At 61.4% G+C, this 115,343-nt stretch carries 99 protein-coding genes and 2 tRNA genes (2 of these 101 cut by a window edge); 61 read left to right on the top strand and 40 right to left on the bottom strand.

What is annotated here, in order from left to right; all coding sequences use genetic code 11:
• A protein-coding gene (gene dusA, locus HH303_RS03190; protein ID WP_169623742.1) for a tRNA dihydrouridine(20/20a) synthase DusA crosses the window boundary here: on the top strand, positions 1-141 show its 3' end. Its footprint begins 876 nt before the window's first position; the window shows 141 of its 1,017 coding nt (coding positions 877-1,017); its start codon lies off the left edge, out of view; it ends in the stop codon at positions 139-141.
• Here the strand turns inward: dusA and HH303_RS03185 are convergent.
• Positions 108-362: a hypothetical protein gene (locus tag HH303_RS03185; RefSeq protein WP_169623741.1), complete on the bottom strand. Its 255-nt coding sequence runs from the start codon at positions 360-362 to the stop codon at positions 108-110. The genes dusA and HH303_RS03185 overlap by 34 nt on opposite strands.
• 139 nt (positions 363-501) lie before the next feature.
• On the opposite strand from HH303_RS03185, the gene HH303_RS03180 reads away from it, so the two are divergent.
• The 6 genes from HH303_RS03180 (at position 502) to HH303_RS03155 (ending at position 9,129) form a co-directional block, all read left to right on the top strand.
• Positions 502-1,674 (top strand): aminotransferase, encoded by a 1,173-nt coding sequence (locus HH303_RS03180; RefSeq protein WP_169623740.1) that lies wholly within the window; start codon positions 502-504, stop codon positions 1,672-1,674.
• 21 nt (positions 1,675-1,695) lie between these two features.
• Positions 1,696-2,700 (top strand): GlxA family transcriptional regulator, encoded by a 1,005-nt coding sequence (locus HH303_RS03175; RefSeq protein WP_319637294.1) that lies wholly within the window; start codon positions 1,696-1,698, stop codon positions 2,698-2,700.
• Positions 2,701-3,028: 328 nt separating this feature from the next.
• Positions 3,029-4,687 (top strand): ABC transporter substrate-binding protein, encoded by a 1,659-nt coding sequence (locus HH303_RS03170; protein ID WP_169623739.1) that lies wholly within the window; start codon positions 3,029-3,031, stop codon positions 4,685-4,687.
• A gap of 147 nt (positions 4,688-4,834) precedes the next feature.
• A complete protein-coding gene (locus tag HH303_RS03165; protein ID WP_227421487.1) occupies positions 4,835-5,872 on the top strand; it encodes an ABC transporter permease in 1,038 nt (345 codons plus the stop codon).
• 4 nt (positions 5,873-5,876) lie between these two features.
• A complete protein-coding gene (locus HH303_RS03160; protein WP_169623738.1) occupies positions 5,877-7,028 on the top strand; it encodes an ABC transporter permease in 1,152 nt (383 codons plus the stop codon).
• 28 nt (positions 7,029-7,056) lie between these two features.
• Positions 7,057-9,129, top strand: coding sequence for a dipeptide ABC transporter ATP-binding protein (locus tag HH303_RS03155; protein WP_227421486.1), 2,073 nt, complete (start codon positions 7,057-7,059; stop codon positions 9,127-9,129).
• A 62-nt stretch (positions 9,130-9,191) separates the two neighbouring features.
• Here the strand turns inward: HH303_RS03155 and HH303_RS03150 are convergent, their stop codons facing one another.
• The 3 genes from HH303_RS03150 to HH303_RS03140 form a co-directional block, all read right to left on the bottom strand.
• The gene (locus HH303_RS03150; protein WP_169623736.1) at positions 9,192-10,967 is read right to left on the bottom strand and encodes a methyl-accepting chemotaxis protein; all 1,776 of its coding nucleotides are present in this window, start codon (positions 10,965-10,967) and stop codon (positions 9,192-9,194) included.
• 120 nt (positions 10,968-11,087) lie between these two features.
• Positions 11,088-11,702 (bottom strand): LysE family translocator, encoded by a 615-nt coding sequence (locus HH303_RS03145; protein ID WP_169623735.1) that lies wholly within the window; start codon positions 11,700-11,702, stop codon positions 11,088-11,090.
• Between the two features lie 73 nt (positions 11,703-11,775).
• A complete protein-coding gene (locus HH303_RS03140) occupies positions 11,776-12,960 on the bottom strand; it encodes a hybrid sensor histidine kinase/response regulator (protein WP_169623734.1) in 1,185 nt (394 codons plus the stop codon).
• A gap of 429 nt (positions 12,961-13,389) precedes the next feature.
• Here HH303_RS03140 and HH303_RS03135 point away from each other — a divergent pair, with 429 nt between their 5' ends.
• Positions 13,390-13,890, top strand: a complete 501-nt coding sequence (locus HH303_RS03135) for a DUF4405 domain-containing protein (protein WP_169623733.1) — start codon at positions 13,390-13,392, stop codon at positions 13,888-13,890.
• On the opposite strand, the gene HH303_RS03130 is transcribed toward HH303_RS03135, so the two are convergent.
• Both HH303_RS03130 and HH303_RS03125 read right to left on the bottom strand, forming a co-directional pair.
• The gene (locus HH303_RS03130) at positions 13,887-15,056 is read right to left on the bottom strand and encodes a CaiB/BaiF CoA transferase family protein (protein ID WP_169623732.1); all 1,170 of its coding nucleotides are present in this window, start codon (positions 15,054-15,056) and stop codon (positions 13,887-13,889) included. The genes HH303_RS03135 and HH303_RS03130 overlap by 4 nt on opposite strands.
• Positions 15,057-15,078: 22 nt before the next feature.
• Complete coding sequence (locus HH303_RS03125; RefSeq protein ID WP_169623731.1) at positions 15,079-16,293, bottom strand: acyl-CoA dehydrogenase; 1,215 nt, start codon at positions 16,291-16,293, stop codon at positions 15,079-15,081.
• A gap of 136 nt (positions 16,294-16,429) precedes the next feature.
• On the opposite strand from HH303_RS03125, the gene HH303_RS03120 reads away from it, so the two are divergent.
• Entirely contained in the window at positions 16,430-17,341 is a 912-nt protein-coding gene (locus HH303_RS03120) for a LysR family transcriptional regulator (protein WP_169623730.1), read from the top strand.
• Here the strand turns inward: HH303_RS03120 and scpA are convergent.
• Genes scpA through HH303_RS03100 form a run of 4 tightly spaced genes read right to left on the bottom strand, consistent with a single transcriptional unit; the run spans position 17,338 to position 23,641 of the window.
• Positions 17,338-19,476: a methylmalonyl-CoA mutase gene (scpA, locus tag HH303_RS03115; RefSeq protein WP_169623729.1), complete on the bottom strand. Its 2,139-nt coding sequence runs from the start codon at positions 19,474-19,476 to the stop codon at positions 17,338-17,340. The two genes, HH303_RS03120 and scpA, sit on opposite strands and share 4 nt — an antisense overlap.
• An 18-nt stretch (positions 19,477-19,494) precedes the next feature.
• Positions 19,495-21,516 carry an acetyl-CoA carboxylase biotin carboxylase subunit gene (locus HH303_RS03110; protein WP_169623728.1) on the bottom strand — a complete coding sequence of 674 codons (2,022 nt, stop codon included), beginning with the start codon at positions 21,514-21,516 and terminating at the stop codon, positions 19,495-19,497.
• A gap of 11 nt (positions 21,517-21,527) precedes the next feature.
• Complete coding sequence (locus tag HH303_RS03105) at positions 21,528-23,060, bottom strand: acyl-CoA carboxylase subunit beta (RefSeq protein ID WP_169623727.1); 1,533 nt, start codon at positions 23,058-23,060, stop codon at positions 21,528-21,530.
• On the bottom strand, positions 23,060-23,641 hold the full coding sequence (locus HH303_RS03100) for a biotin transporter BioY (RefSeq protein ID WP_169623726.1): 582 nt from the start codon (positions 23,639-23,641) through the stop codon (positions 23,060-23,062). The genes HH303_RS03105 and HH303_RS03100 overlap by 1 nt, the downstream gene beginning before the upstream one ends.
• A 120-nt stretch (positions 23,642-23,761) precedes the next feature.
• Here HH303_RS03100 and HH303_RS03095 point away from each other — a divergent pair, with 120 nt between their 5' ends.
• Positions 23,762-25,171 (top strand): helix-turn-helix domain-containing protein, encoded by a 1,410-nt coding sequence (locus HH303_RS03095; protein ID WP_169623725.1) that lies wholly within the window; start codon positions 23,762-23,764, stop codon positions 25,169-25,171.
• Between the two features lie 2 nt (positions 25,172-25,173).
• Here the strand turns inward: HH303_RS03095 and HH303_RS03090 are convergent, their stop codons facing one another.
• The 13 genes from HH303_RS03090 to HH303_RS03030 form a co-directional block, all read right to left on the bottom strand.
• A complete protein-coding gene (locus HH303_RS03090) occupies positions 25,174-26,112 on the bottom strand; it encodes a 3-hydroxyacyl-CoA dehydrogenase NAD-binding domain-containing protein (RefSeq protein WP_169623724.1) in 939 nt (312 codons plus the stop codon).
• Complete coding sequence (locus HH303_RS03085) at positions 26,112-26,855, bottom strand: SDR family NAD(P)-dependent oxidoreductase (protein WP_227421484.1); 744 nt, start codon at positions 26,853-26,855, stop codon at positions 26,112-26,114. Before HH303_RS03085 ends, HH303_RS03090 begins: the two co-directional genes overlap by 1 nt.
• Positions 26,856-26,893: 38 nt before the next feature.
• Positions 26,894-27,694, bottom strand: coding sequence for an SDR family NAD(P)-dependent oxidoreductase (locus tag HH303_RS03080; protein WP_169623722.1), 801 nt, complete (start codon positions 27,692-27,694; stop codon positions 26,894-26,896).
• 22 nt (positions 27,695-27,716) lie between these two features.
• On the bottom strand, positions 27,717-28,859 hold the full coding sequence (locus HH303_RS03075) for an aromatic ring-hydroxylating oxygenase subunit alpha (protein ID WP_169623721.1): 1,143 nt from the start codon (positions 28,857-28,859) through the stop codon (positions 27,717-27,719).
• Between the two features lie 139 nt (positions 28,860-28,998).
• On the bottom strand, positions 28,999-30,000 hold the full coding sequence (locus tag HH303_RS03070; protein ID WP_169623720.1) for a GlxA family transcriptional regulator: 1,002 nt from the start codon (positions 29,998-30,000) through the stop codon (positions 28,999-29,001).
• A gap of 125 nt (positions 30,001-30,125) precedes the next feature.
• Positions 30,126-32,162, bottom strand: coding sequence for an oxidoreductase (locus HH303_RS03065; RefSeq protein WP_169623719.1), 2,037 nt, complete (start codon positions 32,160-32,162; stop codon positions 30,126-30,128).
• A gap of 39 nt (positions 32,163-32,201) precedes the next feature.
• Positions 32,202-32,972, bottom strand: coding sequence for an amino acid ABC transporter ATP-binding protein (locus HH303_RS03060; RefSeq protein ID WP_169623718.1), 771 nt, complete (start codon positions 32,970-32,972; stop codon positions 32,202-32,204).
• 16 nt (positions 32,973-32,988) lie between these two features.
• Positions 32,989-33,792: an amino acid ABC transporter permease gene (locus HH303_RS03055; protein ID WP_169623717.1), complete on the bottom strand. Its 804-nt coding sequence runs from the start codon at positions 33,790-33,792 to the stop codon at positions 32,989-32,991.
• Positions 33,789-34,526 (bottom strand): amino acid ABC transporter permease, encoded by a 738-nt coding sequence (locus HH303_RS03050; RefSeq protein WP_227421565.1) that lies wholly within the window; start codon positions 34,524-34,526, stop codon positions 33,789-33,791. Before HH303_RS03050 ends, HH303_RS03055 begins: the two co-directional genes overlap by 4 nt.
• A 95-nt stretch (positions 34,527-34,621) precedes the next feature.
• On the bottom strand, positions 34,622-35,464 hold the full coding sequence (locus HH303_RS03045; protein ID WP_169623715.1) for a transporter substrate-binding domain-containing protein: 843 nt from the start codon (positions 35,462-35,464) through the stop codon (positions 34,622-34,624).
• A 23-nt stretch (positions 35,465-35,487) separates the two neighbouring features.
• Positions 35,488-36,831, bottom strand: a complete 1,344-nt coding sequence (locus HH303_RS03040) for an FAD-dependent oxidoreductase (RefSeq protein ID WP_319637293.1) — start codon at positions 36,829-36,831, stop codon at positions 35,488-35,490.
• A 122-nt stretch (positions 36,832-36,953) separates the two neighbouring features.
• Positions 36,954-37,859 carry a LysR family transcriptional regulator gene (locus HH303_RS03035; RefSeq protein ID WP_169623713.1) on the bottom strand — a complete coding sequence of 302 codons (906 nt, stop codon included), beginning with the start codon at positions 37,857-37,859 and terminating at the stop codon, positions 36,954-36,956.
• Complete coding sequence (locus tag HH303_RS03030) at positions 37,856-38,788, bottom strand: LysR family transcriptional regulator (RefSeq protein ID WP_227421483.1); 933 nt, start codon at positions 38,786-38,788, stop codon at positions 37,856-37,858. The genes HH303_RS03035 and HH303_RS03030 overlap by 4 nt, the downstream gene beginning before the upstream one ends.
• 120 nt (positions 38,789-38,908) lie before the next feature.
• Between HH303_RS03030 and HH303_RS03025 the strand changes: the two genes are divergently transcribed.
• Positions 38,909-39,613: an HAD-IA family hydrolase gene (locus tag HH303_RS03025; RefSeq protein ID WP_169623711.1), complete on the top strand. Its 705-nt coding sequence runs from the start codon at positions 38,909-38,911 to the stop codon at positions 39,611-39,613.
• 5 nt (positions 39,614-39,618) lie between these two features.
• Positions 39,619-40,923: an NAD(P)/FAD-dependent oxidoreductase gene (locus HH303_RS03020; protein ID WP_169623710.1), complete on the top strand. Its 1,305-nt coding sequence runs from the start codon at positions 39,619-39,621 to the stop codon at positions 40,921-40,923.
• Between the two features lie 57 nt (positions 40,924-40,980).
• On the opposite strand, the gene HH303_RS03015 is transcribed toward HH303_RS03020, so the two are convergent.
• Positions 40,981-41,057 (bottom strand) — tRNA-Gln (locus HH303_RS03015).
• A 238-nt stretch (positions 41,058-41,295) separates the two neighbouring features.
• Here HH303_RS03015 and dnaG point away from each other — a divergent pair.
• The 3 genes from dnaG to HH303_RS03000 all read left to right on the top strand — a co-directional run bounded on the left by dnaG (position 41,296) and on the right by HH303_RS03000 (position 46,882).
• On the top strand, positions 41,296-43,200 hold the full coding sequence (gene dnaG, locus HH303_RS03010; protein ID WP_169623709.1) for a DNA primase: 1,905 nt from the start codon (positions 41,296-41,298) through the stop codon (positions 43,198-43,200).
• Positions 43,201-43,320: 120 nt separating this feature from the next.
• The gene (gene rpoD / locus HH303_RS03005; RefSeq protein ID WP_169623708.1) at positions 43,321-45,411 is read left to right on the top strand and encodes an RNA polymerase sigma factor RpoD; all 2,091 of its coding nucleotides are present in this window, start codon (positions 43,321-43,323) and stop codon (positions 45,409-45,411) included.
• Positions 45,412-45,499: 88 nt separating this feature from the next.
• Positions 45,500-46,882 carry an alpha/beta hydrolase family protein gene (locus tag HH303_RS03000; protein ID WP_169623707.1) on the top strand — a complete coding sequence of 461 codons (1,383 nt, stop codon included), beginning with the start codon at positions 45,500-45,502 and terminating at the stop codon, positions 46,880-46,882.
• 69 nt (positions 46,883-46,951) lie between these two features.
• Here the strand turns inward: HH303_RS03000 and HH303_RS02995 are convergent, their stop codons facing one another.
• Positions 46,952-47,782, bottom strand: a complete 831-nt coding sequence (locus HH303_RS02995) for a MipA/OmpV family protein (RefSeq protein ID WP_169623706.1) — start codon at positions 47,780-47,782, stop codon at positions 46,952-46,954.
• A 117-nt stretch (positions 47,783-47,899) separates the two neighbouring features.
• Here HH303_RS02995 and HH303_RS02990 point away from each other — a divergent pair, with 117 nt between their 5' ends.
• The 22 genes from HH303_RS02990 to HH303_RS02885 all read left to right on the top strand — a co-directional run bounded on the left by HH303_RS02990 (position 47,900) and on the right by HH303_RS02885 (position 73,744).
• A complete protein-coding gene (locus HH303_RS02990) occupies positions 47,900-48,475 on the top strand; it encodes a TetR/AcrR family transcriptional regulator (RefSeq protein WP_169623705.1) in 576 nt (191 codons plus the stop codon).
• Between the two features lie 162 nt (positions 48,476-48,637).
• Positions 48,638-49,747 carry a GNAT family N-acetyltransferase/peptidase C39 family protein gene (locus tag HH303_RS02985; RefSeq protein WP_227421482.1) on the top strand — a complete coding sequence of 370 codons (1,110 nt, stop codon included), beginning with the start codon at positions 48,638-48,640 and terminating at the stop codon, positions 49,745-49,747.
• A 28-nt stretch (positions 49,748-49,775) separates the two neighbouring features.
• Positions 49,776-51,263, top strand: coding sequence for a RimK family protein (locus HH303_RS02980; protein ID WP_169623703.1), 1,488 nt, complete (start codon positions 49,776-49,778; stop codon positions 51,261-51,263).
• Between the two features lie 79 nt (positions 51,264-51,342).
• Positions 51,343-51,419: transfer RNA gene (locus tag HH303_RS02975), tRNA-Ile, on the top strand.
• A gap of 195 nt (positions 51,420-51,614) precedes the next feature.
• Entirely contained in the window at positions 51,615-53,234 is a 1,620-nt protein-coding gene (locus tag HH303_RS02970; protein ID WP_227421564.1) for an amidohydrolase, read from the top strand.
• A gap of 471 nt (positions 53,235-53,705) precedes the next feature.
• Positions 53,706-54,725, top strand: coding sequence for a substrate-binding domain-containing protein (locus HH303_RS02965; RefSeq protein ID WP_169623701.1), 1,020 nt, complete (start codon positions 53,706-53,708; stop codon positions 54,723-54,725).
• A 91-nt stretch (positions 54,726-54,816) separates the two neighbouring features.
• A complete protein-coding gene (locus HH303_RS02960; protein ID WP_169623700.1) occupies positions 54,817-56,337 on the top strand; it encodes a sugar ABC transporter ATP-binding protein in 1,521 nt (506 codons plus the stop codon).
• A gap of 14 nt (positions 56,338-56,351) precedes the next feature.
• The gene (locus tag HH303_RS02955; protein WP_169623699.1) at positions 56,352-57,362 is read left to right on the top strand and encodes an ABC transporter permease; all 1,011 of its coding nucleotides are present in this window, start codon (positions 56,352-56,354) and stop codon (positions 57,360-57,362) included.
• Positions 57,363-57,384: 22 nt separating this feature from the next.
• Complete coding sequence (locus HH303_RS02950; RefSeq protein ID WP_169623698.1) at positions 57,385-58,365, top strand: sugar-binding transcriptional regulator; 981 nt, start codon at positions 57,385-57,387, stop codon at positions 58,363-58,365.
• Positions 58,355-59,350: an aldo/keto reductase gene (locus tag HH303_RS02945; protein ID WP_169623697.1), complete on the top strand. Its 996-nt coding sequence runs from the start codon at positions 58,355-58,357 to the stop codon at positions 59,348-59,350. Before HH303_RS02950 ends, HH303_RS02945 begins: the two co-directional genes overlap by 11 nt.
• Positions 59,351-59,414: 64 nt before the next feature.
• Positions 59,415-61,145, top strand: a complete 1,731-nt coding sequence (locus HH303_RS02940) for a glycerol-3-phosphate dehydrogenase/oxidase (RefSeq protein WP_169623696.1) — start codon at positions 59,415-59,417, stop codon at positions 61,143-61,145.
• Positions 61,142-61,990, top strand: coding sequence for a class I fructose-bisphosphate aldolase (locus HH303_RS02935; protein ID WP_227421481.1), 849 nt, complete (start codon positions 61,142-61,144; stop codon positions 61,988-61,990). The genes HH303_RS02940 and HH303_RS02935 overlap by 4 nt, the downstream gene beginning before the upstream one ends.
• A gap of 4 nt (positions 61,991-61,994) precedes the next feature.
• Entirely contained in the window at positions 61,995-63,500 is a 1,506-nt protein-coding gene (locus HH303_RS02930) for an FGGY-family carbohydrate kinase (RefSeq protein ID WP_319637290.1), read from the top strand.
• Positions 63,497-65,116: a GMC family oxidoreductase gene (locus tag HH303_RS02925; protein WP_169623695.1), complete on the top strand. Its 1,620-nt coding sequence runs from the start codon at positions 63,497-63,499 to the stop codon at positions 65,114-65,116. Before HH303_RS02930 ends, HH303_RS02925 begins: the two co-directional genes overlap by 4 nt.
• A gap of 146 nt (positions 65,117-65,262) precedes the next feature.
• Positions 65,263-65,940 carry a TetR/AcrR family transcriptional regulator gene (locus HH303_RS02920; protein ID WP_169623694.1) on the top strand — a complete coding sequence of 226 codons (678 nt, stop codon included), beginning with the start codon at positions 65,263-65,265 and terminating at the stop codon, positions 65,938-65,940.
• 93 nt (positions 65,941-66,033) lie between these two features.
• A complete protein-coding gene (locus tag HH303_RS02915) occupies positions 66,034-66,783 on the top strand; it encodes a maleate cis-trans isomerase family protein (RefSeq protein ID WP_455011038.1) in 750 nt (249 codons plus the stop codon).
• Positions 66,784-66,797: 14 nt separating this feature from the next.
• Positions 66,798-67,583: an alpha/beta fold hydrolase gene (locus tag HH303_RS02910; protein ID WP_169623693.1), complete on the top strand. Its 786-nt coding sequence runs from the start codon at positions 66,798-66,800 to the stop codon at positions 67,581-67,583.
• 38 nt (positions 67,584-67,621) lie between these two features.
• Positions 67,622-68,647: a M29 family metallopeptidase gene (locus HH303_RS02905; protein WP_169623692.1), complete on the top strand. Its 1,026-nt coding sequence runs from the start codon at positions 67,622-67,624 to the stop codon at positions 68,645-68,647.
• A gap of 29 nt (positions 68,648-68,676) precedes the next feature.
• A complete protein-coding gene (locus HH303_RS02900) occupies positions 68,677-69,300 on the top strand; it encodes an isochorismatase family protein (RefSeq protein WP_169623691.1) in 624 nt (207 codons plus the stop codon).
• 110 nt (positions 69,301-69,410) lie between these two features.
• A complete protein-coding gene (locus HH303_RS02895) occupies positions 69,411-70,385 on the top strand; it encodes an amidohydrolase family protein (protein ID WP_169623690.1) in 975 nt (324 codons plus the stop codon).
• Between the two features lie 6 nt (positions 70,386-70,391).
• A complete protein-coding gene (locus HH303_RS02890; protein WP_169623689.1) occupies positions 70,392-73,211 on the top strand; it encodes an FAD-dependent oxidoreductase in 2,820 nt (939 codons plus the stop codon).
• Positions 73,211-73,744: an aromatic-ring-hydroxylating dioxygenase subunit beta gene (locus HH303_RS02885; protein ID WP_227421480.1), complete on the top strand. Its 534-nt coding sequence runs from the start codon at positions 73,211-73,213 to the stop codon at positions 73,742-73,744. Before HH303_RS02890 ends, HH303_RS02885 begins: the two co-directional genes overlap by 1 nt.
• A 93-nt stretch (positions 73,745-73,837) precedes the next feature.
• On the opposite strand, the gene HH303_RS02880 is transcribed toward HH303_RS02885, so the two are convergent.
• Genes HH303_RS02880 through HH303_RS02870 form a run of 3 tightly spaced genes read right to left on the bottom strand, consistent with a single transcriptional unit; the run spans position 73,838 to position 78,152 of the window.
• Entirely contained in the window at positions 73,838-74,983 is a 1,146-nt protein-coding gene (locus tag HH303_RS02880; RefSeq protein WP_169623688.1) for a xanthine dehydrogenase family Fe-S subunit, read from the bottom strand.
• On the bottom strand, positions 74,980-75,804 hold the full coding sequence (locus HH303_RS02875; protein ID WP_169623687.1) for an FAD binding domain-containing protein: 825 nt from the start codon (positions 75,802-75,804) through the stop codon (positions 74,980-74,982). Before HH303_RS02875 ends, HH303_RS02880 begins: the two co-directional genes overlap by 4 nt.
• Positions 75,801-78,152 (bottom strand): xanthine dehydrogenase family protein molybdopterin-binding subunit, encoded by a 2,352-nt coding sequence (locus HH303_RS02870; RefSeq protein ID WP_169623686.1) that lies wholly within the window; start codon positions 78,150-78,152, stop codon positions 75,801-75,803. The genes HH303_RS02875 and HH303_RS02870 overlap by 4 nt, the downstream gene beginning before the upstream one ends.
• Before the next feature lie 298 nt (positions 78,153-78,450).
• Between HH303_RS02870 and HH303_RS02865 the strand changes: the two genes are divergently transcribed.
• From HH303_RS02865 to HH303_RS02775, 19 genes are all read left to right on the top strand, one after another.
• Entirely contained in the window at positions 78,451-78,960 is a 510-nt protein-coding gene (locus HH303_RS02865) for a MarR family winged helix-turn-helix transcriptional regulator (protein ID WP_169623685.1), read from the top strand.
• 311 nt (positions 78,961-79,271) lie between these two features.
• Positions 79,272-80,135, top strand: a complete 864-nt coding sequence (locus HH303_RS02860) for a branched-chain amino acid ABC transporter permease (RefSeq protein ID WP_169623684.1) — start codon at positions 79,272-79,274, stop codon at positions 80,133-80,135.
• Entirely contained in the window at positions 80,135-81,055 is a 921-nt protein-coding gene (locus tag HH303_RS02855; protein ID WP_227421562.1) for a branched-chain amino acid ABC transporter permease, read from the top strand. The genes HH303_RS02860 and HH303_RS02855 overlap by 1 nt, the downstream gene beginning before the upstream one ends.
• The gene (locus tag HH303_RS02850; protein ID WP_169623682.1) at positions 81,052-81,825 is read left to right on the top strand and encodes an ABC transporter ATP-binding protein; all 774 of its coding nucleotides are present in this window, start codon (positions 81,052-81,054) and stop codon (positions 81,823-81,825) included. Before HH303_RS02855 ends, HH303_RS02850 begins: the two co-directional genes overlap by 4 nt.
• A complete protein-coding gene (locus HH303_RS02845; protein WP_169623681.1) occupies positions 81,815-82,519 on the top strand; it encodes an ABC transporter ATP-binding protein in 705 nt (234 codons plus the stop codon). The genes HH303_RS02850 and HH303_RS02845 overlap by 11 nt, the downstream gene beginning before the upstream one ends.
• 47 nt (positions 82,520-82,566) lie before the next feature.
• Positions 82,567-83,781: an ABC transporter substrate-binding protein gene (locus HH303_RS02840; RefSeq protein ID WP_169623680.1), complete on the top strand. Its 1,215-nt coding sequence runs from the start codon at positions 82,567-82,569 to the stop codon at positions 83,779-83,781.
• 454 nt (positions 83,782-84,235) lie between these two features.
• Entirely contained in the window at positions 84,236-84,874 is a 639-nt protein-coding gene (locus tag HH303_RS02835; protein WP_169623679.1) for a bifunctional 4-hydroxy-2-oxoglutarate aldolase/2-dehydro-3-deoxy-phosphogluconate aldolase, read from the top strand.
• A gap of 76 nt (positions 84,875-84,950) precedes the next feature.
• Entirely contained in the window at positions 84,951-85,871 is a 921-nt protein-coding gene (locus HH303_RS02830; RefSeq protein ID WP_169623678.1) for a sugar kinase, read from the top strand.
• Positions 85,868-86,572: an SDR family NAD(P)-dependent oxidoreductase gene (locus tag HH303_RS02825; RefSeq protein WP_227421479.1), complete on the top strand. Its 705-nt coding sequence runs from the start codon at positions 85,868-85,870 to the stop codon at positions 86,570-86,572. The genes HH303_RS02830 and HH303_RS02825 overlap by 4 nt, the downstream gene beginning before the upstream one ends.
• A 180-nt stretch (positions 86,573-86,752) precedes the next feature.
• Positions 86,753-88,345, top strand: coding sequence for a GMC family oxidoreductase (locus HH303_RS20225; protein ID WP_169623677.1), 1,593 nt, complete (start codon positions 86,753-86,755; stop codon positions 88,343-88,345).
• Positions 88,346-88,468: 123 nt separating this feature from the next.
• Complete coding sequence (locus HH303_RS02815) at positions 88,469-89,740, top strand: flavin-containing monooxygenase (protein WP_169623676.1); 1,272 nt, start codon at positions 88,469-88,471, stop codon at positions 89,738-89,740.
• Between the two features lie 38 nt (positions 89,741-89,778).
• Entirely contained in the window at positions 89,779-90,192 is a 414-nt protein-coding gene (locus HH303_RS02810; RefSeq protein WP_169623675.1) for a RidA family protein, read from the top strand.
• Between the two features lie 21 nt (positions 90,193-90,213).
• The gene (locus HH303_RS02805; protein ID WP_169623674.1) at positions 90,214-90,888 is read left to right on the top strand and encodes a DUF1028 domain-containing protein; all 675 of its coding nucleotides are present in this window, start codon (positions 90,214-90,216) and stop codon (positions 90,886-90,888) included.
• A gap of 8 nt (positions 90,889-90,896) precedes the next feature.
• The gene (locus tag HH303_RS02800; protein ID WP_169623673.1) at positions 90,897-92,378 is read left to right on the top strand and encodes an aldehyde dehydrogenase; all 1,482 of its coding nucleotides are present in this window, start codon (positions 90,897-90,899) and stop codon (positions 92,376-92,378) included.
• A gap of 61 nt (positions 92,379-92,439) precedes the next feature.
• Positions 92,440-93,393 (top strand): LysR family transcriptional regulator, encoded by a 954-nt coding sequence (locus HH303_RS02795; protein WP_169623672.1) that lies wholly within the window; start codon positions 92,440-92,442, stop codon positions 93,391-93,393.
• Between the two features lie 268 nt (positions 93,394-93,661).
• Positions 93,662-94,735, top strand: a complete 1,074-nt coding sequence (locus HH303_RS02790; protein ID WP_169623671.1) for an ABC transporter ATP-binding protein — start codon at positions 93,662-93,664, stop codon at positions 94,733-94,735.
• A complete protein-coding gene (locus tag HH303_RS02785; RefSeq protein ID WP_169623670.1) occupies positions 94,732-95,610 on the top strand; it encodes an ABC transporter permease in 879 nt (292 codons plus the stop codon). The genes HH303_RS02790 and HH303_RS02785 overlap by 4 nt, the downstream gene beginning before the upstream one ends.
• The gene (locus HH303_RS02780) at positions 95,607-96,407 is read left to right on the top strand and encodes an ABC transporter permease (protein WP_169623669.1); all 801 of its coding nucleotides are present in this window, start codon (positions 95,607-95,609) and stop codon (positions 96,405-96,407) included. Before HH303_RS02785 ends, HH303_RS02780 begins: the two co-directional genes overlap by 4 nt.
• 61 nt (positions 96,408-96,468) lie before the next feature.
• A complete protein-coding gene (locus HH303_RS02775) occupies positions 96,469-97,488 on the top strand; it encodes an extracellular solute-binding protein (protein WP_169623668.1) in 1,020 nt (339 codons plus the stop codon).
• 102 nt (positions 97,489-97,590) lie between these two features.
• On the opposite strand, the gene HH303_RS02770 is transcribed toward HH303_RS02775, so the two are convergent.
• Positions 97,591-98,850, bottom strand: a complete 1,260-nt coding sequence (locus HH303_RS02770; RefSeq protein WP_169623667.1) for a flavin-containing monooxygenase — start codon at positions 98,848-98,850, stop codon at positions 97,591-97,593.
• Positions 98,851-99,186: 336 nt separating this feature from the next.
• Between HH303_RS02770 and HH303_RS02765 the strand changes: the two genes are divergently transcribed.
• Positions 99,187-101,256 carry an oxidoreductase gene (locus HH303_RS02765; RefSeq protein WP_169623666.1) on the top strand — a complete coding sequence of 690 codons (2,070 nt, stop codon included), beginning with the start codon at positions 99,187-99,189 and terminating at the stop codon, positions 101,254-101,256.
• 4 nt (positions 101,257-101,260) lie between these two features.
• Positions 101,261-102,454: an acetylornithine deacetylase gene (gene argE / locus HH303_RS02760; RefSeq protein ID WP_227421478.1), complete on the top strand. Its 1,194-nt coding sequence runs from the start codon at positions 101,261-101,263 to the stop codon at positions 102,452-102,454.
• A 4-nt stretch (positions 102,455-102,458) separates the two neighbouring features.
• Here the strand turns inward: argE and HH303_RS02755 are convergent, their stop codons facing one another.
• The 10 genes from HH303_RS02755 to HH303_RS02710 form a co-directional block, all read right to left on the bottom strand.
• Positions 102,459-103,220 (bottom strand): HpcH/HpaI aldolase family protein, encoded by a 762-nt coding sequence (locus tag HH303_RS02755; RefSeq protein ID WP_169623665.1) that lies wholly within the window; start codon positions 103,218-103,220, stop codon positions 102,459-102,461.
• A gap of 7 nt (positions 103,221-103,227) precedes the next feature.
• Complete coding sequence (locus tag HH303_RS02750) at positions 103,228-104,010, bottom strand: FAA hydrolase family protein (RefSeq protein ID WP_169623664.1); 783 nt, start codon at positions 104,008-104,010, stop codon at positions 103,228-103,230.
• Positions 104,011-104,033: 23 nt separating this feature from the next.
• Entirely contained in the window at positions 104,034-105,488 is a 1,455-nt protein-coding gene (locus HH303_RS02745) for a 2-hydroxymuconic semialdehyde dehydrogenase (RefSeq protein ID WP_169623663.1), read from the bottom strand.
• A gap of 46 nt (positions 105,489-105,534) precedes the next feature.
• Positions 105,535-106,236 (bottom strand): class II aldolase/adducin family protein, encoded by a 702-nt coding sequence (locus HH303_RS02740; RefSeq protein ID WP_169623662.1) that lies wholly within the window; start codon positions 106,234-106,236, stop codon positions 105,535-105,537.
• 5 nt (positions 106,237-106,241) lie between these two features.
• Positions 106,242-107,099 (bottom strand): VOC family protein, encoded by an 858-nt coding sequence (locus HH303_RS02735; protein WP_169623661.1) that lies wholly within the window; start codon positions 107,097-107,099, stop codon positions 106,242-106,244.
• 13 nt (positions 107,100-107,112) lie between these two features.
• Entirely contained in the window at positions 107,113-107,979 is an 867-nt protein-coding gene (locus HH303_RS02730; protein WP_169623660.1) for a VOC family protein, read from the bottom strand.
• Between the two features lie 68 nt (positions 107,980-108,047).
• A complete protein-coding gene (locus HH303_RS02725) occupies positions 108,048-109,028 on the bottom strand; it encodes a TRAP transporter substrate-binding protein (protein WP_169623659.1) in 981 nt (326 codons plus the stop codon).
• Complete coding sequence (locus HH303_RS02720; RefSeq protein WP_169623658.1) at positions 108,943-109,995, bottom strand: 3-hydroxyacyl-CoA dehydrogenase NAD-binding domain-containing protein; 1,053 nt, start codon at positions 109,993-109,995, stop codon at positions 108,943-108,945. Before HH303_RS02720 ends, HH303_RS02725 begins: the two co-directional genes overlap by 86 nt.
• Positions 109,992-111,266 carry a TRAP transporter large permease gene (locus tag HH303_RS02715; RefSeq protein ID WP_169623657.1) on the bottom strand — a complete coding sequence of 425 codons (1,275 nt, stop codon included), beginning with the start codon at positions 111,264-111,266 and terminating at the stop codon, positions 109,992-109,994. The genes HH303_RS02720 and HH303_RS02715 overlap by 4 nt, the downstream gene beginning before the upstream one ends.
• Entirely contained in the window at positions 111,266-111,868 is a 603-nt protein-coding gene (locus HH303_RS02710; protein WP_319637289.1) for a TRAP transporter small permease, read from the bottom strand. The genes HH303_RS02715 and HH303_RS02710 overlap by 1 nt, the downstream gene beginning before the upstream one ends.
• A gap of 150 nt (positions 111,869-112,018) precedes the next feature.
• Here HH303_RS02710 and HH303_RS02705 point away from each other — a divergent pair, with 150 nt between their 5' ends.
• Positions 112,019-112,723, top strand: a complete 705-nt coding sequence (locus HH303_RS02705) for a GntR family transcriptional regulator (RefSeq protein WP_169623656.1) — start codon at positions 112,019-112,021, stop codon at positions 112,721-112,723.
• A 19-nt stretch (positions 112,724-112,742) separates the two neighbouring features.
• Here the strand turns inward: HH303_RS02705 and HH303_RS02700 are convergent, their stop codons facing one another.
• A complete protein-coding gene (locus HH303_RS02700) occupies positions 112,743-113,546 on the bottom strand; it encodes a response regulator transcription factor (protein WP_169623655.1) in 804 nt (267 codons plus the stop codon).
• A 116-nt stretch (positions 113,547-113,662) separates the two neighbouring features.
• Between HH303_RS02700 and HH303_RS02695 the strand changes: the two genes are divergently transcribed.
• Entirely contained in the window at positions 113,663-115,006 is a 1,344-nt protein-coding gene (locus HH303_RS02695; protein WP_169623654.1) for a glutamine synthetase family protein, read from the top strand.
• Between the two features lie 38 nt (positions 115,007-115,044).
• Positions 115,045-115,343, top strand: the 5' end (the start) of a protein-coding gene (locus HH303_RS02690) for an ABC transporter substrate-binding protein (RefSeq protein ID WP_169623653.1). The gene runs 844 nt beyond the window's last position; only the first 299 of its 1,143 coding nucleotides appear in the window; it begins with the start codon at positions 115,045-115,047; its stop codon lies beyond the right edge, outside the window.

The raw sequence follows: 115,343 nt of genomic DNA, 5'->3' as shown, positions 1-115,343 counted from the left end.
GGCGCGCGGCAATGGCGGCGCTATCTCAGTGAAAATGCCTATGGCGCGGCGGCGGGACCGGGCGTGGTGCGGCAAGCCCTGGCGTTGGTGCCCGACCCGGATGAAGACTATAGCCGCGCCGCACGGACCATGGATGTGTAAAGCGCCTTGATCAGTTCCGTCGGACGATAGCGTCCGGCTTCGATCTGTTCCATCCCGGCCTTGACCGCAGCCTCGTCCGGCTGCGTCGGAACGATTGCCCAACCGGCGCCGTTCACCGCCTTCACGACCGCCTTGGCCTGTTTCGTATAATCCTCGCCGAAGATGGATCGGTCGGCGCTCTTGATCGCTTTCGCGATGATTTTTTCGATGTCGTCGGCCATGGTCGCTTCTCTCCAGGAAGATCAAATTCGCGGCGATTCGACGGAAAGGGCAATCGTCGGGGTGGGGCAAGTGTATCCGCGCTTGCGGGAGGCGGGGTGACGGGTCACTCTCCCGGCAATTCGATCGTTGAGGTTTCCCATGGCCATCAGAATCAATCCCTTCATCGACGCAACCGCCGAACCGCCGATCCCCGAAGCCATGTCCTGGCTGCCGGAAGCGGGCGTGACGCCGGACCGGCCCTTGCTGAATCTGGCGCAAGCCGTACCCAGCTATCCACCGGCGGAAAGTCTGCGGGAGGCGATGAGCAAGGCAATCTTGGATCCGGTAACGGCATTCTACACGCCGATCCTGGGCTTGGAGACGCTTCGCAAGCGTTTTGCCAGCCGCCTGTCCGAAACCTACGACGCGCCGGTTTGGGAATCGGAAGTGGCCATCACGGCGGGCGGCAACCACGCCTTCTGCATGGCCGTTTTGGCGCTGGCCGGACCGGGTGACGAAATCCTGGTGGCGGAACCCTACTACTTCAATCACACCATGTGGTGCACGATGCAGGGCATTACGCCGGTCGCGCTGCCGTGCGAGGCTGGGGACGGCGGGCTGCTGCCCGACCCGGCGCGGGCGGAAAGGCTGATCACCGACCGCACCCGGGCGATCCTGCTGGTCACGCCGAACAATCCGACGGGCACGACCTATCCGACCGAGGTGCTGGAGGCGTTCCTGGACCTGACGAAGCGCCGGAACATTGCGCTGCTGGTGGACGAAACCTATCAGGACTTTCTGCCTGAAGGCACCGTCCCGCATCGTCTGTTCCAGGATCCGGCATGGCGCGATCATTTCGTCCATCTGTACAGTTTCTCGAAGGCCTACAGTCTGACCGGCTATCGCGTCGGGGCGCTGGCCGCCGGGCCGGTGCTGATGGAGGCGATCGGCAAGATCGCGGATACGATCACGATCTGCCCCAGCCATATCGGACAATTGGCGGCGCTGTACGGGATCGACCACCTCGATGCCTGGAAAGGCGCGCGGCGGGATGACATGATGCGTCGGGTCGTGGCGCTGGATGCCGCCTTCGCCGGGACGCCGGGCGGGTTCCGGTTGGTGTCGCGCGGCGCGTTCTTCGCCTATATCGAACATCCGTATCCAGATCGCGGGGCAAAGGACGTGGCGCGGGCGCTGGTCCGCGAACAGGCGGTCTTCATGCTGCCCGGTCCGATCTTCGGCGACGGTCAGGAACGCTATCTGCGGGCCGCTTTCGCGAATGTGGACGAGGACGGTATCGCCGATCTGGGACGGCGATTGGCTGAATTTTAGCGCGGAGGGGAGGCCCGGCCCGTGGCGACGGTGGAAATGCCGGATCTGAATGTCGACAATCCCAGAGAGGTGCACTGGGGTATTCTCGTTCTGCCGAATTTCCCGATACTGGCCTATAGCGGATTGATCGATGCGCTGCGCGTCGCCAATACCGTAACCGGGTTGAAGCTTTACAAATGGACGACCGTTTCCGCATCCGAACTTCGGCCCCGGGCGTCCTGCGGGTTGGAGGTGAAGGCGGATTGCGTCGCCGGGGCCGCGCCGTCCGTCGATCGTATCGTCGTTGTATCGGGTGTTGAGGCGCATGAATTCGGCTCCGCAACATCGCTTTCGTGGATGCGGCGGGAACAGCGGCGCGGCGCGGCGATCGGCGCCGTGTCGGACGGGGCGTTCTTTCTGGCCCGTGCCGGATTGATGGAAGGGTATCGCTGCACATTGCATTGGCGGGTCCAATCGTCCTTTCGGGAAGCGTTTCCCCATATCGACTGTTCCCGCGATCTGTTCGTCATCGATCGCGACCGGTTTACATCCGCGGGCGGCGTCGGGTCGCTGGACATGATGCTGGCGATGATGGAAATCGATCACGGCACCGAACTGGCCATGGCCGTCGCGGAATGGTTCATGCACAGCCGGTATCGATCGGTGCGCGGGGGGGATCGGTATACGACGGGGATCCGAACCGGCGCCCGTGACGCGCGGGTGCTGCGCGCGGTCGATCTGATGGAACAGAATGTCGAGGAGCCGCTCTCCGCCAATCAAATTGCCGGGCAGCTCGGCCTCTCGGTCGATACGCTGGAGCGCGTTTTCCGGCGGGAAACGGGCAAGACCACGATTCAGTTCTATCTGACCTTAAGATACCGCCGTGCGCAGGACCTGTTGATCGGAACCAGCCTCAGCATCAGCGAAATCGCGGTCGCCAGCGGATTCTCCAACAGCTCCAGTTTCGCCAGGGGGTTCAAATCGCTTTATGGCATGACCCCGCGCGTTTATCGCAATGTCGGTGCGAAATTTTGGAAAATCGGTTAGTTTGCGGTTCTGTGCACATTTATTGCGGCTTTTTCGGCATACGCGCGGGGCATTCTCCACCAATCTTCTCAAGAGTGCTTCCAACAGAAACGGGGGCAGTCGAAGACAAAGGCCCGTTCAGTCCCGGGTCCGGCGCGTCTAAGCCGTTCGGTACTTTACCGGTCGGACACGACAAGGCGGCAACCGGACAGACCTCTCGGTCAAGAGGGGCGGCGGGTCAGTCGACAGGGAGTGGGGTGTTCACCGACGAAACCTTTGCACAGGCGGGATGTCCGCCTGTTGCGCTATCTATCACGGAAAGTCCGTTGGACGGTCAGGGAGACAAGGAATGAAATTTACGGATCGCAAAGGCAATCCACTGCACAAAGCTATCGGCAGCTGGGCCAAGGAAGCCCGGGAAGGCGCGATGGACCGCCGGGAGTTCCTGGCGCTAGCGACGGCCTTCGGCGCGTCGACCGCCACGGCATACACGATGCTGGGGCTGACCGCGCCCAAGGAAGCGAAGGCCGCCGATACGCCGAAGAAGGGTGGGACCCTGAGCGTCGAAATGAACGTCCGCCGCGTCGATGACCCGCGGACCTTCGACTGGTCCGAAATGGGCAACGTCGCCCGTCAAATCGTTGAACCGCTGGTGCTGTATACCCGCGACTTCACGTTCGAGCCGTACCTGCTGGAAAGCTGGGACGTGAACGAAGACGCGACCGAATATGTCCTGCATGTCCGCAAGGGTGTGACCTGGAACAACGGCGACACGTTCAACGCCGATGATGTCGTCTTCAACATCACGCGCTGGTGCGACAAGAGTGTCGAAGGCAACTCCATGGCCGGTCGTATGGCGTCCCTGGTCGATGCCGATGCCGGCAAGGCGCTCGACGGCGCGATTACCAAGGTCGACGATTACACGGTCAAACTGTCCCTGCCGAATCCGGATATCACGATCATTCCGGGCATGGTCGACTATCCGGCCCTGATCGTTCATCGCGATTTCGACAAGATGGGCGGCAAGCTGTCCGAAGCGCCGGTCGGCACCGGCCCGTTCGAACTGGTCGGCCTGGAAGTCGGGTCCCGCGCGGAAGTCAAACGCCGGGAAAACGGCGCATGGTGGGGCGGCGATGTCATGCTGGACGGCGTTGTCTGGACCGACTACGGCACCGATCCGGCCGCGAAGATCGCGGCGTTCGAAGCGGGCGAAGTTCATGTGAACTACGAAACCACTGCGGATTTCGTGGAAGTCATGGACACGATCGACGGCTATGTGAAATCCGAAGTATCGACGGCGAGCACCGTGGTCTGCCGGACGAATATCGACAATGCACCCTATGACGACGTTCGCGTTCGTCAGGCGCTCCAGCTCGCGGTCGACAACAATGTTATCCTGCAACTGGGCATTAACGGTGCCGGGACCGTGGCGGAAAACCACCATGTCGCGCCGATTCATCCGGAATATTTCGAACTGCCCCCGCTGAAGCGCGATATCGCCAAGGCGAAGGCCCTGATGGAAGAAGCCGGTCAGGCGGATTTCGAGCATGAACTGATCACCATCGACGACGATTATCGCCGAAATACCGGGGATGCGATCGCCGCACAGCTGCGTGAAGCCGGTATCAAGGTGAAGCGCACGATCCTGCCCGGGTCGACCTTCTGGAACGATTGGACGAAATATCCGTATTCGATCACGAACTGGAACATGCGTCCGCTGGGCGTCCAGGTCATTGCGCTGGCCTATCGTTCCGGTGAGGCGTGGAACGAATGCGCCTATTCCGATCCCGAATTCGATGCGGCCCTTGAAAAGGCGCTGACCATCGCCGATGCGGACAAGCGGCGTGAGGTGATGGAGCAGGTTGAAACGATTCTGCAGAGCAGCGGTATCATCATCCAGCCGTATTGGCGGTCCCTGTTCTGCCACTACGCGACATCGGTCAAGAATTACGGCATGCATCAGTCCTATGAGATGCATTTCGCCAAGGTTTGGCTGGACGAAGCCTGATCTTAGCCAAGGGGAGGGGTCCGCAAGGGTCCCTCCCTTTTTGCTTTAGGCTGCATTTGCGGTCGCCGGGTTTCGCACCGTTCCGTTCCTGGAACACTACAGTTCTTCCCGATCCGGCCTCGCATTTTTTGGGTTTCGGAGGCTCGCATGCTACGATTCTTGTCGGTTCGCCTCGGCACCATGCTTTTGACGATGCTCTGTTTGACCTTCGTCGTATTTTATCTCGTCAATTTGGAACCGAACCTGCGCAAGCTGTCGATCAGTCAGACGAATATGCGCGCCAGTGACGAAATGATCGAACGCTGGCTGGTGTACAACGGATACCGGGAACCGTTCCTGGAACGTTACGGCCAATGGCTGGGCGTTTGGGAAAAACCACCGTCGCGGGATGTCGAAACCGGAGAGCCGAAACCGCGCTTCAGCTTCTGCGACGAAGCGTCGGAACCGGTGTTTTCGGGCGTGATTCAGGGCGATCTGGGCTGTTCCACGGCCTTCCGGACGACGGTGGCGGATCGATTGTTGCCGGCCCTTGGGCATACGGGCGTGCTGATGTTCTGGGTGATGCTGACCATGGTCCCGTCGGCCCTGCTCATCGGTGTGCTGGCGGGTATGCGCGAAGGGTCGAAACTGGATCGGTCGTTATCGGTTCTGTCCATCACGTCGACCGCGACGCCCGAATATGTGTCGGGGATCGTCTTCGCGGTCATTTTCGCATCCTGGTTGGGGATCTTGAACGGGTCGGCGGCGACGGCGACGCGGGACGGGGTCACCTTCTACAATTTCGCGCTGCCGGTGATGACCATGTCGATCTACGGCATGGGCTATATCGCGCGCATGACCCGCGCCTCCATGGCGGAAGTCATGGTGTCCCAATACATTCGGACCGCGCGCTTGAAGGGGCTGAATTTCCGTACCGTGGTTCTGAAACATGCCTTGCGCAACGCCCTGATCGCACCATTCACGGTGATCATGCTGCAATTCCCGTGGCTGCTGACCGGGGTCGTGATCGTGGAAGTCATGTTCCGCTACCAGGGATTCGGGTGGCTGCTGGTTGAAGCGGCCGGGAACAACGATATCGACCTGCTGCTCAGCTGTTCGATCGTTTCCGTTCTGGTGGTCTTGCTGACGCAGTTGATTTCAGATGTCGGCTACGCCTATCTCAACCCCCGAATCCGCGTGAGGTAATCCCATGGAATATGTCGGTTTCACGGATATCATCCTGGGAATCCTTACGTGCCTTTGGCCCGTCTGGCTTTCCATTGCCATCATCATGGGCTTGAGTTGGAAGTTCCAGAAGAAGCTCTCTCTCTATGGCCGGATTTACGAAAACCCGATGGGGATCGTCGGCCTGTTCATCGTGTTCTTCTGGCTGTTCGCGGCGCTCTACGCCGATATCGTTGCTCCCTTCCACCCGTTGGAACAATTCGCGGCCCTGAAGAACCAGTTGCCCGGTGTGATCGAACCGGAAAGCGGTCTGGTTCAGTTCTTCGGCGGCGACAAGTTCGGGCGCGACGTATTCAGCCGCGTCATCCACGGAAGTCAGATCGTGCTGGTCATTGCGCCGGCTGCGACGATGTTCGCCTTCGTCGTCGGTATCTCGCTGGGCCTGCCCGCCGGGTACTATAAAGGGAAGGTGGACACGGTCCTGTCCTTCCTGGCCAATCTCGTGCTCGCCTTCCCGGTGATCCTGCTGTTCTACCTGTTGGTGACGCCGGGTATCCGCGAAACGGCGTTGCCGCAGGTCATGGCCGGCGTTTTCTTCCTGTTCCCGGTGATCTTCTTCCTGACGCTGTTCTACAGCCGATACAGGGAACGACCGCAATTGCTGGCCGTCCAATCGGTAATCGTTCTGGTGTTCGGTGGCTGGGTTTATATCAGCCTTGTCTTCGACGCGGATCCGTTCGGAATCCTGTCGCTGGAACCGAACGAGCTGAACATCTTCGTTGCGGTTGTCTTCGCGTCCAGTCCCGGCGTGTTCCGCATCGTGCGCGGCCTGACCATGGATATCGCGACGCGCGATTATGTGGCCGCCGCCCAGACGCGGGGCGAAATCGCCTGGTATGTGGCGCTATGGGAAATCCTGCCCAATGCCCGCGGCCCGTTGATCGTCGATGCGTGTCTACGGATCGGCTACACGACGATCCTGCTGGGGACTCTCGGGTATTTCGGATTGGGGCTGGTGCCTGAAAGTCCGGATTGGGGGACGACCATCAAGGAGGGCAGCCGTCTGCTGCGGCTCTATGTCCATCCGGCTTTGCCGCCGGCCCTGGCGCTGATGTCGTTCGTGCTGGGACTGAACCTGCTGGCTGATGCGCTGCGCGAGCAGTCTCTAAAAGATTAAGATGGATGGGATTGAGGAGGATATCTTTATGACGGACCCGATCCTTGAAATCGAAAACCTGAACATCTCCTTCTTCACGCGGGCGGGGGAAATCCCGTCGGTGATGGACTTTTCCTGTAAGGTCTATCCGGGGGAGACGATGGGCCTTGTCGGCGAATCCGGCTGTGGGAAGTCGACGGTCCTGCTGGGGATCATGGGCGACCTCGGCAATAACGGCCGCGTCATGAGCGGCACCATCAAGTTCAAGGGCAAGGACCTGACGCAGATTTCCGACGAGGAATATCGCCATCTGCGCGGCAATGAAATCGCCATGATCTATCAGGAACCGATGGCATCGCTGAACCCGGCGATGCGGATCGGCAAGCAGTTGATGGAAGTGCCGATGCTGCATGAAGGCAAGTCGGAAGCCGAAGCCGAGGAAATGGCGCTGGAAATCCTGGGAGCCGTGAAGCTGCCGGATCCGAAACGCGTCTTCCGGTCCTTCCCGCACCAGCTTTCGGGCGGTCAGCAACAGCGCGTGGTCATCGCCATGGGGCTGTTGTCGAAACCGTCGCTGCTGCTGCTGGACGAACCGACGACGGCGCTGGACGTGACGGTGGAGGCCGGGATTGTCGAACTGGTTCGGGAATTGGGCGAAACCTACGGCACGTCGATGCTGTTCGTGTCGCACAATCTGGGCCTGATCCTGGAAACCTGCAGCCGCATTACCGTGATGTATTCAGGGGAAGCGGTGGAAACCGGGTCGATCGACGAAGTCTTCGATCAGATGCGCCATCCCTATACCCAGGGACTGTTCCGGTCGATTCCATTGCCCGGCGCGGATAAATACGCAAGGCCGCTGATCCCGATCCGGGGGCAGCTTCCCTTGCCGCATCAACGGCCGAACGGCTGTAATTTCGGGCCGCGCTGCGATCACTTCAAAGCGGGGCTATGCGATGCCGCGGATATCTCGATGAAGCCGATCGCCGGCACGGAACGGCATTTCAGCCGATGTTTGCGGTTCGACGAGATCGATTGGGCGGCCATGCCCGAACGTGGCGTCGAAAGCGGCAGCGTCGAACCGGGCGAGGTCGTGCTGACGGTCAAGGACCTGAAGAAATACTACGAGGTATCGACCGGCGGACCGTTTGGTGGCGGTCGTCACCTGACCATCAAGGCGAACGAGGCTATCACCATGGACGCCCGTGAGGCGGAAACGGTGGCCATCGTTGGCGAGTCCGGCTGCGGGAAATCGACCCTGGCGAAAATTCTGCTGGGACTGGAAACGCTGACCGCCGGAACGGTGATGCTTGGCGACAAGGAAATCGGCCATATCGATGTCGGCGATCGCGACAGCAAAACCCTGGCGTCGGTCCAAATGGTTTTCCAGAATCCGTTCGACACCCTGAACCCCAGTCAGTCGGTTGGCGGTCAGATCGTCAGGACACTGGAAAAGTTCAAGATCGGCAAGACGGTCGCGGACCGGACCGAGCGGATGCTCGAGCTTCTCGATCTCGTGAAACTGCCGCGTGAATTCGCCAAACGCATGCCGCGTCAGCTATCGGGCGGACAGAAACAGCGGATCGGGATCGCGCGGGCCTTTGCCGGCGAACCGAAAGTCGTTGTCGCGGATGAACCGGTTTCGGCCTTGGACGTGTCGGTGCAGGCGGCGGTGACCGAACTGCTGATGGATATTCAGAAATATTCCCGGACGACCATGCTGTTCATCAGTCACGACCTGTCCGTCGTGCGTTATCTGGCGGACCGGGTGGTGGTCATGTATCTGGGCCATATCGTCGAAAGCGGATCGACGGAACAGATATTCTCCCCGCCCTATCATCCGTATACGGAAGCGCTTCTGTCCGCCGTGCCGATCGCGGATACGTCGATTGAAAAGCGGCATATCGTGTTGGAAGGCGATATCCCGTCGGCCTTGAACCCGCCGAAGGGCTGTCCTTTCGTGACCCGCTGTCAGCGGCGGTCGCAGGTCCCGGACGACCTGTGCAGCAAGCAAGTCCCGCCGGTGCGGACCCTCGCCGAAGGGCACCAGTTCAAATGCCATCTAGCGGAAGATATCCTGGCGAAGATGGACCCGGTGATCGCCCTCAAATCGGCGTCCTGACCGGCCCTGCCGATCAAGAAAAAGCCCCCGGTTCCGGTTGGAAGCGGGGGCTTTTCATTTCTTTACGCCCGACGGCGTCTGTCGTTTGAAACCGGGGTTTGCTTGACCCGGCGGTTCACGTCCGGCGTCGCCGTCCGTACCGTTTCGACCAGGGATGTTTGCAATTCTGCGATTGCGCCGTTCAGGGTATCCGTGAACTGACGCAGGGACAGCGCCTTTTCAGACACGATCTTCATCTCGCGGTGAACATCGGTGACGCGTTCGGACACTTCGCTGGTCGCCTGGGTCGCCTCGTCGACGTTCCGGGCGATTTCCTGCGTCGCGACGGATTGTTCCTCGATCGCCGCCGCAACGCTGGCCGTCGCATGGTTCACCTGTTCGATAATGTCCAGGATGTCGGAAATCGAACTGACCGACTGGTCCGTGACATCGGTCATGTTGCCGATATGGTCGGCGATATCGTCCGTCGCTTTCTGGGTCTGCGCGGCCAGGGCCTTCACCTCGTTGGCAACGACGGCGAAGCCCTTTCCGGCTTCCCCAGCGCGCGCGGCCTCGATCGTGGCGTTCAGGGCCAGCAGATTGGTTTGGGCCGAAATTTCCGAAATCAGATTCAGGACATCTGACACACGGGTCACGGACTCTCGCATCTGATCGATGGTCTGGCGGCTCTGATCCGCCTTTTCGGATGCCTGTTTGGTGACGTTGGTCGCGTGCGAAATCTGTTCGGAGATTTCACGGATGGAGCTGCTCAACTCCTGCGCCGCGCCGGAAACGGAGGCATTGTTGGCGCGGGACTGTTCGGACGCGGCGGCCACGGCCTCCGCCTGGGAGACCACCTGATCGGAGGTGCTGACCAAGGCTTCGGCGTCCTTTTCCAGATTGCCGGTTTCCGCGCTGATTCGGGTGATGATGGACGACATTTCACGTTCGACCGTATCGGCCATCTCCGCCAGCGACTGACGACGGGCTTCCGCCATCTGCTGTTCCTTTTCGGCCTGTTCAGCTTCCAGTTCCCGGCCGCGCCGCAGCGACCCGATCATCGAGGTCAGCGCGGTCGCCACGGTCCCGACTTCGTCCGGGCGATCCTTACCGGCAACTTCGGAATCCAGATCGCCCCCCGCGACACCTTCGATTCGCGTACCCATGTTGACGAACGGGGCGATGACCCGGCGCATGATAAACCACGCAAGGATGATATTCCCGAGGATGGCCAACAGCGAGGCAATGCCGCCTTGCCAAGCAGAGAACTGAGCGGTACTGGCCAGTTCCTCAAGGTCGCCTTCAATCTTTACGCGGGTGCGGTTCTGGAGGTCTTCAAGAACATCGTACAACTGCACCAAAGCTTCCGACATACGCTCCGCTTCCGCGTCGAAATTACCCATCAGCTTGTTTCCAGCTTCCGGTCCACCGGAAACGTAGGCTTCCGCCAATTTGGTGCCTGCCTCGAAGTAAGCCGGAAACTTGCCTTCAAGCGCCACCAGAATTTTATCGATTTCCGGTTCGTTCAGGTCTTTCAGCAAGGCATGAAGCTTGTCACTGTTCGCCTTGAACTCGTCGGCGAATTCCTTTGCCTTCAAGGCACCGTCGTCCAGCCCGTTAAGACCGCGCGTGGCTGAAAGATCGGTAAACCATTGTTGAACCTGAACCACGTCATAGCGCAATTCGCCGATCAACTCGGTCACTTCGATCAGCACGGTCATGCTGAAGACGGAGTCCTTTTCGATATGATGACGTGCCGTTTCCTGCGTGTTTCGCGCGATGAATCCAAGTGTTGCGCTGACAAATGCGATCGCGATGAGCACCCCGAAGGCGATCAGGGCTTTGAGACGAAGTGACATACTACCTCCATTTTCCGTATTCGCAGCCGCCTGAGGTCCCCACCCCAAACGCCAAGGAGGCTGTATTCCGTCGTACTAGGCGATCACGCCGCCGAGAATTTTCCGATTGCTCGCGGTGTTTTACGTTTTTGCGGCGATCAAGGCCGCGGCGCCCGTCAGGCTGCCTGCCGCAATGCGGTTCAACATTTTAATCTTGCCGGGGCTGCGCAGCACCGTGCGGGCCCGTCCGGCCAGGATGACGTAGGGAATCAGCACCGCGCACAGCACCATTGCGGTCAAGCCGATCAGGATCGCGAGGTCGGGCGCGCTGACGGCTTTCAGGTTCAGGATCGTCGGCAGCAGTGCCAGATAGAAGACGATCACCTTCGGATTTCCCAAGGTCACGGCCAGACCGGATAGGAAGGCGGCAACCGCGCCGCCGGACTGACGGCTTTCAATGGCCTGAATGTTGGACCCGGCGCGCAGAAACTTCCATGCGATATACAAAAGATAGACCGCCCCGGCATATCGGATGACCACGAAGACTTGTCCGAAGGTCGATGCGATAAACGCCAGCCCTAGAACGGCGGCGGACAGATAGAGCACATCGCCCAGGACGAGGCCGAGCATCATGGGAATCGCGGGTTTCAGACCGGCCCCCAAGGCTCGGGCGACCAGCGCAATGACCCCGGGGCCGGGGATCGCCGCCGCGATGCCGAGCGCGATCGCATATGTCAGGAATCCCGAAATATCCATGATCGTCTGCAATGCTTTAGGGTGCCGAATGGTTCAGCAGGGGAATAGCTGTTCCGAGCGGTTGCGGCAAGGATTACGCGATCAGGCTGCCGACGTTTTCGTCAGGCTTTCCTCTATCGTCGTTTTCCTCGGTATTCGCAAGGACGGGAAGGCGGACCGTGACGGTGGTGCCCATGCCGATCTCGCTGGTGATCTCGAACGTTCCTTCCAACACGGATACTGCGTTTTCGGCGACGGTCAGACCGATTCCGGCGCCTTCGAAACGCCGGGCGAAACTCGCGTCATGTTGATAGAAGGGATGGGACGCCATCTCCACCGTTTGTTTGTTCATGCCGATCCCTTCGTCCCGAATGGTGACGGACAGCACGCCGGTCGTTTCCGGCGCGATGATTACCTCTACGCTTTTCCCGCTGTCGGTAAACTTGACTGCATTGTCCAGGATCGGACGAAATGCCAGACGCAGCGTATCGACATCGGTATGCATGACGAAGTCCTGGTCCGGCAGGTTCAGATTGAAGGCCACATTCCGGGCCCTCGCTTGCGTTTCGTGCCGACGGCAGAGAGTGCGGAAGAAATCCGTTCCCGCGATCGGTCGACTTGTTTGGAACCTGTCGCCTTGAACCCGTCTTAAGGTCAGCAATTCGACGATCAAATCCATCAGGCGTTGCCCCGACACGATGATGTTGGCGGCATATTCCTTGACCTTGTCGGGATCGGTCGCGATCAAGTCCAGTTGCAGCATCTCCGCAAAACCCAGAACGCCATTCAGCGGCGTTCGCAATTCGTGGCTCATATTCGATAGGAACAGCGATTTCGCAGCGGCGGATTCCTGAACTTGGCGGAGCGCGTTTCGCAACTCCTCCCGCCGTGTGGCGGTGTTCCAGGCGGAATGAATGACCCTGGACAGGCCTTTGGGGGTGATGTTCGTTCGGTCCAGAAACTCGAAAGCACCATAGGCAAGGGCCTCGGTCTCGGCCTCTTCCGATCCGGCGCCGTCATCGGAGAGAATGACGGCCGACAGTCGAATGCGTTCCAGCGCGCATCGTCGGATCAACTCGACGCCGGTCTCTGCGCCGACGCGGTAATTCACGAAAGTCAGGGAATACGGTTTCTCTCGCAGCGCGGCCATTGCGCCATCGAGAGAGACTGCCCGATCCAGCACAATTCTTGACCGTGGCAGCGCCTGTTCCAAAACGGGTTCGAATACCGGATGGAAATCGACGTCGTCATCGACGAGCAGGAAGGAGATACCGGTCATGATGGGCGCCAGCCAATCAATCGGCGGGAACAGGGCACATGGAATCCTCCGATGCTCGGCACGGCCGGCAAAAATGGAGGGGATTGTTCTGGGTATCCGCAAAACATCGCCTTACGCCTTGCAGGCTTCTGGTTCGTATGAACCGAGTCAGCGATGGGCGTGGCTGTTATCGAGAGTCAGTCTGTGCATCATACGCTCCTTGATAGGTTTTTACGTCCCCGATCAGCGCAAGAATGCTCATTCACCACCCCTTATCCTAGTTTATTCCGAAAAACGTGCAAGGGACCATGGTGCATTCGGGGAAAATCCCTTTAAAGGTGTTTTTTGCTGCTTTGTATTAGGGCGCGCGGTCAGCGACGGATTTCCGTGCCGCCGCCGTCTTTACTTATGCCTCCCTCTTGTTACTCATTCAGATGGAATGTCACGACCATGAACCCGCATCTTCGAACTCATGCGACGACCCTGACAATCAGCCTGTTCGCCGCGTCCGCCATTTCCGGCGTGGCCTTGTTTTTCCACCTCGCGCCCGCGGCCTTTCATGCAATGCACGAATGGTTATCCATGGTCTGGCTGGTGCCGGTGGTGCTGCATGTCTGGCGGAATTGGCCGGCGTTCAAGTCGTATTTCTGGCGTAAGACGGTGGCGGTTCCGGCGATCCTGTCTCTCGCGGCGGCGCTGGTTTTCGCCTATCCGGCGATAACGTCCCAATCCTCCGGCGGGAACCCGACGCGGGCCGCGATCACGGCGATTCAAAATGGGACGGTCGCGGAAGTCGCGCCGCTCTTTGACCTCAGCGCCGATGCGTTGAGCGCGCGGCTGGTCGCGAAGGGTTATACGGTGACGCGTGCCGATCAGACCTTGGATGAAATCGCCACGGCTTCCGGGAAGGGCGGCGGGCCGGGCCTTGTTGCCGATGTCGCGTTTCCCTAACGGGGGCTGAAGGACCAGTCCCCACCCCCCAGAACCGGGGCCGATTTTTCCACCGTCAGATCGCTGCGGGAAAAGGCGATGGGCGTGCGCAGGCCGCCCATCCCTTCCGGGTCGACGCGCAGACCGCGATCCACGATCTGCGGTTCGGTCAGGGCTTCGGCCACGGTATTGATCGGCCCGCCCGGCACCCCGGCGTTTTCCAAGGCGGCAATCAGGTCGGCCCTGGTCTGACGGGCGGTTGCTTCCGCCAGCTTCGGCACCAGAACATCGCGGTTGGCCACACGCGCCGGATTGGTTGCGTAATCCGCGTTGCCGATCAGATCGTCCAAACCCAGGACGCGGCAGAAGTTCTCGAACTGCCGATCATTCCCGCAGGCAACGATCAGATGGCCATCCGCCGCCGGGAAAACCTGATAGGGGACGATGTTCGGATGGGCATTGCCCAGGCGATGCGGCACGACCCCGCCCAACAGGTAATTCATCGCCTGGTTCGCCAGGACGGACACGCCGCAATCCAGCAGGGACAGATCGACATGTTGGCCCAGGCCGGTGCGCGCCCGTTCGGCAAGCGCCGCTTGCACGCCGATGACGCCGTATAGCCCCGTAATGATGTCGATCCAGGCAACGCCGACCTTTTGCGGTTCGCCGTTCGGTTCCCCGGTCAGGTCCATGATTCCACACATGCCCTGGATCAGGAAATCGTATCCGGGCTGCGTCGCGCGCGGCCCGGTCTGGCCGAAGCCGGTCACGGAGGCATAGACGAGGCGCGGATTGATCTTGGACAGGCTGTCATAGTCCAGCCCGTATTTCTTCAGCCCGCCGACCTTGAAGTTTTCCAGCACGACATCCGCGTCGGCGATCAGGCCGCGCAGGCGGTCCAGGTCGTCCTGGCTGCGGAAATCGCAGGTGATGGAGGTCTTGCCCCGGTTGGCGGAATAGAAATAGGCGGCGACCGGCGTGGTGCCGCCCTTGCCGTCGGGCTGATCGACAAAGGGTGGGCCCCAGCGGCGGGTGTCGTCGCCTTCCGGGCTTTCGACTTTGATCACCTCGGCCCCCAGATCGGCCAAGGTTTGACCGATCCATGGCCCGGCCAGGATGCGCGCCAATTCAACGACGCGCAGCCCGACCAGGGGCTTGGTTCCCGATATTTCCGCCGTCCCCTCCATCCCGGTCTATTCCATGACCTGCTTAGACGAAGGCCTGCAGGCCGGTCTGAGCCTTACCCAGGATCAGCGCATGGACGTCGTGGGTCCCTTCATAGGTATTCACGGTTTCCAGGTTCTGGGCGTGGCGCATGACGTGGTATTCGATCTGAATGCCGTTGCCGCCGTGCATGTCGCGGGCCATGCGCGCGATATCCAGGGCCTTGCCGCAGTTGTTGCGCTTGATCATGGAAATCATTTCCGGTGCGGCCTGACCGGCATCGAACAGACGCCCGACGCGCAGCGCCGCCTGTAGGCCCAGGGTGATTTCCGTCTGCATGTCGGCCAGCTTCTTCTGGAACAGTTGGGTGCCGGCCAGCGGCTTGCCGAACTGCTTGCGGTCCAGGCCATATTGGCGGGCCTGCATCCAGCAGAATTCAGCCGCCCCCATGGAGCCCCAGGCGATACCGTAACGGGCGCGGTTCAGGCAGCCGAACGGGCCTTTCAGGCCTTCGACATTCGGCAGCAGCGCGTCTTCGCCGACCTCGACATTGTCCAGGACGATTTCGCCGGTAATGGAGGCGCGCAGGGACAGTTTGCCGCCGATTTTCGGCGCGGACAGGCCCTTCATGCCCTTTTCCAGGACGAAGCCGCGGATCTTGCCGCCATGGGCTTCGGATTTCGCCCAAACGACGAAGACATTCGCGATGGGGGCGTTGGAAATCCACATTTTGGAGCCGTTCAGGACATAGCCGCCGTCGCTTTTCTTCGCGACGGTCTTCATGCCCGCCGGATCGGACCCGGCATCCGGTTCGGTCAGACCGAAGCAGCCGATCCATTCGCCCGACGCCAGTTTCGGCAGATATTTCATCCGCTGTTCTTCGGAGCCGTAGGCATAGATCGGATACATGACGAGGCTGGACTGCACCGACATCATGGAACGGTAGCCGGAATCGATGCGTTCGACTTCGCGCGCCACAAGGCCGTAGGAAACGTAAGAGGCACCGATCCCGCCGTATGCTTCCGGCACCGTGACGCCCAGCAGCCCCAATTCGCCCATTTCGGCGAAGATCGACGGATCCGTTTCTTCATTGGCATAGGCGTCGATGACGCGCGGCATCAGCTTGTCCTGCGCGAAGGCTTGCGCGGAATCGCGGATCATCCGCTCTTCTTCCTCAAGCTGACTGTCGAGGAGGAACGGGTCTTCCCAGGAAAAGGCGGACAGCTCCGGGCGTTCTTTGGCTTTCAGCGGTTCGGTCATGGGAATTTCCTCATATGGGATGTTTTGAAATCGGATGGGAGTGTAGACCTTGGAAGGGGTGTTTGGAAAACGACTTATTTTTCTTCTTCTATGAGAAAATGTTATAAGATGGCGGGGTGGTTTGAGGGGAGTCCGCGTGTCGAAAAGCTATGTTCCCAGCGTGACGGAGTTGGAAGCCTTCGTAGCCTGCGCGCAATACGGATCGACCGTGTTGGCGGCGGAAAGGTTAAATAGGACGCAAAGCGCCGTGTCGCGGTCCCTGGCATCGCTGGAAGACCGGTTGGGCGTCATGCTGTTCGACCGGGTGCGGCGGCGATTGGTTCTGTCCGATGCGGGGGCGCCGTTTCTGGACAAGGCGGAACGGCTGTTGGCCGATCTCACCGATGCCTCCGCCGCCGTGATTGCCTTCGGCGGCAGCAGCGCCGTTTTACGCATGGCGGTCCTGCCGTCCTTCGGGCGCAGTTGGCTGATCCCCCGCCTGCCGGGATTGGTGCGGGAAATGCCGGGCGTGGGGGTCGATATATCGGCCCGCCTGCATCCCGTGGACTTTCGCGAGGAACCCTACGATCTGGCAATTATGCGATCCCAGCATGAAGTCCCCGGCGCCGTCGCGGAACCGATCTTCACCGAAACGCTGGTGACCATCGTATCGCCCCGGTTGCTGGGCGCGCGCAGCACCCTATCGACGGAAGACCTGTTGACCCTGCCGCTCTTGCAGCAATCGACGCGGCCGACCCTATGGCTCGACTGGTTCCGGGAAAGCGATATCGATCCCCGGCATATCCTGCGGGGCGCGCGGTTCGATCATTTCGACATGATGATCGATGCCGCGATTGCCGGGCTGGGTGTCGGCATCGTGCCGGAACTCTTGGTGACGGAGGCTTTGAAGGCAGGGACTTTGTGTCTGGCGTCCGACCGGCGTTTCGCCACCGGCGATCACTATTCCCTGATCCTGCCGGAACGCGCCCTGACCCATGGCCCGATTATCGCCTTTCGCGACTGGCTGCTGCGCGAAATTTCGACCGATATCGGCGCGGGATCGGGTTAGACGTTCCGTTTCTTGCCTTCCAGCAGGTCGAGGACGGCCCGCGCTGAGTCCAGGACATTCGTTCCCGGCCCGAACACGGCGGAGACCCCGGCATCCAGCAGGAACTGATAGTCCTGACGCGGGATGACGCCGCCGACCACGACGATGATGTCCCTGTCGCTGCGGCTTTTCAGGGCCTGCACCAGTTGTGGGGCCAGCGTCTTGTGCCCGGCGGCGAGGGAGGACATGCCGACGACATCGACCTTGCTGTCGACCGCGAGCGCCGCCGCTTCCTCCGGCGTTTGGAACAGCGGTCCGGCGAGCACGTCGAAGCCGATATCGCCGAAGGCGGAGGCGATGACCTTCGCGCCACGGTCATGGCCGTCCTGACCCAGTTTCGCGATCATGATCTTGGGCTGCGTCCCGGCGGTCTTGGTCATCTCGCCCAACCGGTCGACCAGCGTCTGGTATTCCGGATCGCCGTCATAGGACGCGCCATAGACGTCATGAACGACGCGCGGCACCGCATGATGATCCCCGAAGGCGTCGCGCAGGGCGTCGGAAATTTCGCCCACCGTGGCCCGCGCGCGGGCCGCGTCCACCGCGAATTCGAGAATATTGCCGGTGCCGGAGGCAGCGGCCTCCCGCAGGGCGGACAGCGCCGCATCGACCGCTGCGGCATTGCGCTGGCGTTTCACCTGTTCCAAGCGACGGATTTGAGACTCCCGAACCGCCCGGTTGTCGATGTCCAGGATGTCGATCTCTTCTTCGGTTTCCAATTGGTACTTGTTGACGCCGACGATCACGTCTTCGCCGCGATCGACGGCGGCTTGCCGGCGGGTTGCCGCTTCCTCGATCAGGCGTTTCGGCAGACCGGATTCCACCGCCTTCGTCATGCCGCCCAGACCTTGGATCTCTTCGATCAGCGCCCAGGCTTTTTCGGCCAGATCGTTGGTCAGGCTTTCGACATAGTAGGACCCGGCCAGCGGATCGACGACGCGGGTGATGCCGGTTTCGTGCTGCAGGATCAACTGCGTGTTGCGGGCGATCCGCGCCGAAAATTCCGTCGGCAGGGCGATTGCCTCATCGAAGGAATTGGTGTGCAGGGATTGCGTGCCCCCCAGAACCGCGCTCATCGCCTCGAAGGCCGTGCGGACGATATTGTTGTAGGGGTCCTGTTCCTGCAACGACACGCCGGAGGTTTGGCAATGGGTGCGCAGCATCAGGGAGGATGGTTTCTTCGGTGCGAATTCCTGCATGATGCGCGTCCACAGCAGGCGCGCCGCGCGCAGTTTCGCCGCTTCCATGAAGAAGTTCATGCCGATGGCGAAGAAGAAGGAAAGGCGTCCGGCGAAGACGTCGACATCCAACCCCTTCTTCAGCGCGGCGCGGACATATTCCCGCCCGTCCGCCAGGGTGAAGGCCAGTTCCTGGACCAGCGTCGCCCCGGCTTCCTGCATGTGATACCCGGAAATGGAGATGGAATTGAACTTCGGCATCTCCTGCGCCGTGTATTCGATGATATCCGCGATGATCCGCATCGATGGTTCGGGCGGATAGATGTAGGTATTGCGGACCATGAATTCTTTCAGGATGTCGTTCTGGATCGTGCCCGACAGCTTGTCGCGCGACACGCCCTGTTCTTCCCCCGCGACGATGAAATTCGCCAGGATCGGGATGACGGCCCCGTTCATGGTCATGGAAACGGACACGGATTCCAGCGGGATCTGGTCGAACAGGATTTTCATATCCTCGACGGAATCGATGGCGACGCCTGCCTTGCCGACATCGCCTTCCACGCGCGGATGATCGCTGTCATAGCCGCGATGGGTCGCCAGATCGAAGGCGACGGAAACACCCTGCTGACCGGCGGCCAGCGCCTTGCGGTAAAAGGCGTTGGACGCCTCCGCCGTTGAAAAACCCGCATACTGCCGGATGGTCCAGGGGCGACCGGTATACATTGTCGCCCGTGGCCCGCGCAGGAAGGGCGCCTGGCCGGGCATGCTGTCCAACCCGTCGATCCCGTCCAGGTCCTCGGCGGTATAGACCGGTTTGACGGCGATCCCTTCCGGGGTGTCCCAGGTCAGGTCATCGACGGATTTACCCTTGGTTTCCTTCTCCGCAAGGGCACGCCAATCTGCCATCTTATCGGTCATTGTCGGTTCCTCCCGGACTTATTCGAATTCCATGATCAACGCGTCCACGGCAAGGCTTGCGCCCGGTTCCGCCGCGATCTTCTTGACCACGCCCTTCCGTTCCGCCCGCAGGACGTTTTCCATCTTCATGGCCTCGACGATGGCAAGGGTCTGACCGGCCTCCACCGTTTCGCCTTCGGTCACGGCAATGGCCGTGATCACGCCCGGCATGGGGCACAGCAGCATCTTCGACGTATCGGGCGGCAGTTTTTTCGGCATCAACCGGGCCAGTTCGGCATGGCGCGCGCTGCGTACGCGGATGACCGCGTCGATCCCGCGCCATCGTAGGCGCAGGCCGGTTCCGACGGTCGATACCTTCACCTGAAGCGTTTCCGTCCCGATGGTGAAATGGGCAAGCGTGCTGCCCGGCCGCCAATCGCTGTGCACGGCCAGCGCCGCGTCGCCATCGACGGATACCGTTTCCGTATCGCCCACGGTTTTGATGCTGACCGGAATATCGGTGTCGCCGATCCGAACGGACCAGACTTCCGGAACGGTGCGCGGATGATTGGTCAGGGATCCGGAAATCTGCGACGCGCGTTGTTGGATGCGCAGGTTCACGATCGCGGCCACGGCGGCCAGATGTTTCGCGCCCGCCGCTTCGGGGGCGACCCCGGTAAAGCCGTCGGGGAATTCCTCCGCGATATAGGCGGTGGTCAGGCGGCCTTCCCGGAAGCGATCCTGCCGCATAACGGCGGACAGGAACGGCAGGTTATGGCCGATCCCATCGACCTCAAACGCGTCCAGGGCGTCGGACATGGCGTCAATGGCCGCCAGCCGCGCGGGCCGGTCGTCGCCATCCGGTGCCCAGGTGCACAATTTCGCGATCATCGGGTCGTAGTACATGGAGATTTCGCCGCCCTCGTACACGCCCGTATCGTTCCGAACGACGGTGCCGTCTGTTCGGGTTCCTTCTTCCGGCGGGCGGTAGCGCACCAGACGCCCGATGGACGGCAGGAAATTGCGGTAGGGGTCTTCGGCATAAAGGCGACTTTCGATAGCCCAGCCGTTCAGGGTCACGTCATCCTGACCGATGCGCAGCTTTTCGCCCGCCGCGACGCGGATCATTTCCTCGACAAGGTCGATGCCGGTGATCAATTCCGTCACCGGATGTTCGACCTGAAGCCGCGTGTTCATTTCCAGGAAATAGAAATTGCGGTCGCCGTCGACGATGAATTCCACGGTCCCGGCGGAAAAATAGCCGACCTCCCGGCCCAGGGCGACGGCTTGTTCGCCCATCGCCTTGCGGGTCGTCGCATCCAGGAAGGGGGAGGGCGCTTCCTCGATAACCTTCTGGTTTCGGCGCTGGATCGAACATTCGCGTTCGCCGAGATAGACCATGTTGCCGTGCTGGTCGCCCAGGACCTGGATTTCGATATGGCGCGGTTCGGTAACGAATTTTTCGATGAAGATACGGTCGTCGCCGAAGGAGGATTTCGCCTCGTTCCGGGACGACACGAAGCCTTCACGCGCGTCGGCGTCGTTCCAGGCGATGCGCATGCCCTTGCCGCCGCCGCCCGCCGACGCCTTGATCATGACGGGATAGCCGATGTCGCCGGCAATCCGCACGGCCTCGTCCGCATCCTCGATCAGGCCCATATGGCCGGGCACGGTGCTGACGCCCGCTTCCGCCGCGATCTTCTTGGATGTGATCTTGTCGCCCATCGCTTCGATGGCCTTGACCGGCGGGCCGATGAAGGCGACGCCTTCCTTGGACAGGGCTTCCGCGAATTTGGAATTTTCGGATAGGAAGCCATAGCCCGGATGTACGGCGTCGGCCCCGGTCTGACGGATCGCGTCCAGGATTTTGTCGATCACGATATAGGATTGGTTCGACGGCGGCGGTCCGATATGCACGGCCTCGTCCGCCATCTTCACATGCATCGCCTCGCGGTCGGCGTCGGAATAGACGGCGACGGTGGCGATGCCCAGCTTGCGGGCGGTCTTGATGACGCGGCAGGCGATTTCGCCCCGGTTGGCGATCAGGATTTTCTTGAACATGTCGGTCGGCCTCACTGCGGCATCGTGTCGTGTTTTTTCCAAGGCTGCGCCTGCTGCTTGTTGCGCAGGGCGGCAAAGGCGCGCGCGATGCGACGCCGCGAGGAATGGGGCATGATCACCTCGTCGATGAATCCGCGTTCGGCGGCGACGAAGGGGTTGGCGAAGCGGGATTCATAATCCGCCGTTCGCTGGGCGATCTTGTCCGGGTCGCCCAGTTCGGAGCGGTAGATGATCTCCGTCGCGCCTTTCGCCCCCATGACCGCGATTTCGGCGGTCGGCCAGGCATAGTTGATGTCCGCGCCGATATGCTTCGACGCCATGACGTCATAGGCGCCGCCATAGGCCTTGCGGGTGATCAGCGTCACCATCGGCACCGTCGCCTGACTATAGGCGAACAACAGTTTCGCGCCGTGTTTGATGACGCCGCCATATTCCTGGCTGGTGCCGGGCAGGAAGCCGGGCACGTCGACCAGGGTCAGGATCGGGATATTGAACGCGTCGCAGAACCGCACGAAACGCGCGGCCTTGCGGGAGGAATCGATATCCAGGCACCCGGCCAGCACCATCGGCTGGTTGGCGACGACGCCCACGGTCTGGCCTTCGATACGGATGAAGCCGGTGATGATATTGCGGGCGAAGGCTTCCTGGATTTCGCAGAAGTCGCCCTCGTCGGCGATGGCCAGCACCAGTTCCTTCATGTCGTAAGGCTTGTTGGAACTGTCCGGGATCAGCGTATCCAGGCGCATTTCGATCCGCGACGGATCGTCGTGGAAGGGGCGCGTCGGCGGCTTTTCCCGGTTGTTCAGCGGCAGGAAGTCGAACAGGCGTCGGATTTCCTCCAAGGCTTCGACATCATTGTCGAAAGCGCCGTCGGCGACGGAGGATTTCTGTGTATGCGTGCGTGCGCCGCCCAGTTCTTCCGCCGTCACGACCTCGTTCGTGACCGTCTTCACCACATCCGGGCCGGTCACGAACATGTAGGAACTGTCCCGCACCATGAAGATAAAATCGGTCATGGCCGGGGAATAGACCGCGCCGCCCGCGCAGGGCCCCATGATCACCGAAATCTGCGGAATGACGCCGGATGCATCGACATTGCGTTTGAAGACGTTGGCGTATCCGGCAAGGGAGGCGACGCCTTCCTGAATGCGCGCGCCGCCGGAATCGTTCAGGCCGATCACGGGGGCGCCGTTCTTCACGGCCATATCCATGACCTTGCAGATCTTTTCGGCATGGGTTTCCGACAGCGACCCGCCGAGGACCGTGAAGTCCTGGGAGAAGACATAGACCATGCGCCCGTTGATCGTGCCCCAGCCCGTAACGACGCCGTCGCCTGCGACCTTCTGATCGGCCATGCCGAAATCGGTCGCGCGGTGGGTGACATACATGTCGTATTCTTCGAACGACCCTTCATCCAACAGGATTTCCAGGCGTTCGCGGGCGGTCAGCTTGCCCTTGCCGTGTTGCGCGTCGATCCGCTTTTGGCCGCCGCCCATCCAGGCTTCTTCGCGGCGGGCCTCCAGTTGTTCCAGTATCTCGCGCATCAGGCGTCTCCCTTCACAGTCAGCAATCGCCAGACGGCAGGTACGGCGAGGGCGGCCAGCGCGGCCTTCACCACATCGCCGAGGATGAAGGGATACAGGCCGTATTCCAGCACGGGCTTGTCGAAGCCGATCAGCACGCCGAGCCACAAGAGACCGGGGATATAAAGAACCGCCCCGGCCAGCAGCGCCGTCGCAAGGGTCGCCAGGATATTCCGGTCCCAACCGCGCAGGGCCGCCCAGCCGCTGATCAGAATGGCGGGGACATATCCGACCAGATAGCCGCCCGTCGGTCCGGCCATATAGGCGAGGCCGATGCCTTTTTCCGGGGTGCCGGAAAAGACGGGATACCCAGCCGCGCCCAGGCCCAGATAGACGACCAGGGCAGCCACTCCGCGAACGGGGCCGAGGGCGAGGCCAATCCCGATCACTGCTAGGGTCTGCAATGTCATCGGTACAGGATAAAACGGTACGGAGGTCTTGGCGGTCAGGATCAGCAAGGTGACGGCGGTCACGATCGCAACCGTGTCGATCGCGTATTTCGGCATGTCGCGCCGGTCGGCGATGGCCTGGAACAATGTCATATCGGGTCTCCCGCAAAAGTATCCGGTTCCGCGTAGCCTGTGCCGGGAAAAACATAAATGGTTGAACGGGTGTGAATGCATGATGTATAAATTTGCAAATTAATTTTTGCGAATTTGCGAATGTCTCTGCCAAAGCTCTATCTCGGTCGGAAAATCCGCGACCTGCGTCAGTCCGTCGATATGACGCAGCAGAAATTCGCGGAACGTCTGGGTATTTCCGCCAGCTACCTCAATCAGATCGAAAACAACCAACGTCCTGTTTCCGCGTCTGTCCTGCTGGCGCTGGCGGACCGTTTCCAGATCGATCTGGCGGAATTCTCGCAAGGTGACGGCGACCGGCTGATGTCGGCCTTGTCGGAGGCCCTGGCCGACCCACTGTTTGACGGCTACAGCGCGAACCTTCAGGAAATGAAACTGATCGTCCAGAACGCACCGGATCTGGCGCGAGCGCTGATCACCTGTCATCAGGCCTATCGGCGCAGCAGCGAACAACTGGCCAGCCTGGACGATACGGTTGGGCATCGCATGTCCGCCGCCGAACCGACGGTTTATGAGGAGGTGCGCGACTTCTTTCACTTCGTTGATAACTATATCCATGAATTGGACACGGCGGCGGAAGCCTTGGCCGCGAAGATCGGCCTGACGGAAGGCGAGAGTGCCGCTGCCCTGGCGCGTCATTTGGAAACTGCCCACGGGATCAGGCTTGCCCGCGCGTCGGACCCGATGCTGATCCGGCGTTACGATCCGTCGGCGGAGCTTTTATACCTGAATGCCTATCTTCCCGCCGCGACCCGGTCCTTCCAGACCGCTTTCCAGATCGCGGAATTGGAAACCGCCGCGATCGTCGATCGGATCGCCGCCGGGGCGGGGTTCCGGTCCCCTGGTGCGACGGAAATCTGTCGGGTCGGTCTTTTCAATTACTTCGCGGGCGCCCTGATGCTGCCGTATCAGACCTTTCTGGGGGCGGCGAAGGAGCTACGCCACGATCTGGAGCTTCTCTCCGCCCGCTTCGGCGCCAGTATCGAACAGGTTGCCCACAGGCTCAGCACGCTGCAACGGCCGGGGGCAAAGGGCATTCCCGTCTTTTTCGCGCGGATCGACCGGGCGGGGAACATCACCAAACGACACAGTGCCGCGAAATTGCAATTCGCCCGTTTCGGCGGGGCCTGTCCCCTATGGAATGTGCATCAGGCATTCGAATCGACCGGGCAGTTCATCCGGCAATTGGCGGAAACGCCGGACGGTGTCCGATACCTGTCGGTCGCGACGGAATTGACGAAGGCGGGCGGCGGCTTCAACGCCCCGCATCGACGCTATGCCATCGCGGTCGGGTGCGAGGTCACCTATGCGGGCGATTTCGTCTATGCCGACGGGTTGGATCTCACCAGCCGGTCCGCCTATGACCCGATCGGGATTTCCTGTCGGATTTGCGAACGCCCGGCCTGTCCGCAACGGTCGGTGCCTCCGTTGAAGGCGGGGCTGACGGTCGACGTCAACAGCCGGACCATCCTGCCTTATTCGTTTTCCTAATCCTAATCGCGGTTCCGAAGTCCGGCTGTCGCTTGTTGGATCGCGGAAATCAGCTTATCGCGCTGCGCCGACAGTTCCGCCGTGGTCGATCCTTGCGTTTCCGCCGCGACCCCCTTGGTCATCAGATCGGCGGCGTCCTGGTCCATATGCAAAACGCCCAGATCGTCCCACCAGCGATTGAAGCTGGGCGTGTAGCGGCGGCAGAATTCTTCCAGCCCGCCTTCGCCCGCGCCCAGATGGAACAGCAGTGTCGGTCCCATCGCGGCCCAGCGCAGGCCGGGTCCCGCCCAGACCGCGGTATCGACATCTTCGACACTCGCCACGCCTTCCTTCACCAAATGGATCGCTTCCCGCCAGATTGCGGCTTGCAGGCGGTTGGCGACATGGCCGGGGACTTCCTTATGCACCCGGATCGTCACCTTGCCGACGGATTTGTAGAACCGTTCAGCGGCTTCCACGACGCCGTCGCCGGTTCGTGCATTGCCCATCACCTCCACAAGCGGGATCAGATGCGGCGGGTTGAAGGGGTGGCCCAGGACGAAACGCGACGGATCGCGCCATCCGGCCTGCATTTCCGACAGGGTCAGACCGGAAGCGGAGGAGGCAACCACGGCGTCGGCGTCCAAGGCGTCTTCAATTGCCGCGAACAGGTTGTGCTTGATGGCGATCTGTTCCGGGACGCTTTCCTGAATGAACTTGGCCCCGGCAATGGCTTCGGCGGGCGTCTTGTGGAAACTCACGGCATCCGGGTCGCCGCCTTGGACCAGTCCCAAGTCGTCCAGGGTCGGCCATGCCGCGTCGATATAGGCACGAACCGTTGCTTCCGCGCGATCCGAAGGGTCATAGACCGCGACACTGCGACCGGAGGCCAGGAACAGGGCGGTCCAACTGGCCCCGATAACGCCCGCGCCGAGGCAGGCCGTATGTGCGAAATCCGTCATCAGAACAATCCCGGTTGCAGGGGGGATACTGCCGTCAGTCCCCCGTCGATGGTGAAGCATTGGCCTGAAACGTAGGCCGACTCGGCCCCGGCAAGCCAGCTTACGGTATTGGCGATGTCGTCCGGCGTGCCGAAACGACCGACGGGGATGCGCGCCAGGGCATCCTGTTTCGCGGCCGCCGGGTCCCGGGCCAGCGCGAAGGCGTCGTCCACCATCGCGGTCATGATCCATCCGGGCAGGATTGCATTGCATCGGACCGTCGGGCCGTGATCCGCGGCGATGGATCGGGTCAAGCCATGGACGAAGGCCTTTGACGCGTTATACAGCGCCATGGATGGGTCGGAGACAGTACCGGAAATCGACCCGATATTGACGATCGACCCGCCCATATCGGTCATGCCCGGCAGAACCGCCCGGCACATATTGAAAACGCCCCGGCAATTGACGCCGATGACGAGGTCCCAATCGTCGTCCGTGCTGTCGGTCACGGTCTTTTCGACCTGTACGCCCGCATTGTTGACCAGCAGCGTGACCGGGCCTTTCTCCGCCGCCGCGCTTGCCACCATTGCGGCCTGTGCCGGAATCGATACATCCGCGGCAACCCAATCGACCGCAACCGGCAGATCGTCCGGGCGGTCGCCCCGGCCGCAGGTCAAAACCGAATAGCCGTCCCGGACAAGGCGGTCGACGATGGCGCGCCCGATGCCGCGCCCGCCGCCGGTCACAATCGCGATTTTCGTCATTTTCGTTTCATCCCTTCGTATCCACTCTTGCATCGGGGTTAGAACCGCATCTGCTGAACCTGGGCGGATAGTCCGCCGTCCAGCACCCATAATTGACCGGAGGCATACCGGGCCTCATCCGATGCCAACCAGAGGACGAGATTGGCGATATCCTCCGGCTTTCCGCAAGTCCGGGTCGGATGGACATCCTTTACCGGCGCCAACACATTTTCCAGCGACGCGCCGCCTGCACCGGAACCCGCCCCGCCGAAGAAACTGCGCAGCATCGGGGTATCGACATAGCCGGGACAGATCGCGTTGACGCGGATGCCTTCCGGTCCATGATCGCAGGCCATCGCCCGGGTCAGGGCGTGCACGGCACCCTTTGTCGCGCAATAGGCGGCAAGGCCCGGATCGGCGATGAAGCCGTCATAGGAACCGAAATTGACGATGGACGGACCCAAGGGACGGTCCGTTGCCGATTTGCGTAACAGGGGCAGGGCGTATTTTGCGGTCAGGAAGGTGCCGGTCACATTGATCGCGAAAATCCGGTTCCAGTCCTCCAGGCTCGTCTCCTCAATCGTATGTTCGATTTCGATCCCGGCGGCGTTCACCAGGATATCCAGTTTCCCCTGTTCCTGTTCGACGCGGGTCATGGCAGAGATCGCTTGGGATTCCTGGGTCACATCCAGCGGGACGAAATGCGTGCCGTCGTCGTCTTCGCTTTCCAGCGAGCCGCCGGGGGAGATGTCGGCGGCGTAGACCGTCGCCCCCTCCGCAATGAAACGGGCACAGATTGCCCGCCCGATACCACCGCGCCCGCCGGTGACGAACGCGATCTTGCCGCTCAGTCTGGTCATGGAATCTCTCCCGATTTGTTCTTTATCGCCCGACCGCCGCCTCGTAGGCATCCAGAACCAAGCCATGAAAATGGTGCAAGGCATGTTCGGACTGGCCCGACCCGGCGGGGTCGTCGACGATACGGCCCTGGTCGAAGGCGGGGGTGTTCATGCCGCGCTGGACGCTTTCGACCAGATTGATGTCCTCCACCTGCAGGACCTCGTCCAGATATCGGATCGCCTCTTTTTCCATATCGTCCGCGTCTGGGGTTTCCAGAAAGAAATCGTAGGTTTCGAGCGTCCGATCCGGTCCCGCCGGAATGATGTTGAGGACGATCATCGACGACCGGCCCGGATAGCGCATCAGGCAGGTATTCGGCCACAGCCACCAGACCGCATGGGTCCGCACCGTCGCCTTCGACACGTCATAGGCGCTGTTCGTCCCCTGTCCGGCGTCGGCCATATGGCTGGAATAGATGCCGTGGGTCGTCACCTTGTAACTGTCCATGTCGACCAGGGTACAGAAATCCTTATGCGACACGGGGCAGTGATAACATTCCAGGAAATTGTCGACGACGTTCTTCCAATTCGACTTGATGTCGTAGGACAGCCGGTGGCCGAAGGTCAGGTTTCCGATATCCGGCGCCCAGTGCAGAATTTCGGATTCCAGGTCGCCGCTCTGCGCCTTCAATGACGGGGCGGTCGGGTCGAGATTGATGAAAACAAAACCACAGAATTCCTCGACCTGGATTTCGTCCAGGCAGATTTCGTCCGGCGCGAAATCGATCAGATGTTCCGTATGCCGGGCACGGGCCAGGCTGCCGTCCAGCTTGTAGACCCAGGCATGGTAAGGACAGACGATGGTGGATGTGCGTCCTTCCCCGGACAGCAGTTCATGCGCCCGGTGCTTACAGACATTGTAGAAGGCGCGCAGGACACCATCCCTACCGCGAACGACGGCGATGGGCTGTCCGGCGATATAGGCGGTCACATACATGCCGGCATCGCGGAGCTTTTCGATATGGCAGACCCATTGCCATGTCTTCGCGATGATGTGCCGTTGGTCCGCGTCGAACCATTTCGGGTCGATATAAGCTTCTTTCCGCAGCGACAGCGATTGGGACGGATTGGCGTGATAGCCGCGACGGATTGCGTCGATATCCTGCTGGTCCAACATGGCGCTCATCATTGTCTCCCGGATGCCGCATTGTTTGAAGCGAGGGTTCCTCGCCGCGGAAATAATGCCTGGGCGCCCTGACGAAACTATCGCCTATCGGTCGGTAATTGTAACATATCGGTCGCTCTGTAGATGAGGGCTTTGGGGGCTAGGGTGTATCGTGTCGCCCGACCTTGCGATGCATGGGCCATGCCCGGTACTCGAAGGGAATCCGGCCCTGTACCCGGTCGTCGCGCGGCGCCAGCCCGAAGCGGCTTTTATAGGATTTCGAAAAATGCGCCTGACTGTTGAAACCGGCTGCCACGGCGACGGTCGCCAGCGGCATGTCCGTCTGGGTGACGAGACCACGGGCGCGGTCCAACCGGATATCCCGGTAGTAGGTGGCCGGTCCCTTGCCGATTGATTTTTCGAAATGCCGGTCTAGCCGCCGGGGCGAAACGCCCAATTGATCGCTGATATCCGAAATGGTCAGGGGGTCTTCCAAATGCTGTTCCATCAGCTTGATCGCATCCCGCACCAGCGCCGGGGCCGCGCGTCCCAGCGGTTCGATCATGCCGGGATTCTGCTGCGCCCCTTCGGGTCGCAGGTTTTGTTGAAAGACGTACCGCGCGGCCATATTTGCCAGCCTGTCGTCGCAGGCCTGCCGCAGGATATGCAGCGCGAAATCGACGGCCGCGCCGCCGCCGCAACAGGATATCCGCTTGCCGTCGAATACGAACAGGTCTTCCGTCACCTCCGTATCGGGGAACAGCTCGATCATGGCGTCGATATGTTCGTAATGGACCGTCGCCTTCGCGTCTTTCAGCAGCCCCGCCTTCGCCAGCAGGAACGCGCCGGTATCGAGGCCGCCCATGACGCTGCCGCGATGGGCGTGACGGCGCAGGGCGGAAAACATCGCGGCATTGAATTGGCGTTCGGGTGTCCAACTGGACGATACCAGGACCAGATCGAATTTGCGGTCATGATCGGCCAACGGGTCGGTCAGCATCGAGGCGCCGTTCGACGCTGGCACCGGCCCCCCATCCAGAGAGGCGAAATGCCAGTGGAAAATCGCATCGCCGTCCAGATAGTTCGCCGCGCGAAAGGGATCGATAAACCCCATCGTCGCCGCGATGTTAAAATTCGGCGTCAGAATGATCAGAATATCCATCGGCCTGCCCGCATCTAGCCGTTCCTGCTATCAGTGCGGGGAACGATAAATCCATCCGCCCGCCTCACACAATGGTAAGGGGCGAGGGGGATCGATAGGCGCGCGATAACCGACGGTAGGCGTGGCTACGCCACCGAACAAAGGCGCAAGGCGTCGTAGATTGCGGCATGCACATTGCGGGAGGCGAGCGCATCGCCGATCCGATGCAGTTCGTAACCCGGCGCCGACCGCTTTTGCGGTTTCAGATCGCGCAAGGCGTGCAGATCGGTGATCCCATTATTGCCCGAGGCGCCCCGCAGGGACTGGAACAAGTCATTGTCGGGAATGGACCCCATTTCCACCACGACCTGATCGGTGTCGACCGTTTCGGTTTCATGGGTCAATTCGTTCATCAAAACCGCTGCCAACCGGTTTCCGTTTCGGCGGACCTCCACAAGGCGCAGATGGCCGTCGGCCCGCAGCCGGGCTTTTGCCAATTCCTTCTTCCAGCGGGTGGAGTCGGCATAGGTAAGATCTTCGGCGATGCCGCCGTCGATGGTCGTGAAGCGAACCGCCGCGCCGTCCTCCATCGCCATTTGCGCGGCCATCAAGGCGGGGTGCCGGCCAGTGTCATCCCATACCAGAACATCGCCCTTCGCCTGGGCCTGCCGACCGATGATATCCCAGGTGCTCAAAACCAGATCCGCGCCGGGTCCGAATTCCGTCTGCGGGACGCCGCCGGTGGCGAGGATCACCAGATCCGGCGACAGGGCCTCGACATCCGATCCCTCTATGTATCGGTTGCATTCTATCGTCACGTCCAGGCGGTCCAGTTCCGCCAGACGCCAATCGACAATGCCGATAATGTCGCGCCGCCACGATCCGGCGGCGGCAAGCAGTAGCTGTCCGCCGGGGGCCGCGCCCGCCTCGAACACTTGAACGGCGTGACCGCGTTCCGCCAGCACGCGGGCGGCCTCCAACCCTGCCGGTCCGGCGCCGACGACGACAGCCCGGCGTTTGGTTTCCGCTTTCGCTATCCGATGGCCCACGGTCAATTCCCGGCCGGTCGCTGCGTTATGCAGACATTTCGGACGGAAGGGCGACTGACAATGTCCGGCCCCGACGCAGGGGCGGATTCGGTCTTCTTCTCCGCGCATCAGTTTGTCGACCATATGCGGGTCGGCGATATGCGGCCGGGTCAGCCCCGCCATGTCGAGATGCCCTTCGGACACCGCGAACCGGGCGGAGGCGAGGTCGAGGATTCGCGCCGCATGGAAGACCGGCAGGCCGACCGCGCGTTTGAACCGGCCCACGGCGGTGACCCAAGGGGCAATGGGCGATCCCATCACGGGCATGTTTTCTTCCGTCAACGCGCGGGCGGTATCCATGGAGCCGAAGATCGCGTTGAAGAAATCGACCGCGCCTTCGCGTTTCAGGATCAGGGCGGCCTCAATACATTCTTCCGGCGTCAGGACACCGTCGACCCCTTCATCGACGATGAAGCGCATGCCGACCAGGAAATCGTCACGCACGCGGCTGCGGATGGCCTCGTGCACCATCAGCGCGAACCGAAGGCGGTTCTCCAAAGAACCGCCGAAACGGTCGGTGCGCAGGTTGGTCTTCGGGGACAGGAATTGACCGATTATATGACCACCGGACAGGGTTTCGATCCCGTCCAATCCGCCGTCGTCGCAGCGGCGCGCCGCTTCGCCATAGGCTTTCACCACGCGGTCTATGTCGTAATCGTCCATTTCGCGCGGAATGGCACGGTGCAGCGTTTCGCGGATCGGGGACGGGCCGATCGCGGGCAGCCAATCCTGGGCATAGGGATCGCCGCGCCGACCCAGATGGGTGATTTGGCACATCAGGGCCGCGCCCTGCGCGTGCATGCGGTCCGAAAACCGCTGCAAATGCGGAATGATGTCGTCCGTGCCGACATTGAGCTGCTGGAAGATATTCGGGCTGTCTATATCCACATTGGACGATCCGCCGAACATGGACAGCGCCAATCCGCCGCGTGCCTTTTCCTCGTGATAGGCTTGGTAAGCTTCCTGCGGAAAGCCGCCTTCCTGCAGGCCGCAGGCATGAGCGGTGCTCAAAATCCGATTGCGGAGAACGGTCTTCTTGATCGTCAGTGGCTGCAGAAGCGGGTCTTTTGCGCGTTTCGACTGCGTGTCGGTCACCCGAAAACTCTCCCTGAAACTATTTTTTGTACGCGGGGTTTAGAGAACCTTCGACAGGAATTCCTTGGTTCGGGCATCCTGCGGGTCGCCGAATACCTGTTTCGGCGGACCGCTTTCCACGATCAGACCCGCGTCCGTGAAATAGACCCGGTCGCAGACTTCCCGCGCGAAACCCATTTCATGCGTGACCAACACGCAGGTCATGCCCTCGGCGGCCAATTCCTTGATCGTGACCAGCACTTCCTTGACCATTTCCGGGTCCAGGGCGGCCGTGACTTCGTCGAACAGCATGACATCCGGGCGCATGCACAGGCTGCGCGCGATCGCGACGCGTTGCTGCTGTCCGCCCGAAAGCTGCGCCGGATAGGCGTCTTCCTTGCCGCTCAATTGCACTTTGGCCAGCAGGGAGCGGGCGCGTTCTTCGACCTCTCGCTTGTTTTCGTGCAGGACCAGGACCGGCGCCATCATCACGTTCTGCAAAACGGTCCGGTGGGGGAACAGGTTATATTGCTGAAAGACGATGCCGATCTTCCGGCGCAGGGCCAGCTTGTCGAGCTTGTCGTCATGCACTTCCTGGCCTTCGACCTTGACCGAACCGGCGGTGACCGGGGTCAGGCCGTTGATCGTGCGGATCAATGTCGACTTACCGGAACCGGACGGCCCGATAATACAAATCACCTCGCCCTTCATGACATGAAGATCGATGCCCTTTAGGACTTCTAAATGACCGAACGATTTTCGCACATCTTTCAGGGCGATGATCGGCTGGTCCGGTGTCCAGTCGGTTTGGGGAGCCGCGGATCGACTCATGATGCAGTCACTCCTTTTACGACCCAGCGGCGAAACGACGTTCTAGCCGGCGGGTATAGATCGAAATCGGATAGATGAAGACGAAGAAGATCGTCATCAGGAATAGATAGAACGGGATCAGGAATTCGGGCTTGGCCCCAGCGGCTTCCATTGCCGCCTGGGTGTGCCCCAGAGCATCGCCCACGCCCAGAATGGCCGCCATCGGTGTCATCAGCGTCAACAGCGCGTACCAGTTCATCCACGGGGGAAGCATGCGGCGGATGCATTGCGGCAGGATGATGTAGCGCAGCGTCTGATACCGGCTGAAGGCCAGGCTTTCCGCGCTTTCCCACTGGCCGGACGGAATTGACATAACAGCGCCGCGCAGGATTTCCGCCACATTCGCCATGACCGGCAGGGAAAATCCGATCGTCGCCTTGATCCAGTCGGGGATCAACACCTTGTCCCCGCCGGGCAGCGTGATCTGGAACGGGACCAGCAACATGATCGCGAACAGGATCACCAGCCAGGGGGAATTCCGGAACAGATGGGTGAACAGTTTCGCCGGAAGGCGGATCGCCGCGATCGGGCTGATCTGCATGAAACCCAGGACCACCCCGGCGACGGTCGCAATTGCCATGGCCAGGATGCTCATCAACAGATTCAGCCCAAATCCCTCCAGGATGAAGGGTATCCAGACGATCAGGGTGTCCAATGCGCTTACCCGTTCCGTCCCGTCCTGGGCGATCGCCGTCACGGCGGACAGCAGGCACAACACGGCCAGCGCCAGCGGTGCGCGCCACGTAATCTTCGTGATGGTCAGCGGGAACAACGTCTTCATTGGCCGTATCCCGGCAGGGCCAGCCGCTTTTCAAGCAGATGCATCCCCTTGGCGATCATCGCGACCAGAATGATGTAATAGGCGAACAGCAGGATCATCATTTCCGGGACGTTCACATTGTCCGACCAGATGCTGCTCAAGGTATAGGTGATTTCCGGGACCGCGATGACATAGGCCAGCGACGCGGTCTTCGCGAGGCTGATGATGTTGTTGGTCAATGCCGGCAGGCAGAATCGGAAGGCCAGCGGCAAGGTGATGTAGACGAAAATCTTGAAATTGGAGAAACCGAGGGACTCCGCGGCCTCCGTCGTGGTGGACGGCACGGCTTCGATCCCGGATCGGAAGATCTCGACATTATAACTGCCGCCGAAGATGCCGATGGCGATGACGGCCCAGCCGAAGGATCCGATGATCGGTTCGTACCAGCCGCCCATATCGACCTGCGGCGTGATCGCGCCCAGCCCGAAGTAGAAGAACAGCAACTGCACGATGGGCGGCGTGTTGCGGAAGATTTCGATATAGGCCGCGATCAGGAAGCGGATGACGCGGGACTTGGACGTTTGCGCCCCGGCCCCGACGACCCCGATCACCAGAGAGACGGCGATGATACAGGCGATCAGTTCGACCGATATCCACATACCCTCCAGCAGGCGACCCCAGTCATAGGCATCGTAAAAGGGCGAGAAATTCAATCCCGCCGTTTTGTTCAGCCGCTCGAAGAACGGTGCGATCATCTCCAACAAGATAGGCCGGTCCTTCTATACCTCGGTGTCGACGGTCGTGACGCGGGTCACGGTTGGGGTGCCCGCGTCACGATCCAGTCAACGGATCAGTTATTCAAATAGGAATTGTCGTAGGTCAGCTTTTCATGCATTCCGGCCAACCACGGCGACGCTTTCACGCCCCACTTCTTTTCCAGTTCGATAAGGGTGCCGTCCTTGTGCCAGCCATAGGCCATCCCGGCCATGAAGGCACCCCAGATGCCGTCCTTTTCTTCCAGCGGGACAGCGGCGCCCCAAGGGTTGGAGAAGACGGTTTCGACCGGCATTTCGTAACCGTCCCAGTCGCCGCTGGAAATATCGGCGGCGATGGAGGTGTCGTCATATACCCAAGCGACACACTTGCCGGACCGCAACGCTTCCTTGGCTTCGGTATTGCCGTCGAAGGCGATGACCTTGGCGCCGAATTCGACTTCCGCGATCTTGTTGTAGAATACGCCCTGCTTGCCGCAGACCGGTTTCCCCTTGATGTCGTCCCAGGAGGAAATGACCCCTTCCTTCGCCATCAGGGTCGGGCCGGAGGTCCAATAGGCCGGTTCGATGATGCCGACGATTTCCCGGCGGTCGGGGCGGTCGGACATCGCGCCGATCAAAAGGTCGATCTTACCCTGCTGCAGGAATTCCATTCGGTTGGCGGATTTGATGACGACCGGTTCCAGGGTCACGCCCAAACGGTCCGCAACGGTCTGGGCGAGGTCGACCTCGATCCCTTGCAAAGAGCCGTCCGGCGCGCGGAAGGCCCAGGGTTTGAACGCGCCTTGAACGCCGACCCGCAGGACACCGCGATCCAGAACTTCCTTGAAACGATCGTTTTCCGCCGATTGGGCGAACACCGCCCCGGACGTCGCAACCAACAGCGCCGCGGCGCCGATAAGAGTTTTTAACTGTCTCATTCTATTGTCTCCCTGTTGTTAGATTACCACTGCTTAGACATCACGTCGGTACTGGCCGTTCCAGGTGGAACGGCGAACTCTTGCGCTTGCCGCACAAGAAGCTTTTCGGTGGTCGGATCCGCGCCGTGCATCGTATTGGCCGTATCGGCATGTCCGGCGGTTCGGCTGGGTTTCCCCAAACGGGCGCGGACTTCCGCCAGCATGCGACGGCCGCTGTCGCGGTGGCTCATGATCGGTCCTGCCGTCATCGCCAGCACGTTCGGAAAACCTTGCGGGGCGAGGTCGTGCACGGTTCTTTCGCGCGCGCCCATCGGTCGGGCTGGGTCGTGTGTCAGGGGGCGGACGCCTGCCCAACAGTGTTCAATATCGCGGCGCGTGAGTTTGAGTCCCGGCAGGAAGTGATTTGCCTCCGCTAAGAGGAAGGTCAAATCGTCTTCATCGACCCGGACGTCCTTCGCATCGCCTTCGAACAGGGTTTCCGTCGGGCCGAAATAGAAAAGGTCATCGCCCATCGGCAGACCGTAGAAGGGATGGCCCGCCCGGTGCACCGTCGCGATGCCGCGATCGGCGAACCCTTCGGGCAGGTGGATGACGATATGTGCGCCTTTGGTGCCGCAGATCAACCGCTTACCGAAGTCGGCGACGTCGTCGGCCCAGGTGCCGGCCATGTTCAGCACCACGGATGCCCGGATCGTCCGATCACCGCTGCCGTTATTCAGGCATATGGACCATAGGCCGTCTTGCCCCCGGCCGCGGATTTCCGCGCGGGTGCCCAGATGGATTACCGCGCCATAGGCCTCGGCATCGCGTGCATTGTCTGTACAGATGCGGTCCGGTGCCTCGAACAGATATTCACGGAACACGGCCATGCCGCGCAAAGCGTCCGCGTCGCGCAAATGTCGGCCGATCGGGTGGTGCCGCGTTTCGTCCGCCGACAGGATATCTTGGTCCAGCGGCGGGTCGGTCGGGCCGATGGCGGCAAGCAGCCGCAGCCCGGCATCAATCTGCCAGCGCGGATAAGGACCGTCCCGCCAGATCGGGAAACCCAGTTCGATCGCGCGGGTCGCGACCGTGTCGTCCAAGGCCAATTCGGCACGTGCCTGCATCCCGTCGCGGGCCATGCCGATGGCGCGTAGGAAACGAACGGGGTGGCGGACGGCCTGCCATAACGGATTGGGCATTTCCAGATAACGCAGGCCGCAATGCAGCATGCGCGACGACCGACCGCTGGCCCCGGCGGCGAGGGTATCGGCCTCCACCAGAACGGCCCGATATCCGGCCCGCGCCAATTCCCGCAACGCCGCAGTGCCATTGATGCCCCCGCCGATGACGACGACGTCATAGGGATCGCGTGTCGTGTCGGTCACGAAAGAAGGGGATGGGGGCGGCGCTGCGTATTGCATCGGCGCAGTAGAGGCGACGGTGCAATAAAATCAAAATGCAAAATAATCCTTCCAATATGCAATTTATGCATAATGAAGATGGTGAACTAAAAGATGTGGGACAGGACCTCGTCCCGCAATTCCTCCGCATGGCCGATCAGTTCCCCCGCAAGGTCGGTCGGCATGCGGGTATTGGGGGACAGGATGGCGAAGCGGCAGGGGATTTTCGGATGAAAGGGCCGGAAGACAATGCTGGGGTCCCGATGGGTCCAGGCGGTGAAGGGGTCCACGATCCCGATCCCCATGCCGCGCTTGACCATGGCGCAGATCGGGGCGGACATCGATGTTTCCACGGTCTGATGCGGGGCAATCCCGGCGCCCTGCATGATGTCGTCGAAAATACGGCGCGCGGACACATAGCCGGTCCAGCCGACGATGCGTTCGTCGCGTAAGTGTTCCGGGCGCAGGGTGTCGGTATCCGCCGCCGGATGCGATGCCGGGATGGCCGCGACATAGGTCGTGTCGGCAAACAGGCGGGTCGCGAAACCGGAAAGGCTGAACGGCGTTTCCGCAAGGCCGAAATCCACCTGTTGCGTCGCCACCCATTTTTCAACGCTGACCGACATGCGGACGTTCAAGATGACCTTGGCATGCGGGCGGTCCGCTGAAAAACGGGAGATCGCCTCCGGCATGAACTCAAGGCCCAAGGCGGGCAGCGCGGCAACGGTGACGCCGCTTTCCCGACCTTCCTTCATACGTTTCCCGAAATCGTCGAGGGAATCCAGGGTTACGAAAAAGCGGGCGACCTCGTCGATTAGAAGATGCGCGGCATGGGTCGGCACGACCCGACCCTTGCGGCGTTCGAACAGCTTCACCCCGACATGTTCCTCCAGCTTGTCGATCATCCGACTGACGGCGGGCTGGCTGCGCCCCAGGATTCCGGCGGCACTGGAAATCGTTCCGGTTTGCATGACGACCTGAAACGCTTCGTAGATGGAAGGATGAAGGCTCATGCTGCGGGGGACTCCAACGTCAAGAGGGATCCGATCTGCAAGTCGGGGTAGCGGGCATCGACCGCCGTCAGGTCGTCGCGTAGCTCGGATAACAGCCAGTCCGCCACTTCGGCCACCACGGTCGGACGATCCGGGTCGGACTGCATTTGCAAGTAACAGGACCGGCCCGGACAAAATACCTGATCGGCCGCCGGGATCAGGTGCCCTTCGCGCAGCCAATGGGCCACGACATTCAGCCAGCCCGGCGCGATGCCCTGACCGACCAGGGCGGCTTGAACCACGACGGAATAGTCGGAAAATCGTAGCTGCGTGTCCTTGGGCTGCCCCGTCCATCCTTCCCCCGCGCCGCCGCGTCCGGAGCGATCGCCTTCCAGTTGGATTGTCGCGCCACCACTGCGTTTCGATGTTTCGGGATAGCTGGGCGCGCAGACCGGGACATAAGCCTCATGCATGACGAACTGACTGGATGTTGTATTGGTGGGGTCGTAACGCATGGCGATATCGACATTTCCGATCGGGCCGGTCACCGGACCGGGGATCAGTTGAAAGCGCAGATCGACTTGCGGAAAGACCGATTGAAAGCGCGAGATGCGCGGCATCAACCAATGCGTGGTAAAGGCCGTAGACACGGACAAGGTCACCTGCGCCTTGCCCGTTCGCCGTGCCTCGATTTCATCAAGGGCGACTTCGACCTCTTCAAAGGCTCGATCTACCGCGCGTTTCAGCAGTAATCCATTTTCCGTCAGTCGGGCCCCCGGCTTTCCGCGCAGGAACAGACTCGTTCCTAAAAACGTCTCCAATGCAGCCAAGGCCCGACTGACGGCCGGCTGCGTGACGTTCAATTCTTCCGCCGCACGCGTGAAGTTTTCATGCCGGGCCGCCGCCTCGAAAACGAACAGGGCGCTGGGGGATGGGATTTTGCGACGCAATCCATTCATAATTACAGGTTATGTTTATGCTGAGTATTTGGCAATTGCTCAGAACGCGTGAAGGGCACCATGATCGCCGCGACTTGAATGCACCCCTATTTCACGTGACCGGAGGCCGCCATGGATTTCTCACGATTTAAAGTACTCACCTTCGATATTGTCGGAACCTGCATCGATTTCGAAAAGGGTATCCTGGATGCCGTTCGTCGGATCGGCGGCGAGAAGGCTCAGGCGCTATCCGATGACGAAATCTTCCGCCCCTATTTGGAAAGCCGTGACCTGAATCCAGGCCGGTCGAGCGAGGTCTTCCGCGATGTCTACCTGCATGTCGCCAAGGAACTGGGATTGACGACGGCGGAGGAAGCCGCGCGGGATTTCCAACTGTCCGTTCTGGAATGGCCGGCCTTCGTCGATTCCGCCGCGGCGCTCGCTCGCCTGCGCACGCGGTTCCGGCTGGTCGCCATGACCAATGCGGACCGTACGGCCTACACCGCCTATAGTCATCGGCTGGGCCGCCCGTTCCATGACGCGGTGACCTTCGACGACGCGCAAACGGCGAAGCCAAACCCGCGGTTCTTCGACTTCAACCGGGGTCGCCAATCGGCGCATGGCTACCATCAGTCGGAAATCCTGCATGTCGCGCAAAGCCAGCATCACGATATCGGTGTCGCCCGCGACCTCGGCTATGCCGTGTGCTGGATCGAACGGCGCCACGACCAGGAAGGATACGGCGGTACGCCGGTTCCGAAAGCCGTGACGAAACCCGACCTGCATTTCACGAGTCTCGGCGAACTGGCCGACGCGGTCTTCGGCGTGGATAGCTGAACGTCATGACCCAACTACCCTCCCCCGCGGCGTCTTTGTGGCGCGATACGGTCGATACGTCGGCGGCGGCGGAGTTTTTAGCCTTGGACCGCGATGTCGACTGCGACGTCGCGGTCGTTGGCGCCGGATATGCCGGCTTGCATGCGGCGATGACTTTCGCCGATGCGGGGCTGGATACGGTCGTATTGGAGGCCGGGCCGATCGGGATCGGCGGCAGCGGTCGGAACGGTGGGGTCGTCTCCGCCAAATTCCGCCGCTCCTTCGTGGATTTGGCTTCGTCGCACGGCGTGGAAACCGCGCGCAGGATGTATGCGATTTCCCGTGATAGTGTCGATCATCTGACCGCGACGTTGGACCGGTTCGACTTGACCGATGTTGGGTTCCAGAAGGTCGGCGCCCTGAAATGCGCCCATAACCGCCGGGCCTTCGATCATGCGGTGGAAGAAGCGACCTGGTTGCAAGACACGCTTGGCGAAACCGGCCTGCATGTTTTGAGCCGGGATGCTGTGGAAGCGGAAACCGGGAGCCGCGATTTCGTCGGCGGCATGCTTCAGGATCAGGCCGGGACGATTCAGCCGCTATCCTATTTGTCCGGGCTGGCGACGGCGCTGTCGAACCGGGGCATTTCCATTCGAACGCAGTCCCCTGTCCTGTCGGTGACGGAAGCCGGCGGGCATGTGCTGTTACAAACGCCCGGCGGATGCGTGCGCGCTCGACAGGTGTTGATGGCGACCAACGCCTATTCGTCTCTGACGTCCGCAGGCAAGGCTTTGTCCCGCTGTGTCGTTCCCTTCCGCAGCGCCATGATCGCCACGGACATTCTGCCGCCGTCCTTGAATGCGAAATTGCTGCCCAAGGCCCGCAGCTATACGGAAACCCGCCGTATGATGCGGTGGTTCCGAAAGGTCGACGGCCGTATCCTATTCGGTGGTCGCGGCGCCTTGGGCGCGGTCGATTCGCCCGCCGCCTTCCACCGTCTTGAACGGGCGATGACCGCCATCTTCCCCGATCTCCGGGATGTACCGATTGCCCGCCGCTGGTCCGGCCATGTCGCCCTGACCTTCGACGGTCTGCCGCAGGCCGGTTCGATTTCCGATCGGATCGGCTATGCCATCGGTTTCAACGGGGCCGGTGTGGCCATGTCCGGTTATGTCGGCGCACAGCAGGCGCGGCGCATGACTGGCCATCCCGTCGATCTGTCGCTGATCGCGCGCGGGAACCTGGCACCCGTGCCGTTCTTCGCCTTCCGGGCGATCGGTGTGCGGGCCGTGACCTTCGGCTACGAAACGCTGGACGCGTTGGGCCTCTAATCGACCGGATGACCGGTCTCGAAAAAGCCACTATCTATTGGTTTGTCGCGGAAAAGGTGGCTGGGGTGCTAGGATTCGAACCTAGGAATGCCGGTACCAAAAACCGGTGCGTTAGACCGCTTCGCCACACCCCAATCCTGCCCGGGCAGGACTGCCGGACCGGGTCGCCGGAGCGGATGAAACCCGCCCTCGCGAACGGGGCGCACTTTATTCAAAGCCGCCCTGCTGGGCAAGATGGCAAACCGGGCCTTTGAGAAGATTTTTTATAAGCGGGATGACGGTGCGGCATTGCCCATGATAGGCTCTCCGAATCGCCCGATACTCGACCTCTTGGGCTGGTCCTTTCATCGATAAACCTCGGCGCCGAACCCCATGGCTTTTCAGCAATCCTTTCTCGACGAGATCCGGGCGCGCGTGCCGCTGACCCAGATTGTCGGGCGGCGCGTGGCCCTGAAACAGCGGGCGCGGGACGATTGGTGGGGCCTGTCGCCCTTCACCAACGAAAAATCGCCGTCTTTTCATGTGAAGGATGACAAGGGGTTCTACCATTGCTTCTCCACCGGGGAACATGGGGACCATTTCTCCTGGCTGATGCAGGTGGAGGGGTTGAGCTTCCCGGAGGCCGTGGAGACCGTGGCCGGTTTGGCCGGGATGGAAGTTCCCAAATCCACGCCGGAAGAACGCCAGCGCGAGGAACGCCGCAAGGACCTGACCGACGTCGTCGCCTTCGCCGTCGATTGGTATTCGCGCCAGCTTCATTCCCCGACGGGTAAGGATGCACGCGACTATCTGGCCGGACGCGGGCTGGAGGCGATGACGATCGAGGCGTTCCAGATCGGATACGCCCCCGACAACCGAGACGCCCTGGCCGAAGCCGCGAAGGAACAGGGCATCGATATGCCGATGCTGATCGAGGCGGGCCTGTATCGGAAGCCGGATGACGGTCGCTCGCCTTATCCGCTGTTCCGCGACCGCATCATGTTCCCGATCAACGACCGGCGCGGCCGTCCCATCGCCTTCGGCGGGCGGTTCATGGGCGATGCGAAGGCCGTCGGCGTCGGGAAATACATCAATTCCCCCGACACGCCGCTCTTCGACAAATCGCGCAATCTCTACAACCTGGACCGCGCCCGCGAGCCTGCGCGTCAGGGTGAGACGATGCTGGTCGTCGAAGGCTATATGGACGTGATCGCGCTGTGGCAGGCAGGCTTTCCGGCGGCGGTCGCGCCGCTGGGAACGGCGGTGACGGAACAGCAGATCTCGGAACTGTGGCGGCATGTGGACGAACCGGTCCTGTGCCTGGACGGCGACGTGGCCGGGCAGAAAGCGGCGATCCGCGCGGGCGAACGGGCCCTGCCGGGGTTGTTGCCGGGGAAAAGCCTGTCCTTCGCCTTTATGCCGGAGGGGGAGGACCCCGACAGCCTTGTCCAGGGACCGGGCGGGGCGAAGGCCATGAGCGACCTGGTCGGACGGGCGCAGCCCCTGGCCGATTTCCTGTTTGAAACGGAAAGCCACGGTGTCCGGCTGGACACCCCCGAACGGCGTGCGCGGTTGGAGGCCGATCTGTTTCACCTGATCGCGGGGATCAAGGACGAATTGGTCCGGCGCGAATATCAGCGATCCTTCCGCGATATGCTGTTCCAGCTGCACAGAAAACACAGTCAGGCGCGAATCAAAAAGGCGCGCGGCGAGGCAATCCGCGATTATCGGAACAATCGCAAGCCCGGTCGCGGCGGCGGGTCGATGGGGCCGACCGCGGAACAGCCCTTCGGGCGCGAGCGCCTGATGGAAGGGGCCAGCAAGCGCTTGGTTCGGCGGCGTCAGGAGATCGTGCTGGCGGTGCTGGTCAATCATCCGAGCTTGATTGCGGAGTATGATGAGGCCCTAGACGCCTTCGCTTTCGATCCCGACCTTGACAAGCTGCGTTCGGAACTTCAAAAACACGCGCTGTCGGGCAAGGAGCTTGACCCCGAGGCGCTGACGCACCACTTGATCGCGGGTGGGGCGGAAGCGCCTTTGTCTGCTGTTCTGGGACGGGACGTGTTGATGCTTGCCCCGCAAGCGAAGCCGACGGCCCCTTTGGCGGAGGCGCGGCAGCTGTTGGATCACCTGCTTCTGATCCGGCAACAGCATGCCCTGATCGGGGAATACAGGCTTGCGGGTCGGACCGGCACGTCGGCGGGGGATGCTGGCGACGATCGGCTGAAGGCCTTGCGCCGCAGCATGGATGACGGCGAAGGCCAACTTGGCGCGGACCTGTCGGATTATGGGGATTGACCCGATATCGGACGATTTGGTCCGGGGCAGGGTGAGTAGCGTGGTTTTGGGGCTGGTCGATACTCGAATTTGGATCGCGGCGGAACGGATCGTCGCGGCTGGATAAGGAATACGGACAATATGGCGAGCAAGGCGGAATCGAACGAAGCGACCGAGAACACCGAAGAACAAGGTGACGGCCCGGTCCTTGAGGACGCCCATTCCGCGGTCAAGAAACTGATCCAAAAAGGCAAGGAACGCGGTTTCATCTCGATCGACGAGCTGAACGAAGCGCTGCCTCAGGAACAGGTTTCCTCCGAACAGATCGAAGACGTGATGACCATGTTGAACGACATGGGCATCAATGTCGTGGACGGCGAAGAGCAGGAAGGCGAGGGCGACGCCCGTGGGCCGGCCGAAGAACGCGCCGAATCCGGTGAGGTCGCGGGCAACATTTCCGACGATGAGGTCGGCCGGACGGACGATCCGGTGCGCATGTATCTGCGCGAAATGGGCTCCGTCGAGCTGCTGTCGCGCGAAGGCGAAATCGCCATCGCGAAGCGGATCGAGGCGGGGCGCGAGAAGATGATCGGCGCGCTGTGTGAAAGCCCGCTGACAATGCGCGCCATCACCGACTGGCACGACCAGTTGGTCGAAGGCCAGATTCTGCTGCGCGACGTGATCGATTTGGATGCCACCATGTCTTCCGGCCCGGATGCCGAGGATATGGCGGAAATCGAAAACGACGACGAAGAAGACGAAACCGAGGCCGAAGCGGAAGCCGGGGCTGAGGAAGAAGAGAAAGCGCCTGCTAAGGCGACAGAGAAAGCCGCGGAGAAGCCCGCCGAACCCGCTAAAACGGAAGCTGCACCGGCTGCTGCACCGGCTGCCGAGGGCGACGAAGCAGCCCAGGCGGCTGACGGTGACGGTAACGGCGACGACGAGGATGCCGACGGCGAAGACAACAACATGTCGCTCGCCGCCATGGAACAGGCCCTGAAGCCGACCGTCCTGCAAACCTTCGAGGCGATTTCCGAAACCTATTCCAAACTGCAGCGCGCGCAGGATAAGCGCGTGTCGACCATGCAGCGCGGCGAGGCCGTGTCCCGGTCCACGGAACGGACCTACGACAAGCATCGCAAGGAACTGATCCAACTGATGGATGAGGTCCGCCTGAACAACATCCGCATCGAACAGCTGGTCGAAGAACTGTATTCGATCAACAAGAACCTGATGCAGTTGGAAGGCAAGCTGCTGCGTCTGGCGCTGGACTGCAAGATCGACCGCGAGGCCTTCCTGGAAAGCTATTACGGGCGCGAGCTCGACCCGAATTGGCTTGAGGAAATGGCCGACGTCAACAATGCCTGGGCCAAGTTCGCCGCCAAATATGTCGGCAAGATCGAAGAACTGCGCATGGGCATCGGCGAAGTTGCGAATGAAGCGGGCATGCCGATTCCGGAATTCCGCCGGATCACCTCCACCGTCCAGCAGGGCGAGCGGGAGGCGAGCCGCGCGAAGAAGGAAATGGTCGAGGCGAACCTGCGTCTCGTCATCTCCATCGCCAAGAAATACACGAACCGCGGCCTTCAGTTCCTGGACCTTATCCAGGAAGGGAATATCGGCCTGATGAAGGCGGTGGATAAGTTCGAATACCGGCGCGGTTACAAATTCTCGACCTATGCGACATGGTGGATTCGTCAGGCGATTACCCGGTCCATCGCGGATCAGGCGCGCACGATCCGTATCCCGGTGCATATGATCGAAACGATCAACAAGCTGGTTCGGACGTCCCGCCAGATGCTGCACGAAATCGGCCGGGAGCCGACGCCGGAGGAACTGGCCGAAAAACTGGCCATGCCGCTGGAAAAGGTGCGCAAGGTCCTGAAGATCGCGAAGGAGCCGATCTCCCTCGAAACCCCGATCGGGGACGAGGAAGACAGCCATCTGGGCGACTTCATCGAAGACAAGAACGCGCTGCTGCCGTCCGACGCGGCGATCCATTCGAATCTGCGCGAAACGACGACGCGGGTTCTGGCATCGCTTACCCCGCGTGAGGAACGCGTGCTGCGCATGCGTTTCGGGATCGGCATGAACACCGACCACACGCTGGAAGAAGTCGGCCAGCAGTTCAGCGTTACCCGCGAACGTATTCGCCAGATCGAAGCGAAGGCGCTGCGCAAACTGAAACACCCGAGCCGCAGCCGCAAATTGCGCAGTTTCCTGGACTATTAAGGCCGGATCGTTCGGTGGAACGAGGGCCGGTACCGCACGCCATGGGCCATGCGGTGCCGGCCTTTCTCTTTTTCGGGAGAATTTCGTGATGGAAGGCTGGGGTGGCGGCCGTTTCCGGACGGTTCTGGATCAATCCGTCGCCCCCTATTTGTGGCGGCCTTGGTATGACCGTGTTGCGACGCCCGCCATCGCCCGGTTGTTCTTTCCACTGTCCCGTGCTTGGGCGGCTGCCGTTGCGGCGCAGGGTGATCCCGATGTTTTTCACGCAACCGTCGATACCGGTCCGCCGCGTCGACTGGTCGGCGTCAAGCTTTTGGGGGCCGTGGATCGAGCCTGGCGGGAATACACTGAGGCATTGGACGATTGGGAAGCCGCCTTCTTCGGTGGAGAGGGACCGTCGGAGGCGCTGAACGGCTTGGACCGACGCCGACTTACCCTGGCGCGAAAAGCGATGGCGTTGCGGGCGGGATTCCTGCCGGCCCATCTGGAACGGTCCTTTCCGGCCATTCGCTTCGAAATAGAGAATGCCGTCACGGTGGAGGCCCGACACGGTGTACGCCTTGCGGCCCCGGACGGACTGATGTCTCCACCCGATGCGCCGGATATCCGGCAGAGCCGGCCGTTCCTGCGGGACGGTGTGGTTTGGCGCTGGGGGCGCTTCGCGACGCCGGATGGCGCGGCTTCGCCTCCGGCGGAAGCGCGCATTCGCGAACCGGCGGGACGGGTGCCACGCGGCACGATGATCTTCGCCCACGGTATCGGCATGGAAACGGAAATGTGGGGCGAGGAGGGGACGATTCCCGACTGGTTCCTGGCGCAGGGCTTCCGCGTTATCGAGCCGCAGGGACCGTGGCATGCCCGCCGCCGCTTGGACGGCTGGTATGGCGGGGAGCCGATTTTCGCGCATGGGCCCGGCGGATTGCTGGATTATTCCTGGCTGCATGTCCGGGAGATCGGAACCTGGATCGCCCATGCCCGGGAATTGGACGCGGAACGGGATGTCGTGTCGCCGGGGCCGGTTCTGCTATCCGGAATCAGCCTGGGCGCGTTGACGGTGATGCAGCTTCTGTCCTGGGCGCGGCGTTGGCGGGCGGAGGCGCGGCCCGATTTTGCGTTGTTGATCGCGCCCGCGGCTTCCCTGACGGAAGTCGCCTATCGCGGCTCTCTGACCGGATCGATGGGGGTGCCGCAAGCCTTGGCGCAGGCCGGTTGGACGGAAGAAACCGTTGGCCGCTGGTCGCCGCTGTTGGATGCGGCCGATAGCCCGGCGATCAACCCTGACCGGATCGGCATCGTTTTGGGCGACGTGGACGAGATCACCCCCTATGCCTCCGGCGAGGACCTTGTTCGGCAATGGGCGGTCCCGGCGGAGAATGTCTGGACCCGCAATCAGGGGCATTTCACAGTGTCTTTGGGCCTGACCTCGGCGCCGGAGCCGCTGCATAGAATGCTGGAACTGGTCGCTACGTGACGGACTTTCCGGGCCGGCTGTATCGCCGACCCGGACACCAAGGCGGACCGGCCGCTTTCGGAACCGGTCTTAGAAGGAATAGGAAAGTCCGATGAGGGCCGAGGGGCTCGTATCTTCCTTGACCAGCGGACTGTCGGCCGCATCGCCGAGGATATGGGAAATGCCGATCGAACCGACGGCGTTGATGCTGTCCGTAATGCGATACCCTGCGGCGACGCGAAAGGTAACGTTCTTGAATCCTCCGGATGGCTCGTATTGGGCGTATCCGGATGCCGCCGCTTCCGACGCATCGATGCCGAAATAGCTGTTCATGTATTTCTCGTTCGCCCAGGTTGTTCCGAGGCTGGGCGTAATCGTAAGGCGGTCCGTCGGTCGCACCGGGTAGGCGACGGTGGCATTGACCGTCATGCCCCTGTCGGTCTCGGTGACGGCCTGGGTCGTTGCGAGTGTTGTTACGAACCCCCGGACTCTTCCGGACACGAAAAGACGCGCGCCGAAGGCGTCGTCCACGCCGTCGATACCGGTCGCAACGTCGTCTTCGTCGTATCCTTTCATCCAATTGACGCCCACGCCCGCCGTAATCGTATCGGTTTCAACGACGTTCAGACCGATGCCGCTTCCGGTTTTTGCGAAGAAACGACCATATTTCACGTCGACGAGCGGAACCGGGTCGACCGCGTATTCGTCGGATCCTTCATATGTCGGTGCGATTGCGGCACCTATTCCGAGTACCCAGTGATCCGAGCCCTGCTTTTCGGTGCTGCTTCCGTCATCTTCTGCCGTCGCGGTCCGAACCGTCGAATCCGCCTTGGTCGGCGAAGGAATCCCGATCATCAGAACAGCCGTCGCGAACAGTATGCCGATGGTGAACGGTCGCGTCGGCCCGGAATCTCTTGTCATTTTTTCGCTCCTCGAATAAGAATCCATGGCGCATCTTATAGCGGTCTCTTTTGTCATCCGTCAAGATGCATAAATGTATCTTATTGAGTGTGACCGACGTTTTGAGGAAACTGAACGATGAAGGGACGACGGCGCGGCGCAGCGTTGGAAAATGCACTTCTGGATGCCGCTTGGGAGGAATTGGCCGAACGCGGCTATGCCGGTTTTACGATGGAAGATGTTGCTGTCAGGGCGGGGACGAGCCGGCCCGTTCTGGCGCGGCGATGGAACGGTAAGGCGGAACTGGCGATCGCGGCGATCCGCAAGCGGATGGCGATAGCGCCACTGGACGTTCCCGACCGCGGCGATGTCCGGACGGAATTGCTGGAATACTTGGAGCGCGCGTCGGCGCGCGCCCGCGAGATCGCCGCCGCTTTTACCTTATTCACAAGCGGTTATTTCCAGGAGACCGCGTCTTCCCCGTCCGATTTGCAAGCAGCTTTGTCGGCAGGCGAGACGCGCACGCTGGCAACGATTCTGGATCGAGCGGTGGAAAGAGGCGAGATCGATCAGGCGAAGCTGACGGGGGCGATCGCATCCTTGTTGAGCGATTTGTTCCGCTATCACGTCATTATGACATTCTCTGCGCCGCCTGACGATTTGCGAACCGAATGGGTGGATGGGATTTTCCTCCCGTTGGTGAGGCGGGCGTGACCGCTGAGTGCCCATTACCAGATATGCCAGCCACAATTGCCAAGCTATGTAAGATCCCCCCGACGGGCATGCGGAAAGCGCAGAAGGAATTTGCTATTCCTCCAAAAAGGATAGGACTATAGCGCTGCGTCATTCGGATTGCGGTCCGGTTGGATGGAAGCGATGGATACGGTTTTGGAACAGGCGGCGATACGGCCCGCGACTTTGGACGATGTCGACACCTTGGTCGGTATCGAAAACGCGTGTTTCGAAACCGACCGGATCAGCCGCCGAAGCTTCCGGCATCTGCTGGCCAAGGGACACCAGGCGACCCGCGTCCTGACCGACCCGCAGGGCCGTATCGTCGGCTATGCCATGGTGCTGTTCCATCGCGGGACGTCGCTTGCCCGGCTTTATTCCCTGGCGGTCGATCCGGATCGGCGGGGGCAGGGATATGCGCGAGCCTTGTTGCAGGCGGCGGAAGACGCGGCCCGCGCGGAAGCGGCTTTCCTGCGTCTTGAGGTCCGGTCCGACAATGACGGCGCCATCGACCTGTATAAGCGCGCGGGCTACCAGCCCTTTGGCAAGATTCCGGGCTATTACGAAGACGGCGGCGACGCGCTGCGCATGGAAAAGGTCCTGGTCGGGACGACCCCGGCGGGGCTGGAAAAAATTCCCTATTATGCGCAAAGCCTGGATTTCACCTGCGGGCCTGCCTGTTTGTTGATGGCCTTCGCGGCGTTGCGGCCCGGATACGACCTGTCCCGGACGGAAGAACTGCGTCTGTGGCGGGAGGCGACGACGATCTTCATGACGCGCGGCCCGGCGGGTTGTTCCCCCTATGGCATGGCGCTGGCGGCGGCGGATCGCGGCTTTACCGTCAGCCTGAACGTCCGCGACCCCGACATGATGTTCGTGGACACCGTGCGCAACCCGGTGAAGAAGGACGTAATCCGGCTGGTCCAGGAAGACTATCTGGCCCAGTTGGAGGAACGCGGCATTCCCGTGGTGGAAAGCCCGTTGACCACGGCGGAACTGGAGGCGGTCCTGGCGGAAGGCGGAGTCCCGATCATCCTGATCTCCACCTATGCGCTGGATAGGGAAAAGGTGCCGCATTGGGTCGTTGTGGTGGCCATGGACGACCGGTTCGTGTTCGTGCACGATCCCTTCGTCGACCCGGATGTTATTCAGAGCCAGACCGATCGAATGGCTCTGCCGATCCCGCGGGAGGATTTCGAACGCATGTCCCGCTATGGCCGCGCGCGTCAACGCGCCGCCCTCGTCCTTCGCTAACCTTGAACTAGACTGTGGAGTATCCGGCATGGGCCGCACCGTCTTCATCCTCGACGATCCCAAGGATTTTCCGTTCCCCGGGCCGGGGCGGGAAACGATTTCCGCCCGCGACTACCTAGCGCGGGACAAGCCCTATTCGACTCGCACGCGCTTGATCAACCTGTGCGGCGATTACAGCTATCTCAGCAAGGGCTACTATTGCGCCCTGACGGCGGAAGCGCGCGGCGACAAGATCCTGCCCTCGGCGGAAGCCATGCTCTGGGTCGGCTGGAAGCGTATCTATCGCCGGGCGTTGGGCGACCTGGAACGCGCGCTGACCAAGGCCCTGACGCGCGGCAAGTCCGATACACCGGAAGCCGCGACCGGTTCGATTACGGTCTGCTTCGGCACGACGGAAGAAACGCGCTTCAAGGCGTTGGCCCGGTCGGCCTTCGACGCCTTCCGTTGTCCGATCCTGCGCATCCAATATGAACGCGCGGAAACGGAACGCGGGGAAAGCCTGTACCGTATCCGGGATGTGAAGGTGCCGAACTGGCGGACGCTGCCCGCCGCCGACCGGACTCTGTTTGAACGCGGCCTGGACGGCTACATGAAACGCAGCCGCCCGAATGCGGGGCAGGCCCGCCCGCCGCGATATACCCTGGCGGTTCTGGTCGACCCGAAGGAGGCGATGCCGCCAACCAACAAGCAGGGTATCGAACGGCTGATCCGGGCCGGGGTGTCGCTGGGCGTGAAGGTGGAACCGATCGTCGCCCGCGACCTGCCGCGTCTGGCGGAATTCGATGCGCTGTTCATCCGCGAGACGACGGCACTGGACCACCATACCTACCGTTTCGCGAAACGGGCGGAGCAGGAAGGCATTCCGTGCATCGACGATGCCGGGTCCATCCTGCGCTGCACGAATAAGGTCTATCTGGCTGAACTGTTCCGCACCTATAACATCCCGGCGCCGAAGACTGTGGTGATCGATAAGGGGAATCTGGAAAAGGTCGCGGCGGAAAGCGACTATCCGCTGGTCCTGAAAGTGCCGGACGGGGCGTTCTCGAAGGGCGTGAAGCGGGCCGACGATGCCGGACAGATGCTGTCCCTGGGGCGGGAGATGCTGGCCCATTCGGATTTGATCCTGGGGCAGGAATATCTGCGCACCGATTACGATTGGCGCATCGGGATTTTGAACGGCGTGCCGTTCTATGCGTCGAAATACTTCATGGCACGCGGCCACTGGCAGATCATCAACCACGCGGCGAAGGGCGGTCCGGACGAAGGCGGGTTCAGCACCGTCGATATCGACGAGGTCCCGCAGCGTATCCTGGACGCGGCCCTGGCCGCCGCGCGCCCCATCGGCAACGGTCTCTATGGGGTCGATTGCAAGCTGGTGGATGAGGATCGCGCCGTGGTGATCGAGGTAAACGACAATCCCAGCATCGATGCCGGTGTCGAGGACAAGCTGCTGAAAGACGAGTTGTGGCGCACGATCCTGCGCGACTTCATCCGGCGGATCGAAGAAGCGCGTTAAACGCGTCATCGGAACGCTGGCAAACCGGGAAAGCCTTTGCTATACGCGAGGCTTACCGGACGGAATCGCGCCGGTCGGTGGGCCTGTAGCTCAGTTGGTTAGAGCGGACCGCTCATAACGGTTTGGTCGCGGGTTCGAGTCCTGCCGGGCCCACCATCTTTTCGTCGCGCGCCGCCGCCAGCCAAACCGGCAAGCTACGGTTCCGGTTCGATGTTTCACATCGAACCTCCACCATTCTTCCCCTGTTGTAACGCCCGCCCTCGAAATCGCGCAGTTTCGGCAATTGAACGGGTCCGAAGGCGCCGATAGAGTGCCGATCTGATGCGTTGATTGTGCGGGAGGGTGCCAAAAATGGCGACAGAGTGCGTGCTCGTTTCGGGCGGAAGGGTTTTCACGGCGGACCCGGGGTTACCCTGGGCTGAGGCCGTGGTGATACGGAACGATCGCATTGTGTTCGTCGGGGACCTGAAGGAAGCGGCGTCGATTGCCGGAGAAGACCCGACAAAGATTGATGCTGCGGGTGGCCTGATCATGCCGGGCTTCGTCGATGGTCACGTTCACGTGGCGATGACGGGGGCATCGATGCGCAAGGCCCAATTGCGCGGCGCGGGAAGTGTCGAGGAAATCCGACGGCGCGTTCTTAAATGGGCGAACGAGCATCCTGACGAACCGCGCGTTCTCGGCACATCGTGGGTTCACGGAGATATCCCCAACGGGCAGCCGAACAAGTCGATGCTCGATGATATTGTGCCTGATCGGCCGGTATATCTTGAAGCCTTCGATTTCCATTCGTCATGGCTGAACTCTCAGGCACTCCGGGAGCTTGGTATTGATGACGCCACGCCCGATCCCGTTGGAGGCGAGATCGTTCGCGATCCGACAAGCGGCGAAGCGACGGGGTGGCTCCAGGAAACGGCATCGACCAACATGGTTTGGCCGTTGCTGAGTAACGTTTCCGACGATGAACTCGAAAAGCAGGTGTTGGTCGCGGCGGAGGCGTTTTCGCGCGCCGGGATTACGTCCGTCGTGGAGATGGCGCTCGAAGAACGCGTGCTGGAATCCATCGCCCGAATCCAGGCTGCCGGGAAGCTTACCGTCCGCGTTGTCGGCCATATGATCATTTGGCGCACTGGTGATCTGGACGACGAAATACGTCAGGTCGAACGAGCGGCGGAACTTGCACGCCAGTACCAGGGCGACATGCTTCGAGTGATCGGCATCAAACTTATTGGTGACGGTACGATCGACGGCTGTACGGCTGCATTGAGCCAACCCTATACGGATGGCACCAACTGCGATCCGATTTGGCCGGCGGAGGTATTGACGCCGATCGTTGCGGCTGCGGATAAGGTCGGTCTTCAGGTCGCCATCCACGCGATTGGCGATGCGACGATCGATGCGGCGATTGACGCTATTGAAGGGGCCGCGACAGTCAATGCCACAACGGGACGCCGCCACCGGATCGAACATCTTGAATATGCCCGGGACGACCAGATTGAACGCATCGGCACCCTCGGCATTACGGCATCCATGCAACCCGTTCATGTAAATCCGGCTTATCTTTCGAACTGGCTGGAAAAGATCGGGCCGGAGCGCGGCGAAAACGGCTTTGCCTGGCCTCTATATATCAAGGCGGGGGCGCCGCTGGCCTTTGGTACGGATACCCCAACAGCACCGTATGAGGCGCTTCCGAATATGTATATCGCGGCGACCCGGAAAGCGCCCGGCGACGACACGATCGCACCGCACCGACCGGATTGGGCCTTACCAATGGAAGACGCGCTCACCCATGGAACCCGCGAACCGGCTTGGGCAGCTCATCTTGATTCCGTCACAGGGATGCTGAAACCGGGATTGGCCGCCGATGTCGTCATCCTGGATACGGACTTCTTCCAAGAGGGACCGGCGGCACTTTTGAAAACGGATGTTCGTCTTACAATGGTTGGCGGTAAGGTCGTTTTCTCCGCTTAACAACATGACAGTATGCGGACGTTTCGTCTTATATGCACGTCTTCGGCCCACTCCCTGCGGTCGATCCTGACCCCGACTGTTCGTGGCCGGGTGCTGACACGCTTTTGCCTCGATAGCTGTTAAAGCCGGTTCGCGAGTTTGTCGGCTTTATCGAGCCCGTCCGGTTTGATCGACGGACATAGAACGCGAGCCAAACGCTCTTCACGTTCCCTAGGACAGTCCAACGGACGGGTTAGCGGTTATGAGAGCCGTTTTCCGTGTCGTCCGCAATGCCAACGATGCTCACGGCAACTCTAGTGTGAAATAAATTTCACTGTAAGAATTTTTTATCATTTTTGTTGACGCCCTTCCGCTCCGTCCGCTACAGACTCTGTGTGCAATAATAATTGCATCATGAAAAAAATTGCATCTGACATCAAATGTTGAAATATTTGGTGCCAAGAGCAGCAAAAGCTCAAACAGGAGGAAACGATGAGACGGTTAGGAATTACCGGGGCACTCGCCTCGGCGGCGGTGGCCGCGATGCTGACGACGGCCACGACGGCGTCGGCGGAAAGCAAATTTCAGTGCGAACCGGGTGAAACCTACATCATGAACGTCATGGTGTCGGCGCATCCCTATTGGGTGCCGGTCTATCAGGGCTTCAAGCAGGCGGCGGAAGCGATGGGCTGCGAGACGATCTTCTCGGGCACACCGGATTACGACATCACCAAACAGATCGCATCCTTCGAACAGGATCTGGTGAAGCAGCCGGCGGGTGTCCTGCTGCATCCGATGCAGTCCGATCCCTTTATCGAGCCGATCGACCGCGCCATCGACAGCGGCATCGAGGTCGTGACCTTCGCGGCGGATTCGCCGAAGTCGAAACGGTCTGCCTACATCACCTCGGACAATCTCGCCGAAGCGCGTTTCGCGGCGGAAGAGATCGTGAAGCAGATCGGCGACAGCGCCGAATATGCGGTTCTCGAAAATCCGGGGCAGAGCAACCACGATCTGCGGGTGACGGCGCTGATCTCCTATATGGAACAGCACTATCCGAATATGAAACTGGTCGGTCGCCAGGCCACGAACCAGGACAGCAACGCCGCCTACCGGGCGACGGCGTCGATCCTGCAGGCCAATCCCAATCTGGGTGCGTTGTGGATTCCGGAAGCCGGATCGGCGGAAGGGGCCGTGGCGGCGGTGCTGGAGGCGAAGGCCGACGTGCTGATCATGCATGCGGACGTCACGCCGACGACGCTTGAGCATATCAAGGCCGGCAACATCCACATGGCCTTGAACCCGAACCAGGGCATGCAGGGCTTCATGGGCTTCGTCGCGACGTTCATGGCGGCGCATTCCGATATGTTCGATCCATTCAACGACTATAAGGTGTCGGGCTACAATCCGATGCAAATCCCGTTCGTCGACAACGGTTTCGCGGTGATCACCAAGGACAACGCGGAGTCGTTCGATCTGAACGCCTATATGCAGGGTCGGGATCCGAACTGAGGTCCCGTAACGCCCTTGGCCCGCCTGCTCCATACTCCCAGGGGCAGGCGGGTTCGGGGGATCGGACCCGCACCGGATATTGAGCGCCATCATGGAACAGACACCGATCCTGAAAATTGACAAGGTCAGCAAGTCTTTCGGACCCGTCCAGGCTTTGCGATCCGTCGATTTCGATCTGCTGCCCGGCGAGATTCATGCGATCGCGGGTGAGAACGGCGCCGGCAAGTCGACGCTGATGAACATCATCGACGGAATCCTGCAGCCGGATGAGGGGCGGATCTTTTTCCGGGGCGAAGCGGTGGAGATTGCCTCACCCGCCGTGGCGCAACGCCTCGGTATCGGTTTTGTGCATCAGGAAATCGCTCTATGCCCCGACGTATCCGTGGCTGAGAATATCTGCATGGGCGCAACGGCGACGAGCCGGTCGCTGCTCATGGACTACAAGGATATCGACACGCGCGCCCGAGCGGCCTTGCGCGAACTCAGCGACATTTCTCCGGCGGCGCTTGTGCGGGACCTGTCGATATCCCAGCAGCAGTTGGTCGAAATCGCCAAGGCGCTGACCCTGGATTGCCAAGTGTTGATCCTGGACGAACCGACGGCGGCCCTCACCGAGAAGGAAGCACAAATCCTGTTCGGAATTATGCGCCGTCTCGCGGATCGCGGCATTTCCATCATTTATATCTCCCATCGTATGGTCGAGATATTCGAGAACTGCGATCGCGTTTCCGTCTTCCGGGATGGGCAATACATCACCACCCGCGATGTGGCGGACATCACCCCGTCCGATGTCGTCGCCGCCATGGTCGGGCGGGTGATCGACACTCTATATCCCGACAAGCAGGCGGCGCATGAGCGATCCGACGAGGTCATTCTGGAAATTCGCGACCTGACGGAGGCCGCGCGGTTCCGTAATGTGTCCTTCGATCTGCGGCGCGGCGAAATTCTGGGCCTGGCCGGATTGATCGGTGCGGGCCGCAGCGAAATCGCCCGGGGAATCTGCCGTCTTGAAGGGAAGGTCACGGGCGAGGTCCGCCTGAACGGCAAACCCATCGACATTCGGCATTATCGCGACAGCATCGATCAGGGAATCGTCTATCTGTCCGAAGATCGGAAGGGCGACGGCGTTTTTCTGGATATGTCCATCGCGTCGAACATCGCCGCGCTTGCCGTGGAACAGGTGGCGACCCGTTTGGGGATCGTCGACGATTCGCGGGAGGCGGATCAGGCGGTCCGGTTGGGACAGTCTCTGGGCTTGAAATGCGGCCATATTCGGCAGCCCGCATCCGCGCTGTCCGGCGGCAACCAGCAAAAGGTGGCGATCGCAAAGATGCTGTCGGTCGGGCCGAAGGTGATCTTCCTGGACGAACCGACCCGCGGCGTCGATGTCGGCGCAAAGGCTGAAATCCATCGTATCCTGCGCGATCTTGCGCGGCAGGGTGTGGGCATTTTCGTCATCTCGTCGGAACTGCCGGAATTGATCGGCCTTTGCGATCGCGTCCTCGTGCTGCGCGAGGGGGAGATCTCCGGCGAAGTGACCGGTGACGCGATGACCGAAGAAAACATCATGTATCTCGCCTCCATCGAACAAGAGCGGGAGCAAACGGCATGAGGGTGGAAATGCATATGGACAAACTGGCGGAGCCGTCGGCGGAAACGCCGAAACCGGCCGGGATCGCGGAGGCGGTCAAGCGTCTTCTGGGCATGCGCGAAACGGGCCTGATCGCCATTATTCTGGTTCTTTTCGTGGTGATGTCCTTCGCCTCTCCATATTTCCTGACATGGGTGAACATGCGGGCCATGGCGATGGCATTCGCGGTCGAGGGCATCGTTGTCGTTGGCATGACGATCCTGTTGATCTCCGGCGGGATCGACCTTTCCGTCGGGTCCGTGACGGCGCTGGCGATGGTGATCGCGGGATTGCTCTTCCTGGCGGGCGTCGATCCCTGGACGGCGTCGGCGGTGTCCATTCTGGCCTGTACCGGTATCGGTGCGGTGATGGGGTTCTTCGTTACACGGATTGGGCTGCACCATTTCATCGTGTCGCTGGCCGTCATGGTGATCGCGCGCGGGGCCTGTCTTCTCGGAACCGGGGGGCGGCCCCTCGGTCTCTACACATTGCCGCCGGAATTCAAGTTCATCGGCCAGGGCGCTATCGGCGTCATCCCGGTGGTGATCGTGATCTTCCTCGTCGTGGTCGTGGCCTTCGATTTCATGCTGCGGCGGACCACCCTGTTCCGGAAGGTCTTCTATACCGGCAGCAATGAGAAGGCGGCCGCCTATTCCGGCATCCGCACCAAGAAGGTGGTGTTCCTGACGACGACCCTGTGTTCCGCGCTATGCGGCGTCGCCGGGGTGATTTACATGGCGCGCTTCGGATCCGCGCAGCCGACATTCGGTATCGGTATGGAATTGAACGTCATCGCCGCGGCGGTGATCGGCGGGGCCAGCCTGAAGGGTGGGTCGGGCACGATTTTCGGCGCGATCCTCGGCGCGATCCTGCTGTCGGTCGTGTCGAGTTCCCTGGCGCTACTGGATGTCTCCGTCTACTGGCAGGACATCATTCGCGGCTCGATCCTGCTGACCGCGGTGACCGTAGACCATTTTATCAACAAGAAACGGCAACAGGCGGCTTAGTCGCGATATTCCGGAAAGAAGCATGGCTGTACGTAAAGAAGATTTTGAGACGATCCGGCAGATTCACACGGTGTTGGTCCTGCATTTCATCGAAGGGATGAAGCAGTCGGACATCGCGGCGAAGCTCAACCTGTCGACCTCCAAGGTGAACCGTCTGATTACCCAGGGCCGGAGCCTCGGCATGGTGAAGATCGCCATCGAAAGCCCGTATCAGGGGCTGGTGGATCTCGAACAGGGACTGGTCGAAGCCGCGAGCCTGTCCACCGTGGTCGTCGCGCCGACCGTGTCGGGCAATCCGGACACAACGCTGCAACAGGTCGGCCGCGCCGCCGCGAACCACTTGTTGGAAACCATCCGCGACGGCGACGTCATCGCCATCACGGGCGGGAAGGCGGTCAGCGCCGTGGCGGAAAACCTTCAGCCGGAGCGCGGCTTCGACGTGACGGTCGTGCCCCTGACCGGCGGCGTGCAGGGAAAATACTATACGGATGTGAATCATCTCGCGACGCAGATCGCGGAACGACTTGGCGGAAAGGCGATGCTTGTCCATGCGCCCCTTTTCGCGGAAAGCCGCGAACAACGCGACATGCTGATGGGCATGGCGTCGATCCGGGAAGTCTTCGACCTTGCCCGTCGCGCATCGGTCGCGCTGGTCGGGATCGGCTCCATCTTCGCGCCGGGATCCAGCTATTTCGACCTGCATCCGATGCCCAATCCCGACCGCAAGCAGATGGTCACCGGCGGCGTCATCGCCGAATTCCTGGCCCATTTGATCCGCCGCGACGGCACCCTGGCAGATTATCCCCTCAATTCGCGCCTGGTCGCGCTCGACCCGACGGAGCTTGCGGCCTGTCCGCGCACCATCGGGATCGCGGCGGGGGCGGGCAAGGTCGAACCGATCCAGGCCGTGCTGAACGGTGGATTGCTCAATTCGCTGATCGTCGACGAAGAAACCGCGGACAAGGTCCTCGCAACATTTGGAGAGTCGAAACATGTCGCCTGAAATGCTGACCCGCCCCATTGGAAAATCCGGAATTGAAGCCTCCGTCGTCGGGCTGGGCACCTGGGCGATCGGCGGCTGGATGTGGGGCGGAACCGACGAATCCGACTCCATAGACGCCATCCGTGCCTCGATCGACGAAGGCGTGTCGCTGATCGATACCGCGCCCGCCTACGGTCAAGGCCTGTCGGAGGAGATCGTCGGCAAGGCGATCAAGGGACGCCGCGACGCGGTCGTGCTTGCGACGAAATGCGGGCTGGTCTGGCATGTTCAGAAAGGCAATCACTTCTTCGACTATGACAGCGGTCCCGTGCACCGCTATCTCGGCCGGGAGTCGATCGTCCACGAGGTCGAGCAGAGCCTGAAACGTCTCGGCACTGACTATATCGACCTCTACATCACCCATTGGCAGGATCCGACGACGCCGATCGACGAAACGATGGCGGCGCTGGAGCGTCTGAAACAGGACGGTAAAATCCGCGCAATCGGCGCGAGCAACGCCTCGCCGGAAGATGTCGCCGCCTATCTGGCCGCCGGGCAACTCGATGCGGTGCAGGAGGAATATTCCATGGTCAAGCGCGACCTGGAAACCACCTTGCTGCCGCTTTGCATCGAAAACGGCGTATCGACGCTCAGCTACTCATCGCTCGCGCTGGGGCTGCTGTCGGGCAAGATCGGTCCGGATCGCGTCTTCACCGGGGACGATCTGCGCAAGGACAATCCGCGGTTCTCCCTCGCCAATCGACAGAAGGTCGCGGGCCTTATGCGGGCGATCACGCCGATCGTGGAAGCGCATGGCGCGACGCATGCCCAGGTCATCATCGCTTGGACGCTTCAGCAACCGGGTATCACCTTCTCGCTCTGCGGTGCGCGGAATGCGGACCAGGCGCGGGAAAACGCGAAGGCGGGACGCCTTCGCCTGACACAAACGGATATCAACGCCATCAGCGAGGCCGCCGGAACGCATCTGACCGATCTCGACGCCTGAACCGACACGAACACCTAGAGGAACACATCGACCGCCGCCCGTCGTGGCGGTGAACGGGAAAGCCATGCCTGATCAACGGGACGACAATCTGAACAAGGTCCGGAACGCCGGTCACGTCGATGTCATCGTCGTCGGCGGCGGTATCAATGGGATCGGCGTGTTTCGGGACCTGGCCTTACAAGGCGTGTCGGTCCTGCTGGTGGACCGTGCGGATTTCTGTTCGGGATGCAGCGCCGCGCCGTCCCGCATGATCCATGGCGGGTTGCGGTACCTGGAAAACGGGGAATTCGGCCTGGTTCGGGAATCCTTGCGGGAACGCGATGCGCTGTTGGTCAACGCGCCGCACATGGTCCGACCGTTGCCGACGACGATTCCGATCACGTCGTTGTTTTCCGGTATGTTGAACGCCGCCGTCGGCTTCATCGGCGGGAAGAGCCAACCGGCCCAGCGTGGCGCCTTGCCGGTCAAGATCGGCCTGTCGCTCTATGATTGGGTGACGCGCGACCGGCGTTTGACGCCCAAGCATGTCTTCCGCAATGCCGCTGAAACCGCCGCCACCTGGCCGGGATTGAAAGGCGGATTGTCCGGAACCTTGCGCTGGTCGGCGACGTATTTCGATGCCTGGATCAGTCATCCCGAACGATTGGGGGTGGAACTCATTCTCGACGCGCAACGCGATGCACCGGATGCGATTGCCTTGAACCATGCGGACATCGTGCGGGTCGGCGACGGCTTCGCGGTGACGGATCTTCTGACCGGGGAACGCATCCGTATCGGGACCAGCCTTGTCGTCAATGCGACCGGCGCGTGGCTCGACGAAACGAACCGGGCGCTTGCCGGGGCCGGACTGCCGACGGAACCGTTCGTCTCCGGCACGAAGGGCTCTCACCTCATCATCGATAAACCGGCACTGCGGGACGCGCTCAACGGCCATATGATTTTCTTTGAAAATTCGGACGGCCGTATCTGCATCGTCTTTCCCTATCTTGGCAATGTGCTGGCCGGATCGACGGATATTCGTGTCGATAAGGTCACCCGCGTGCGATGCGAGACGGAAGAGCGGGATTACATTCTGGAATCCCTGCGGCTGATTTTCCCGGAGATCGAGGTGACGCCGGACGATGTGGTGTTCAGTTACAGCGGGATCAGGCCGTTGCCGCGAAGCGATCACGATTTTACCGGGCGCATCTCGCGGGGGCATTCCGTCGAACGTCTGGACGGGAATCCGCCGCAGCTCTGTATGATCGGCGGCAAATGGACCACGTTCCGGGCCTTCGCCGAAGAAGCCACGACAGAGGCCCTGAAATGTCTCGGCAGGCCGCGTGTGCGCGACACGCTGTCCCTGCGGATCGGCGGCGGCGCAGGTTATCCCGAAGATCCGGACACGTTCATTTCCGACCTATCCGCAGACCATGATCTTTCCAAGGACCGGGCAGCGTATCTTTTCGATCTATACGGTACGCGCGCGCGGGATGTCGCCGCCTTTTGTGCGTCCTATCCCGGGGATAAGGCGCTGGATGAAGATTGTTCGATGACGACGGGAGAGGTCGCGTTCCTGCTGCGCCAAGAATTCGCGGTTACGCTGGGTGATATCGTGTTGCGCCGAACGGCGCTGGCGATACGGGGGGAGATTTCCGCGCGGCGCCTCGATCGGATTGCGGAGATCGTCGCGGCGGAACGCGGATGGGACGATGCCCGCCGCGATCAGGAGATGCAAAAATTGGTTGCCGAGCTCGACGCCTATTACGGCGTCAGTCCGGCCATGCTGGAAAACAGAGACAGGAGACGAGAATGAAAATGCGCATCAGCACCAAGGCGCGAATGAACAGGCTCTTCAACAAGGGCGGTTGTCTGGATGTTGCCGTGGATCACGGTGTCTGCAACGAGCCGAGCTTCATGGTGGGCTTGGAAGATATGGCGGCGGTTGTGAACACGCTGGTCGACGCGGGTCCGGATGCGATCCAGATGGCCTATGGGCAGGCCGACTTACTGCAAAACCGCCCGGAACGGGACAAGCCTGCGCTCGTCATGCGCATCGATATGGGCAATCCGTATAACGATCAGCGTCACCGCGTTATGTGGTCAATGCTGCAAAACCACGACGAACCGATCATCGGGGCGTTGGAAATGGATGCGGCCTGTGTCGTCGTGAACCTGTTCATGCTGCCGGACGAACCGGAACTGTTCCGTCAATGCGTCGAAAATATCAGCAAGGTCCGCGCCGCCTGCCATCGATACGGCATGCCGTTGATGATCGAACCGTTGGTGATGCTGCCGAACGAGGTGCGCGGCGGCTATCAGGTCGATGGCGATGCTGACAAGATCGTTACGCTGGTACGGCTGGCATCCGAAATGGGGGCGGATATCATCAAGGCGGACCCGACCGAGAATCCGGAAGATTTCCACCGTGTTGTGGAAGCGGCCCGCGTGCCGGTGCTTGTGCGTGGCGGTGGCAAGGAAGACCTGAAAACCGTGCTGGCGAAATCGGCGAAGCTGATGGCGCAGGGGGCAAAAGGCATGGTCTATGGCCGCAACATCTATCAGCATGACAATCCGCGCGCCGTGGTCCGGGCCCTGATGGCGATGATCCATGACGGCGCCGATGGCGACGAAGCCTGGGACATCTACAACAGGGGCTGATGCGGTGACCTATCTCCTCGGACTCGATGCCGGCAACACAGTGATCAAGGCAGTCCTGTTCGACGGGGCTGGCCGGCAAGTCGCGATGCATGCGTTGGACGGGCATTCGTCCACGCCGCAACCGGGCCATGTCGAACGCGACCTGGACGAATTGTGGACCAATGCCGGTACCGCCATTCGGGCCTGCATCGATGCTGCGGATATCGATCCGCACGACATCGTAGGGGTCGGTTGTGCCGGTCACGGCAATGGGCTTTATCTATTGGATCGCGACGCGGCCCCCTTGGTCGGCATTCAGTCGCTGGATTCCCGGGGCGCGGCTCTCGCTACGGAATTGTCCGCATCGCACGGTCCGGCGTTCCAGGATATCTGCCTGCAAAAGCCTTGGCCGTCGCAGACGCCGACCCTCCTCGCCTGGATGAAACGGGAACGACCGGATATCTATGCCCGCGCGGGCACCGTTCTACTGTGCAAGGACTTCATTACCTTCATGCTGACGGGGGAACGGGTCAGCGACGTTTCCGACATGTCAGGCTGCGGCTTCGTCAAACTGCCGGAAGGCATCTATGACGAAACCTTGATGGGGCTTTACGGCCTTGAAGATGCCATGCCGCTGTTGCCGCGCTTGATCGACCCGTCGGCGGTTGCCGGCCGCGTGACGAAAGCGGCGGCGGCGCTGACGGGGTTGGCCGAGGGGACGCCGGTGATCGGCGGCTATTTCGATGTGATCGCCAGTGCCATAGGCTCAGGCGTCGTAGCGCCGGGGGACGCGTCGATCATCGCCGGAACCTGGTCGATCAATCAGGTCTTTTCGGAAACGGCGGTGAACGACCCCAATGTCTTCATGGTCTCGAAATTCGGCCAGAACCGTTACGTCACCATCGAATCCAGCGCGACCTCTGCGGCCAATCTCGAATGGTATGTCCGCGAATTCGTGGAACGCTACGGTCACGCGTCGGATCCATTCGCGGTTTGCAATGACCGTGTCGCGAGTGTGATACCCGCGCCGGACGATCCGTTGTTTCATCCGTTCCTGTATGGATGTCGACTTGGGGCGGAATTCCGGGGTGGCTTCCACGGGGTGGCGGGCTGGCATACGGACGCTCATCTGCTGCGCGCGCTGTTCGAAGGGGTGATGTTTGAACATCGCCGGCATATCGATGTGCTGATGGCGGCGGGGTTGCCGGTGCGCCATGCCGTCCTGTCCGGCGGCGGCGCGCGCAGCTCGCATTGGCCGCAAATCTTTGCCGACGGGATCGGCATTCCGGTCGCCACGGCGGAGGCGCGGGAGACCGGCGCGCTGGGTGCGGCGATCGGCGCAGGAGTGGGAACGGGGCTCTTTCCCGATTATGAGGCGGGCATTCGCGTCATGACGCGACCCAAGGATCGGTTCGACCCGGACCCGTCAATGCGCGATCACTACGATCGTCGTTATGATCTGTATGGGAAATTGCGGGACGTATTGCGCACCTTCTGGACCGATTTGCAGCACGGGGCGGGGTCGACATGACGCCTGTTTCGGAACCGGTATTGGACGGCGACTACGATTACGTCATCGTGGGCGCGGGCACGGCGGGCTGCGTTTTGGCGAACCGGCTGACGGAAGACCCGTCGGTGCGGGTGCTGCTGTTGGAAGCCGGGGGCAGCGACCGGTACCACTGGGTGCAAATCCCCGTCGGATATCTCTACTGTATCGGCAATCCGCGCACCGACTGGTTGATGAAGACCGAACCGGAGGCCGGGCTGAACGGGCGGGCCCTTGTCTATCCGCGCGGCAAGGTCCTGGGGGGCTGCACATCCGTCAACGGCATGATCTATATGCGGGGGCAAGCCGCCGATTACGACCGCTGGCGGCAGATGGGCAATATCGGGTGGGGCTGGGACGACGTGCGTCCCTATTTCCTGAAATCGGAAGATCACCATGGCGGCGACGGTCCCCACCACCGGGCGGGGGGCGAATGGAAGGTCAGTCGTCAGCGGCTGTCCTGGGATATCCTGAAGGCCGTGCAGGAGGGCGCACGGGAATTCGGCATCGAACCGCGGCCGGATTTCAACGACGGCGACAATGAAGGATCCGGCTTCTTTGAGGTGAACCAGGATAAAGGGGTTCGGTGGAATACGGCGAAAGGCTTCCTGCGGCCCGCGTTGAAGCGCCCGAATCTCCGGGTTCTGACCGGCGCGCATACGGATGAGCTTGTCATTGATGGAAACCGCGTGTCCGGTGTGCGTTTCCGACGGAGAGGCGGCCACTTTCTGGCGCGCGCGACTTCCGAAGTTCTCTTGGCGGCCGGGGCGATAAATTCGCCGAAGATTCTCGAACTCTCCGGGATCGGGAACGCCGACATCCTCCGCGAATGCGGTATCGCCGTCCGGCATGAGAAGCCCGATATCGGGGCCAATCTTCAGGATCATCTACAAATCCGCACCGTCTATCGCGTTGAAAACGCCAAGACGCTGAACACCCCCGCGAACTCGCTGGTCGGCAAGATGGGCATGGCGTTGGAATATGCGCTGTTTCGGAGGGGACCGCTCTCGATGGCGCCCAGCCAGTTCGGCATGTTCACGAAGTCCGATCCCGCGCTGGAGACGCCGGACCTAGAATACCATGTTCAGCCCTTATCGACGGATCGCCTGGGCGATCCCCTGCATTCGTTCCCGGCAATTACGGTTTCCGTCTGCAACCTGCGTCCCGAAAGTACCGGTACCTGTCATGTCAGCGGACCCGACCGCGACCGGCCCCCGGCGATCCGACCGAACTATCTGTCGACGGAGGCGGATCGCCGCGTCGCCGTCCTGGCGGTGCGTCAGGCGCGTCGCATTATGACGGCGAAGGCCCTGGCGCAGTATCGACCTGACGAAATACTGCCCGGACCCTCTGTCGAAAACGACGACGACTTGATCCAGGCAATCGGGGATATCGCGACGACGATTTTCCATCCCGTCGGAACCTGCCGCATGGGGGTGGACGCGCGTGCGGTCGTTGCCCCGGACCTCCGGTTCAACGGGTTGGACGGACTGCGCATCGTCGACGCATCGATCATGCCGAAGATCGTCTCCGGCAACACGGCCTCTCCAGTCGTCATGATCGCGGAGAAGGCGGCGGACATGATCCGCAGGAACCATTAGATCCAGGCCTGTAAACGTTTGATGTTTATAGCCGGGCCTATCGCTCTATTATACATGCCGACACTTGGGGATTCGCGTTATCCGTCTTGCGATGGATCGGCCTTTTACATTGGATGGACCGGGCCGGCGAAGACAGGAGGGCGTGAATGAGCGGTGCGACCCAGGATGGGCGCCGGAAGCCGGGGCGGCCGAATGTGGCCGAGGAAACCGACCTGCGGGATGTGATCCTGGATCAGGCGGAACTGGCCTTTGCGGAATCCGGCTTTTCCGGCACGCGGACACGAGACGTCGCCGAGCGTGCGAAGGTCAATCACGGGCTCATCCGGTATTATTTCGGGTCGAAAGACGCGCTGTTCGAAGCCGTGTTCCGGAGGCGGGGCGGCGTCGTCTCGTCCCGCCGCCTGACCCTTTTGGAGTCCTTGCTGGCGGAAAACACCGCGCCGTCGGTGGAAGACATTCTGCATGCCTATCTCAAACCGCAATGGGATATGAAGCACAGCGGGCCGGCCGGGGCGGCCTTCATTCGTCTGCAGGCACATATCCATGCGGAAACGGCGGAGCGGGCCCTGAAGCTCAGAAGCGAAGTCTATGACGCATCGCTGAAGCGCTATATCCAAACTCTGTCGTCAGTTCTGCCCGAAATCCCGACACAGGTGGTTGCCCTCCGCATGGCGTTCTTCATCGGCTCCTATCTATTCATGCTGAACGACTTGGGTCGGCTCGGCGACCTGACGGATGGCGAGACCACGCATCTCGAACCCGATGCGATGCTGCATCATCTCGTGCGGTTCTTCGCTGCCGGCATGCGCGCGCCCGTAGCCTGAAAAATTGGCGATCTGAAGATTTCTGCATCAATATCCTTGTAATTATCCAAATGGATAATAAAACAATGAGAAATGAAATTCAGGGAGACGACCATGAAGCCGTTCCGTGTCGGGCAGATCGTTCCGAGCTCAAACATCACAATGGAAACCGAGATCCCGGCGCTGCTGCGGTCGCGCGAAACGATCGCACCGGAACGCTTCACCTTTCATTCGTCGCGCATGCGCATGCGTCACGTCACCAAGGAAGAACTCGCCGCCATGGATGCGGACAGCGACCGCTGTGCGCTGGAGCTCAGCGACGCAAAGGTCGACGTCATGGGCTATGCCTGTCTGGTCGCGATTATGTCGATGGGACACGGCTACCATCGCGCCTCTCAGGAGCGGTTGCAGAAAGTCGCCGCGGAGAATGAATGCCCGTCACCGGTCGTGAGTTCGGCCGGGGCGCTGGTCGACGGTATCCAGGCAATCGGAGCGAAGAAGGTGGCCGTCGTCGCGCCCTATATGAAGCCGCTGACCGAAATGGTCGTCGACTATATCCGGAATGAAGGGATCGAGGTCTCGGAATGGCGGGCTCTCGAAATCTCGGAGAACCTGAAAGTCGCGGCGCATGATCCGATGAATCTGCCCGCCATCGTCTCCTCGATGAAGACGGATGATGTCGACGCGATCGTGTTGTCCGCTTGCGTGCAGATGCCGTCGCTGGCGGCGGTCTCCATGGTCGAGGCACTGACCGGCAAGCCGGTTCTTACAGCCGCGATCGCCACGACTTGGTCGATGCTGCGCGCGCTCAAGCTGGACACCCGTGTGCCCGGCGGCGGCACGCTTCTGTCCGGCGCGTTCTGAAAAAGGGGAAACCGATGATCACAGGATACAACATCAAGGCCAACGGCATCCGGCACCATTTGATCCACTATCCGGGTCAGGGTCCGGAAATGCTGCTGATCCCCGGCATCACGTCGCCGGCGATCACCTGGGGATTTGTCGCGGAGCGTCTCTCCGAGGCATTCGACGTTCATGTCCTCGACGTGCGGGGACGGGGGTTGAGCCAAGCCGGGGCATTGGACTATTCGCTAGATGCGATGGCAGAGGATGCGATTGCCCTGGTCGATGCGTTGGGCCTTTCCGATCCCGTGATCCTCGGGCATTCGATGGGCGCCCGGACGGCAATCCGGGCAGCTCGGATGAAGCCGGGCACATTCTCGCAACTGATCCTGGTCGACCCGCCGGTCAGCGGTCCTGGTCGCCGGGCTTATCCGTCGAAGCTCCCCTGGTATGTCGACAGTATCGAAATGGCAGTTGGCGGGTGTTCCGCTGAAGACATGCGCGCCTTCTGCCCGACCTGGACAGAGGACCAACTCGCGCTTCGTGCCGAGTGGCTGCATACTTGCCAGACGGATGCCATCGTGACGGCCTTCGAAGGGTTCCATACGGACGATATCCACCAGGATCTGCCGAAAGTGCAGGACCCGATGCGGCTCGTCCGGGCGGGGTCGGCAACGGTTATCCTCGATGAGGATGTTGCCGAAATCCAGGAGTTGGCGCCAACAATCGACGTCCGCACGGTTCCCGACGCCGGACACATGATTCCCTGGGACAATCTGGAAGGCTTTCTGGAAGCGGTGATGGATCTCGGCGCCCGCTAGGCGTCGGGCACAGGATGACGACAGCAGGAGGACGCGCTATGGACCAGGTCAGCTTTATGGAAATCTGCCTGCATCAGTTGAAGATGTCGGGCGTGAAAGAAGGTGAGAAACTCATCGTTCTGACTCAGGGCGCGGACCGATTGGACTACGCCGATGCTTTTTTGGCGGCGGGTCAGCAATTGGGCGCGCAGATGTATCACATGCGCCTCCCGTCGCCGCCGCCCGTGAGTGGATGGAATGTTGGCGTGACCGGTCTGGCGGCGCTGCCTGAGGCCGTCGAGGCACTGAAGCAGGCGGATATGGTGATCGACTGCATCTTCCTACTCTTCTCGGACGAGCAGATGGCGATCCAGGCCTCCGGGACACGGGTGTTGACGGCCGTCGAACCGCCGGAGCTTCTCGCTCGACTGCTACCGACCACTGAACTGCGCGAGAAAGTCGAGATCGGCGGAGAAATCCTCGCCAAGGCGCAGACCATGCGCATCACCTCGCCGCACGGAACTGACGTCACCTATCGTCTCGGCGTCTATCCGACGATCACCGAGTATGGCTGCACCGACGAACCGGGGCGTTGGGATCACTGGCCGGCGACATTCGTCTTTACCGGCGCTGCGGATGACGGAGTGGACGGTCAGATCGTGCTCGCGCCCGGCGACGTGCTGTTGCCATTCAATACCTATGTCCGGGAACCCGTGACCTACACCATCGAGAAAGGCTTCATTCAGGATATCCGAGGCGGCCTCGATGCGGAGCTGATTAAGTCCTACATGGCGAGCTTCAACGATCCGCGCGGTATGGGGATGAGCCATGTCGGCTGGGGTCTCGATCCGCGGGCGCACTGGCACGGGCTGACCGACTTCCCCGGCGGCATGGGCATGGAGCTGCGAAGCTTTTACGGCAATGTCATGTTCTCGACCGGCCCGAACAACGAACTCGGCGGCCCGAACGATACCGCCTGCCATCTGGATATTCCGATGCGGGGATGTTCGCTGTTCCTCGATGATGAGCCGATTGTGCTGGACGGCGATATCGCCGTTCCTGAAATGCGGTCGGAACGTCCCTGACAGCCGACCGAACGGGAAGGAAGCAAACCGTGGATCAGCAAAAAGTCTATTCGGATGCGGGCTTTGGACAGTCCGTGCCGCGCGGCACGCGCCCGGCGGTCATCGTTGTGGATTTCACCTATGGCTTTACGGACACGCAATATCCGACAGCCGCGGAGATGTCCGGGCCGATCGCGGCGACCCGGCGTATCACGGACAAGGCCCGGGCAATGGGGCTTCCCGTAATCTATACCACGATCGCCTACCAGCCCTGGGAAGTCGGGGCCCTGCCGTGGCTCAAAAAGGCGGCGGGAATGGCGGCCCTGCTGCAGGGAACGCGACTCGTCGAGATCGACGCGGCGACCGGGATCGAACCCGGGGATCCGGTGATCGTGAAACATGGCGCGTCCGCTTTTTTCGGCACCAACCTCGCGGGCCTTCTCACCGGCAGCGGGGTCGATACCGCCATTGTGACCGGTGCGACAACTTCCGGGTGCGTCCGGGCAACGGTCGTCGATGCCGTTCAGTCCGGTTTCAATGTGCTCGTGCCCGGCGATTGTTGCGGCGACCGTGCCGTCGCACCGCACGACGCCAATCTGTATGACATGGCGCAAAAATATGCAGACGTTACTGATTCAAAAGATATTCTGAGCTATCTCGACTCACTCTCCTGATCCCCTGGTCGCGTTGGAAGCGTACCCTTGATTATCATTTAAAAGGGGGTATACTCCATAAATACGGAGTGTGCTCACTAAAAAAATGATGGGACGGGAGAGTAAGGGCAATGACCCCGAAAATAACTTTTGAAGAGCATTTCATGGCGCCGGGATTCGAGCAGTATTCCGCGGCCTTTCTGAAGCTCATTCCCGCCGATCAGGCCGAGATCCTGATGCGCCGCCTCAACGACTTCGAAGGCGAGCGTCTCGACCTGATGGACAAGGGAAATATCGTTCGCACCATTCTGTCTCTGACCGGGCCGGGCGTTCAGGGAGAAGCGCCGGACAATGCGGTCGAGGCGGCCCGCAAGGCGAATGACTTTCTAGCCGGGAAGATTGCGTCCCGACCCGACCGGTTCAGCGGTCTCGCGGCCCTGCCGATGCACGACCCGGATGCCGCCGCGGCCGAGCTGCGGCGATCCGTGAAGGAGCTTGGATTCCTCGGGTGCCTCGTGAACGGGCATACGCATGGCACCTATTACGAAGGGGCGGAATACGATTCCTTCTGGGCGGAACTGTCGTCGCTTGATGTGCCCTTCTACCTCCACCCGACCAACGCTTATGCCAATCCCTATGTCCTGGAAGGGCATCCGGTTCTGTATGGGGCGACCTGGGGCTGGGGCGTCGAGACGGGCAGCCACGCGCTACGCCTCCTGTTTGGCGGCGTCTTCGACCGTTTCCCGAAAGTGCGTGTTGCGCTCGGTCATATGGGGGAAGCCCTGCCGTTTCTGCGATGGCGGTACGACAGCCGCTTTGGCGCCTATCCCATGGGCGTGACCCTGGATCGGGCCCCGTCCGCCTATTTTGGCCGGAACATCGTGATCACGACCTCCGGTGTCTGCTCCCATCCGTCGCTTCTCGGCGCGATCGGCGAAATGGGAGACGAGGCGGTCATGTTCTCCGTCGACTACCCTTACGAGGATAGCGGGGCGGCGGTCGAGTTTATCGAGTCGGCGCCTCTGGACGAAAAGACCCGACGCAATGTCTGTCACGACAATGCTGCGCGTCTCTTCGGTCTGCCGCTCCTTTCCGGGAAAGTGTGAGGCGTCATGGCCTGGTTTCAATCAATCCCGGCGGCTGACGTCCATACGCAGGGTGCGGTGGGCGTCGAGGTGGACGGGCTGCGCATCGCGCTGTTCTCGCTCGACGGAGACATCCATGCGACCGGCAATATCTGTACGCATGCCTTCGCGCTGCTGACCGACGGACATGTCGAAAACGGCTGCGTGGAATGTCCGCTACACCAGGGGCTTTTCGACATCCGTACCGGTAAGGCCCAGGGCACGCCGGTCACCAAGGACATCGCGACCTACGCGGTCGACATCCGCGATGGTCAGGTCTGGGTCGATACCGATTCCCGCCTTGCCGAGACGGACGCGGCGCCGGAGCACACGGAAAGCATGCCGGAGGATCCGAGGGCGCTGCTTATCGTGGGCGCGGGACAGGCCGGTGTCGAAACCGCCGTTGCCGCGCGTCAGAATGGCTTTGCCGGTACCATTACCCTGATTGGCGATGAGCCGGTTCTTCCCTACGAGCGTCCGCCGCTGTCCAAGGGTATGCTGATGGGCGAGTCCGGTCTGGACGAAGCGACGATATACAGCGCCGCGGAACTGGACGCCCTGAAGATTGAACTCCTGAATGGTATTCAGGTGTCCGGCGTTGACCGGAAGGCACGGCGTGTTTCTCTCTCTGACGGCCGGCAGCTTTCCTATGACATGCTTGTACTGGCAACCGGTGCTCGGGCTCGGGAACTCTCCGTCACCGGCAGCGACGAAACTTCGCTCTTCTATCTGCGTAACCTGCGGCATGCGAAATCTCTTGGCGAGGCTCTGCGTAAAGCGACACAGGTTGCTGTGATCGGCGGCGGATTTATCGGACTCGAAATCGCCTCCGCTGCCCGGAAGCTGGGAAAGCATGTCACCGTGATCGAAGCTGCGGCCCGCCTTATGGGACGGCTTCTGCCCGAAGAGGCTGCCGGATACATGCAGGAGCTGGCGGTGGCAAACGGCGTGGCGCTGGAACTGGGGCACACGACCGCCGCCGTATCCCGGGAGGGAGTTATGCTCGACGACGGTCGCATGGTGGCCGCCGATTGCATCGTGGTCGGTATCGGCGCAGTGCCGAATGACGCCTTGGCGCGCGAAGCGGGGCTGGCCGTCGCCGAGCGCGGCGGCATCCTCGTCAACCCAATCGGGCGGACATCGGACCCGGCGATCTACGCGGTCGGCGATGTCGCCGTGCATCGTGATGAGATTTCCGGCCGCGAACACCGTCTGGAGAGCTGGCAGAACGCCAATCTGACGGCCCGGTCGACCGGCATGGCGATTGCCGGGGCGGCCGATCATAGCATCGATCTCCCCTGGTTCTGGTCCGACCTGTTCGGCGGGACGGTCCAGATGCTGGGGCAAATGCGTGACGGTTTGACCCTTGTCCGCCGTGACGGAGGACAGGCGCCGGTATTCTTCGGGCTCAATGAAGAGGGGAGCATTGAACTGGTCGTCGATTTCGGCCAGCCGAAAGCGATCCAGGCGGCGCGAAGCCTGATGCTGGAAGGGACCGAGCTTTCCCCGGCATTACTGACGGATCGGGACGTCGATCTATCCCAATTGAACGAGGATGACATGAAGACAATTCCGCTGGAGAAACGCTTCGTCTGGCCGGCCACGGGCCTCGAACGGATACCGGACTGGGTTTATACCGATCAGGAAATCTTCGACCGGGAAGTCGAGCGGATATTCCACGGCAGGACCTGGAACTATGTCGGTCTGGAAGCGGAAATTCCCAATGCCGGTGACTTCATCCGGTCCTATGTCGGCCCGACCGCCGTCGTCGTGTCGCGCGACGAGGACGGGGGGATCAATGTTTTCGAAAACCGGTGTGCCCATCGCGCCGCAGAGTTCTGCCGGGAATTGCACGGCAATACGGACGAATTCGTCTGTCCCTATCACCAGTGGAGTTACGATCTGAAGGGGAATCTGGCCGGCATCCCGTTCCGTCGCGGCGCTGCCGGTAAAGGCGGAATGGGGCCGGATTTCCAGCCCGAGAAACACGGGTTGCGGTGCCTGTCCGTTGCCACGCGAAACGGCGCGATCTTCGCTTCCTTCGCGTCGGATATGGAAAGCGTCGAAGACTATCTCGGGGAGGACATGCTGAAGGATTTTGACGCGGTATTTTCCGGTCGCAAGATCAAGGTCCTCGGCCATTACCGGCATACGCTGAGCGGAAACTGGAAGCTTTATCCGGAAAATCTGAAGGACCCGTATCACGCGACGCTGTTGCATACGTTCCTGGTGACCTTCGGTCTGCTGGTGGCGGGCAATAAGTCGGCGATGATCGTTGACCCGAAAGGCCGGCATTCGACCATGGCCTCTGCCAAGTCAGATGCCGGTAAGGTGTCGGACGAGGATAAATCGCAGATGCGGGCCTATCGCGACGGGATGACGCTGGAAGATCCGCGCATGATGGATTTCGTGCCCGAATTCGACAGCCCGTGGTCAGTCACGATGCAGGTCGTCTGGCCGAACCTGATCGTTCAGCGCGAGATGAATACGCTGGGCGTGCGCCAGATCAACCCGACCGGCCCTAACGAGTTCACCATGGTCTGGACGATGTTCGGTTATGAGGACGACGACGAGGAAATGACGCGGCACCGTCTGCGGCAGGGGAATCTGATGGGGCCGGCCGGCTATCTCGGCATGGAAGACAACGAGGCCATCAAATTCGTGCAGGACGGCATGCTGAACACGCGCAAGGGCGAGCATCTGATCGCACTCGATCCGGAGGTGCCCGCCGGCACGTCGGACACGCTGATTTCAGAGGCGGCCATTCGCGCGATGTACAAATACTGGCGTCAGGAGATGGGATTGTGATGACCATGGATGCTCAGGAAAACTCGGTGGGGTCACCGCTGGACACACGGGAAGCGCGCCGCGAAGCGCGGTTGGCGATTGAGGAGTTCAACGCCGAATATTGCGCCGTTCTCGACGATGGCGCTCTCGAGGATTGGCCTGATTTCTTCACGGAGGACGGTTTCTACAACATCACCGCACGCGAGAATTTCGATCGCGGCATGCCGGTCGGTCTCGTCTACTGCGAGAGCCGTGCCATGATGCGCGATCGGGCTCTGGCCGTGAGCAAGACATCGATGTTCGGCCCACGGTTCCTGCGCCACTTTATCACGAATACGCGGGTTACGGGGATTGAGGCGGACGGCACGATCTGTGCGCAATCGAATTACATACTGCTGGAAGTTCTGATGGATGTGCCCGATGGCCGTCTGCATCAGGCCGGCCGCCTGTTTGACCGGTTCGAGCCGCAAAGCGATGGCGGGCTGCTGCTGAAGTCCCGCATCGCCGTATACGATACGCTGCTGGTGGCGAACGCCCTGGTGCTACCCGTCTGAGGTGTTGCCCGTCTGACTGGCCGGAAAAGAGAAAGCGGCCGGGCGGCCGCTTCAAGGTGATGATACCGCCCGCAGGTGCCTGCGGGCGGTATCTTACTTTTTGAACAGGGATACAATCAGGCTGCGCAAGAGGGCCCAGGCGCTCACGCCGCGGCTTTCACGAACCTCGCCACCGGACAGGACGGCGTCACAATTCGCGGTGAACTCCGCGAGGATGTGATTGACTAGACCGTTGACGAGTTCGGGCCGGTTGAACTGGCCGAGAAGGCCTTCGATTCGGAACTTGAAATCGACATCGACGGCGCTGTTGTCGCCGCTCTCCGCCGGGTGCACGGAATAGGTCATGTGGCCTTCGACATTGGACTGGCCGCCGCGGTCCTTGCCGCGACCCTCGACCCGTCCCGTATGGGTGGCGGGGTCGAAAGTATAGTGTCCTTCGCCCTCGAATTTGGCCTTGATCGGGCCGAAGCTCACGGCGACGAAACCGGCGAAGGTTTCCGCATCATGCCCGGTTAGTTCCGCACCCGGCAGACAGCGGGCGACCGCATTGAGGTCGCTGAAATGGTCCCAGACAGCATCTGGCGCATGGTCGAGCGTGACACGGCGGCTGACGACGGTCCATCCGTCCTGAATGACGGTTTTGCCCTGCGCGGCGCCGGCTTCCGGTTTTTCGGCCGCGGTGACCTCCGCTTCGAAGGGCGTAAAGCCGGCCGCGTCCGGCTCAGGGAAAGAGGCGGCCGGTTCGGCGGCAATGCCCAGGGCATTGCGTTCCTCGATTACCTGCCGGATGGAGTCGACGATTCCCATATAGCCGGTGCAGCGGCACAGATTACCCGACAATTCGTGGCGAATGACCGCCTCATCCGGTGTTTCAAGACGGGCGACGATGTCGCGGGATGTCGCCAGCATGCCCGGCGTGCAGAATCCGCATTGAAGCGCATGGTTCCGGTTGAAGGCTTCGCGCAGACGGTCCATCAGCGTGTCCCCGTCATATCCTTCCAGCGTCTCGATCTCGGCGCCGTCGCAGCTATTGGCGAATGTCAGACAGGATCGCACGGGGCGTCCGTTCATCCGCACCGTACAGGCGCCGCAGACTCCCTGCTCGCAGGCGAGATGCGTGGCCGTCAGATTCATCTGATCGCGCAGGACCTCGGCCAGTTGCGTCCGCGGCGTCGCCAGAACGGTCGCTTTCCGCCCGTTGACGGTCAGGGTGATCGGCGTGGGTTGGATGTTGCTCATTTTGCAAGTACCTTTTCGAGGGCGCGCCGGGTCGCCGTGGCCAGAAGGTGTCGTTTCACCCGATCCGCGTCGGGCAGTTCCCGTGCCAGGATCTCTTCGATCCGGCCGTCTTTCGGAAGCATTGCGCTGCGCGCCGTCTCGACGGCCAACTCATCCAGAATAAGCGGCGCGCCGCCCGTGGCGCCGACGACGATCCGGGCATAGCGCCGGGTGGGGTCGAAAACCGCGGCACCGATGGCGTCCGCGAATTCACCGACCTTTCGGCAGACCTTGTAATAGCCCCAATGGGCATCGCCGCGCCCCACCGGAACAGAGACGGATTCAATGATCTCGTCCGCGTTCAGGGCCGTGCGATAGGCGCCATGCATGAACGAGCCCATCGCCATCTGGCGGCGTTCGCCCGCGGCATTGACCAGTGTCAGTTCCGCGCCGATTGCCGTCATCGTCGTGACCCAGTCGGCGGCCGGATCGGCATGTGCGAGGGAGCCACCGATCGTGCCGCGATTGCGCACCGCCCGATAGGCGATGTTGTGTGCAACGCTCCGCATCATGGCGGGCAGCGGCACCGGGCTGTCGCCGTCTTCGATCCGGGCATGGGTGACCGCGGCGCCGATGATGAGCGTATCTTTCTCAATACGGATATCCTTGAACGCGGCGATGGCGCCGATATCGACAAGGCTTGCCGGACGGGCGAGGCGCAGGTTCAGCATCGGGCCGAGCGATTGCCCACCCGAGATGATCTTTGTGTCGGCGGCTTTCAGCGCCGCTGCTGCATCGGTGCCGGTGTCCGGGAATGAATGCGTGAATCCGACGGGTTTCATGCCGACGCTCCTGCTCGATTCTGTTCCTTCGCCTCGAAGATTGCTTCGAGAACGCGATGCGGCGTTGCCGGGATCTGTGTGAGCTCAGCGCCGAGAGGGGCGAGCGCATCATTGATCGCGTTGACGATTGCGCCGCTCGGCGCGATGGCCGCCCCTTCACCGACGCCCTTGATGCCGTGCCGTGTGTACGGAGAGGGCGACTCGCTGTGGCCCAGCCGGAAGGACGGCAGTTCGGACGGTCCCGGCAGGACATAATCGGCCAGCGTGGAGGTCAGAGGTTGGCCTCCGGAATCGTACAGGGTCTCCTCGAACAGGGCGGTGCCGATCCCCTGCGCCGCGCCGCCATAGGACTGGCCGTCGAGGATCATCGGGTTCACGCGGCGGCCGCAATCTTCGAAAATCACATAATCCAGGATTTCCACGCGGCCGGTATCCGGATCGACCTCGACGATCGCCGCATGGGTCGCATAGGTGAAAACGCCTGTGTCGATGTCCGGCTTGTAGCCCTCGGTAACCTCAAGCCCCGCCGTGTTGACAGTATCCGGCAGACGATCGGGGTGCAGGTACCAGGCGTCGGCGATCTCGGCGAAGGAGACGGAAGCCTGGCCATGGACGACACGGCCATCCTTTATTTCCGTTTTTTCCGGATCGCATTGCAGCAGATGGGCACCGTGGATCCGGAGTCGCCGCACCAGCTCTTCCGATGCCTTTGACACCGCACCGCCGGCCATCACCATGCCGCGGGAGGCATAGGCCCCGGTCGAATAGGGGGTGAGACCGGTATCGCCCATGACGATCTTGACCCGGTCGATATCGACCTTGAGCCAGTCGCAGGCGACCTGAGCCAGGGTTGTCTCGAGCCCCTGGCCAAAAGAATGGTTCCCGGATTTCACTTCGATGGAGCCTGACGGCGTCAGCTTGACCATCGCCTGTTCGTAGCCGGGGACGAGCGGTAGACCCCAGGCGGCGAAGACCTTTGTCCCGTGGGCCGATTGCTCAGTGAAGGAAGAGAGGCCAAGACCGATGAACCGGCCGTCACGCGCGGCCTCTTCCTTGCGTTTGCGGAATGTGTCGAAACCGATCATGTCGGCGGCCTGCACCGCTGCGGACGGGTAGTCGCCCGTGTCGTAGAATTTGCCGGTGATGTTGGTGTAGGGCATTGCCTCCGCTTGGACGAGATTGAGACGGCGGATTTCCAGCGGATCCTTGCCGACGGCGCGCGCGATGGCATCAATGGTCAGTTCCATCGCGAAACAGACGCCCGGGCGGGCCACGCCGCGATAGGGTGTAAAGGCCGGTTTGTTCGTCGCGACAGAATAGGTCCGGCAGGAATAGGCGCCCAGATCATACGGGCCGGGCAGATTGCCGCCAGCCTGCGCCGCTTCCAGGCAGGCCGTGAACGGCCAGACGGAATAGGCGCCGATATCGACCCAGATATCCGCATCGACACCCAGAAGCCGACCGTTCTTGTCGGCATAGGCCTTCAGCTTGTAGCGGTGTTCGCGCGTATTCGCACCGGCGGTGAGATGCTCGCGGCGGTCTTCGGTCCAGCGGATCGGGCGATTGCAATGCCGGGCGGTCCAGGCGACCGAAAGTTCCTCTGGCTGCAGCACGCATTTGTATCCAAAGCCGCCGCCGACATCCGGCGCGACAACGCGGACATCCGCCTGATCGAGCTGCAGCGATTGGGAAATACCGGTGCGGATCAGATGTGGCACCTGGGTCGAGGTGTAGACGACCAATTGGTCGTATTTCGTGTCCCAATGGGCGAGCACGCCCTTGCCTTCCATCGGATTCATGCACTGGCGGGCCGTGTTGTATTCCCGCTCGATTACGACCGCGGCATTTTTCTTCGCCTCGCTCAGGTCGCTGTTGAATTCGGTGGTCAGGAACAGGTTGTCGCCCCATTCCTCGTGCAGAAGGGGCGGGTTTTTCTCCAGTGCCGTATCGATCGACGCCACCGGCGGCAGCGGCTCAAGATCGACCCTCACCGATTCTGCGATGTCTTCCGCCTCGGCGCGTGTCGGCGCAATACAGATCGCAATACATTCCCCGACATAGCGCACCTTGTCTTTCGCCAATGCGGGATAGTCGGATTGCTTATAGCTGGGCAGGCTCGATTCCGCGCGGATGGGCAGCACATCAGGCATATCCGCTGCGACGAATACCCGGGACTCAAGCCCATCCGGTTTCTCAATGCCGCGGATTCGCGCATGGGCGAGCGGGCTGCGGACGAAGGCCGCCTCCCAACATCCGGCGATCTTTATATCGCCAACGAACTGCGCCGTTCCGCGAAGATGCCGGGCATCTTCCTTGCGCAGAACGCGTTCACCAATGCCGGAGGTCATTTGCCAGTCTCCATACCCTGTTTCTTCGGCACAGCATGACGACAGCCCGTCTCCCGATCCTTTGGGGTGTTGGGTGTTTGTCCGCTATGCATATGAAAGAACTAGTGTTCTTGCTTCTCTCTATCCCCGACGGCGACACGATGTTTCCCTTATTGAATCGAGGTGTTATCTTGCTCGCCGATAAAGGGGAGTATACATCGCATTTGTTGTGTGGCAACAGGCCATCGAATAGATGAAACTACTCGTGTACGGCTTATTCCGTTTATAAAAGCCGATAGGGTTTGTGTGGAGGAAGGTCATGATCAGCAACCGTCATGCGAAAATCGATGACGTTCTCGAAAGCCCGCTGGGGCAGCCGAAATATAACAATCTTTGGGGGCGTCCGGGATATCTGATCCGGCGGCTACACCAAATTCATGTCGGCCTGTTTGCCGAGGAATGCAACTCCAAGGAATTCACGGCCGTTCAATATGCCGTGCTGTCGGTACTCTATAACGGCGATCAGTTCGACCAGCACACATTGTCGAAGGCGGTCGGGATCGACCGCACGAGCGGCGCGGATGTTTTCAAGCGTCTGGTCCGGCGGGGACTGGTGTCGCGCGAACCGTCCGAGCAGGACCGGCGCGCCAAGGTGGTCCGCATCACCGAAGAAGGCCGGGAACTCGTCCGGGGCATGCGCCCGGCCATGGAACGGGCACAGGAGAAATTGCTGGCCCCGCTCTCCGAGGACGAACAGGGGCAGTTCATGGACTTCATCCGTCGTCTGGTCGAAGCGAATAATGACGCCAGTCGCGCGCCGATGGCGTGAGCGGCCCTCGCCAAATCTCGAATGCCGGTTCCGGTCGGCGACATGTTGCGCGCCTGAATTGGGACCGTTTTTTCCGCGATCGGCGGTCGGATCTCCATATTTTGTGACAAAAAAATAAAAAACCCATTGCCTCCATAAAAAAACGAGGCATACTCCGTATCAGATCAGGGAGCATACTCCTTAATAAAAAGACGGATGGGGAAAATGGACGATATGCGACTATGTCGAGGCGGCAGGCCGTCTCCATATGGCGGTCCCGACTGTTTGGTCGGTGCCGATCTCGTCGATTGTCATGGGCGGGAGCGCTCGTGATGACTTTGTTTCTACAATTCTTGCTGACCGGAATTGTCACGGGCTGTTTTCTGGTGTTGGCGACGATCGGCTTCTCCTTCACCCGACGGGTCGAAGGGTTTCTGAACATCGCGCATGCGGAACTGCTGGGCGTGTCGGCCTTCACGACCTGGGGACTGAACAAGCTGGCAGGGTGGCATATCCTGCCATCCGCGGCGGTCGGGATCATTGTCACCGCATTCCTGGGTCTGGCCATTGGACGGATCGTCTATGATCCGATCCGACGCTTCGGTCCGGCGGTCCTGCTGATCACGTCTGTCGGTGTTTCCTATGCCATCGGTGGGGTGATCGATGCCGTTATCGGCACAGGCATTCGCACACTGGATATTCCCCTGGCCACGTCCTACCGCTTCTGGGGCCTGCGCATCACGGATTACCAGCTTCTCGTGGTCGCGCTCGCGATCGTGGCAAGCGGGTCTCTGGCGCTGTTCCTGAACAAGACGAAAACCGGTCTGGCCATTCGCGCCATCTCCGTGAACCCGGAACTGGCAGCGTCCCGTGGGATCGACGTTCAGAAGACGTCGCGTGCGACCTGGCTAATTTCCTCCGGGCTGGCCGGGCTCGCCGGCGTCATGCTGTCGGTGATCGCGACCCTGTCCACGGATATCGCCTTCCATCAGATCCTGCAGATCCTCGCCGTCGCCATTCTGGCCGGGCTCGGATCCCTCTATGCGGTGATCCTGTCCGGACTGATCGTCGGGATCGCGATGGATGTGTCGGTCTTTTGGATCCCAGCCGGCTACCGCCCGCTCATTGCATTCGCGGTGGTGATCCTGGTTCTTCTCGTGCGCCCGCAGGGCCTGGCAGGGAGCAAGTCTTCGTGATGATACAGAGCCTTCTCCTATCGACTCTCATGTTCGGGGCCCTTTTCTCGGTCCTGTCCATTTCGCTGAACCTTCAATATGCGCGCGGTGGCATGATCAACTTCGGCACGGTCGCCTACTTCGCGGCCGGCGCTTATGCCTATGCGATCTTCACACAGGAACCGCCATCGGGCCTGGATCAGTATGCGTTCGGCTTCGACCTGCCCTGGTGGGCCGGTTTCCTGGCAGCCGGCGTTGCGGCGACCCTGTTCGCCCTCATCACCGGCTGGCCGACCCTGCGGCTGCGGGGGGAATATCTCGCCCTGACAACCTTCGCCTTTGCCGAGGTGTTGCATTCCTTCCTCCTGAACGAGCGGCGGATCGGAAACGGCAGCGTCGGTCTCGCGAATGTAGAGCGGCCGGATTTGTCCTTCTTCGGTCTCGACGAGCAGATCGGCTATGCGGTGGCGGCATGCGTTCTGATGCTGGTGACGGCCTGGCTGTTCAATCGTCTGCTGGCCTCGCCTTATGGCCGGCTTGTGGATGCGACACGGGATGATGAAACCGCCGCCGAAGCGGTCGGCAAGGATACGACACGGACGCGGCTGCAGGTTTTCGTCATCTCCGCCATTCCGATCGGTTTTGCCGGGGCGCTCTACGCGATGATCACGACGCTGGTGTCGCCGGCCCTGTTCACGGCGGAGATCACCTTCTTTGTCTGGATCGCCCTGGTGTTGGGCGGTGAGCGAACCATCCTCGGCGCGATCATCGGCACTATGGCCCTGGTTTTCTTCCAAGAACTCGTTCGGATGATCCCGTTCGAAAGCGTGCGCTCCGCACAGATCGCCGCCTCGGTTGAGGAGGTCCTAACCGGTGTCCTGTTCATCATCGTTCTGCGTTGGCAGCCCTGGGAAAAAATGAAGCGGAGGAAAGGGGCATGAGCGACGCGATCCTCAAAGTCGAAGGCGTCATAAAGAATTTTGGCGGCTTTCGCGCGGTGGGCGGCCCGGACGGGCTCACCTTCAATGTTCCCCGTGGCGGCTTTCTCGGCCTGATCGGTCCGAATGGTGCCGGCAAATCGACGACCTTCAATCTGGTTTCCGGCGTGCTCAAACCCAGCGAAGGCCGGGTGGTTCTGGAAGACAAGGATCTCTCCGACTGTAAGGCGTCGGATATCGCCGGCCTCGGTCTTGCGCGGACGTTCCAGACGCCGCGCGCCTTCCCCTCTTTGACGGTTCTCGAAAACGTCATGGTCGGGGTAAGCCACACCAATGAGGGACCGTTCTCTGCGATGCTCGGCAACTGGCGGCAGTCCGACGGTGAATTACGCGAGAAGGCACAGGCGGCCCTGGCGAAGGTCGGGTTGCACGGTCACGAGGACGACGAGGTCGGCAATCTTTCCGGCGGCGAGTTGCGCATGCTGGAAGTCGCCCGTCAGCTCGTTCGCGAGCCGAAAGTGTTCCTCCTGGATGAGCCGACGGCCGGTGTCGATCCGACGCTTCAGCAGAAACTCGCCTCGCTGTTGGCGGATCTGCATGCCGCCGGCACGACGTTGATCGTCGTCGAGCATAACCTGGCCTTCCTGCTCAATCTCGCGGATCGGGTCGTCGTGCTTCAGAACGGTGCCCTTCTCGCGGAAGGGGCGCCGGATGAAATCCGACGCAATCCGGATGTCGTTGCAGCCTATCTGGGAGCTGACCATGAAGCTTGAAGTGAACGGCCTGCACAGCGGCTACGGAAAAGTCACCATCCTCCACGGCGTCGATTTCGTGGCGGAGCCGGGTGAGATCACCTGTGTCCTGGGCGCGAACGGCGCCGGCAAGAGCACGCTGATGAAAACCATCGCCGGGCATCTGCCCGTGGGTAAGGGCGATATATTGCTGAACGGGCAGTCGATCGCATCCTTCAACGCCCTGCACACGACGATGGCCGGTGTCGGCTACGTCCCACAGGGCAACAACACATTTGGCGAGATGACCGTGCGCGACAATCTGTTGGCGTCGGCACTCAGCTTCAGCAATACGCAGGCGCGGATTGAGGATACCTATGCACGGTTCCCGATCCTGAAGGAACGGTCCAATCAGCAGGCATCCACCCTGTCCGGCGGGGAGCGTCAGACGCTCGCGATCGCCAATGCATTGGTCGGCAATCCGCAAATGCTGATCCTTGATGAACCGACGGCGGGACTCGCGCCGATCTTTGTCGATCGGATCATCGAATGGGTCTGGGAACTCGCCCAGGATGGCGTGAGCGTCATCTGGGTCGTGGAACAGGACCCGGAAAAAATCCTGAAAATATCGCGGACCACCTGGATGCTCGATGCAGGCTGCAACCGTGAAACCCTGCCCAGCGAGGACCTCCTCGTGCCGGGCCGGTTGGAGGAAATGCTCCTTCAGGCGCATTGACCGCAAATAATTGCAAAACAGAGCGAACAGAAAACTTGGAGGTTTCTATGGGTGGCATGAAGAAAGTTCTCAGCGGTTTCACGGCTCTCGCCACGATCGCGTCCGTTGCCGTACCTGCCGTCGCGCAGGCCGATGACGTCACGGTCGGCGTGCTTGTTCCCCTGACGGGCGAACTGGGTGAATTCGGTAAAATCGTCGCCGGCTCGGTCGAGCTCGGTGTCAAACAGATCAACGAAGCGGGCGGCACCAAATGCGGCATGCTCCGTACCGTCGTCGCGGATACGGCCGGCAGTGCGGAGCAGGCCATTCGCGAGGCGACCAAGATGATCGATACGGAAGGCGCGGTTGCCCTCCTCGGTCCGACGTCGGGTGCCATGGTCGCGCTGGTCGATCTGGCCAAGCGTAAAGAAACAGTGGTGATGTCGCCTTATGCCGGGACGATCACGCTGAACGAAATCGGCGGCGACTACATCTATCGCACAGTGTCCTCGGATCTGGGTGACGGGGAGGCCTCGGGTCTCTGGCTCAAGGAAAAGGGCTACAAGAAGGTCGCCTTCCTGGTGCAGAATGAGGAATCCACGATCTCCCCGGCCCAGGTCGCCCAGGAACGTCTGAAGGATGCCGGTATCGAACTGACGGATTACGTGATCTACAATCCGGGCCAGCCGTCCTATCAGGCCGAGTTGATCTCGGTCCTCGCGAATGAGCCGGACGCGATCTATCTCGCGGGGGGGCAGGAATCCGGTGTGACGGTTCTCAAGGAAGCGGCGGCCGGCGGCTATGGCGGCGAATGGCTGCTGACGGCGGACCTCGCGGTGCCGGAAGTCTTCGACGCGCTGGATCCGCGCATCCTGAACGACAAGGCCTATGTCGAAGTCGCTCAGGCGGACAAATCCCTGCCGGAATACAAGGCGTTCGAAGCCTTCCACAAGGCGGAAACCGGTGCCGAGCCGGGTCCGTTCGCGGCCAACTCCTATGACATGGCGATGCTGGTCGCGCTGGCGCTGGAAGCGTCCGACGGCTGCACCGGGGCTGCGGTCAATTCCATGATCCGCGATGTCACGGAAGGCGGCGAGAAAGTCTCTTCCTTCGCCGACGGCAAGGCGGCGCTCGCCGACGGCAAGGACATCGATTACGAAGGGGCCTCCGGTCCGCTGACGCTCGACAAGAGCGGTACGCCGGCCGGTGCCTATCAGATCATGAAGGCTGTCGACGGCGCCTGGGTAGATGAGAAATTCTTCCCGGCCAGCGCTTTCGAATAAGATCCGCGGGGCCGGATCAGGCCCCGGTAATCAAGTTTGGCAAAGGTCCGGCAAGAGCCGGACCTTTGTCGTTCCAGCCCGTGTGATATTTCCAAGGATTTTGTGTTCCCCGTCAGCACATATGGCCCACACCCTCCAATGCAAGATCGTCGACAAAGCCCTCCTACGTCCGAATATCGGTGATATCGGTCACCCAGGCCCGATCCGGTGCCGCCACGTCGCACCGCCGATTCTGGACGGTGGCGACTTCCTGACGCCGGTCGGCGCGTGTTTTAATAGTGCCTGATTGACCTCTAGCGCTATTATCCGTCCTTTCGTGGAGTGAACGCCGTGGTCAGCACTTGAACATCCTGTTATTCCGAACAGTCGGATTTCGCGGCTACCGGACAATGCTGCGACGGGCGCACAAGCGCATCCGATCTGGAGAAGAACCAAAATGCGGGGTGAACCGGTGATGACGGATATTCTTTCCAAACTATCGGAGGCACGCGCCATCCCTGTCGTCCGTCATGCGGACGCATCGGTTGCGGCGCGGGGGGCCTCAATTCTCGCAGAGAACGGGTTTCCGGTCGTAGAAGTGACCTTCACCGTCCCCGAAGCGGCGAACCTCATCGCATCGCTGCGGGATCGGCAGCCAGAGGCATGTTTCGGCGCGGGGACCGTTATGACCGTGGCCCAGGCGAATGCGGCAATCGACGCGGGGGCCGAATTCATCGTTTCACCCTGTCTGGCGGAGGATGTCGCCGACCTATGCGAAGAGCGGGCGGTTCCCTATCTGCCGGGGGCGGCAACCCCGAAGGAAGTATTCGCCTGCTGGCAGGCGGGAGCAGCGGTCGTGAAGGTGTTCCCGGCAAAACAGGCGGGCGGCCCCGGTTTCGTAAAGGCCGTCAAAGCGGTTTTCCCCGACATTCCGTTGATGCCCACGGGCGGAATCGGTCTGGACGATATGCAGGATTATTTGGATGCAGGTGTCCTCTGCGTCGGGCTTGGGGAGCTGTTTCCCGCGCGCGACCTAGAACGTGGCGACGACGGCGCCGCAATGGAGTTCGTTCGGGCAGCTTATGTACGCGTACGCGGACTTTCCAAGAAGTAGGAAGCGATAAAAGATACGTGGTCGTGCCGCGCGGGCCTGCGACATATGGATATGTTTGAGGAATTTGGAGACGGTGATGAGCGTGGATCTTCTGTGCTTCGGCGAACCGATGTTGGAATTCAATCAGCAATCCGACGGCAACTATCTGCCCGGACATGGCGGGGATACGTCCAACTGCGCCATTGCTGCTGCGCGGTCCGGGGCGTCCGTGGGTATGCTGGCCCATGTCGGCGCGGATGCCTTCGGGGACAGTTTCCTGTCCTTGTGGGAGGTTGAGGGCGTCGATACATCCACTGTCACGGGGTCGGCGGTGGCCCATACCGGCATCTACTTTGTCAGCCACGGACCGGACGGCCATCAATTCAGCTATATGCGGGCGGGATCGGCCTCCAGCCGCGTAACGCCGCAGGATCTGCCCGTCGCGGATATCGAGGCGGCGAAAATTCTGCATGTGTCGGGGATCAGTCAGGCGATTTCCAATACTGCGGCGGATGCCGTTTTCGCGGCGATCGATATCGCGCGGGCGGCGGGAACGCGCGTTTCCTACGATACGAATCTTCGATTGAAACTGTGGCCGTTGGCGCGGGCGCGGGCCGTCACCCATGCGGCAATGGCCATGGCGGATATCGCGCTTCCGGGTAAGGACGATGCGGAACACCTGACCGGCCTGTCGGACCCGGATGCGATCGTCGACTTTTATCTGACGCTCGGTGCCAAGGTCGTGGCCCTGACCCTCGGGTCGGACGGGACATTGGTCGCGACATCGGATCGACGGGAGCGTATCGCGGCCTTCCCGGTGAAGGCGGTGGACGCAACGGGGGCCGGCGATACGTTCGACGGCGCGTTTCTAGGCGAATTGTTGAGGACCGATGACCCGTTTGCCGCCGGGCGCTACGCCAATGCGGCGGCAGCTCTGTCGACCTTGGGCTATGGTGCCGTGGCACCGATGCCGACGCGATCGGCCGTCGATAGATTTCTGGAGGAGCGCAATAAATGATGAAACATGCCCTTGTTACCGGCGGGACGCGGGGGATCGGGCGCGGGGTCGTCGATGTCCTGCTGTCCCAAGGCTGGCGGGTGACCGCGACCGGCGTCAACCCGGATCACGTTTCGAAAGCGCGGGACGCCGACTATTTGACGAACCGTATCCTGGACGTGACCGACGGCGCGGGCGTGGCGGCGCTTGTCGCCGAGATCGATCGTCTGGACGCGCTGATCAACTGCGCCGGGATCACCAAACGCGGTCAGGAATACGACATCGATGCCTTCGAACAAGTGATTGCCGTCAACCTGACCGGCACGATGCGGATGTGTACGGCCTGCCATGACCTCTTGGCGGAGTCCGGCGGGGCCATCGTCAATGTCGCGTCCATGTTGACGTTTTTCGGTGGGCCTTTGGTTCCGGCCTATACCGCGTCGAAAGGCGGTGTCGGGCAGTTGACGAAAGCATTGGCGGCCCATTGGGCAAAGGACGGTATTCGTGTGAACGCCGTTGCGCCTGGATGGATCCACACCGACCTGACACAGGTTCTCAAAGACGACCCGGTTCGGAACGACACGGTATTGTCGCGCACCCCGATGGGACGATGGGGCGATCCCGAAGATGTCGGCCGTGCAATCTCCCTCCTATTGTCACCGGATGCGGGATTTGTGACCGGAACGGTTATTCCCGTGGATGGCGGTTACAGCGCCGTTTGATCATGGCAATAAAATCAACGGCAAGCGACGGCCCCGCCAGCGGCACCAATTGACGATTGCGTCGACAGGCCGTGACCGTCGTTAGGTTAGGTTTTCACTAAGCGTGGGCGAGAGAATTGCTACTATGACCTAGCCTTCTCCTGGTGCTTCATTGCAGTGCAGCAACGGGGAGACGACAGCGTGAGTAAGACAGCCTTCGACTATATCATTATCGGCGCGGGGTCGGCGGGATGCGTTCTCGCCAATCGGTTGTCGGCGAATAGCGGCAATTCGGTCTGCGTGGTCGAAGGTGGCGGGTCGGAAAGCGCGCCGAATGTCAGCATTCCGGCGGGTATCCTGTCGCTCTACGGCAATCCGAAATACGACTACGCCTATGTCGGGACGCCGCAACCGGAACTCAACAATCGTCGGATTCCGGTCAATCGCGGTAAGGCCCTGGGCGGGTCGTCGACGATCAATTCCATGGTCTTCATTCGCGGGGCTTGTTCGGATTATGACGAATGGGCGGAACTCGGCTGCGCGGGATGGGCCTGGGACGATGTACTGCCCGTCTTCAAATCGCTGGAGCGGAACCGGGTCGGCCAATCCGCGGATTGGCACGGTTTCGACGGTGAACTCTATGTCAACAAGGCGCGTGACCCGAACCCGGTCTCCCGAATGTTCATTGAGGCCGGAAAATCCGTCGGCTTGCCGGAAAAGACGGACTTCAACGACGGCGATCAATTCGGTGTCGGGATTTACAACGTCACGCAAAAGGACGGGATGCGCTGGTCGTCTTATCGCGCCTTCCTGAAACCGGTTCTGGACCGTCCGAACCTGACCGTCCTGGCGGAAACGGAAACCCGCCGCCTCATCCTGGACGGGACCCGCGTCACGGGGGTGGAGGTCGCCACGAAAGCGGGCGTGCAGACATTGACGGCGGCGAAGGAGGTTATTCTGTCCGCCGGGGCGATCGGATCGCCGACCTTGATGATGCGGTCGGGGATCGGTCCCGCCGCTGGTTTGAAAGCCGCGGGCGTGTCGGTCCTGCACGACCTGCCCGGTGTCGGCCAGAATTTGCGCGATCACGTGGATGGGATGATTACCGTCCGGTCGAGTTCAACGAAAACGCTGGGACTGTCCGTCGCAAACCTGCCGTCGATGCTGGCCGCGCCGTTCCAGTGGATGTTCGCCCGCAAGGGGATGCTGACGACCAACTATGTCGAAGCGGGCGGTTTCGCGAAGACCAAATATGCCGGAAAGGAACCGGATATTCAGTTCCATTTCGTCCCCGGCTACCGCAGCCATCGAGGTCGGCTGGTGGAATACGGCCATGGTTATGCCGTCCATACCTGCGTCCTGCGGCCCAAATCCGTGGGGGAAATCCGTCTTGTCGGGAATGGCGCGGCGGAAATCGACCACAAATTCTTCTCCGCCCCCGAAGACGCGCAGACGCTCGTCGAAGGGATCAAGGTCGCGCGGTCGATTTTCGAATCCGATGTCTTCGCCCCCATTCGCGGGCCGGAAATCCTGCCCGGCCCGGACGTCCGGACCGATGACGAAATCCTGGACTACCTGCGGGCGGAGGCACTGACCGTCTATCACCCGGTCGGGACCTGCAAGATGGGGACGGACCCGATGGCGGTGGTCGATCCGGCGACGATGAAGGTCTCCGGCCTCGACGGGCTGCGGGTCGCGGATGCGTCCATCATGCCGACGCTGATCGGCGGGAATACCAATGTTCCGTCGATGATGATCGGCGAACGATGCGCCCGGGCCGTTCTAATTAGTTAGGCCTAAACTAATCATAAGTGATGTATGTTTTTCTTTTCCCTTATCAGGAGATGCGTCAGATATCACGGGACCTGCCGCTGAGCGGCAACCGGAATATGCAGACGATCGGAAAGGGACGCTGAAATGTCGGTCGAGAAAACGGAAGTGCTTGTTGTCGGCGGCGGTCAGGCTGGGATAGCGATGAGCGAACATCTGGGTAAGAACGCCATTCCCCATATCGTCCTGGAACGCAGCCGGATCGCCGAACGCTGGCGGTCGGAACGGTGGGATTCGCTGGTCGCCAACGGCCCGGCCTGGCACGACCGTTTCCCCAACGGTGAATTCGATGGCTTCGATCAGGATGCCTTCGTGCCGAAGGAAGGCATCGCAGACTACCTCGTCGATTATGCCGCCCGTATCAAAGCGCCGATCCGGTGCGGTGTGTCCGTGACGTCGGTGACGCGTCTAGACGGTTGGTCCGGTTTTCGGGTGGAAACGTCGGACGGGGTGATTGAAGCGCAATATGTCGTCGCCGCGACCGGCCCGTTTCAGAAGCCGATCATCCCCGGTATCGTGCCGGATGAAGCCGGGGTCGCGCAGATCCATTCCAATGCCTACCGCAATCCGGCGCAATTGCCGGACGGGGCGGTTCTGGTCGTCGGCGCGGGGTCGTCCGGCGTTCAGATCGCCGACGAGTTGAACCAAGCCGGAAAGCGCGTCTATCTGTCGGTCGGTCCGCATGACCGCCCGCCGCGCCGCTATCGTGGGCGGGATTTCGTTTGGTGGCTGGGTGTCCTGAATAAGTGGGATGCGGAAACAACGCCGGGCGTCGAACACACGACCATCGCCGTCAGCGGCGCGGATGGTGGACACACCATCGATTTCCGGAACCTGGCGGAACAGGGGATCACCTTGGTCGGCCGCACCGAAACCTATCGCGACGGTGTGATGTCCTTCGCATCCGACTTGACGCGCAATGTCGCCGCCGGGGACGCCAATTACCTATCCTTGTTGGACGAGGCCGATGACTTCGTCGCCCGCAACGGGCTGGACCTGCCGGAAGAACCCGACGCGCGCGTGATCGGCCCGGACCCGGCCTGCATGACCGATCCGATTTCGCAACTGGACCTGAAAGAGGCGGGGATCACCACGATCCTGTGGGCCACGGGATTCGCGCTGGATTTCGGCTGGTTGCAGGTCGATGCCTTCGACAAGTCTGGACGCCCTGCCCATCGGCGCGGTGTGTCCACGGAGCCGGGGGTCTATTTCCTGGGGCTGCCGTGGCAGTCGCGGCGCGGGTCGTCCTTCCTCTGGGGCGTCTGGCACGATGCGAAATTCGTCGCCGACCATATTTCCAAACAGCGCGGCTACTTGTCATATAAGGGCTCGGAGGTCCGTTTGCCCGAACCCGCCTGACGCATCGAATCTTAACCCTATCCGGCATGGAGAGCCCAATGGCCCACACCCGCATTCGTAAGTTCAACACGCGCGACACCTATCCCGAACAGAAGCTGGATAACGATCTGTGCCAGGCGGTCGTCGCCCGTGGCGCCACCGTCTTCCTGCGCGGCCAGTGCCCGCAGGACCTGGACACGGCGGAAAATATCAAAAGCGGCGATCCGGTGGAACAGACCCACAAGGTGATGCAGAACATCCAGCAGCTCATCACCGAAGCGGGCGGAGAGATGGCGCATATGTGCAAGGTCGTCGTCTACCTGACCGACGTGCGTCACCGGGAAGCGGTCTATCGCACGATGGGCGACTATATTCGCGGCGTGCATCCGGTTTCGACCGGCGTGGTGGTGACGGCGCTGGCCCGTCCGGAATGGCTGGTCGAAATCGACGCCACATTCGTTATCCCCGATTGATCGACACCGAAAGGGGGCCCGATGACCTTCTCTATCGTTGCACGCTGCGCTGAAACCGGTCGGTTCGGTCTGGCAATTTCGTCGTCCTCCCCGGCGGTGGCGGCGCGGTGCGCTTTCGCACGGGCCGGTGTCGGCGCGGTCGCGACCCAGAACGTGACCAACCCGGCGCTGGGGCCGATCGTTCTGGACCTCCTGGCGGCGGGGAAATCCGCAGAGGACGCATTGGCCGCCGCGATCCGGGACGAAGCCTATCCCGATTACCGGCAGGTGCTCGCCGTTGACGGGCAGGGCGGTACCGCGATTCATTCCGGCGGTAAGGCTTTGGGTACGTGGTCGTCGGCATCCGGCAGGGATTGTGCGGCCGGCGGAAACCTGCTGGCTGATGCCGGCGTCCCGCAAGCGATGGTGACGGGGTTTGAGAAGGCCACCGGCTCCCTGGGCGACCGACTGATCGCAGCCATGCAGGCGGCGCTGTCCCTGGGGGGAGAGGCCGGTCCCGTCCATTCCGCCGGGATGTTGATCGTCGACAAGCAAGACTGGCCCTATGCCGAATTGCGGATCGATTGGACGGAGGATTGTCCCATCGCGGCGCTCGCCGCAGCGTGGGACGTCTACAAACCGCAGGCCGACGATTACGTGACCCGAGCCCTGAACCCGACAGCCGCGCCGTCCTACGGCGTGCCCGGCGACGAATAGGAGGTCCGATGCTGAGTTTTGACGAATACCGCGCAAAGGCCGCCGCTCTTAAACCGCATACGGGATGCTGGATCGATGGCGCCTTCGCCCCCGCTGCGGACGGTCGGGTATTCGACAGCATCAATCCCGCCACCGGGGCGGTCATCGCTCAACCGGCGCGCGGCGGGGCGGCGGATATCGACCGCGCCGTGATCGCCGCCCGCGCGGCGTTTGAGGACGGTCGCTGGTCCCGCAAAACGCCGGGGGAACGCAAGGAAGTCCTGCTGAAACTGGCAGGTCTGATCCGCGAGAACCTGACCGAATTGGCCTTGCTGGATACGTTGGATATGGGCAAGCCGATTTCGGAAACCGTCAACGTGGATGTGCCCGGTTCCGCCTATTTCTTCCAATGGCATGCCGAAGCGATCGACAAGCTGTATGACGAGGTCGCGCCGACCGGCGGGCGCGATGTGGCGATGATCCGGCGCGTGCCGCTGGGCGTTATCGGCGCCGTTGTGCCGTGGAACTTCCCGTTGGATATGGCGACCTGGAAACTGGCCCCGGCGCTCGCCGCCGGGAATTCCGTCGTGTTGAAACCGGCGGAACAATCGCCCCTGTCGGCCCTGCGACTGGCGGAACTGGCGGCGGAAGCCGGTTTGCCGGACGGTGTCTTGAACGTCGTGCCGGGATATGGCGAGGAGGCCGGGCAGGCCCTGGGCCGTCACGAGGATGTGGATTGCCTCGTCTTCACCGGGTCCACTGCTGTCGGCAAGATGTTCCAGCGCTATGCCGGTGAGAGCAATATGAAGCAGGTATGGCTGGAAACCGGCGGCAAAAGCCCGAACCTGATCTTCCCGGATGCCGATCTGGACGCGGCGGCGGACATGGCGGCCTTCGGCATCTTCTTCAATCAGGGGGAGGTCTGCTCCGCGAATTCCCGGCTGCTGGTGCATCAGGATATCGCCGATGCGATGCTGGAGAAGCTGGCCGCACGGGCGGCGGCGATCCGCCAGGGCGACCCGCTCGACCCCGAAACGCAGATGGGGGCGATGGTCGATCGGTCCCATGCCGACCGCGTGGAAGGCTTCCTGAAATCCGGCAAGCAAGAGGCGCGTCTGGTTACCGGCGGGGAGCGGGTGTCGATCGGCATTTCCGACGCCTTCATTCAACCGACAATTTTCGCTGATGTGCCGCGTGACGCACGTATCGCGCGGGAGGAAATCTTCGGTCCCGTCCTGTCCGTCCAGACCTTCGAGACCGATGACGACGCGGTGGCGATTGCCAACGACACGATCTATGGATTGGCGGCCTCCGTCTGGACGGGGAACCTCAGCCGGGCGATGGACGTATCGGACCGGCTGAATGCCGGGACGGTGTCGGTCAATACGGTGGATGCGCTGTCGGCGATGACGCCCTTCGGCGGTATGAAGCAATCGGGCTTCGGTCGTGACCTGTCGATCCACTCCTTCGACAAATACACTGCGCTGAAAACCGTTTGGATCAAATATTGATCCGCATCCCCTGCCGGATTAGATTAGGGAAAACCTAATATAAGTACCGGATGGGAAAAACTTGGCCTTACGTTTCACGCTGCGTCAGCTGGAATATTTTGTGGCTGTCGGGGAATGCGGATCGATTGCGCTTGCCGCGGAAAAGGTAAGCGTATCGTCGCCGTCGATTTCCGCCGCCATCTCTCAGCTTGAAGCCGAATTCGGCGTTCAGTTGTTCATTCGCCGCCATGCTCAGGGGCTCTCGCTGACTCAGGGCGGGCTGCGGTTCCTGGAACATGCCCGCGATGTGTTGGAGCGTGCGCGCAAGCTGAACGACCTGTCGAACGACATTACGGGACAGGTGCGGGGACCGTTGAATGTCGGCGGTCTGGTGACCTTCGCGCAAATCGTCCTGCCGCAAATCCGGCGCAGTTTCGTCGATACCTATCCGGAAGTGAGCTTCCGGCAATACGAACGCGACCAGTTGGAGATTTTCGAAGGCCTGCGGTCGGCGCGCCTGGACATCGCGCTGACCTACGATCTGAAGATTCCGTCTGACCTGGAATTCATTCCGTTGATCGAATTGCCGCCTTTCGTGTTGCTGCCGGAGGTCCATGAATTGAGCCATCTGGACAGTATCTCGCTGGAGATGCTGGTCGACTATCCGTTGATCCTGCTCGACCTGCCGATGAGTGCGGAATACTTCCTGTCCTTTTTCGATGAACTGGGCGTGAAGCCGAAGATCGCCGAACGAACGCGCGATATCGCCGTGATGCGGTCGTTGGTCGCCAACGGGTTCGGTTATTCCATCGCCAATATCCGACCTGCCACGACCCGCGCGCCGGATGGAAAGCCGCTGCGCCTCGTCCCCATGACGGGGCCGGTCCGGCCAATGAAGCTGGGGTTGCTGCATCCCGAAGGGGCCTTGAATTCCCTGACCGTCCGGGCCTTCCTGGACCATTGCCGGTCGCGTATCACCCCCACCCACGCGCCGGGGTTGGAATTGCCCAAGGGCGGCACCGACGCGTCGGCTTGACCACCAATTTCTCACTGCACAAAACAGCGACATCGCTTGCATAAAATCGCGGCTGTGGCGAGGCGGTTCACGTTGGAAATGCGCAATTAGGCGGCACCTGTGCCAATTTTGCGTGCAGTTAGGGGTGGCCTAAGTCGAGCTTCCGTAAAGTGTAATTTACTTGAACCGCGCAGATGCCACTCTGTTGCCTTTCCAAGACATGTGGGCATGAGCGGTGCTGTTCCACAGGTTGTGTCTGGGATCGGGATGGAGCAATGGGGAGTAACGTATGACGCGCGGCCGGGCCCTGGAGGTCTTTGACGTATCAAAGCAGTTCGGCAGCTATCGTGCGCTGGATCACGTAAGCTTCACCATCGACGAGAACGAATTCTTCACGCTTCTCGGCCCGTCGGGCTGTGGCAAGACCACGCTGTTGCGAATGATCGCGGGCTTTGAAAGTCCGACGAGCGGCGCGATCTTGCTCTATGGCAAGGAAATCGCAGGCCTGCCGCCGGAAAAGCGCAAGGTGAACACGGTCTTTCAGAGCTACGCTCTTTTCCCGCATATGACCTTGGCGCAGAACATCGCCTTCGGTCTTGAAAATCTGGGTTGGGACAAGGCCCGGCGCGACGCGCGGGTCGGGGAAATGCTGGACCTTGTGCATATGTCCGATTTCGCCGCTCGGAACCCGCTCCAATTGTCCGGCGGGCAGCGGCAACGCATCGCCCTGGCACGGGCCTTGGCAACGGAACCGCAAATATTGCTGTTGGACGAACCGCTGTCGGCGCTGGATTTGAAGCTGCGGCAGGCCATGCGCGACGAGTTGCGCCAGTTGCAGCGTCAGACTGGTATTACCTTTGTCTTCGTCACCCATGACCAGGACGAGGCACTGGATATGTCGGATCGGATCTGCGTCCTGGGCGACGGACAAATTCAACAGATCGGCACGCCGTCCGAAATCTACGAAGACCCGGAAAACCGCTTCGTCGCGGACTTTATAGGCGAAACCAATTTCCTGGACGGCACGGTCGTGTCGGTCGATGGCGACAAGGCGCGGGTTAAGACCCCGTTCGGCTTCGACATCACGACGTTTCAGAAGGGCGTGACGGGTCCGGGGCCGGTGACGGTCTCCCTGCGTCCGGAAAAGATCGGCATGGCGGAACAGGCGACCGGCAATTCCCTGACCGGGACGATTGCGGGCCGTAACTATATGGGCGGCTTCACCCATTATACGGTGGATGTGTCGGGCATCCTGCTGCGCGTGTCGCGCCGCAACGACGTCAGTCACGCCGACAGTTTCGACATCGGACAGACGGTGCCCTTGGGCTTCCGCGACGACAGCGCGCGGGTATTGGCCAGATGACCGTCTTGCGCAGCTTCCGCTTCTGGGGCCTCGTCCCCGCCTGGGCGATCATGCTGTTCACGTTGATCATCCCGGTGGGGATCGTCATCGGCGTCAGCTTCGCGGAACGCGGCGCCTATGGCGGCTTCGAATGGAGCGCCAATATCGACAGCTATCGTGAGCTGCTGTTCTCCCTCGGCTGGACCGACGAACTGGAATTCACACCGAAATATCTGATCATCATTGGGCGGACCTTGGCGTTGGGCCTTGCGACCACGGCGATCTGTATGATCCTGGCGCTGCCCGTCGCCTATATCATCGCGCAGAGCCCCGGCCGTTGGAAACCGTTGCTGATCTATCTGGTCACGCTGCCGTTCTGGGTGTCGATGATCGTACGTGTGTATGCGTGGCTGATTATCCTGGGGAATAACGGGTTGGCGGAAAAGCTGTGGCGGTTCGTCGGCGGCGGGGAGATCGACACCTTCCTGTTCACGCCGGGCGCCATGCTCGCTGGGATGGTCTACAGCTATATCCCGCTGATGGTGCTGCCGGTCTTCGCGGCGATCGAGAAATTGGACCCGGCGTTGCTGGAGGCATCCCATGATCTGTACGGCAACCGCTGGGTGACGCTGCGGAAGATCATTCTGCCCCTGACTTGGCCCGGTCTTGCCGCCGGGGCGATCCTGGTTTTCGTCCCGGCCATCGGTACGGTACTGGAACCCATGCTGCTGGGCGGCGGCAAGCTGATGATGATGGGCACGCTGATTCAGTCGCAGTTCGGTGGGGCCCGCAACTGGCCGTTCGGCGCGGCGATTGCGCTGGTGCTGATGGCCATCGTGGTGGTTCTGCTCATGCTCAACGCGCGCCGCGCCAGCCGGAAGGAGGCGTTGCTGTGAACCGAGCCACCGATGTCCGCCATTATCCCGGCGCGCGCCTCGTCACGCTGATCTTCTTCATCTGGCTGTATCTGCCGATCGGCGTGGTCGTCTGGTATTCCTTCAACGAAAACCGCCTGGTGTCCGTCTGGTCCGGGTTTTCCACGAAATGGTATGCCGCGGCACTGGAAAACAAGGCGCTGTTGGCGGCCCTGGAAGTGTCGTTCATCGTCGCGGTCATCGCGACAATCGGGGCAACGCTGATCGCATTATGCGCCGCCATGGTTTTGAGCCGTGCGCCCCGGCGCGGCATCTTCCAATTGTCGGAAGCCGTGGTGAACATGCCGCTGATGTTGCCGGAAATCGTCGTCGCCGTCGCGGTGCTGATCCTGTTTTCGCAGATCGGCCTGACGAACGGGATGCTGAAGCTGATCCTGGCGCATACGGCGTTCTGCACCCCCTTCGCCTTTCTGCCGATCCGCGCCCGGATGCAGGGCATGACACTGGAGATGGAAGAGGCCGCCCGCGACCTGTTCGCCAGTCCCTGGGTCGCCTTCCGCCGTGTGACCCTGCCGATGATCGCGCCGGGTGTCTTCGCCGGGGCGATGCTGGCCTTCGTCATTTCCATGGACGATTTCATCACGTCCAATCTCCTCAATTCCGGCGGGTCGACGACGCTGCCCGTCTATATCTTCGGGCTGATCAAGCGCGGCACGACGCCGGAACTGAATGCCATTTCCACCCTCATGATTATCGCCTCTCTGATCATCGCCACAGCGGCGCTTGTGATGAGCAGTCGTGCCATGACGAGGGATTGATCCTTGCCGGGGCGAGGAGGGTCCCGGCGCCAACCAAGTAAACCCAAACAGGAGAGACTTCATGAAAAAGACACTTCTTCTCGGCGCGGTTCTTTCCGTTGCCATGATTACCCAGGCGCAGGCCGAAGGGACGTTGAACATTTACGCGTGGTCGGATTCCATCGCCCCGGAACTGATTGAGAAGTTCCAGGCGGAAACCGGCGCGACGGTCAATGTCGACGGCTTCAATTCCAACGAAGACGCGCTGACCAAACTGCAGGCCGGTTCGTCGGGCTACGACATCGTCACCCCGTCCCAGCACTTTGTGAAGATCATGGTCGACGAAGGCCTGCTGGAAGACATCGGCGCCACGGATCTGGCGGCCTATGGCCAGTTGGACGACCGTTGGAAGGGCCAGTGGTGGGACCCGGAAAACAAGTACTCCATTCCGCTCGCCTACGGCACCGCCGGGTACACCGTGAACCGCGACCTGTATAAAGGCCCGGTTGACAGCTGGTCCGTCTATTTCGAGCCGCCGGCGGAATTGCAGGGCAAAATCGCCTCGCTGTCCTATCCGGATGAAGTTGTCGGCGCGGCGCAGCTTTACCTCGGCATCCCGTTCTGCACCGAAGACAAGGCGGAGATGAAGAAGGTCTACGACCTGCTGATGGCGCAGAAGCCCTATGTTGCGGCCTATACCTCCGACAATATCGAAAACCGTATCGGGTCCGGTGAAGTCGCGGCCCATTTCTGGTGGGACGGCAACACCCTGCGCACCCGCAACAGCGGTGCGAATATCGAATACGCGATGCCGAAGGAAGGCCTCGTCGGCTGGCTCGACAGCTTCGTCGTGCCGAAGGGTGCAGAGAATGTGGACCTCGCGAAGCAGTTCATCGACTTCATGTCCACCGTCGAAAACGCGACGATCCAATACAACTACTACGCCCACTCCTCGCCGGTCGAAATCGACGTGTCGAAAGCGGCTTATACGCCGGAGAACGCGCCGGAACTGTTCCCGACCGTGCCGGTCGAATTCTCCAAGGCCTGCAGCCCGGCGGCCCAGGACCTGGTGACCAAGGTCTGGACCGACCTTCTGCAGTAATCGGTCCTGCCTGACCCAACCATCAGGCGGATAAAAGAGAACCGCGCCCCGAGAGATCGGGGCGCGGTTTTCGATTCCGGCTGTGATACTCTTGAGGCCCGACTAGCCGCGGGCGGCGGCGTCGTAGACCGCGTATTTGTTCTGCTTGAAGATATGGTCGGCCAGATATTTGGCGTCGTGCCAGACGCCGTAAATGAACGACGATCCCCGCTTTTGCAGCCAGGGCAGGCCGACGAAATACAGGCCCGGTTCCTTCGATACGCCGCGCTGATGGATCGGTTTTCCCTTGTCGTCGAAGACATCGACCTTCAGCCAACCGTAATCGAGCGCATAGCCGGTGGCCCAGACGATGGCGGTGATTCCGGCTTCCGCCATATCCAGGGACAGGATCGGATCGGTCACGCAGGGCGGGTCGGCGTCGATGATATAGGCCTCCGGTTCTTCCGGCAGATCGAGGCCGTATTTGTCGGTGAAGGCATCCGCCTGCCTCAGAACCGACAGATAATTTTCGTCCCCGACGGCGATGTTGGCGGCAAGATCGGGGGCGAATGTCATCACGCCGTCCTTGTAGGAATTCGTGATCCCGACGAGCGTGATCCCCTGCGTGGCCAGCCGTCGGAAGTCGATGGTTTCCCCGCCATGCGCGCCGCTGACGGCGATGGTGACGTGTTCGCTGCCTTCCTTCGGCACCTCACGGTCCCATTCGCCCAGAACGCCCAGCCACCAGACGTAATCGCGTCCGCGATAAGCGCGCGGCGGGCGGTGGTGTGGGCCTACGGAAATATAGACCTTCTTTCCCGCGCGGTTCAGCTCGTCGGCGATCTGCACGCCGGAAGCGCCGCCGCCGACGACGAGGACACCGCCGTTCGGCAATTGCGCCGGGTTGCGGTAGTCGCAGGAATGAATCTGCATCAGGCCGGACGTCTCCGGGACGATCGGCGGGATGACGGGTCGCTGAAACGGCCCGGTCGCGGCGACGACATTGTCGGCCTCTATCACGCCGTCACTGGTCTCCACGACGAAGCCGATCCCCCCGTCCCGCCGTTTGACCGACGTGACCTCGATCCCGCATCGGATCGGGGCCTGAATTTTTTCGGCATAGGCGGCGAAATAGTCGGCGACCGTTTCCTTTGGCGGGAAGGCGTCCGGGTCGGTGTTCGGGAAGGTCATGCCCGGAAAACGATCGTGCCAGGCCGGTCCGTTGGCGACCAGGGAATCCCACCGCCCCGACCGCCAGCGCTCGGCGATCCGACCGCGCTCCAGCACCAGATGCGGCACGCCGCAAGCGCTTAGATGTTCGCTCATGGCCACACCGGCTTGTCCCCCACCGATGACAAGCGTGTTTATCGTCTCAACCGGCATATCCGTTTAATTTCCTTATCGTTTCGCGTTCAGGCGTGTTTCAGTAATCGGCGGGATGCCGGGTGTAACGGTAGGCGATTAGACTAGGGGAACCGTTGGTTCGGGATAACTACTAAATCACGAAGCATTGCTTGGGCTGTCGCTAATCGCCGGATGGAAAGGTAAGCCGATGCGGCGACGTTCCGGCGTTAGGTTCATCCTAACCGGCGATTCCGAAAGCCAGTCTTTTCTGGGGCTGGCTACCCTGTATTTTCGACCGATGCCGAATGGCGGGGTGGACGTGTTGGAAAGCCCGCGATCCGTCGAGATTCTTTTAGGAAGCAGGGGAGGGTGAAGGTGCGCGACGCTCGATACGATGTTCTGTTCCAGCCGATGCAGATCGGTCCGGTCACGGCGAAAAACAGGTTCTATCAGGTCCCGCACTGTAACGGCGGTGGGTATCGCGATCCGTCGGCGGCGGCGGCGATGCGCGGCGTGAAGTCGGAAGGCGGCTGGGGCGTTATTTTCACCGAACAGTGTGAAATGCACCACACGTCGGAAATCACCCCCTTCATCGAACTGCGCCTGTGGGACGACCGCGATATCCCGCAATTGGCCAAGATGGCGGACCGGATGAAGGAACACGGCGCGCTGGCCGGAATCCAGTTGGCCTATTCCGGAATCAACGGGCCGAACCTGTATACGAAGGAAGTGCCGCTGGCGCCGTCCGCCCTGCCGATCCGGACCTTCACCAACGATCCGGTTCAGGCGCGGGCGCTGACCCTGTCCGAAATCCGCGACCTGCGCCGATGGTTCGTGAACGCGGTGAAGCGCGCGAAAATCGCCGGATTCGATCTGGTCTGCCTGTATGGCGCGCATGGCTTCGGCATTTTCCAACATTTCCTCAGCCGCGCGACGAACCAGCGCACGGATGAATATGGCGGCAGTCTGGAAAACCGGACCCGCTTCGTGAACGAGGTCGTGGCGGATATCCGCGATGCCGTTGGCGATACGATGGGCATTACGCTGCGGGTAAGCCTGGACGAGACGATCGGCGATCTGGGCTTTTCCAATGCGGAGGTTCGCGAATTCGTCGATATGAACCGCAACCTGCCGGACCTGTGGGACCTGGCCCATGGCGCGTGGGAGGATTGCTCCGGCCCGTCGCGGTTCAAGGAGGAAGCGGCCCAGCATGCGCTGGTCGACGGCATCCATAAACTGACAGACCGGCCCATCGTCGGGGTGGGGCGCTTCACCTCCCCCGATGTGATGGTGAAGATGATTACGTCCGGGACGTTGGACTTCATCGGCTGCGCGCGGCCGTCCATCGCCGACCCGTTCCTGCCTAAGAAGGTGGAAGAAGGCCGGATCGAAGACATCCGCGAATGCATCGGCTGTAACATCTGCATTACCGGCGATATGACCATGTCGATCAGCCGCTGCACCCAGAACCCGACCTTTATGGAAGAATGGCGCAAGGGCTGGCACCCGGAAAACATGAACCCGAAGGGGGACAGCAACAATGTGCTGGTCGTCGGGGCCGGCCCCGCCGGGCTGGAGGCTGCCTGGGCGCTGTGCCGTCGCGGCTATGACGTTGCCCTGGCGGAGGCACGATCCGAACTGGGCGGGCGCGTGGCGCGTGAATGCAAGCTGCCGGGACTGAACGCCTGGGGCCGGGTGCGGGACTACCGCGCTTATCAATTGAGCCAGCGCGGCAATGTCGAAACCTATCTGGACAGTACGTTGGGCGCGGACGAGATCCTGGAATTCGGATTCGAACATGTGGCGCTGGCAACCGGCGCGACCTGGCGGCGGGACGGCGTGTCGCGTCAGCATGTCGTGCCGATGCCGATTGCGAACGGCGCGACGGTACTGACGCCGGACGACCTGATGGACGGCACGGTTCCGACGGGGACTGTCGTCGTTTATGACGACGACCACTATTACATGGGTGGGGTCCTTGCCGAACTACTGGCGTCCAAGGGGGCGTCGGTCACGCTGATCACGCCGTCGGCCTATGTCTCCGATTGGACGTTGAACACGTTGGAACAGGCTGCCATCCACGCCCGTTTGGTCGAATTGGGCGTAACCATTGTCCTCAATCGCGGGGTCACGGAAATCGCGGCGGACCATGTCGTCAGCAATTGCGTCTATACCGGACGAACCGAAACCTACGCTGCGGATGCTGTCGTCATGGTCGCGTCCCGGATCGGCGAAAGCGCCGTCTATGACGCCCTGTTGGCGCGGTCGGACGAATGGGCGGATGCGGGGATCAAATCCGTGACCCTGTTCGGCGATGCGGAAGCGGCGGGCCCGATTGCCTGGGCGACCTATGCCGGACACCGGTATGCACGGGAATTGGACGGGCCGGATCGGGGCGACGCGCTGCCCTTCCGCCGCGAGATTGCGGAACTGGCCGCGGACTGACAGCATGGGCGACATGACGGATACGATCTCTATTCTGGAACGTTTGGTCTCTTTTCCGACGGTCAGCGCGGACAGCAATCTGGCGCTGATCGATTTTGTCGAATCCTACCTGACGGAACGCGGTTTCGCCGTGCATCGGACGGTGAATGAGGACGGCACGAAGGCGGGGCTGTTCGCCCGGCTCACCCCGAAAGATGGGGCAGTGGACGGCGCTGTGGACGGGGCTGTGGACGGGGCGGGCGTGTTGCTGTCCGCGCATTCCGATGTCGTCCCGGTGGCGGGACAGAATTGGCATGTCGATCCGTTCACGCTGACGGCGGAGGACGACAAGCTGTACGGTCGCGGCACAACGGATATGAAGGGGTTCCTGGCCGCGATGCTGTCGCTGGCGGACCGCGCGTCGAAAGTCGACCTGAAGTCCCCGCTGTCGCTGGCCGTGTCTTACGACGAGGAAGTGGGCTGCGTCGGCATTCGCCGGATGATCGACGACATGGAACCGGGCATCGGCCTGCCGGACCTGTGCATCATCGGCGAACCGACGGACATGCAACCGACCATCGGCCATAAGGGCAAGCTGTCCTTACGCGCGACCTGCATCGGGCAGAGCGGCCATTCCGCCTTGGCGCCGCAATTCGTCAACGCGCTGCATCTGGCAAGCGAATTCGTGATCGGGCTGACGGCGCTGCAAGAGACGATTGCCGAGAGCGGCCTTAAGGACGAGGCCTATAGCGTGCCTTATTCGACCATCCATGTCGGGACGCTGTCGGGCGGTACGGCCCTGAACATCGTACCCGACCGGGCGGATATCGAATTTGAAATCCGTCATCTGGCTGCCGACGATCCCGACGCCCTGCTCGCCCGTGTGGTGGAGGTCGCGCGGGAGATTGAGGATCGGTATCGCCCCCGGTTCGACGGTGCGGAAATCCGCATCGACCGGGTCGGCGGATATCCCGGCCTGGATATGCCCGCCGCCCATGCGGCGGTGGATCGCGTGCGGGCGCTGTCCGGCGTGAATTCGATCGGCAAGGTCGCCTTCGGGACGGAGGCCGGGTTCTTCGCCGAACGCGGCATCCCCACCGTCGTTTGCGGCCCCGGCTCCATGGAAGGGCAGGGCCACAAACCGGATGAATATGTCACGCGGGATCAACTGGCGGCCTGCGACCGGATGCTCGACCGGCTGCTGGACCAATTGACCTAAGCGCTTAACGCATATTGGACAATAGCGTCGCGGCCCCGGTCGCCAATAGGCGCAGGTCGATGCCGCAGGCCACGAAGCCGAAACCCCAATCCAGATAGCGTTTCGCATCGTCGACGGATGTCGCCAGAATCCCCGGTGCTTTCCCGGCATCTCGTATGACCTGCGCCGCATTTTTGATCGCGGCCTGAACGTCCGGGTGTGCCGGATTGCCCAAATGCCCCATGGAGGCCGACAGGTCGGACGGGCCGATGAAGACGCCGTCTACGCCCTCGGTCGCGGCGATCTGCGGCAATCGGGACAAGGCCGCGCCGGTTTCCACCTGGACCAGGATGCACAATTCTTCCTGCGCGCGGTGCAGGTAGTCCGGGATACGGCCATAGCCGCTGGCCCGGGTCGCGCCGGCGACACCGCGAATGCCATGCGGGGGATAGCGGCAACTGGACACGGCGGCGGCTGCCTCGTCCTCGTTCTCCACGAAGGGGATCAGAACGGTTTGCGCCCCGATATCCAGAACCCGCTTCAAGAGAACCTTGTCGTTCCAGGGCGGCCGCACCGCCGCCATGGACGGGCCCGCCGCCGACGCTTGCAACAGGGGCAGCAGGTCCGCGATTTCCAGCGGCGAATGTTCGGCATCGATCAACAGCCAATCGAATCCGACATTGGACAGCATTTCCAGCACGATCGGGCTGCACAGGCTGCTCCACAGGCCCAGTTGCGGTTGTCCCGCCTTCAGCCCGGCCTTGAACGCGTTTTTCTTCAGTTCCATCGATGCCTCACACGAATTGAACGGCGACGCTGCCCAGCGGTCCGAAATCGGCGTGAAGGGTATCGCCCTTCTTGGCCCAGACAGGCCGGGTAAACGACCCGGACAGCATCATATGGCCCGGCTCCAATGTCACGTCGAACGGCGCCAATTTGTTGGCCAGCCAGGCGACGGCCATGGCCGGATGACCCAGGACGCCCGCGGCAAGACCTGTCTCCTCAATCCCAGAATTGCGATAGAAGATCGCGCCGACCCAGCGCAGATCGACATCTTCCGGCCGGACCGGACGGCCGCCCAAAACCAGCCCCGCCGCCGCGCCGTTATCGGCCACGGTATCGAAAATCCGGCGCGGTTCGGTGACGCGCGCGTCGATGATTTCGATGGACGGGACGACCCATTCCGTGGCGCGCAGGACATCGACCAGCCCGACATTGGGGCCTTTTAGCGGTTCCTTCAGGATGAAGGTCAATTCCGGTTCAACGCGCGGCACGCAGAAGTTTTCGAACGGCACACAGGCGCCGTCGTCCAGCAGCAAATCGTCGAAGATGTAACCGTAATCCGGCTCGTCGATCTTGGACGCCGCCTGCATGGCCTTGGAAGTCAGGCCGATCTTGTGGCCGATGACCTTGCGCCCGTCGGCGACGAACTTGTCCGCGACCATGGAGGAAATGGCGTAGCTGTCCTCGATTTCGATATCGGGAAACATCTCCGACGGGCGCTCGCCCTGGATCTTCGTTTCGTGGGATTTCAGCAGGGACGCGACCGCGGCCGTGCGTTGTTCTTCGGTAAGCATGGATTTGTCCTCCGGCGCCGTCGTTACAGCTTGATGCAGACGTTGCGCAGTTCCGTGTAGAATTCGAGAGAATGGATGCCGCCTTCACGGCCGATGCCGGATCGCTTCGACCCGCCGAACGGGGTGCGCAGATCTCGCAGGAACCAGCAGTTCACCCAGGTGATCCCGGAATCGACCTGCGCCGCCACGCGATGCGCGCGGGTCAGATTCGTCGTCCAGATCGACGCGGCAAGGCCATAGGGGCTGGCATTCGCGAGGGCGACGGCTTCGTCCTCGTCATCGAAGGGCATCAGATGGGTGCAGGGGCCGAAGATTTCGTCCGTCACGACGGCGGAATCCGCGGACAGCCCGGTCCAGACCGTGGGCTCCACCCAATAGCCGCCGGGAAAGCCGTCGACATCGGGGACGCCGCCGCCCGCGACGATCGTCGCCCCGTCGGCCCGCGCCTTGTCATAGAAACCCAGCACCTTGCGGCGATGTTCCGCGCTGATCAGCGGTCCCATACCGGTTGCCTTGTCGAATGGGTCGCCGAATTTATAGGCTTTCGCCTTCGCGCCCAGTTTCTCGACCAATTCATCAAAGATGCCGCGCTGGACATAAACCCGTTCGGTACCCAGGCAGACCTGACCCGTATTGGCGAAACAGGACCGGCCCAGACCTTCCAGCGTCGCGTCGATATCGGCATCGTCGAACACGACAGCCGGGTTCTTGCCGCCCAGTTCCAGCGACACGGGACGTACTCCGTTCGACGCCGCGGCCATGATCGCTTCTCCCGTCACCGTCTCGCCGGTGAAGGTTATCGCGTCGACATCCGGGTGGCTGGTCAGGAATTCGCCGGTGCTGCCGCCGCCGAAACCGTGCACGACGTTATAGACGCCGTGCGGGATACCGACGGCATTCATCACCTCGCCCAGCAGGGTCGCGGTGGTCGGCGTTTCTTCCGACGGTTTGACGACCACGGTATTGCCGCAGGCCAGCGCCGGGGCGACCTTCCAGGTCATCAGCAATAGCGGCAGGTTCCAGGGGCAGACGACGCCAATGACGCCGCGCGGCATGCGCAGGGCGTAATTCAGTGCCCCGTTGCCGTCGGGCGTCGCCATCTGAAACGTTTCGGTCGACACCGTGGCGATCTGATCCGCGAAGACGTTGAAATTGGCCGCACCGCGCGGGATGTCGATATGGCTGGCGATGGAAATCGGCTTGCCGGTGTCCTTGATTTCGGCGGATAGGAATTCGTCGAACCGCGCCTGAATACCGTCCGCGAGTTTGCGCAGAAGGGCGATCCGTTCGGCCACCGACATTTTACCCCATGGGCCGGTCAAGGCCTTCTTCGCGGCGCGAACCGCGCGGTCGACCTCGTCCTGCCCCGCGCAGGAAACGGCGGATACGACCTCTCCCGTCGCCGGGAAGCGGTTTTCGAAATCCGGTTCGCTGCCATCGACGAATTGCCCGTCGATGAAGTTCTGTACCCTGTTCACCACAACATCCTCTCTGTCTGAAAATCGATCCCGGTCAGGAAAGCGTCTAGGAATCCTTTCGGGAAACCTCCGGGTCGCCGTCGGTCAGGTAAGTCCACATTCGCTCGAAAATCTGTCCGGCCTTGGTTGCGCGTTGCTCCGCCTCCGCCTGGGAAATCACCGGCGCGCTGTCGGCCAGTCCGGTACGCAGGGCCTCCAATTCGATGCGGCAGGCATCTTCCAGATACCAGGCCAGCACGACGGCTTCTTCCAAACTGTCGCCCGCTGTCACCGCGCCGTTGCCGCGCATCATAACCCCGGCGGATTGTCCCATGGCGGCGATGACGCCCTGTGCCTTTTCATCGTCGCGGATCAGTTGCGGGTCGTTCCACAAACCGGCGCCCGGCTTGAAATAAGTGCCGAAACCGTTGCGCATGGCAGGGACACGGCCAAGGGCCGCCAGCGCCATCATCTGCGGCGACATGAACCGCACGACGCCGCCCGCTTCCGGCCGGGTCCGGTACAGATGCTGGTGCAGGCGAACTTCGCCCAACACGCCATCGGGCAGGGGACCGTGTACCGGCACGCGGGTGCACGCCTCTCCAACGTCCGTCAGACCCATGGGCTTGGCCGGGCAGACCAGGAAACTATCCGCATCCAATCGTGCGGAACAATGGCCATAGGCATGGACAAGACCGTGCCGCCCCAGCGCGCGCGCGGCGATACGGACCGTCCGGGTCAGCGTGCTTTCGGTTACGCTATCGCTCATCCGCATCAATCCTTGAAGGCCGCGATATTCGGACGCGATCCCCATTGGCAGAAGCCGGTCGGTTCGAAGGGGAACTGACGGTTATGCCAGCCCGGCTCGTCATGGATTTCCCGCACGCCGGACGAATATTCGAAGGTCAGTCCGTTCGGGCCGCTGAAATACAGGAACTTCGCCGACGACGTCGGATGGCGGCCGGGACCGAAGGTGATGTTGACCTGCCGTTCCTTCAGGAAATTCCAGGACCGTTGAATGTCGTCGGCGGTTTCCACCTGATGGTTGATGTGCTGGATCCCCGGTTTGTGGAACGGGAACAGCGCGATCGTGTGATGGATCGCCCCCAGCCGCATCAGCGGCGCGTCACCGATCCGGTCGGATACCCGCGCGTTGCACACGGTGGTCCAGAATTCCTCGTCCCGGGCCGGGTCGGTCGTGCACAGGCCGACATGGCTGAACCCGGTGATCCCGGCGTCTCGGGTACCGTGATAGCGGCGACTGGATTGCGTCGGGCGGACGACCAGTTCGATGCGGTTTCCGGTCGGGTCCTTGAAGCGGATGAAGTCGCGGACATGGCGCGCCTCGCATTCGGCGGCGCTGCCTTGTTCGACATCCATGCTCAAGGTGTCCAGCGTGTTGGCGGCGGCCTGCAGGTCGGCGGCGCTGCCGACCTCGAACGCCGTTACCTGATCTTCCGGGTCGCCTTCGAAATAGCACAGCGTGTGATCGCGGATGTCGGATTTGAAATGGATCGCGTCCTTGCGGCGTTCCGACACTTCCAGGCCCAGAATGCCGACGGCGAAGCTTTCGGCTTCCTCCAGATCGGCAGTGCCCAACCGGCAATAGACGACGTCTTTGAGATCGATCATATCCAATCCTCCCTTACGTCCGGGTGCCCAGGAATTCGGGCTGGTCCGTCGGTGATCCCCAGGCGCAGAAGGAGGCCGGGGCGGCCGGGTATTGGCGGGGGATGCGCGTCGTTACGGCATCGCCCTGCGCCATATCCGCGCCATAGGTGAACAGAATCCCGCGCGGACCGCGCGCGGTGACGAATATCTTGTCGGAAACGGGTTCCTTCCCCGGTCCCTGAACGACAGGGATCTGATGACCCTGAAAATAGTAATAACCCTGCATGACGTTGTTCAGCTCTTCGACTTCGAATTCGATGCCGAACAAACCATCCGTCTTTGACGGGTAAATCGCGATGCGGTGATGTTTGTCATCCAGCCGCAGATAGCAGGCGTCGCCCGCCCAATCGGAAACGGTCAGACCGACGGCATCCGTCCAGAAAGCCTCATCCGCCGCGATATCGGTGGAGGTCAGCGATACGGCCAGCAGATCGACGATGCCTGCATCGCGTGGCCCGTGATAGCGCCAACCGGAATGCAGCGGACGCCAGACGATTTCGACGGTAACGCCATTCGGCGCGCGGCAGGCGATGCCCGCCTTGATCTGACGCGCGGCGCAGGCGGTTTCATCCAGTTCGATGACGGTGACATTCGCCTTCGTCAGCCGGTCGGCGGCGTTGGCAAGGTCGGCCTTGGTGCCGACGGTCAGGGCGACGGCATCCTCTCCTGATGACGGATCGATGCAGACCGAATAGGCGCGATGATCGGACCGGAAATATTGCCGTCCGTCGCTTTCCCCAGCGGCCTGAAGTCCGATCGTATCGTGCAGGAAGGCGCCCATGGACGGCGTGTCCTTGGATGCGATCCGGATATAGCGCAAGTCGCGATACTGTATTGTCACCGTCTTTCCTCCCATTCCCCGGCCGTTGCCGGTTCCGGCATCACCACCGGAACCGGCAAGTGCAGGGCTTACAGACCGGCTGCTTCCGCTTCGAGCTTCTTCAGCATCGGCGCGCGTTCGCGCCATTCGGCATACCAGTCGTCAATCGCGGAACCGAAGAAGTTGCGGTCGATGGTAACCACCGGGACCGACGTCGTCTTCAATTTCGCCAGATAGTCCGCATCGATCGCGGCGTAGGAATGCACCAATTCGTCCAGGTGCCGTTTCACGACTTCCGTGACGACAGCGCGGTCGTCTTCCGACATGGCGGCCCAGCGGCGGGCCGACGCGACGGCGATCATCGGGAACATCATGTGGTTGGATTCGACGATCGCGCCCGCATGGTCGTAGTATTTCGTGTTCCAGGTGCCTTCGAAATCGATCTGCATGCCGTCGACCTGACCGTTGGCGAAGGCGTCATACAGCGCAGGCAGGGGCATCGGGGTCGGCGTCGCGCCGATCTTGGTCCAGAAGTCGAGTTCCGGCTTGAACGGGATGGTGCGGACCTTCTTGCCCGCCAGGTCGGCGACGGTTTCGACCTTGTCGCGCATCACGATCTGCCGCATCCCGGCCATGCCGTAGCCCAGGCCGACGACGCCGAACTTGCTGACCCCGTCCAATAGTTCCGTGGCGGTCGACCCTTTCAAAAGCGTCCGGGCACCGGCCACGTCCTTGACGATATAGGGGGCCAGGAAAATGCCGTAATTGTCATCGCGGTTCGCAAATTCGCCCAGTGTCAGGAAGGCAAAATCCAGGGCGCCGGTCTGCAGCTGTTGCAGCATGGCGGCCTCGTTCCCCAACTGACCGCTGGGGAAGATCAGCATGTTGACGCTGTCGCCGGTCTTGTCCTTGACCTCCGCCGCGACCTCATTCGCGGTGACGGTCCATTTATGCGGCGGCGGTGTGATCAGGCCGACGCGATAGTCATCGGCGGTGGCCGTCTGCAGGGATAGTACCGTCGTCAGCGTCCCAACGGCGACCGCCCCGAAAAGTTTGGTTATCTTGGACATTCTCTATTCCTCCCTTGGAAGTATCGACTGTTTCGTTTGTCGGATCCTGTTGCACCGCGCCCATGACGCGGGGTACCAGCCGATCGCGTCTTGCGGCGATTTCGGCGCTCGTTCGGCCGTCTCTGGCGGCCTTCATTCCCTCCACCAGGAGGGCACGATTTTCAGGGGTCAGGCGCGGCGTTCCCAGCGAGTCCCACCATCGGTCGACCTCGTCGCCCAGATCGTCGAAGAATTTCGCCAAACCGCCGTCGCCGCCTGCCAGATCGAAAATGGTCGTCGGTCCGACGACGGACCAACGCGGGCCCAGGCCCTGTGTCACCGCGCGTTCGATATCGGCGACGGAGGCAACGCCGAGTGTCGCCATATGCACCGCCTCGCGCCACAGCGCGGCCTGCAAGCGGTTGACCAGATGGCCCGGCAGTTCCTTGTTCACGCGCAGGACCGTCTTGCCCGCCGCCTCGTAGACGGTTTGGGCGGCGCTCAGGAAATCCGGCGTGGTCTGCTTGCCGCCCCCCAGTTCGACGACGGGCATCAGATAGGGCGGATTGCACGGATGACCGATGACCACGCGTTGCGGACGGCGCAACCCGTCCTGGATTTCACTGGCCGTATAGCCGGACGAACTGGACGCGATCACGACATCGTCGGAAACGTGGTCTTCGACGGCGCAAAGGCTATCCCGTTTCAGAGGCAGGCGTTCGGGCAAGGCTTCCTGCACGAAGTCGATGGGGCCATTCACCGCGTCCAGGGACAGGCAATGCACCGGTGCGATCGGGTCGGAAACACAGGTTCCCAGGTCGCGTATGATCGGCACGGCCTTGTCGAACAGCCCGGCGATCATTTCCGCGCTGTCCGGGTTCGGGTCGACGACGCTGACGCGCGCACCCGCCCCGGCGAAGCCCGCGGCCCATCCGGCGCCGATCGTCCCACCACCGAGGACGAGGATATGGAAGCCCGTCAAAGTCATCCCAGCCAATCCTTCAGACCGGTCGTCAGGATCGGGAAGAAGGCCAGCAGCACCAGAACGGCCACGGAAGACAGGAAGAACGGGATCAACAGGCGGGCGATCCGTTCGGCCCGGACCTGCCCCATCAGCGCGGCGGTGAACAGGCCGGTGCCGACCGGCGGGGTCAGCAATCCCAGCGTCAGGTTAAGGCAGACGATGACGCCGAACTGGAACGGGTCGATATGGTAGACGTCGGTTGCGACCGGCAGCAGCACCGGCACGACCAGAATGATCGCCGGGATCGGATCGGTCACGGTGCCGAGTCCGAGCAGGATCAGGTTCAGCATCAAAAGGAACAGGATCGGCGATGTGGTCAGTTGTTCCAACCAAGCCGCGACCAGGGCGGGCAGGTTTTCGAAGGTGATGACCCAACTGAAGACCTGCGCCGCCGCGATCAGGAACAGGACGACGGCGGAACTGCGCGCGGCGCTCATGCAGGCCGGGAACAGATCGCGGACGGTCATTTCCTTATAGACGAACAGGCCGATCAAGACGGCGGCCAGCGTGGCGATGGCCGCGGCTTCCGTCGGGGTGGCGATGCCGCCCAGGATGGTGCCGATGATCGTTGCCGGAATGGCGACGGCGGGCAGGGCGTCCAGCACGGGTTTCAACCGCTCCCGGAACGGCAACGGATCGGTCTTCGGGAAACCGTGAATTCGGCCCAGCAAGGCGATGGCTGCCAGGAAGGACGTGAACAGCATCACGCCCGGCAGGATTCCCGAAATGAACAAGTCGCCGATGGGCATTTGCGCGATCACGCCGAAGATGATGAACAGCATCGACGGCGGTACGATAGGGGCCAACAGCCCGCCCGCCGCCGTGATCGCGACGGACAGATCACGGGGATAGCCCGCCTTTTCCATTTCCGGCACGGCGATCTTGGACATGATCGTGATTTGCGCGACGGCGGTCCCCAGGATGGACGCCATGACCATATTTGCGATCAGGTTCACATAGGCGAGGCCGCCGCGCACCGATCCCAGCATGGCCAAGGCCATGGCCATCAGGCGTCGCCCGATCCCGCCCGCATTCATGAATTCGCCCAGCAGGATGAATAAAGGCAGGGCCAACAGGCCGTAGTTTTCCAATCCGCCATACAGTTGCTGGGCATAGGATTGGAACAGGACCGTATTGCCGCTGACGACGATGAAAACCATGGCCGTGGCGGCCAATACCAGGGCGATGGGCAACCCGACGATCAGAAAGGCGAAGAACCAACCGGCGACTGCCATCACGCATCCTCCCGAACGGCGCACAGCGTGCCCGTCAGATTGGCACTGGCGTGCAACAGCGCGGTTGAACAGAAGACCGGTAGGACCAGCCAGAACCAGACCTTGCGGATGCCGATCGTCGTCGTCGGTTCGTCATACAGGAAATTGAAGGTCGCGGCGGCATAGGCCGCCCGGCTTTCCGCCGCCAAAATGCCCAGCGGATCGAACCAGCGCCACAGGATCACGGCGAGGGCGCCGATGAACAGGATCACCATCAGGTCCACGCCGACGACCAACACGGTTCGGCCCGGGCCGCGCAAGGCGTCGCGCAACAGGGTCACGGCGATATGTTCGCGTTCTCGGATGGCGATGGAAGCACCGAAGAATGCGCCGACGATCATGAAATGAACGGCCAGTTCGTCGATCCAGATGACGGGGATGCTCAACATACGGGTGACGACATTCGCGATCAGCAGGCAGAAGATCGCCGCGACGAACGCACCTGCAATCCGCTTTTCAAGCCAAACCACCCGGTCGCTTGCCGCCCTTAAGAATCCTGTTTCCACAGCGGCCCCTCGATGGGGCTGCGCGATGGAATCGGACGGCTGTGATTGCCCCGCCACGAACCGTTTCCTCCAGATTGTCTTCTCTTTGTTGCTCCGGATAAAAAATCGAAAATGTTCATGGGTCAATAAAAATATCGATATTTTTAAAAATCTCGATATTTTTGACGAAGACTGTTAAGACAGCCGCATAACAAGGTTCGGTGGAATATGACGACGATTATGGTCGATCCCGGTCCGGAAGCACCGGAACGCACAATCGCGGAGCGTGCCTATCGCCTGCTGCGCGACGACATCATTTCAGGGGACCTTGCCCCCGGTCTGAAGCTGAAAATCGAAATGCTGCGGCAACGCTACGGTTTGGGCGCGGCACCGATTCGGGAGGCGCTGGCCCGCCTGTCCAGCGACCATCTGGTCCGGCTGGAAGGGCAGCGTGGCTGCGAGGTCGTGCCGATGTCGGTCGCCGACGCGCGGGATGTCGGCCATGTCCGGAAGATGCTGGAGGCCGAAGCCCTGCGCATTTCCATCGCCAACGGGGACGATGCTTGGGAAGCGGATGTCATTGCCGCCTTTCACCGGTTGGAAAGTATTGAACGCAAGATCAATCAGGGCATCGACGATCTGGCCGAATGGGAAAGGCGCAACAAGCAATTCCATGTCGCGCTGGTCGCGGCCTGCGATTCACCCTGGCTGTTCCGTCTGCGCCGCCAAGTCTTCGATCAGCATGAACGCTATCGCCGACTGTCGCGCGTGCGCACGGTGCGAACCCGCGATATCAGCCTGGAACACCGCGCGCTGTTCGAGGCTGCGTTGGACCGCGATATCGAAAAGGCCGTCACCGTGATCGGCGCGCATATTCAGGGAACGACCGACGCGGTGTCCAATGCGTTGAGCACTGGGAGCAAGCACAGCTAACGTTCAGAATGTCCGGTTTCTAAGCCGCCGCCGAGGTCGACAATTCGCGAATGAACATCGCGAACAGTTCCGACTGATTGGAAATTTCCAGCTTCTGATGGATGTTCTTGCGGTGAATTTTCACCGTGCCGGGCGAGATGCTGAGGCTGTCCGCAATCGATACATTCGAATGGCCGCGCAGGATCAGGGAGGTGATCTCGATTTCCCGCGGCGTCAGGATGCCGAAGCTCATGCGGTTCAGCGTCTCGTTGATCGGGTCCTGCCGCCGTTCCGCGCCGCTGGGTGCACCGGGGCCGTACTCGTCGCGGCCCCAATGATTTTCCGCCATCAGGCGCAGTAGCGGTTCCACGTCGCGGATCGCCGTCAGGTCCCGTCGTCCGAAGACGGGGGCGCTGACCGGGCGCGTCAGGCTGATGACGACGCCGGTCCAGTTGCGCGGGCGGCAGACGATCCCGACCTCGTCCCGGATGCCGGTCAGGACATAGTGATGTTTGTAATATTCCGAACTGTAAAAATGGTCGGGGGCCATGGTCTTCAGGCGGCGGACGCCGGAGACCTTCAAATCCATCGCCGCGCTATAGAACGGGTCCAACAGATAGGGGCCGGAGGCATAGGCGTCGATCACCGTCTTCGATCGGTTGGGCTCCATGTTGTGGTAACAGCCGATCGGTCTTTCCGCGCCGCAATAGCCGAAGACCATCAGGATGTCGAAATCCAGGATGGTGCGCAGCGCCGCTTCCACCTTCTCCGGAAAATCATCCGTCCCCAGAGCGTTGAAGGCCGCTGCAGCCGCAGCATTCCAAGCGCCAAACAGTTTATCCAACGATCACCTTCTCCCGCCCGCCGCTTCGGTGACACAGAACCGTAAAATATCACGATCGGGATATTTCGGTGCATTCGCGACGGGCCTAGGCTTTATCAAACACCGAGAAAAAAGATATGTCCAAGATAAGCGATCCTTCTTCCCTCTTTGAACAAAAACTCCAGGAAACCGGGGCCCGTTCCGTCCATATCGGCATGGTCGACCCGGAAGGCGAATTCCGCGACAAGCTCGTTTCCGCCGACAAGGCGGTGAAACTGGCCAAGAACGGTTATCTGTTCTGCGAAGTTCTATATTTCTGGGACATCGCCGAAAAGACCTTCCGCGACGGATCTTTCGTCGACCGGCCGGCCACGCTGCATGCCGATACGGTGCGCGCCTATCCCTTCGCCGAGGATACGGCCCTGTGCCTCGCCGATTTCACGGGCGATTTCGGGCGTCGGTCGCCGCGCAATGTCTGTCAGGCGCAGATGGACAAGGCGGCGGATATGGGGTTCGACGTTTTTTCCGCCTTTGAATTCGAATTCTTCGTTTTCGACGAAACGGCGGAAAGCCTGCGCGCCAAGCAATACCGCGACTTGACCCATTTCGCGCAGGGGAACCGCACCTATTCGCTCGGCACCTCCGCGCTTCACGGCGATCTCCTCCAAGGGTTGGACGATACGATGTCCACGATGGGCATCGCGCTGGACGCCATCCATACGGAACTGGGGCCGGGCTGCTTCGAGGCGCCGCTGACCTATGCGAAGGGGATGAAGGCGCCGGACGATGCGATGTTGTTCAAGAACTTCGCCCGCGCCTATTTCGCGCGCCACGGCAAGACGGTCAGTTTCATGTCCAAGCTGTCGCCGAATCTGTCGGGGCAGTCGGGGCATCTGCATGTTTCCCTGCGCGACAAATCCGGCAATCCGGTGTTCGCCGACCCGTCGGCGCCGGATGGATTGAGCGAGACCGCCCGCCATTTTATCGGCGGTTTGACGGCGCTGATGCCGGAACTGCTGGCCATGTGTTCGTCCACGGTGAATGCCTATAAGCGTCTGGTGCCAGGGGCCTGGGCCCCGACCGCGTCGAATTGGGGCGTGCAGAACCGCACCGCCGCCGTTCGCGTCATCAACGACGCGCCGGAATCGACCCGTGTCGAATTCCGCGTGCCGTCCGCCGATACCAATCCCTATCTGGCGCTGGCGCTTTTGATCGGGGCCGGCTTGCACGGCATCCGTAACGGCATGGAACCGTCGCCCGGCAGCGGCGAGGATTTCTATGCCACGACACCGAAACCCGACGCGGTCTTTCCGCGGGATCTGCACGAAGCCTCTGCCCGGCTGCGGGAGAGTTCGGTTGCGCGCGACATTTTCGGTGACGACTTCGTCGACAGCTTCACAGAAAGCCGCGACGTCGAATTCGCTGAATATCAGAAACAGGTGAGTGAATGGGAGATAAGGCGGTACCTGGGGGTCGTCTGATCCGTGCCTTATCGCGTGAAGAACGAAAGGAACGTAAAATGACAAAGCGAATTGCAGGTAATGGCCCTGTCATGGGCGAATTGAACCGCCGCACGATGCTGAAAGGCATGGGTGGTCTGGGTATCGCGGCGGCGGCCGGGGGATTCCCTCAAGGGGCCTTCGCGTCCGAAAGCCTGAACTACATGTGCTGGGAAGGGTATAACGCGCCGTCGATTCTGGAGCCGTTCCAGAAGCGCAACGACGCGACGGTCTCCATCGATCTGATCACCGACTCCGCCGGCGGCTTCGCCAAGCTGGCAGCCGGTGCGTATCGCGAATTCGATCTCGTCTCGTCGGA

This window comes from Pacificispira spongiicola (genome assembly GCF_012926505.1).
Lineage (GTDB): Bacteria > Pseudomonadota > Alphaproteobacteria > UBA8366 > Aestuariispiraceae > Pacificispira > Pacificispira spongiicola.
The sequence above is the reverse complement of the archived record's forward strand: the minus strand, read 5'-3'. Positions and strand labels throughout refer to the sequence as shown.

Coding starts and splice junctions, on each gene's coding strand:
- HH303_RS03185 (WP_169623741.1), bottom strand. CDS start 362: ATGGCCGACGACATCGAAAAAATCATCGCGAAAGCGATCAAGAGCGCC.
- HH303_RS03180 (WP_169623740.1), top strand. CDS start 502: ATGGCCATCAGAATCAATCCCTTCATCGACGCAACCGCCGAACCGCCG.
- HH303_RS03170 (WP_169623739.1), top strand. CDS start 3,029: ATGAAATTTACGGATCGCAAAGGCAATCCACTGCACAAAGCTATCGGC.
- HH303_RS03165 (WP_227421487.1), top strand. CDS start 4,835: ATGCTACGATTCTTGTCGGTTCGCCTCGGCACCATGCTTTTGACGATG.
- HH303_RS03160 (WP_169623738.1), top strand. CDS start 5,877: ATGGAATATGTCGGTTTCACGGATATCATCCTGGGAATCCTTACGTGC.
- HH303_RS03155 (WP_227421486.1), top strand. CDS start 7,057: ATGACGGACCCGATCCTTGAAATCGAAAACCTGAACATCTCCTTCTTC.
- HH303_RS03150 (WP_169623736.1), bottom strand. CDS start 10,967: ATGTCACTTCGTCTCAAAGCCCTGATCGCCTTCGGGGTGCTCATCGCG.
- HH303_RS03145 (WP_169623735.1), bottom strand. CDS start 11,702: ATGGATATTTCGGGATTCCTGACATATGCGATCGCGCTCGGCATCGCG.
- HH303_RS03140 (WP_169623734.1), bottom strand. CDS start 12,960: ATGACCGGTATCTCCTTCCTGCTCGTCGATGACGACGTCGATTTCCAT.
- HH303_RS03135 (WP_169623733.1), top strand. CDS start 13,390: ATGAACCCGCATCTTCGAACTCATGCGACGACCCTGACAATCAGCCTG.
- HH303_RS03130 (WP_169623732.1), bottom strand. CDS start 15,056: ATGGAGGGGACGGCGGAAATATCGGGAACCAAGCCCCTGGTCGGGCTG.
- HH303_RS03125 (WP_169623731.1), bottom strand. CDS start 16,293: ATGACCGAACCGCTGAAAGCCAAAGAACGCCCGGAGCTGTCCGCCTTT.
- scpA (WP_169623729.1), bottom strand. CDS start 19,476: ATGACCGATAAGATGGCAGATTGGCGTGCCCTTGCGGAGAAGGAAACC.
- HH303_RS03110 (WP_169623728.1), bottom strand. CDS start 21,516: ATGTTCAAGAAAATCCTGATCGCCAACCGGGGCGAAATCGCCTGCCGC.
- HH303_RS03105 (WP_169623727.1), bottom strand. CDS start 23,060: ATGCGCGAGATACTGGAACAACTGGAGGCCCGCCGCGAAGAAGCCTGG.
- HH303_RS03100 (WP_169623726.1), bottom strand. CDS start 23,641: ATGACATTGTTCCAGGCCATCGCCGACCGGCGCGACATGCCGAAATAC.
- HH303_RS03095 (WP_169623725.1), top strand. CDS start 23,762: ATGTCTCTGCCAAAGCTCTATCTCGGTCGGAAAATCCGCGACCTGCGT.
- HH303_RS03090 (WP_169623724.1), bottom strand. CDS start 26,112: ATGACGGATTTCGCACATACGGCCTGCCTCGGCGCGGGCGTTATCGGG.
- HH303_RS03085 (WP_227421484.1), bottom strand. CDS start 26,855: ATGACGAAAATCGCGATTGTGACCGGCGGCGGGCGCGGCATCGGGCGC.
- HH303_RS03080 (WP_169623722.1), bottom strand. CDS start 27,694: ATGACCAGACTGAGCGGCAAGATCGCGTTCGTCACCGGCGGGCGCGGT.
- HH303_RS03075 (WP_169623721.1), bottom strand. CDS start 28,859: ATGAGCGCCATGTTGGACCAGCAGGATATCGACGCAATCCGTCGCGGC.
- HH303_RS03070 (WP_169623720.1), bottom strand. CDS start 30,000: ATGGATATTCTGATCATTCTGACGCCGAATTTTAACATCGCGGCGACG.
- HH303_RS03060 (WP_169623718.1), bottom strand. CDS start 32,972: ATGAGTCGATCCGCGGCTCCCCAAACCGACTGGACACCGGACCAGCCG.
- HH303_RS03055 (WP_169623717.1), bottom strand. CDS start 33,792: ATGAAGACGTTGTTCCCGCTGACCATCACGAAGATTACGTGGCGCGCA.
- HH303_RS03050 (WP_227421565.1), bottom strand. CDS start 34,526: ATGATCGCACCGTTCTTCGAGCGGCTGAACAAAACGGCGGGATTGAAT.
- HH303_RS03045 (WP_169623715.1), bottom strand. CDS start 35,464: ATGAGACAGTTAAAAACTCTTATCGGCGCCGCGGCGCTGTTGGTTGCG.
- HH303_RS03035 (WP_169623713.1), bottom strand. CDS start 37,859: ATGAGCCTTCATCCTTCCATCTACGAAGCGTTTCAGGTCGTCATGCAA.
- HH303_RS03025 (WP_169623711.1), top strand. CDS start 38,909: ATGGATTTCTCACGATTTAAAGTACTCACCTTCGATATTGTCGGAACC.
- HH303_RS03020 (WP_169623710.1), top strand. CDS start 39,619: ATGACCCAACTACCCTCCCCCGCGGCGTCTTTGTGGCGCGATACGGTC.
- dnaG (WP_169623709.1), top strand. CDS start 41,296: ATGGCTTTTCAGCAATCCTTTCTCGACGAGATCCGGGCGCGCGTGCCG.
- rpoD (WP_169623708.1), top strand. CDS start 43,321: ATGGCGAGCAAGGCGGAATCGAACGAAGCGACCGAGAACACCGAAGAA.
- HH303_RS03000 (WP_169623707.1), top strand. CDS start 45,500: ATGGAAGGCTGGGGTGGCGGCCGTTTCCGGACGGTTCTGGATCAATCC.
- HH303_RS02995 (WP_169623706.1), bottom strand. CDS start 47,782: ATGACAAGAGATTCCGGGCCGACGCGACCGTTCACCATCGGCATACTG.
- HH303_RS02990 (WP_169623705.1), top strand. CDS start 47,900: ATGAAGGGACGACGGCGCGGCGCAGCGTTGGAAAATGCACTTCTGGAT.
- HH303_RS02985 (WP_227421482.1), top strand. CDS start 48,638: ATGGATACGGTTTTGGAACAGGCGGCGATACGGCCCGCGACTTTGGAC.
- HH303_RS02980 (WP_169623703.1), top strand. CDS start 49,776: ATGGGCCGCACCGTCTTCATCCTCGACGATCCCAAGGATTTTCCGTTC.
- HH303_RS02970 (WP_227421564.1), top strand. CDS start 51,615: ATGGCGACAGAGTGCGTGCTCGTTTCGGGCGGAAGGGTTTTCACGGCG.
- HH303_RS02965 (WP_169623701.1), top strand. CDS start 53,706: ATGAGACGGTTAGGAATTACCGGGGCACTCGCCTCGGCGGCGGTGGCC.
- HH303_RS02960 (WP_169623700.1), top strand. CDS start 54,817: ATGGAACAGACACCGATCCTGAAAATTGACAAGGTCAGCAAGTCTTTC.
- HH303_RS02955 (WP_169623699.1), top strand. CDS start 56,352: ATGGACAAACTGGCGGAGCCGTCGGCGGAAACGCCGAAACCGGCCGGG.
- HH303_RS02950 (WP_169623698.1), top strand. CDS start 57,385: ATGGCTGTACGTAAAGAAGATTTTGAGACGATCCGGCAGATTCACACG.
- HH303_RS02945 (WP_169623697.1), top strand. CDS start 58,355: ATGTCGCCTGAAATGCTGACCCGCCCCATTGGAAAATCCGGAATTGAA.
- HH303_RS02940 (WP_169623696.1), top strand. CDS start 59,415: ATGCCTGATCAACGGGACGACAATCTGAACAAGGTCCGGAACGCCGGT.
- HH303_RS02935 (WP_227421481.1), top strand. CDS start 61,142: ATGAAAATGCGCATCAGCACCAAGGCGCGAATGAACAGGCTCTTCAAC.
- HH303_RS02925 (WP_169623695.1), top strand. CDS start 63,497: ATGACGCCTGTTTCGGAACCGGTATTGGACGGCGACTACGATTACGTC.
- HH303_RS02920 (WP_169623694.1), top strand. CDS start 65,263: ATGAGCGGTGCGACCCAGGATGGGCGCCGGAAGCCGGGGCGGCCGAAT.
- HH303_RS02915 (WP_455011038.1), top strand. CDS start 66,034: ATGAAGCCGTTCCGTGTCGGGCAGATCGTTCCGAGCTCAAACATCACA.
- HH303_RS02910 (WP_169623693.1), top strand. CDS start 66,798: ATGATCACAGGATACAACATCAAGGCCAACGGCATCCGGCACCATTTG.
- HH303_RS02905 (WP_169623692.1), top strand. CDS start 67,622: ATGGACCAGGTCAGCTTTATGGAAATCTGCCTGCATCAGTTGAAGATG.
- HH303_RS02895 (WP_169623690.1), top strand. CDS start 69,411: ATGACCCCGAAAATAACTTTTGAAGAGCATTTCATGGCGCCGGGATTC.
- HH303_RS02890 (WP_169623689.1), top strand. CDS start 70,392: ATGGCCTGGTTTCAATCAATCCCGGCGGCTGACGTCCATACGCAGGGT.
- HH303_RS02885 (WP_227421480.1), top strand. CDS start 73,211: ATGACCATGGATGCTCAGGAAAACTCGGTGGGGTCACCGCTGGACACA.
- HH303_RS02880 (WP_169623688.1), bottom strand. CDS start 74,983: ATGAGCAACATCCAACCCACGCCGATCACCCTGACCGTCAACGGGCGG.
- HH303_RS02875 (WP_169623687.1), bottom strand. CDS start 75,804: ATGAAACCCGTCGGATTCACGCATTCATTCCCGGACACCGGCACCGAT.
- HH303_RS02870 (WP_169623686.1), bottom strand. CDS start 78,152: ATGACCTCCGGCATTGGTGAACGCGTTCTGCGCAAGGAAGATGCCCGG.
- HH303_RS02865 (WP_169623685.1), top strand. CDS start 78,451: ATGATCAGCAACCGTCATGCGAAAATCGATGACGTTCTCGAAAGCCCG.
- HH303_RS02860 (WP_169623684.1), top strand. CDS start 79,272: ATGACTTTGTTTCTACAATTCTTGCTGACCGGAATTGTCACGGGCTGT.
- HH303_RS02855 (WP_227421562.1), top strand. CDS start 80,135: ATGATACAGAGCCTTCTCCTATCGACTCTCATGTTCGGGGCCCTTTTC.
- HH303_RS02850 (WP_169623682.1), top strand. CDS start 81,052: ATGAGCGACGCGATCCTCAAAGTCGAAGGCGTCATAAAGAATTTTGGC.
- HH303_RS02845 (WP_169623681.1), top strand. CDS start 81,815: ATGAAGCTTGAAGTGAACGGCCTGCACAGCGGCTACGGAAAAGTCACC.
- HH303_RS02840 (WP_169623680.1), top strand. CDS start 82,567: ATGGGTGGCATGAAGAAAGTTCTCAGCGGTTTCACGGCTCTCGCCACG.
- HH303_RS02835 (WP_169623679.1), top strand. CDS start 84,236: ATGACGGATATTCTTTCCAAACTATCGGAGGCACGCGCCATCCCTGTC.
- HH303_RS02830 (WP_169623678.1), top strand. CDS start 84,951: ATGAGCGTGGATCTTCTGTGCTTCGGCGAACCGATGTTGGAATTCAAT.
- HH303_RS02825 (WP_227421479.1), top strand. CDS start 85,868: ATGATGAAACATGCCCTTGTTACCGGCGGGACGCGGGGGATCGGGCGC.
- HH303_RS02815 (WP_169623676.1), top strand. CDS start 88,469: ATGTCGGTCGAGAAAACGGAAGTGCTTGTTGTCGGCGGCGGTCAGGCT.
- HH303_RS02810 (WP_169623675.1), top strand. CDS start 89,779: ATGGCCCACACCCGCATTCGTAAGTTCAACACGCGCGACACCTATCCC.
- HH303_RS02805 (WP_169623674.1), top strand. CDS start 90,214: ATGACCTTCTCTATCGTTGCACGCTGCGCTGAAACCGGTCGGTTCGGT.
- HH303_RS02800 (WP_169623673.1), top strand. CDS start 90,897: ATGCTGAGTTTTGACGAATACCGCGCAAAGGCCGCCGCTCTTAAACCG.
- HH303_RS02790 (WP_169623671.1), top strand. CDS start 93,662: ATGACGCGCGGCCGGGCCCTGGAGGTCTTTGACGTATCAAAGCAGTTC.
- HH303_RS02785 (WP_169623670.1), top strand. CDS start 94,732: ATGACCGTCTTGCGCAGCTTCCGCTTCTGGGGCCTCGTCCCCGCCTGG.
- HH303_RS02775 (WP_169623668.1), top strand. CDS start 96,469: ATGAAAAAGACACTTCTTCTCGGCGCGGTTCTTTCCGTTGCCATGATT.
- HH303_RS02770 (WP_169623667.1), bottom strand. CDS start 98,850: ATGCCGGTTGAGACGATAAACACGCTTGTCATCGGTGGGGGACAAGCC.
- argE (WP_227421478.1), top strand. CDS start 101,261: ATGGGCGACATGACGGATACGATCTCTATTCTGGAACGTTTGGTCTCT.
- HH303_RS02755 (WP_169623665.1), bottom strand. CDS start 103,220: ATGGAACTGAAGAAAAACGCGTTCAAGGCCGGGCTGAAGGCGGGACAA.
- HH303_RS02750 (WP_169623664.1), bottom strand. CDS start 104,010: ATGCTTACCGAAGAACAACGCACGGCCGCGGTCGCGTCCCTGCTGAAA.
- HH303_RS02740 (WP_169623662.1), bottom strand. CDS start 106,236: ATGAGCGATAGCGTAACCGAAAGCACGCTGACCCGGACGGTCCGTATC.
- HH303_RS02735 (WP_169623661.1), bottom strand. CDS start 107,099: ATGATCGATCTCAAAGACGTCGTCTATTGCCGGTTGGGCACTGCCGAT.
- HH303_RS02725 (WP_169623659.1), bottom strand. CDS start 109,028: ATGTCCAAGATAACCAAACTTTTCGGGGCGGTCGCCGTTGGGACGCTG.
- HH303_RS02720 (WP_169623658.1), bottom strand. CDS start 109,995: ATGACTTTGACGGGCTTCCATATCCTCGTCCTCGGTGGTGGGACGATC.
- HH303_RS02715 (WP_169623657.1), bottom strand. CDS start 111,266: ATGGCAGTCGCCGGTTGGTTCTTCGCCTTTCTGATCGTCGGGTTGCCC.
- HH303_RS02705 (WP_169623656.1), top strand. CDS start 112,019: ATGACGACGATTATGGTCGATCCCGGTCCGGAAGCACCGGAACGCACA.
- HH303_RS02695 (WP_169623654.1), top strand. CDS start 113,663: ATGTCCAAGATAAGCGATCCTTCTTCCCTCTTTGAACAAAAACTCCAG.